Here is a 110,482-nt window from a genome sequence, read left to right on the forward strand (position 1 = left end):
TTTTTATTCTGAAGAATTAAAATAGCGCGGCGAGTAATAAGCGGACTGAATTTTTTTCGCAATTGGGGTAAAGACGGATGCGATGGCGCCGGATGCGCTATTGAAAAGGCTTATGCTTCGCCGCGCGAGCAGGGTGGGCAGAGGGCGCCCGAACAAGGCATACTTGGCGCGTTTTCTCTCATTTTTGTCTTTCTGCTTCACCATGTCCGACATTCCCTTGAGTCCCGGCGAGTTGCCGGGCGATCTTCCGCTCGTTTTCGTGGATCTCGAAACAACAGGCGGCTCGGTGGGCGAGCATCGTATTACCGAGGTGGGGGTCGTTGAAGTCGTGCAGGGCCGGGTGTCGCGGTGGAGCACACTCGTCGACCCGCGCCAGGCTATCCCGCCCTTTATTCAGCAGCTCACGGGCATCACGAATCAGATGGTGCAGGGCGCGCCGACCTTCGACGATATCGCCCCCTCGCTCCTCGAGCGGCTGGAGGGCAAGCTCTTCGTCGCCCACAACGCGGCCTTCGATCGGGGGTTTCTGCGCGCGGAGTTCGAGCGCGCCGGTTTCTCCTTCAATCCCGACGTCCTGTGCACCGTGCGGCTTTCGCGGGCTCTCTTTCCCGGCGAAAAGCGCCATGGGCTCGATGCGCTCGTCGAGCGCCATGAACTCGTGCCGTCGGACCGCCACCGCGCGCTTGCCGATGCCGATCTGATCTGGCAGTTCTGGCAGCGTCTGCCGTCGCTGGTGCTCAGGGAAACGCTCGATGCGCAGATCGAACGCCTTACGCGGCGCCATCGGCTGGCGGGCGAGATCACCGACGATCTGATCGACAGCGCGCCGGCCGGGCACGGCGTCTATGCCTTCTATGGCGAAAACGATGTGCCGCTTTATGTCGGGCGCAGCGTGCGGGTGCGCCAGCGGGTGCGCGCTCACCTTTCGGGGGAGCGGCGCTCCTCGCGCGAGCAGCGCATGGCGCAGCAGGTGCGGCGCGTCGAATGGCGTGCGACGGGCGGCGAGTTTGGTGCCTTGCTCGTCGAGGCGCAGTGGATTGCCACGCTGAAGCCCGCTTTCAATCGCGTTCCGCGCACGACGAAACGCGATCCCCAGACGGCACCCTGGCCGTTCGAAGGCGCCGTGCTGATAGAGGAGCGCGACGCGGCGGCCGACGCGGCCGTGCTGCATCTGATCGACCGCTGGTGCTATCTGGGCGCCGTGGCGAGCGCGGCCGAGGCCGCCGCGCTTGTGCTCTCGGCCGGCGAGCCGCCGTTCGAGCTGGCGACGTGGCGGATTTTGCAGAACCGCCTGGAGCACGGGTTGAACGTGCAGGCGCTGTCGTCAGCGGGAGCACGCAGCGTCGCGACCGCTGCCTGAAGGGCGATTCCCGCAGCGCAATTTTCAGCGTTCAGGCGCTCACGCCGTGCCGCCGGGGCCACCGTCCTCGCAGATGTGACCCAGCGCCCGGTTCAGCGCTTCCCCACGCGCGGAGTCGTAGCGCGTGAGTTGCTTCCAGTTGGCCAATGAGCGTGCGAGGCGCGCCGGACAATCATCCGAAGCGCGCAGCGGCTGGACCTGTGCCAAAGCACCGATCAACTGTCCGGTGAGGCGATCGAGCTGCGGGCGCATGACGGTGGCCAGATCCGGCGCATCGCCGGTTGGGGCCTGGGACGTGCGCCACGACTCGAACAGCGCCTTCTGCACCTGGGTGCTCGCATCGATCTGATCGCGGAAAAAGGCGTGGGCAAAGGCCGGATCGACGCCGGCTGTGGACGCGCGTTTCTGGACATCGGCGAGGAGTGCGTCTTCGCGCGGCGTATCGGTAATGGGCTTGTGATGCTCCCATTTCCAGTGTGCGACCGGTTCAGCAAGCGAAAGGCGTTGCGAGACGAGGGCGATCAGATTGGTGAGCGCCGTGTCGTCGCCATCGGCGTGAGCCGGTGCAAAGGGCAGGGCGAGCAGCAGAGCGGCAGCGCAGCGCGCGCTTGCGCGGACGAGAGCATTCATGTGTGTGGGAAAGGCGAAAGGGGCCGGCAGGCGAGGATCGCAGACCGTGGTCGCAAAAAAGCGAAGGATAGCGGGTATCCGCGCTGGGGATTTGCTCGAACGCAACCGGTTGGCCGAGATTGCCTCGGTGCGCGACGGCCTGGGTTGCTGCGAGCCGTTCATGCGGCGCATTCATCAAGCCGTGTGTCCGGGCCTCTCGCCGGGCATTCAACCGCTGTGCTGCTGCTGAAGCGGCGCATTTTGGCGGGCACACGCCAAGTGGGCGAGTCGCTCAGACAACCCGCCCATCGTCGCGCGTGTGCGCGTTCCCCGTTACTTCTGCTCGTGGGCCTTACGTTGCTCGTCGAGAAATGCGCGCACGTGGGCGGGCAGTTCATCTCCGAGGAACTCGACGGCCACCGGTTCCGGATCCGGGCTGAAGACTTTGTCCGGGGTCGGAATTCTTGGCGGTTTGGCGTCCATGATCTTTCTCCTGTGTAAGCCGATTATCCGACTTGGCCCTTCAAATGCGCTAGCCTCGATCACGGTAACAGTGCTTTTCGAATGCGCGTGTTGCTTTAATCGCACAACGTCACATCTTAATAACTGGGGCGGAATATAATTTCCCGGATCGCTGTCATTCCTCGATCCAGCCCGCCGACCGTCGCTAGTTCCACTGCCGGTTTCTGACGGTGCCGCGTTAGACGTTCCTCACGCCCTCCCTGCGCCTCAGCAAGCCTTCCCAGCACTACCCAGGACCACCCAGCACCACCCAGCCTGCACACAACCGCGAACGGCTTCCGTTCGGGCAACACGCGTGCGCGCTGCCTGGGAAGCCGCCATACCGACTCAACGCGGGATTATCCGCGGCGGTTGACGCCGGAATTACAGATTTTCTTTAAACTCTGTAAAAGATCGTTACAGTTCCTTCGTCCGATTAATTCGATAGCGAACGTCATTGGACGGCGATTAATTGTGCAACGCACATAAAAGAGACCGGCCGCGTGCGCGATTGTTCCCGCCGCCGCGCACCGCGGCCGCCGCCGGTCGCGCTGCGTTCAGGCCCCGGTGGGGGCCGGAACATGCTGGGCGAGCCCGTGATTGGCTGGCCGTGCCGCCACATCCACCTGGCCGTGAATGCGCGCCTGATGGCCGTCCGCGAACATGTAATAGGGGAACGGATGAGCGGGCTCGGATGCCGCATCGAGTCGCTCGGCGAGTTCTGGCGCCAACGTGAAGTCGAGCGCCCCCAGCGACTCCTGCAACTGAGCCTTCTTCGTCGCCCCCACGATGATGCTTGCCACGCCGCGTTTCTGATATAGCCAGTTGAGCGCGACCTGCGCCATCGGCCGGTTCGCTTCGCGAGCGACGGCCTCCAGTTCCGCGACGATCGCGAAGTTGCGGTCCGTGAGCTTGTCGAAGCCCGGAGGCGGCTTGGCGCCGACGGTCTGCAGGCGTCCTTCGGCGGAGGCGCCCGTTGCGCCACGCGCGCTCTGCGAGGGACGGTATTTACCGGACAGCACCCCCATCCCGAGCGGGCTCCACGGCACGAGACCCATGCCGAGACTCGTGGCCAGATCGGCGAATTCGTGCTCGGCGTTGCGCTCGATCATCGAATATTCGAGTTGCATCGCCGCGACCGGCTCGAAGCCGCGCCAGTCCGCGAGCGTTTGCGCGCGGCCCGCGTACCAGGCGGGCACGTCGGAGAGACCCACGTAGCGGATCTTGCCCGCGCGCACGGCGTCGTCCATTGCGCGCATGACCTCGTCGGCGGGCGTCATGCGGTCCCACGTGTGCAGGTAGTAGAGGTCGATATAGTCGGTGCCGAGGCGCTTGAGCGAGCCTTCGAGCGCGCGCAGCAGGTTCTTGCGGTGATTGCCGCCCGCGTTGGGGTTCCCCGGCTGCGCGTTGTAGGAGTACTTCGTGGCGATCACGAGCCGGTCTCGCAGGCCGCGCTCCGCCGTGAACCGGCCCACCCACTGCTCGCTCGTGCCTTCCGTGTACAGATCGGCGGTATCGATGAAGTTGCCGCCCGCATCCACATAGAGATCGAAGAGTTCGCGCGCCGCCGCTTCGTCCGTGCCCCAGCCCCATTCGGTGCCGAACGTCATCGTGCCGAGCGAGATGGGGCTGACGCGCAGGCCGGAGCGGCCGAGCAGGGTGTAGGTATCGAGCTTCATGATTGCCTCCTTGGGAGTGGAGTGGTGAGCACGGCCTTATCTTGCGCTTGTCCTTTTTGTGGAAAAATCGGGTTCAATTGAAAGGACTGTGAAGCTGTACTTCACAATGGAGGCAAGATGGAGCCGCAGTTCGCCACGACACCCGGCGCATCCGCACTGTCCGGGCGCCTGCCCGCGCTGCTGGCGGTCGCCGCCGTTGCGCGGCATGGCAGTTTCACGCGTGCCGCGTCCGCATCGGGCATCTCGACCTCGGCGCTTTCGCAAACCGTGCGCGCGCTCGAAGTCCAGATCGGCGTGCGGCTCTTCAATCGCACGACACGTCGCGTCGCCCTGACGGAGGCGGGCCAGCAGTTTCTGGCGCGCGTCCAGCCGGCGCTGGCCGAACTCGAAGCCGCATTCGACGCGCTCGACGCTTCGCGCGATCAGCCCGCCGGCACGCTGCGCATCAACCTGCCGCGCGTGGCGAGCGAGATGCTGGTGCTGCCGCATCTCGCTGAGTTCATGGCGCGCTATCCGCAGATCCGGCTCGAACTCGCGCTCGACGATGGCTTTTCCGACCTGGTGGGCGAGGGGTTCGACGCGGGGATCCGGCTAGGCGAGTCACTTGCGCCGGGGATGGTTGCGGTGCCGATCGGCGGCCCGATCCACATTGTCGTGGTGGGATCGCCCGCGTATTTCGGCCGCCACGCGCCGCCCGCGACTCCCGACGATCTCGCGCGGCACGATTGCCTGCATTACCGCTTCGCGACGGGGGGGGTATATCGCTGGGAGTTCGCGCAGCCCGAAGCGCCGCGGCACGTTTTCGACGTGCTTACGCAGGGGCGCTTCGTGACCAACGATCTGCGTACGATGGTTCGGGCGGCCGAGGAGGGCGTTGGCCTGCTGCACGTAATCGAGGATTTCGTGCGCGCGCAACTCCAGGATGGGCGGCTGTTGCCGGTGCTCGACGCCTGGTGTCCGTCGTTTCCCGGCTTTTATCTCTATACGGCGGGGCGCACGCAATTGCCGCCGAAGCTGCGCGTGTTCATCGACTTTCTGCGGGAGAAACGGGAGGGGGCGTAGGGGTTACGCGAGCGTGCCGTACGTTCCGTAGCTCATCGCTGCGCGTCATCTGGAATGGGTTTGGCCTCGGGAGTGCGGACATGTCCGACCCGCAAAGCAAAAAGCCCAGTCCGAAGACTGGGCTTTCGCTTGAAACCAGTGGTGCCGGAAAGAGGAATCGAACCCCCGACCTTCGCATTACGAATGCGCTGCTCTACCGTCTGAGCTATTCCGGCATCAGAGAAGGAAGATTATAGGAAGTATTCACGGGGTCCGCAAGTCCTCCTCCCGTCTTTTTTCATTTTTTTGCTTCACGGTGATAGCGGGTCACGCGCTCGACCTCGTTCTTCGAACCGAGGAACACCGCCACGCGTTCGTGCAGGCTGGTCGGCTGAATGTCGAGAATGCGCTCTTCGCCGTTCGTGGCCACGCCGCCCGCCTGCTCGACGATGAACGACATCGGGTTCGCTTCGTACATCAGGCGCAGCTTGCCGGGCTTGGACGGATCGCGCTTGTCGGCCGGGTACATGAAGATGCCGCCGCGGTTCAGGATACGGTGCACGTCGGCGACCATCGAGGCGATCCAGCGCATGTTGAAGTTTTCGCCGCGCGGGCCGTCCTTGCCCTCGTTCAGCTCGCCGATGTACTTCTGCACCGGCTCGTACCAGTGGCGTGCGTTCGAGGCGTTGATCGCGTACTCGCGCGTCTCTTCGGGAATGCGCATGTTGCTTTGCGTGAGCACCCACGAACCGAGCTCGCGGTCGAGCGTGAAGCAGTTCACGCCGTGGCCGGTCGTGAGCACGAGCACCGTTTGCGGGCCGTACACCGCGTAGCCGGCCGCGACCTGCTGCGTGCCGGGCTGCAGGAACGAGGCTTCGGTGGGCTGCTGGCCGTCCGGGCAGCGCAGCACCGAGAAAATCGTGCCGATCGAGACGTTCACGTCGATGTTCGACGAGCCGTCGAGCGGATCGAACACGAGCAGGTATTCGCCCTTCGGATAATTGGCCGGGATCGGGAAGAACGTTTCCATTTCTTCCGATGCCATGGCGGCGAGGTTGCCGCCCCATTCGTTGGCGTCGAGCAGGATTTCGTTCGAGAGGATGTCGAGGTTCTTCTGCACTTCGCCCTGGACGTTCTCGCTGCCGGCGGTGCCGAGCGCCTCGCCGAGCGCACCCTTGCTGACGTTGAAGCTGATCGCCTTGCAGGCGCGGGCGACGACTTCGATCAGGAGGCGCAGATCGGCCGGCAGATTGCGGTGCTGGCGCTGCTGCTCGATCAGGTACTTCGTGAGAGTGGTACGACGTTGCAAAGCCATTGCAGGACTCCGGGTAGGCTTGGGAATAGCGCAATTCTACCCGCTCGACCTGGCGCGGCCCGGGGCCGGCCGTGCAAAAAAGAAAATCCGGTGCCGCGCCGGTCGGGGCGCGGCACCGTTCCTGCCAGCGCGCTTTTTGCTACCTTTTACGCCAGCGCTTTTTCGACGATTTCGCGCACGTCGCGCGACTTCGCACCCGCGGCAACCTTCTCCAGCGCGGCGCGCATCCGCTCGCGCAGCGCGGGCGTGAAGCGGCGCCACAGTTCGAGGCTGCGCGCGAGGCGTGCCGCGACCTGCGGATTGATCGCGTCGAGCGCCAGCACCTGTTCGGCCCAGAATGCGTAGCCCGAGCCGTCGGCGGCGTGGAACTGCGCCGGGTTCGCGGCGCAGAAGCTGAAGATCAGCGAGCGGGCGCGGTTCGGGTTCTTCAGGTTGAACGCGGAATGGCGCATGAGCGCGCGCACGGTGTCGATCACCGGGCGCGCCGCGCTGCCGCGCTGCATGGCTTGCAGGGCGAACCACTTGTCGATGACGAGGGGCTCGCGCTCGAAGCGCGCGTAGAAGTCTTCGAGCGCTTTCTTCGCGAAGTCGCCGCCCGTGGCCGCCGACGCGTTGAGCAACGCCGAAAGCGCTGCCGCGCGGTCGGTCATGTTGTTCGCCGCGTCGTATTGCGCAGTGGCGAGGCGCACGGCGTCGGCCGGATCGTCCAGTTCCGGGAGATACGAGAGCGCGAGGTTCTTCAGCGCGCGCTTGCCCGCGGCTTCGGGCGTCGGTTCGTAGGCGCCCGGCGTCGCGTGGCGCGCATAGGCGGCGAGCCAGTCGGCCTTGAGCGCCGTGCCGAGGCGCTTGCGCAGAAACTGGCGCGCGGCGTGCACGGCGGCCGGATCGGACTCGGTCATCTGCTCGGCCAGATAGGTTTCCGAAGGCAGCATCAGCGCCAGTTCGCGGAACGACGGCGACAGCGTTTCGTCGTTGAGCACGCGGCGGAAGGCTTCGATCACCGCATCGTCCACTTCGAGCGGCTGCCCGCTCGCCGCGCGCGCGGCGAGCGCGAGCAGTTCGCGCGTGGCGAGGCGCTGGCCCGCTTCCCAGCGGTTGAACGGGTCGCTGTCGTGGGCGAGCAGGAAGGCCAGTTCGTCGTTGCTGTAGTCGTACTCGACGATGACCGGTGCCGAGAAGTTGCGCAGCAGCGAGGGCAGCGGCTTCACCGGCGCATCGACGAACGTGAAGGTCTGCTGCGCCTCGGTGAGTTCGAGCACGCGCGTCGTGCCGCTCGGGGCGCCGGCCGCGTTCGCCGCGCCTTCCAGGTGCAGCGGCAGGTCCTTGCCGTCCGGGCCGATCAGGCCGATCGCGAACGGGATCAGCAGCGGTCCCTTCTGCGTGTCGCGCGCGGCCGGCGAGGCGTTGCCGTAGTCCTGCGCGAGCGTCACGCTGTAGCGCTTGTGCGCTTCGTCGTAGCGCGTCGTGACCGTCACGCGCGGCGTGCCGGCCTGGCTGTACCAGCGTTCGTATTGCGCGAGGTCGCGGCCATTGGCGTCGGCCATGGCGGCGCGGAAATCGTCGCAGGTCACCGCCTGGCCGTCGTGGCGCTGGAAGTACAGGTCCATGCCCTTGCGGAAGCCGTCGCGGCCGAAGAGCGTCTGATACATCCGCACGACTTCCGAGCCTTTCTCATAGACGGTCATCGTGTAGAAGTTGTTGATCTCGACGTAACTCTCGGGGCGCACCGGATGCGCCATCGGGCCCGCGTCCTCGGCGAACTGCATCTGGCGCAGCACGCGCACGTCCTCGATGCGCTTGGTGGCGCGCGCGGCTTCGTTCTCGTCGCCGCCCGACATCGCCGCCGAGAACTCCTGGTCGCGGAACACCGTGAGGCCTTCCTTGAGGCTCAGCTGGAACCAGTCGCGGCAGGTCACGCGGTTGCCGGTCCAGTTGTGGAAGTACTCGTGGCCCACCACGGCCTCGATGTTGGCGAAATCGACGTCGGTGGCCGTTTCCGGATTCGCCAGCACGTACTTCGTATTGAAGATGTTGAGCCCCTTGTTCTCCATCGCCCCCATGTTGAAGTCGCTCACGGCGACGATCATGAAGCGGTCGAGGTCGAGTTCGAGGCCGAAACGCTGCTCGTCCCAGCGGATCGAGTTGATGAGCGAGTCCATCGCGTGGCGCGTCTTGTCGAGATCGTGCGGCTCGACCCACACCTGCAGCAGCTTTTCCTTGCCCGAGCCGCTCGTGATGCGCTCTTCGATCGCCACGAGCTTGCCCGCCACCAGCGCGAACAGGTAGCACGGCTTGCGGAACGGGTCTTCCCACTTGGCGAAGTGGCGGCCGTCGGGCAGGTCGCCCTCGGCGACGAGGTTGCCGTTCGAGAGCAGCACGGGGCAGGCGGTCTTGTCGGCGCGCAGCGTGACCGTGTAGGTGGCCATCACGTCGGGACGGTCGAGGAACCACGTGATGCGGCGAAAGCCTTCGGCTTCGCACTGCGTGAAGAAGTTGCCACCCGAAACGTAAAGGCCCGAAAGCGTCGTGTTGGCGGCCGGGTCGCAGGCGCCGGTGAGCGTGAGCTCGAACGCGTCGGGCACGTTCTCGACCGTGAGGCCATGTTCGTGGGCGCGCACGCTCGCATACGGCTTGCCGTCGATGGCGGCGCCGAGGAATTCCAGCTGCTCGCCCATCAGTTCGAGGTGCGGGGCGCCCGCGGCGGCGGGGTTGCGGCGCACCCGCAGCGTGCTCTTGACGATCGTGCGGTCCGGGACGAGGTCGAACTCCAGATCGACGGTATCGATCAGGAAGGCGGGCGGCGCGTAGTCGGCGCGGCGGATCACGTTGGGCGTGGCGGTGGTGTCGGACATGGTCGGGTGGGATCTCGTCGTAGGGTGGTGCGCCGGCGGTTGTGGCGCCCGGGCACGTTGGGTCGCGCATGCAGCGCCGCTGCGCGCGCGTTTTCGGCAGCGCTCGTGGCGCGGCGCATCGCGTCATTGTACAAAGGCGCGGCCGGATTGTCCGAAGCGGCCGTGGAGGCGGGCTTCGGGCCGCGCGAACTTTCCCCCGCACGCGCAAGTCAGTATGATCGGGCTCTCGCGCCTGCGGGACTGCCGCCCGGCAGTCCCGCAGGCGGCGAACCGCGAGGCGACGCCTTCACCGGCCAGGAAAATCGGGCAGGTGGGGAATCCGTGCGGCGGCGCATCCGTATCGGAGCGTGCGGCCGTTGCGGTTGCAGTGGCTGATACGGCTGCTGCGGCCGCGCCCAGGACATCCAGTTAAAAACGAACGAGAAGACCATGAAGCACGAACGATGGACCCGCCGCGCGCTCATGCTGCTGGCAGCGCTTGCCGTGACGCTGTCCGGCTGCACGACCTATGTGACGAGCCAGGTGACGGCGTTCTCCGCCTGGGACGGCGGCAGCGACGCCACGCGCACTTATGCGTTTACGCGCAACCCGGCGCAGAAGCAGAGCATCGAGCAGGCGACCTACGAGCAGATGGTCGCGGGCGGTCTTGCCGGCCAGGCGTTTCGCCAGGTGAGCGAAGCGCAGGCCCATTACCTGGTGGGCCTCGCCTACGCAAGCCGCATGGACCAGGTGACGGTGGCCCAGCCGGTGTTCTACAACCCGTGGCCGGCGCCGTACTGGGGGCCGTTCAATCCGTGGGGGGCGTGGGGCCCGTATGCGCCGGCGTACGTGAACCAGACCTATCCGGTCTACACGCACGTGCTCGGCATCCGCATTACCGACAAGGCGACCGGCAAGGAGGTCTATAACGTCTCGGCGCGCACCTCCGGCGACGAGCCTTCGCTCGTGCGCGCGATGCCGTATCTGGTGCGCAGCGCCCTCTCCGACTTCCCGATGGCCAACGGCTCGGTGCAGGTGGTGAAGCTGCCGGTCGAGAAGAACGGCGGGGCGCCGAACGAAACGGCCGTGCCGCCGCCGGGCGCTCCCGCTCCCGCACCCATCCCGGCAGCGCCGGCATCCGGTGCTGCTGCGGTGCAGTAATTCCGCGAGGCTTACGCGGCGCGCTTACGCCGCGTGCGCCGCCGCCCGCTCGCCGCGTCGGTGGACGCGCTTGCCGGCCGCGTAGGTCTCGTACACCGCGCGGTCGTCGCCGAGCAGCGCCAGCGCGAACAGCAATTCTTCGAGCGATTCCGCGCGCGCCGTGCGCCGCGCGAGGAGCGGCGTGGCCTGCGGATCGAGCACGACGAAGTCGGCTTCGGTCTTCGGCGCCAGCGTGCCGACGGTATCGGCCAGATCGAGCGCCTCTGCCGCGCCCGCCGTCGCGAGCCAGAACATGCGCGTGGCGGTGAGGTGATGGCCGCCCATGCGCGCGACCTTGTGCGCCTCGTTCATGGTCTGCAGCATCGAGAACGAGGTGCCGCCCCCCACGTCCGTTGCGAGCGTGACCGGCATGGCCGACGCGTTCGCCTTGTCGAAGTCGAACAGGCCGCTGCCGAGGAAGAGATTGGAGGTCGGGCAGTGCGCGGCCACCGCGCCCGTTTGCGCCATGCGGCGGCGGTCCTCGTCGTCGAGCCAGATGCAGTGGCCGTACACGGCGCGGCGGCGCAGGAGTCCGTAATGATCGTAGACGTCGAGGTAGCTGCGCTGGCGCGGGAACAGCTCGCTTACCCACTTCACCTCGTCGGGATTTTCGGCCACGTGGCTCTGGATGAAGATGTCCGGGTGCGCCTTCGCGAGCGCCTGGCAGGCTTCGAGCTGCGCCTCGGTGGAAGTGGGCGCGAAGCGCGGCGTGAGCGCGTACATCTGGCGGCCGCGCTTGTGCCAGCGGCCGATCAGCTCGGCGCTGTCGTCGTAGCCCGTTTGCGGCGTGTCGCGCAGGAACTCGGGGCAGTGGCGGTCCATCAGCACCTTGCCCGCGATCATGCGCAGGTTCTTCGCCTCGCTCGCGCCGAAGAGCGCATCGGCCGACTGCTTGTGCACCGTGCAATAGACGAGCGCCGTGGTCGTGCCGCTCGCGAGCAGTTCGTCGACGAAAAAGCGCGCCGTGTCCTCGGCCACCGCTTCCTTTTCGAAGCCGCGCTCGGTCGGGAACGTGTACGTCTCCAGCCACGGCAGGAGGCCCGGCGCCGGCGACGCGATCATGTCGGTCTGCGGGTAGTGGATGTGCGTGTCGATGAAGCCCGGCACGATCAGCTTGTCGCGCAGGTCGTGGACGGCGGCACCGTCGGCGAGCTGGCCGGCGTGCGCGGACCACGCGCCCGACGCAGCCACGTGGCCGTTTTCGACGATCACGACGCCGTCTTCGTGATAGACAGCGGCGTCGGACGATTGCGCGGGGTCGCCGGTGAACGTCAACAGTTTTGCGCGGTAAGCCGATTGAGTCATGGGAACTGCGTCTCCGAAATCTTCAGGTTTGAGTGAGGTTGAAATCCGTCGCTTGCGCCGCCCCTGAAAAACGCGGCGCAAGCGGGCCCATGGCCCGGCGCTCGCACGCCGGTCCCGGTGGTGTCCTTCGCCCCTTGCGGGGCGTCCAGATTGTGTGATGCGCTGGCTTACCGGGTCGTGCCGCTCCAGTAAGCGTCGAGCTTCGCGATCAGCGCGTCCCGCTCCGCGGGGCTCACGAACGACGCTTCGAAGCCGTTGCGCAGGATCGTGTAGACCTCCTGATCGTTCAGCTTCAGGGCGTCGATGATCGCCGTGTAGTTCTCGTTGACGTAGCCGCCGAAATAGGCGGGATCGTCGGAATTGACCGTGACCGCGACGCCTGCGTCGAGCAGGTCCTTGAGCGTGTGCTTCGTCATGTCGTCGAACACGCACAGCTTGAGGTTCGAGAGCGGGCAGACGGTGAGCGCCACGCGCGTGTCGGCGAGGCGCGTGACGAGCGCGGCGTCCTCGATGCTGCGCACGCCGTGATCGACGCGGTCCACCTTCAGCAGATCGAGCGCTTCGTAGATGTACGAGGGCGGCCCTTCCTCGCCCGCATGCGCGACGAGTTTCAGGCCCTTCGCGCGCGCTTTTTCGAACACGCGCCCGAACTTCGAGGGCGGATGCCCGCGCTCGGACGAGTCGAGCCCCACGCCGATCATGCGCGGATAGCTCTCGAAGAGCGGCAGCGCGGCTTCGAAGGTGGCGAGCGCATCGGCTTCGCTCAGATGGCGCAGGAAGCACAGGATCAGCTTGCTCGTGAGGCCGCGCTGTTCGGCGTCGGCGAGCGCGCGGTCGATGCCCGCCACCGCGGTTGCGACGGGCACGCCGCGTTCGGTGTGCGTCTGCGGATCGAAGAAAATTTCGGTGTGCACGACATTGTCCGCGAGCGCGCGCTCGCAATAGGCCATCGTCATGTCGTAGAAGTCCTGCTCCGTGAGCAGCACGCTCGCGCCCGCGTAGTAGATGTCGAGGAACGACTGCAGGTCGGTGAACGCGTAGGCGCGGCGCAGCGACTCGATCGAGTCGTAGGCGAGCTTCACGTTGTTGCGCTGCGCGAGTGCGAAGATCAGTTCGGGTTCGAGCGAGCCTTCGATATGGATGTGCAGCTCGGACTTCGGCGCGCGCGCGGCTTTTTCTACGAGCGGGACGGCAGGGGTCGTGATGGTCATGGTTGGGTCGGTCCGTGGGTAGGTGACATCACGCGGAATGGGCGACGGCGAGCGCCGCATGCGCCTCGATTGCCTGCAGGAGCTGCGCGGCGGCCGAGATCGCGATGACTTCGGGCGACTTGTCGACGATGCCGTCCACGCCGAGCGGGCACTTCATCCGCGCGATCTGCAGCGGATCGATGCCGCGCGCGGCGAGCCGGTGCTCGAACTGCTTGCGCTTCGTGTGCGAGCCGATCATGCCGAAGAACACGAAGTCGCCGCGGCGCAGGATGCGCTCGGCGAGTTCGAGGTCGCGCGAATGATCGTGCGTCATCACGATGAAGCTCGTGCCGGGCAGGGCGGTATCGACGGCTTCGTCGGGGGCGTCGTTCGCGTCGATTTCGACATTGGGCGCGGCGAGCGCGGCAAAGGCCTCGGGCGAAGGAAACGCGGCATCGCGTTCGTCCACCCAGCGCACCCGGCACGGCAGCGTGCCGAGCACGCGTACCAGCGCTGCGCCCACGTGCCCCGCGCCGAACAGCACGACGGGGAAGTCGTTGGGCGCGATGGTCTCGGTGAGCAGGGCGCCGCCTTCGCCGTCCCGGGCGTCCCAGAGCAGGCAGTCGGGCGCTTCGACGCCCGGTTCCGGCTCGGAGAGCATCACCGGGTCGCCGGCTACGGGGCTTGCCGTTGGTGCGCCGCTTGCCGCGCTGTTTGCTCGATTCGGGCTCCCGTTCCCAATCCGCGAGGACCGGAATGATACGCTACGCACCGTCGAAGCGCCGGCCGCGAGGCGCCGTGCCAGCGTGGCGAGCCAGCCGAGGTCGCCCACGTCGAGCCGCTCGAACGCGAGCACGACCGCGCCGCCGCAGCACTGGCCGAGGCTCGGGCCGAGCGCGAGGCGTTCGAGGCGCCGCAGGTGCGGTGCGCGCATGCCGTCGCGCAGCACCTGGCGCGCGATCTCGATGGCCTTCCATTCGAGGTGGCCGCCGCCGATCGTGTGGCGCGCGGCTTCGCGCGTCACGATCATCTTCGTGCCGGCTTCGCGCGGCGCCGATCCTTCGACGCGCGCAACCGTCACGAGCACGGCGGCGTCGCCGTGCGCGAGCAGTTGCTGCAGATCGGTGAGCCAGGCTTGCATCTGGCGGTTCTCCGTACTTCGGGCGGCACGCAGGGCATGCCGCCGGTTGATCTTCGCGGCTTCGCGCGGCGCGCCAAGCCTCTATTTCGTCAATCTCTCGTCAGTCTCTTCAATCCGCCGGCTCGCGGCGTGCTGCCGCGGGCACCGGCGGAGCGGCCGCATGACCGCCCGCCGGACCTGCTGCCGCTGCGTCCGGCGCGAGCGGCGCCGCCTCGGCGCGCAGCGCCTCGATCGCATCGAGTATCGCTTCGGGCGTGGCGGGCGCGCGCAACGGCGCCGCCACGCGTGCTTCGGGCACCGCCGCGCCAACGGCGTCGCGTATCGCGAGAAAGACCGAGAACGGCAGCAGCAGCGGCGGCTCGCCCACGGCCTTCGAGCGGAATACGGTGGGCTCGGCGTTGTCGTTGCGGAAGAGCCGGGTCGTGAACGCGGCGGGCGTATCGCTGATCGCCGGGATCTTGTAGGTGGAGGGCGCGTGCGTCATCAGGCGCCCGTCGCGGTTCCACCAGAGTTCCTCGGTGGTGAGCCAGCCCATGCCCTGAATGAACGCGCCTTCCACCTGGCCGATGTCGATGGCCGGGTTGATCGACTGGCCGGCGTCGTGCAGCAGGTCCGCGCGCACGAGTTTCCATTCGCCCGTGAGCGTATCGACGACCACCTCCGACACCGCCGCGCCATAGGCGAAGTAGTAGAACGGGTGGCCCGTGAGCGTGCGCGCATCCCAGTGGACTTTCGGCGTCGCGTAGAAGCCGTCCGACCCAAGCTGGACGCGCTGAAGATAGGCGCGCTCGACGAACTCCCCGAACGGCACCGAGGCGCCGTTCACCCGCACCGTGCCGTCTTCGAACGCTACGGCCTCGGGCGCGCCGCCGTACAGCGCGGCGGCGAGGCCGGCGAGGCGCGCGCGAATGGTCAGCGCGGCGTCTTCGGCAGCCTTGCCGTTGAGGTCGCTGCCCGTGGAGGCGGCGGTCGCGGAAGTATTGGCTACCTTCGCCGTATCGGTGGCGCTCACCCGCACGCGTGCGAGCGGCAGCCCGAACGTGCCCGCCACCACCTGCGCGACCTTGGTGTTGAGCCCCTGGCCCATCTCGGTGCCGCCGTGATTCACGAGCACCGAGCCGTCGCGATACACGTGCACGAGGGCGCCCGCCTGGTTCAGGTGCGGCACGTTGAACGAAATGCCGAACTTGACCGGCGTGATCGCAATGCCGCGCTTGAGCACCGGGCTCGTGCGGTTCCAGCCGGCGAGCGCGGCGCGCCTTTCGCGATAGCGGCTCGATGCGAGCAGGGCGTCGGTGAGCGGCGCGAGCACGTTGTCCTCGACGCGCTGGCCGTAAGGCGTCACGTCGCGTTCGCCGACGCCGTAGTAGTTCACGCGGCGCACGTCGAGCGGATCGCGGTTCAACTGCCTGGCGATGCCGTCGAGCATCACCTCCATCACGAGTGCGCCCTGCGGGCCGCCGAAGCCGCGGAACGCGGTGTTCGACTGCGTGTTCGTCTTGCAGCAGAGCGCGACGATATCGACGTCGGAGAGATAGTAGGCGTTGTCGAAGTGGCAGACCGCGCGCGTGGCGACCGCGCCGGAGAGGTCGGCCGAATAGCCCGCGCGCAGCGCGATTTCCACGCGTGCGCCGAGAAGGCGCCCCTCGTCGTCGAAGCCCGCTTCGTATTCGTAGCGCGCGTCGTGACGCTTGCCGGTGATCATGAAGTCGTCGTCGCGATCCGCGCGCAGCTTCACCGGGCGGCCGGTCTTGTGAGCCGCGAGCGCCGCCACGCAGACGAAGAGCGCCGACTGCGATTCCTTGCCGCCGAAGCCGCCGCCCATGCGCCGGCATTCGCACGCCACGCGATGCGCGGGCCAGTCGAGCAGATGAGCGACCAGTTGCTGCATTTCGGCCGGATGCTGCGTCGAACTGTAGACGAGCATGCCGTCCTGCTCCTGCGGCAGCGCGTAGGCGACCTGGCCTTCCAGGTAGAACTGTTCCTGTCCGCCCACTTCGAACGTGCCGGCAATGCGGTGCGGTGCCGCCGCGATCCGTTCGGCAGGCGCGCCGCGCGCCAGATGCAGCGGCGGCAGCACGTAATGCCGCTGTGCGCGGGCTTCGGCGATCGAGAGCACGGGGTCGAGCGGCGCGTAGCGCACCACGTCGTCGCGGGCGGCGAGCGCGGCCGCGCGGCGCGCCAGATCGTGGTTCGTGGCGATCACGGCGAAGACGGGCTGGCCGAGGTACTGCACGATGCCGTCCGCGAGCACCGGATCGTCGTGCAGCACGGGGCCGCAGTTGTTCTCGCCGGGGATGTCGGCCGCGCAGAGCACCGCGATCACGCCCGGCGCTTCGCGCACGCGGCGCAGATCGAGCGAGACGATGCGCGCATGCGCGAGGCGCGAGAGGCCGAGCGCGGCGTGCAGCGTGCCTTGCACCTCGGGGATGTCGTCGGTGTAGCGCGCTTCGCCGCTCACGTGCAGTTCGGCGGATTCGTGCGGGAGCGAGGCGCCCAGTGCCGAATGCGCCGAATGCGCCGAATGCACCGGGTGCAGGGAATGCGCCGCCGTTGGCGCGACGAACGGATCGGACTGGCGGTTCACGATGTCTCTCCCGCAAGCGCCGCGTCCTGGTCCTCGCCGTCTTCGGCCGTGAAGGCGAAGGCGTTCACGTCGCACAGCGCGAGCGGGGCTTCGTCGCGCGTCTCCAGCCAGCAGCGCCACAGCAGATTGCGCGCGACCTTCACGCGGTACGCGGCGCTCGCGCGCAGGTCGGAGAGCGGCTGGTAGTCGGCGCCGAGCGCCGCCATCGCGCGCTGCGCCGTCGCTTCGTCCCAGCGTGCGCCGTTGAGCGCGGCCTCGGCGCGCGCGGCCCGTGCGGGCGTGGCGGCCATGCCGCCGAACGCCACGCGCGCGTTCCCGATGACGCCGTCTTCGTCGATTTCGAGCGCGAATGCCGCGCACACCGCCGAGATGTCCTGGTCGTAGCGCTTCGAAATCTTGTAGGTGCGAAAGCGCAGCGTGGGCGCGGGGCGCGGCACGCGGATCGCCTCGACGAATTCGCCCGGCTCGAGCGCGTTCTTCTGGTAGCCGGTGTAGAAGGCGGCAAGCGGCAGGGCGCGCACCTGGCTCGCGCGGCGCAGCAGGACCTCGGCGTCGAGGGCGAGGAGGGCCGGCATCGAATCGCCGATGGGCGAACCGTTCGCAACGTTGCCGCCCAGCGTTCCGGCATTGCGGATCGGCAGCGAAGCAAAGCGCGCCCAAAGCTCGGCGAGCTCGGGGTAATCGACGGCCAGTGCCGCGTACGCTTCTTCGAGCGGCACGGCCGCGCCGATCGTGAGCGATTCGGCATCGCATGCGATGGCGCGCAGTTCGGCCACGTTGCCGGTGTAGATCAGGTCGCCCAGTTCGCGGAACTGCTTGGTGACCCACAGGCCGACGTCGGTGCTGCCGGCCAGCACGCGCGCCTCGGGAAGTTTCGCGCGCAGCGCGGCGAAGTCGGCCAGCGTGCGCGGTGCGTAGAACGTGGCCTCGCCGTCGGCGGGCCGGCTGGAGCGGTATTCGAAGGTGCCGGGTCGCGCGAGCGCGCGCAGCGCGTCTTCGATGCCGGCCCGGTCGAAGGCGGCGCGCGGATAAGCGGCGTAGTCGAACATGCGCTGCGCGGCATCGACGATGGGCCGGTAGCCGGTGCAGCGGCACAGATTGCCCGAGAGGGCCTGGTTGATCTCGTCGCGCGTGGGCAGGCCGGCGCTGGCGCTCTGGTGCTCGTAGAGCGCCCAGAGCGACATGACGAAGCCCGGCGTGCAGAAGCCGCACTGCGAGGCATGGCAATCGACGAGGGCTTGCTGGACGGGGTGAAGCGCGCCGTCCGGGCCGCGCAGGTCTTCCACCGTGAAGAGCGCGCGGCCGTCGAGCGTGGGCAGGAACTGGATGCAGGCGTTGACGGCCTTGAGCGCGAGCTGCCCGTCGCTGTCGAGCTCCCCGAGCACCACGGTACACGCGCCGCAATCGCCTTCCGCACAGCCTTCCTTGGTGCCGCAGGCATGCAGATCCTCGCGCAAGTGCTGCAGCACCGTGCGCGTGAGCGGCACATCGCGCACTTCGTGCACGGTGGCCCGGCGAAGGAATCGGATGGTTTGCGTTGTCATGGTGAACCTGGGAGACATTGCGGATCAGGCGCGCGTTACGCGCAGGGGCGTGCCAAAGCCGGCCTCGCGCACGTAGATCGCCATCCAGTTCCGAAGATAGCACTGCTCGCCTCAGGAAAGTATTCCCTGCGGATGATGGGGGTTATCACGCCGTCGTCATGACAGCGGCGTCGTGCTCCGGCCCTTTGACGGCCGAAAGACGATGGAGCGGGCGCTCAGAAGCGCTGCGCCCCGCTTCGGCAATGCCGTCGCGGGGCGCAGGTCGAATGGGGAGGGCGTGAGCCGGGGAGTGCCGAAGCGGGCCGATCAGCGCCGGATGCCCGGCCACGACACCTGGCGGCGGCGATTGCGCCACAGGCTGTAGGCAAGGACCACGAAGATGCAGAGGAACGCGATGAGCGACCAGGCGGGCATCGAAACGCCGAGAATCGGCGGATAGACGGTTTCGCACAGGCCCTGGACCTTGAAGACGCCCGGCAGCCAGTGCGCGGGCGGCAGACCGTCGACAACCGGTTGCAGTGTGTCGAAGCCGCAGCTGAAGCTCGGGAAGGCCTGCACCCACACGAGCTTGGCCGCGGCGACGATGCCGCCCGCGGCCGAGAGCACGGCGAGCAGTTCGAGCAGCCGCACGCCGCGCCAGCTGGTGAGGCGCGCGCCGAGGAACGCGAAGATTGCGATCAGCACGAAGAAGTAGCGCTGGAGAATGCACAACGGACACGGATCTTCGTGCTCGGCGTATTGCAGGTAGAGCGCGCCGCCCACGAGGGCCAGGCAGATCAGGGCGAGGAGGACCAGCAGGCGGCGCTCGCGGCGCAGTAGCGCGTTATCGTCGTTCATGTCGCTCGGTTGTTCGGTTTGGAGATGCAGCAGGGGCTGCAACGGCGTGTCCGCGATTCTAGCGCGAAGGACGTGCGCCGCGCCGCCGCGGATCCGCGGCGCATGGGATTGCCGCGGGACGGCGCTGTCTTGTGCTGTATGGCACTGGCGGCCCCGGTGGCCTGGGCGCCCCCTGCGCCGCCAGGCGCTGAGGCCGGATAGTCCCGCTCGCCGGGGTGCAAGACTGGGCGGCTTGCTGGCGGAGGCTCAACGCAAGGGCGCGAGCACCGCCTCCACGCCGCGGCCGATGGCGAGGAGCGTGTCGTCGGCGTAGGGCGCGCCCACGAGCATCAGCCCCACCGGCGCCGCGCCGTGGCGATGGCACGGCAGCGACAGCGCGCACGCGTCGAGGAAGTTGAAGGCGCTCGGGTTGCGCAGCACGAGCGCGTTGGTGTGCGCGAACGCGGTGTCGTCGGCCGCGAGCGGCGCCACGCGCGGCGGCGCGATCGGCACGGTCGGCGCGACCACGGCGTCGAAGCGCGACCACAGCGTGGCCTCGGCCTCTGCGAGCACGGCCGCGCGCGCCGCGATCAGATCCAGGTAGTCGCAGGCGCGCGCCGGTTCGCCTTTCAGGATGCGCGTGAGCACGCGCGGGTCGTAGTCGTCGCGATGGCGGGCGATCAGCTCCCGGTGCCAGGCGTACGCCTCGATCGGCGAGAAGCCGTAGCGGTTGATTTCCGGCAGGCGGTCGAGCGCGCCGAATCTCACCTCGTTCACGATTGCGCCCGCGGCGTCGAGATGCCGGAGAGCGGCGTCGATCGTGTCGGCCACCTCGGGCTCCATGTCGTCCGTCACGTAATGGGTGAGGACGCCGAGGCGCACGCCTTCCAGATGCCGCGCCGCCGGCACGTGCGGGGCGAGCCCGGCGAGCAGGCGGTCCGTGAGCGCGCAGCAGGCCACGCTGTTGCCGATCGGCCCGAACGAGTCGAGCGTGGGCGACAGCGGCACGCCGCCCGTCTTCGGAATGCGCGCGGCGGTGGGCTTGAAGCCCGTGAGGCCGCAGAACGCGGCCGGGATGCGGATGGAGCCGCCGGTGTCGGTGCCGAGCGCGACGGCGGCCATGCCGTCGGCCACCGAGGCCGCCGCGCCCGACGACGAGCCGCCCGCAACCCGGGCGTCGCCCTCCGCGCCGCGCCGGTACGGCGAGAGCGGCGTGCCGTAGTGCGGATTGAGCCCGAGCCCCGAAAACGCGAACTCGCTCATATTGGTGCGCCCGACCAGCACCGCGCCCGCATGGCGCAGGCGCGCGACCGCCACGGCGTCGGCCTGGGCGGGCGGGGCGCTCGCGAGCGCCGTGGAGCCCGCGCGCGTGACCTCGCCCTCCACGTCGAACAGGTCCTTGACCGACACGGGCACGCCCGCGAGCGGGGAGAGCACGGTGCCGGCGGCGCGCAGGCGGTCGTGGGCGTCGGCGGCGGCGCGCGCGCGGGCCGCATCGACGTGCGTGAACACGACGGCGCCCTGGCCGGCCGGATCAGCGATGCGTTCGAGCGCGGTCTCGACAAGCGCCCGGCTCGTCGTGCGGCCCGAGGCCAGATCGGCGGCAAGCTGGGCGAGGGGGGCGAAGGGCGTGAAGTCGGTGGTCATGGCGATGGGCGGCGGCGGTGGCGGTTAGCGACTGCGGACTGCGGGCCGCGAGCGGCGGCAAGCCAGCGGCCCCGGCAAGGGACACATCATTGTAGGCCCGGCGTTCGGCCGTAGCGTAATTGGGATCGGCGCGCGCATCAGGTAATATCTGAAGCTGACAGTAATCTGTAAGGATTTTCGCGCATGCATCAAGGAATCGGCTTCATTCAGGATCTGGCAGTCGTGATGGCGCTCGCCGGTGTCGTCACGGTGCTGTTCCATCGCCTGAAGCAGCCGGTGGTGCTCGGCTACATCGCGGCCGGCGTGATCATCGGCCCCTACACGCCGCCCTTCCAGCTCATCCACGACGAGCAGACCATCCAGACGCTCGGCGAACTGGGCGTGGTGTTCCTGATGTTCTCGCTCGGGCTCGAGTTCAGCCTCAAGAAGCTCTTTCAGGTGGGTGTGACGGCGATTGTCGCGGCCCTTTCGGAAATCGTGCTGATGCTGTGGATCGGCTACGAGATCGGCCGCGCGTTCGGCTGGAGCGCGATGGATGCGCTTTTTCTCGGCGCGATTCTCGCCATTTCGTCCACCACGATCATCGTCAAGGCGCTCTCCGACCTTGGCGTGAAGCGCGAGCCGTTTGCGCAGCTCGTGTTCGGCATCCTGATCGTCGAGGACATCCTCGGCATCGCCATGCTCGTGCTGCTCGGCGGCATCGCGCAGACGGGCGAGCTCTCGCCGGGCATTGCGTTCGTCACGCTCGGCAAGCTGCTGCTCTTCATGCTCGTTTCGCTGCTGGCGGGCATCCTGATCGTGCCGCGCGTGCTTGGCTACGTGGCGCGCGTGGGCAGCGACGAGATGCTGCTCGTCTCCGTGCTCGGCTTTTGCTTCGGGTTCTGCCTGCTGGTCGTGAAGCTCGACTATTCGATCGCGCTCGGCGCTTTTCTGATCGGTGCCGTCATGGCCGAATCGCGGCATCTGCACCGCATCGAGCATCTGGTCGCGCCGCTGCGCGACGCGTTTTCGGCCATCTTCTTCGTGACGATCGGGCTCATGCTCAACCCGCTCGTGCTCGTGGACTATGCGTGGCCCATCGCCGTGATCTCGGTGGCCGTGATCCTCGGCAAGCTCGTTTCGTGCGGCCTCGGCACGTTTCTCGCGGGCCGCGACGGCCGCACGTCGATGCGCGTGGGCATGACCGTCTCGCAGATCGGCGAGTTCTCCTTCATCATCGCCTCGCTCGGCCTCACGCTCAAGGTGACGAGCGGCTTCCTCTATCCGGTTGCGGTGGCCGTTTCCGCCATCACCACGCTCACCACGCCTTATCTGATCCGCTTTGCCGATCCGCTCTCGCAGCGGCTCGCGCAAGCGATGCCGCCTGCCGTCTCGAACGTCTTCGGGCTCTATGGCCAGTGGCTGCGCTGCCTGATGCCGCGCGCTTCGGGGCCCACGTTCTTCACGCTCACGCGGCGCATCATGGTGCAGATCGCGGTGAACCTCGCGCTGGTTTCGGCAATCTTCATCGGCGTGTCGTACGGTGCGCGCCATGCCGGGCCGATGCTGGCGGCCTGGATTCCGGACGAGCGCATCCAGCGGGTCGTGCTGTGGAGCGGGGCGCTCCTGCTGGCCATGCCGTTTCTCGTGGCCGTGTGGCGCAAGACGCAATCGCTTGCCCTGCTGCTCGCCGAGGTGAGCGTGCAGCCCGAAAAGGCCGGGCGCTTCACGCGCGCGCTGCGTCACGCGATTGCCGAGGTCGTGCCCGTGCTGGCGATGGTGGGGGTGTTCCTGCTGGTGGCGGGGCTTTCGGGGACGATTTTGCCGCCCACGGGTTACCTGATCGGCGTGCTGGTGGGCGCGGCCGCGCTCACGATGCTGCTGTGGCGCTGGTGCGTGAAGATCCACGCCTCGATGCAGATTGCGCTGCGCGAGACCTTCGAAGAGCGGCCCGATGCGTGACGGGCGGGACCGCGATTGTGACAATCAGTGACGAATTGTGCTGGGGGCTTGGCGGCGCCTCCCGGGCCGAAGGATAATCGGTTCATGTTCATCGTTCGCACCCCCGCGTGCCCCGACCCCACGTCATGAGCGAAAACAATACCGATCGCCCCGAGGTTTCCGACGGCGCCGACCGTCCCTCCGACGCCGGATCGCCCGGCGCCTCTCCCGCCCACGTTTCTGCCAGCCCCTCCGGGGTGACTTCTCCTTCTCCCGCCTCTGCTTCATCCGTTGAAGGGACCGTGGCCGCCGCCGCGGAAAGGGCAGTGGCGCAGCGCGCATCGACCGATGCGCCTCAAAGCGCCTCGACGGTGACGCCCGAAGCTGGGGCCCCCGAGGCGCCCGAGGCAGTGTCGCGCGCGGCAGAGCAGCCCGAGGCCGCCGCCGAACTTTCCCGCGACCCCGGCCAAAGCACGGGCACGGGCACGGCGAGGCCGGGTGCGGCGCCTGCGGGTTTCGGGCAGGCGCCGGACTTCAGCGCCCAGAACCCGCCGCCGCCCAACGCCTTGCCGCCGAATCCGCCGCGCTATCTGCATGCGAACGATTCGGCGTGGTCGGTGCTGGGGCGCATCATCGCGGCGCGCGCCCGTCAGTTGTTCGACCGCGCGGGGCAGCGGATCACGCAGCGCACCCTGCGCATTGGCGTATCGGCGCGTATTTTCCATCCGGAGCCCGGCGCCATGGGGTTGCGCGGCAAGACGCTGCAATACCTCGAGGAGTCGATTGCGCACTGGGCCATGTCGCGCGACGTGATCGTGTTCATGATCCCGACCGTTGGCCACCAGGGCATGCTGCATCCGAGCAATATCCGTCTGCGCGACTATGCGCGGCACCTCGACGGCCTGCTGCTGCAAGGCGGCGCCGACGTCTCGCCGCAGACCTACGCGGAAGTTTCCGCGCGCCCCGAATGGCCGGGCGACCGCGTGCGCGACATGTACGAACTCGAACTGCTGCACGAGTTCGTCGAATCGGGCAAGCCGGTGCTGGGCGTGTGCCGGGGCTGCCAGTTGATCAACGTGGCATTCGGCGGCACGCTCTACCAGGATATCGCCAGCGACGTTCCCACAGCCGGCGTGCACGTGAGCGAGCGCTACGACCAGCACCGCCACGCGATCACCTTCCCCGAGGGCTCGTCGTTTGCCAGCATGTTTCCGGGGCGGCGCGAGGCGATCGTCAACTCCATCCATCACCAGGCGGTGAAGAACCTGGGCCGCGACCTGACGATCGAAGCGGTCTCGGCGGGCGACGGCCTGATCGAGGCCGTTCGCTACCGCCGTGCGCCGTTCGTGGTGGGCGTGCAATGGCACCCGGAGTTCCATCGTGCGGGCGGACCGGAACTGCTCGACTGCACGCCGCTTCTCGACGCTTTCCTGCGCTCCGCGCGCGAGACGCGCTTTTAGTCACGCTTCTAGTCACGCTTTTAGCGTGCCGCTGCTGATTCGCTGCCGCTGCCTGGTATTCCGGATTCATCCCGTTTGCCGAGAGTGCTGGAACGGGATGATGAAGGGGTATCCGGCGGCTTCAGCGCACCGGCCGATATGAAGAACTATATGAAGAACTCATGGACGTTGCGCCCTCAAGCTGTATCGAGCCGGAACACATAGCGCAACGCGGTGATATCCACGCCGCCCATCTGGTCCGGTTCCGCGCCGGAGAAGGCCCAGCCCTGGCGTTCGTAAAACGCGATGGCGGGTGCGTTGCCTTCGAGAACATACAGATAGAGCTGGGTCTCGCCGAGCGAACGCGCCCAGTCCTGCGCGGCCTGCATCAGCCGTTTGCCGACGCCGACCCCCTGGTGAGCCGGCAGCGCATGCAGGTTGTCGAGCAGCACACCCCAAGGCGAATCCGGCTGATGCTCGACGCAGACGAAACCCACGGGCGTCTGCTCGTCGAGTTCGGCGATCAGCACGAGGCGCCGGTCGCCGCCGGGGGCTTCCATGCGGGCGCGCCACCAGGCCGAGCGCTCGCCGCCGACTTCACGTTCGAGAAACGCGGCAGGCAGCAAGCCGCGATACGTGGCTTGCCAACTGGCCGTGTGCATGGCGGCGATCAGCGGGGCATCGGCCGCAGTGGCCGGACGTAGCGTGAGACGGGTGGCGGTGGACATGCGATGAACGGGGGATAGGAAAGCGCAGGGCCAGGGCGTGGCCGCATGCGCTTTATTTTGCACGATAAGCGCACCGATTAAGCGCACCGACGCGGTGCCTGCGGTGAATTCGCCGTCGATTCGTCGTCGATTCGCCGTCGATGGTCAGGGCCGGGGCGGGATTCGTCACCATTGACAGCGTGCCCTCAGGTAATACCCTGATATATGGTGCCACACATGGGCAGCATAATGACCGCCCGCCCGGGCACGCCCGGCGGCGCCCATCGCCCCCGGCGGGTTTCCTGTTTCACTGTCTGCCCAGCCGGTCACGGCGCGGCGGACGTCTCCACAGAGGACGTCATGTCAACCGCGTCTCACGCTGCTTCCAGCGAATCCAAAGCCCGGACCGTGTTCCGCGTCACGAGCGGCAATTTCCTGGAAATGTACGACTTCATGGTCTATGGCTACTACGCCTCGGCCATCGCCAAGACCTACTTCCCCAGCAACAACTCGTTCGCTTCGCTGATGCTGGCGCTTACGGTGTTCGGCGCGGGCTTCCTCGTGCGGCCGCTCGGCGCGATCGTCCTCGGCGCGTACATCGATCACCACGGCCGCCGCAAGGGCCTCATCCTCACGCTCGGTCTCATGGCGCTCGGCACGCTCGCCGTCGCCGCCGTCCCGGGCTATGCCACCATCGGCTTCCTCGCGCCCGTGCTCGTGCTGTGCGGGCGCCTGTTGCAGGGCTTTTCCGCGGGCGTGGAACTGGGCGGCGTCTCGGTTTATCTCTCGGAAATCGCGACCAGGGGCAACAAGGGCTTCTACGTGTCGTGGCAGTCGGGCAGCCAGCAAGTGGCGGTGGTGTTCGCCGCGCTGCTCGGCGTTTCGCTGCACCGCATCCTGCCGGTTGAAGAGATGACCTCGTGGGGCTGGCGCGTGCCGTTCATCATCGGCTGCTGCATCGTGCCGTTCCTGTTCTTCATCCGCCGTTCGCTGCAGGAAACCGAAGAGTTCGCGAAGAAGAAGCACCGTCCTTCGATCAGCGAGATCATGAGCTCGATGATCCAGAACTGGGGCGTCGTGCTGGGCGGCATGGGCATGGTCATCATGACCACCGTGTCGTTCTACATGATCACGGCCTACACGCCGACCTTCGGCAAGGAAGTGCTCAAGCTCGACGAAGTCGATACGCTCATCGTGACGGTCTGTATCGGCCTCTCCAATCTGTTCTGGCTGCCCGTGTCGGGCGCCGTGTCGGATCGTATCGGCCGCCGTCCGGTGCTGCTTGCTTTCACGGTGCTCACGATCCTCACGGCTTATCCGGCCGTGCAGTGGCTTGTTGCCGATCCGTCGTTCGGCCGCCTGCTGATGGTCGAGCTGTGGCTCTCGTTCCTCTACGGCTGCTACAACGGCGCGATGGTCGTGGCGCTCACCGAAGTGATGCCCGCCGACGTGCGCACCGCCGGCTTCTCGCTCGCCTACAGCCTCGCCACGACGATCGGCGGCTTCACGCCGGCCATCTCGACGTATCTGATCCACGTGAGCGGCAACAAGGCCGCGCCGGGTGCGTGGATGGGTGTGGCGGGCGTGTGCGGCCTGATCGCGACGCTCGTGCTGTACCGCACGGCCGAAGCGCGCAATCAGTACAAGGCGGTTTGAGCCGAGGCGCGCCGCCTGGCGCGCTACGAGCCGGAAAAGCCAACAGCCTCGCAGTGTCCGACTGCGAGGCTGTTTGTTTTGGTGCCGTCGATTCCGGCGTGGCGGGCCGGTCGTGTCAGGCGTCGCGCAGTTCCCGCGCCACCGTTTCGATGACCTCGTCCCACGCGCCGGGCCGGGGCTGGCGCACCAGCCGCGCGCGCGGATACCAGGGGCTCGTGTCGGTGCCGGTGAACCAGCGCCAGTCCGCGGCGAACGGCAGCATCAGCCACAGCTTCGCGTGTAGCGCGCCGGCGAGATGCGCGATCGAGGTGTCGATCGACACCACGGCGTCGAGGCGTTCGATGACGGCGGCCGTGTCGGCGAAATCGGCGACCTTGCTGCCCGGGCGGTGGATCGAGCGCGCGTGCGGATGCGCGTCGAGCGCGGCATGCTCGGCGTCGGTCAATTGCGGCTGCAGCACGATCCAGTCGATGCCTTCCAGTGCGAACAGCGGATCGAGCGCGGCGAGCGGCAGCGAACGGTTCTCCTGCTTCTGGATGCGCCCCGACCACGCAATGCCGATCTTGCGTTTCGCCTGGCCGCCGAGCGAGCCGCGCCACTTGCGCCGGTAGGCCGCGGGCGCCTGGAGGTAGGGCGTGCGTGCGGGCACGGTGTCGAAGGTCGTGCCGAGTGCAAGCGGCAGCGAGAGCAGCGGGCAGTGCAGATCGGCCGCAGGCTGCGGCATACCCTGGGCGATCAGCGTGACGCGGGCGGCCTGCGCGAGCGGTGCGATGAGCGGCAACAGCGCAGGCTGCACTTCCAGCACGACGCGCCCGCCCATTTGTGCGACGAGCGGCACGAAGCGGACGAACTGCAGGGTATCGCCGAAACCCTGCTCCGCCTGGATCAGCAGCGTGCGGCCCGCGAGCGGCTCGCCGCGCCAGCGCGGCAGCCGGTTGGCCTGTGACGCCGGCTGCACGATCTCCGCGGCGCGCCCGACCGGGTCGCGCTCGACCGGGTCGCGTGCAGCCGCATCGCGTGCGGCCGGATCGAGACGCCATTCGTATTCGGGCAGACCGCGGCGGAAGTCGCCGGTCGTGAGCCAGGCGAGCGCGCGGTTCAGGTGCGCGGCGGCAAGCTCGGGGCGCACGCGCAGCGCTTCGTCGAATGCGCGCACGGCTGCTTCATGGCGGCCCAGCGCATGATGCGCGGTGCCGAGCGCGAGCCAGGCGAGCGCGAACTTCGGATCGAGGCCGATGACGTGTTCGAGCGGAGCGACCGCCGCTTCGTGACGGCCCAGCGCGACGAGCGCATTGCCGAGGCCGAAGAGGGCGGGCGCGAAGCGCGGCTGCAGCGCGAGCGCGGCTTCGAAGGCCGCGACGGCTTGCGCATGGCGCCCGGTTGCATCGAGCGTATTCGCGTAGTTGAAGTGCGCGGCGACGAAGCGCGGCTGCACGTCGAGCGCCGCGCGGAATTGCGCGAGCGCGCCTTCCGTATCGCCGAGCGCGTTCAGCGACATGCCCAGGTTGTTGTGCGCGCCGGCATGGCCCGGGCGGATCTTCAAGGCCCGGCGGAACGAATCGGCGGCTTCGGTGTAGCGGCCGAGAGCGTGGTACGCGTTGCCCAGATTGTTGTGCGAGGAGGCGTCGCCGGGCTGCAGGCGCACGGCGTGGCCGAACGAGAACATGGCGTCTTCGTGACGGCCGAGCACCGCGTAGGCGTTGCCCAGGTTGTAGTGCGCGAGCGCGAAGGCGGGGGAGAGCGTCAGCGCGTTGCGAAAGCGTTCGACGGCGGCTTCGAGCTGGCCGAGCGCCTTGAGCGCGTTGCCGAGGTTCAACTGGAGCGCTGCGTCGTCGGGGCGCAGGTCCACCGCGCGGCGCACGAGGTCGGCCGCCTCCGCATGCTGCCCCTGCTGGTGCCGCAGCACGCCGAGCAGATGCAGCGCATCCACGTGCACCGGGTCGGCGGCGAGCGTCGCGCGGTAACCGCGCTCGGCGTCGTCCAGCCGGCCGTCGCGATGGGCGGCGTATGCGCGGACAAAAACCTGTTCCATGACCGAAGGGGCAAGACTTGAGAGAAGCAAAGGCGGCATTTTCCCATACTCCGCCGACCTCACTCCGGACTTGACAAGATTTCTGTAAGCTTATAACGTATGAACACATATTCATATGTTTGATTAAAGATCATGACACCGCTTCTCGACGACGAGCGCGCCGCCCCGCTCGCCGACCTCTTTCGTCTGCTTGGCGATCCTACGCGCCTGCGCATTGTGCTCGCGTGCGTGCAGGACAGGCTTGCTGTGGGCGCGATCGCCGAGTCGCTCGGGCTTTCGCCTTCGCTCGTGAGCCACCATCTGCGGCTGTTGCGCGCAGCGCGCATCGTGCGCGCGGAGCGCGAGGGCAAGCAGGTGTTCTATGCCGCGGCCGACCTGCATATCAGCACGATGCTGGCGGGCATGCTCGAACACGTGAGCGAACCCGCCGGCGAACTGCAGGAGCACGTGTGATGAACGACCCGCGCAAACCGCGAAGCGCCGCTGAAGAGCGCGAAGACGAGCACGCGCCGGTGTGGCTCGACGACGAGAGCAAACATTCGCACGAGCATGAACACGGCCACGGGCACAGTCATGGCCACGACCACGAGCAGGGACATGACCACGATCACGGCCCGCAGGCGCACGCGGACCATAGCCACGGTCATGGCCACGGCCACCACCATCATCACGCGCCTGTCGCGGGGCAGGGCCGCGCGTTCGCATTGGCCGTCGCGCTGAACGTCACGATCGTGGTCGTGCAGGCGGTGTACGGCGTACTCGCCCATTCGACCGCGCTGCTCGCCGACGCGGGTCACAATCTCTCCGACGTCCTGGGCCTGCTGCTGGCCTGGGGCGCGATCTGGCTCACGAAGCGCCGGCCGTCGGCGCGCTTCACGTTCGGCTTCGGCAGTTCGTCGATCCTGGCCTCGCTCGCCAACGCCGCACTGCTGCTCGTCGCGTGCGGCGTGATCATCGCCGAAGCGATCGGCCGGCTCGTTTCGCCGGCGCCCGTGGCGGGCCTCGACGTGTTCGTCGTGGCCCTGATCGGCATGGTCGTCAATGGATTCTCGGCGTGGCTCTTCATGCGGGGCAGCAAGGACGACCTCAACGTGCGCGGCGCCTTCATGCACATGGCCGCCGACGCGGGCGTGTCCGCCGCGGTGGCCGTGAGCGGTCTCGTGATCTACTTCATGGGCTGGAACTGGATCGACCCGGTCATGAGCATTGCCGTGGTGCTGGTGATCGTCTACGGCACGTGGGGTCTCCTGACCGAGTCGGTGCGGCTCGCGCTCGCGGCGGTGCCGGCGGGCGTGGACGTGGAGCGCGTCCGCGTGTATCTCGCCGCGCAGGAAGGCGTGACCGATGTGCACGACCTGCACATCTGGGCGCTCTCCACCACGGGCAACGCATTGAGCGCGCATCTCGTGATGCCTGCCGGCCACCCCGGCGACGCCGTGCTCGACGGCATGGTGGAAGTGCTGCGCGCGCGCTACGAGATGAAGCACGTCACGCTGCAGGTCGATATGGGAACCTCGGTGCATCGCTGCGCGCTCGATACGGCGCCGCACGCACACTGAGACTTATCGAAGCCCGCGTCGTGCGCCCCATGATGCAACGCGGCGCGGGCGGCCCGATGGCGGGCGTACACTACGGGTCATGTCGGCTGCATGGAGGTCTGCATGACCGTGGCATCTTCCTCGCCGCCCGTGCTCATTGTCGGCGCGGGACCGACCGGGCTCGCCGCGGCGCTGTCGCTTGCCCGCGCGCGCATTCCGGTTCGTTTGATCGATCGCGCGCACGAGCCCGGGCGCCATTCGCGCGCCATCGGCATTCAGGCGCGCACGCTCGAACTCTTCGAGCAGCATCGCATCGTCGAGCCGTTTCTCGAACTCGGCCATCGCGCTCACGTCGCGAATCTCTATTCGAACGGGCAGCGCCGCGCGCGGCTCGATTTCGATCCGCTCCTCACGCGCTATCCCTATCTGCTCTTTCTCGATCAGACCGTGACCGAACGCATCCTCACGGAGCATCTCGCGACGCTGGGTGTCGAGATCGAGCGCGGCTGCGAGCTGCTGGAGCTCACCCAGGGGGCGGCGGGCGTAAGTGCCGAGGTGCGCGGCGCGAGCGGCCGCGTCGAGTCCATTCGCAGCGTGTATCTGATCGCGGCCGACGGCGCGCACAGCACCGTGCGCCACAAGCTCGCGATGAAGTTCGACGGCGAGACGCTCGCGCAGTCCTTCCTGCTTGCCGACGTGGCGGCCTCCACGCCCTGGCCCGAAGACGAGTTCCACATGTTTGCCTCGGCCGACGGCCTTGCCGCGCTGTTCCCGTTCGGCGAGGGGCGCTGGCGCCTGATCGCCGACCACAAGGCCATGCTGCCCGCGGCGCCGGAGGGCGCGGTGCCGGTGCCGACGTTCGAGGAATGCCGCGCGATTGTCGCGCAGCGTGTGCATCACCCGGTTTCGCTCGCGCAGATGGGCTGGTCTTCCTATTTCGGCGTGAACAGCCGGATGGTGCGGCAACTGCGCATGGAGCGCATTTTCTTCGCGGGCGACGCCGCGCACGTGCATAGCCCCGCGGGCGCGCAGGGCATGAACACCGGCATTCAGGAGGCGTTCAATCTGGGCTGGAAGCTCGCGCGCGTCCTCACGGGCGGCGCGCCCGAGCGCCTGCTCGACACCTACCACGCGGAGCGCCATCCGATCGAGCGGCTCGTGTTGCAGCAGACGAGTTTCATGACCCAACTGGCCGAGGCCGATCACGGTCCGATGAAGCTGCTGCGCGAACGGGTGATGCCGACGCTGGCCGCCCTCGGGCCGTTGCGCGACGCCGCGCGCCAGGCGATCAGCGAACTGTCGATCCAGTACCGGCGCAGCCCGCTCACGCTCGAACGCTTGCTGGACGGTGGCCCGCGCGCGGGGGAGCGCGCACCGGACGCGCTGGTGCGCGTGCTGGACGGGCCGCTCGGCAAGGCGCCCGGCAAGGGGCGGATTTTCGATCTGCTCGATCCGGCGAGCTTCTCGCTGCTTTTGCTGGTCGATGAGGACGGCAAGCACGCGGGGGAGAACGGCGACGCCGCCCTCCAGCGTCTCGTCGATGCGCTCGAACGGTTGCTGCCGCAGGCGCTGCGCGTCTGGCGGCTCACCGACGCCCCGGATGGCGACACGACGCCCGAGGGCGAGGGGGCGCCGCCGCTGGCCGAATCGTATGGGCGCACGCGGCCCGCGTTTTATCTCGTGCGGCCGGACGGCTATCTCTGCGCGCGCGGCCGGCCGTCGTCCGATCTGAACGCGCTGCTGCGCCATTGCGAGGCGTGGTTCGTGCCGAACGGCACGGCTCAGGGGAACACCGCCTGACGTGCCAGGCAGCGTGTCCCGTGTTCCATGCCCCGTGCGGCTCAGGCCACCGCTGCGGGCGTGAGCGACTCGCGATGCTTCGTCAGCGCGGCGTACACGATCTCCGAAAAGCCGGCCTGCGCCGCATCGCCATCGAGTTCCGCCAGCAGCACGCGCCGCATGCGCGGCTCCCAGAAGCGCCGGATGTGATCGGCGATGCCCGTGAGCGCTTCCTCGCGGTCGGGCAGCGAATCGAAGAACAGGCCGATCTGGTTGGCCATTTCGATCAGATGGTCGGCTTTCATGGCGTCATTTCCCCCCGCCCGTCACGCTTGTCATGCCCGTCACGTTTGCCTCGGCGCGTTTCTGGTGCAGGTCGAGCTGTTCGGTGTTGAAGCGCGAGTACTCGCGCTGCCACTCCGAAGGCTGTTGCACGTGGCTCACCTGCACCGCCGTCACCTTGTACTCGGGGCAGTTGGTCGCCCAGTCGGAGGACTCGGTGGTGATCACGTTCGCCCCCGACTCCGGGAAGTGGAAGGTCGTGTACACCACGCCCGGCTGCATGCGCGTGCTGACCTTCGCGCGCAGCACCGTCTGCCCGGCGCGCGATTCGATGCCCACCCAGTCGCCGTCGCGAATGCCGCGGTCTTCGGCATCGACGGGATGAATCTCGAGGCGGTCCTCCTCGTGCCAGCGCGAGTTCTCGGTGCGGCGCGTCTGCGCGCCCACGTTGTACTGCGAGAGGATGCGCCCCGTCGTGAGCAGCAGCGGGTAGCGTCGCGTGACCTTCTCGGGCGTGGCGATGAACTTCGTGATCACGAACTTGCCCTTGCCGCGCACGAAGGCGTCCACGTGCATGATCGGCGTGCCTTCCGGCGCGGTCTCGTTGCACGGCCACTGGATGCTGCCCAGCTCGTCGAGGCGCGCGTAGGAGACACCGTGGAAGGTGGGGGTGAGGCGCGCGATCTCGTCCATGATCTGTGACGGATGCGTATAGCGCATCTCGTAGCCGAGCGCGCGGGCCAGCAGGATCGTGACTTCCCAGTCCGCGTAGCCCGCCGCCGGCGGCATCACCTTGCGCACGCGCGAGATGCGGCGCTCCGCGTTGGTGAAGGTGCCGTCCTTTTCGAGGAACGACGAACCCGGCAGCAGCACGTGCGCGTACTTCGCCGTTTCGTTCAGGAAGATGTCCTGCACGACGATGCATTCCATCGCCGAAAGCGCGGCCGCGACGTGCTGGGTGTTCGGGTCGGACTGGACGATGTCTTCGCCCTGGCAGTAAAGGCCCATGAAGCTGCCGTCCAGCGCCGCTTCGAACATGTTCGGGATGCGCAGGCCGGGTTCGGATTGCAGTGCGACGTTCCAGGCGTCTTCGAAGAGGCTGCGCGTCGTGGCGTCGCTCACGTGCCGATAGCCGGGCAATTCGTGCGGGAACGAGCCCATGTCGCACGAGCCCTGCACGTTGTTCTGGCCGCGCAGCGGATTCACGCCCACGCCTTCGCGGCCGACGTTGCCGGTCGCCATCGCGAGGTTGGCGATGCCCATCACCATCGTCGAGCCCTGCGCGTGTTCCGTGACGCCCAGGCCGTAGTAGATCGCGGCGTTGCCGCCGGTGGCGTAAAGCCGCGCGGCTTCGCGCACCCACTGCGCGGGCACGCCGGTGACCGCTTCGCTCGCTTCGGGCGAGTTCTCCGGCAGCGCGACGAAATCGCGCCATTGCTCGAAGGCGCGCGTTTCGCAGCGCTCGGCCACGAACGCCTCGTTGACGAGCCCTTCGGCGACGATCACGTGCGCGAGCGCATTGACGACGGCGACGTTCGTGCCGGGGCGCAGTTGCAGGTGATGCTCGGCCTGCACGTGAGGCGTATCGACGATATCGATGCGGCGCGGATCGACCACGATCAGCTTCGCGCCCTGGCGCACGCGGCGCTTCAGGCGCGAGCCGAACACCGGATGGCCGTCGGTGGGATTGGCGCCGATCACCATGATGACGTCGGCGTGATCGACCGACGCGAAGGTCTGCGTACCCGCCGATTCGCCGAGCGTGGTCTTCAGGCCGTAGCCCGTGGGCGAGTGGCACACGCGTGCGCAGGTATCGACGTTGTTGTTGCCGAACGCCGCGCGCACGAGCTTCTGCACGAGATAGGTTTCCTCGTTCGTGCAGCGCGACGAGGTGATGCCGCCGATCGAGTCGCGGCCATACTTGTCCTGGATGCGGCGGAACTCGCTCGCGGCGTACTGGATCGCTTCGTCCCAGCTGACTTCGCGCCACGGATCGGTGATCTTCGCGCGGATCATCGGCTTCCTGATGCGGTCCTTGTGCGTGGCGTAGCCCCAGGCGAAGCGGCCTTTCACGCAGGCATGGCCCTCGTTGGCCTGGCCGTTGCGGTGTGGCACCATGCGCACGACCTGGCTGCCCTTCATTTCGGCCTTGAACGAGCAGCCCACGCCGCAATAGGCGCAGGTGGTGACGACCGAGTGCTCCGCCTGGCCGAGCATGACCACGCTCTTTTCCTGCAGCGTCGCGGTGGGACACGCGGCCACGCACGCGCCGCACGAGACGCACTCCGATTCCATGAACGGCTCGTTCATGCCCGCCGCCACGCGCGACTCGAATCCGCGTCCCGCGATCGTCAGCGCGAACGTGCCCTGCGTTTCTTCGCAGGCGCGCACGCAGCGATTGCAGACAATGCACTTCGAGGGATCGTAGGTGAAGTACGGGTTCGACTCGTCTTTCTTGTTGTCGAGGTGACTGGCGCCGTCGAAGCCGTAGCGCACTTCGCGCAGGCCGGTCACGCCGGCCATGTCCTGCAGTTCGCAGTCGCCGTTGGCGGGGCAGGTGAGGCAGTCGAGCGGGTGATCGGAGATGTAGAGCTCCATCACGTTGCGGCGCAGATGCTGCAGGCGGTCGGTTTGCGTGCGCACCTTCATGCCGGCTTCGACGGGCGTCGTGCACGAGGCCGGATAGCCGCGGCGGCCTTCGATTTCGACGAGACACAGCCGGCACGAGCCGAACGGTTCGAGCGAGTCGGTGGCGCAGAGCTTCGGCACGTGCACGCCGGCTTCGATCGCGGCGCGCATGACGGAGGTGCCGGCGGGCACGGTCACGGCCTCGCCGTCGATTTCGAGCGTGACGTCGACGTCGGCGTGGCGCAGCGGCGTGCCGTAGTCGGTGTCGTCGAAGGGCGAGCGTTGTTTCATGGCCTGGGACTTGCAACTGCAGTTGCCGGAGCCGCAGCCACCGGCGTTGGACATAAGCGCATCGGACATGCTGGTTCCTTGTTCAGGCGGTGGCAGCGGGACGGCCCGCGGCGACAGGTTCAAGACCGAAATCTTCTGGGAAATGATTGAGCGCGGAGAGCACCGGGTAGGGCGTCATGCCGCCCATCGCGCAAAGCGAGCCGGATACCATCGTGTCGCACAGATCGCGCAGCAGCGTGACCTGCTTTTCCGACGTGTCGCCCTGGCGGATCTTCGCGATCACCTCGACGCCGCGCGTCGAGCCGATGCGGCACGGCGTGCACTTGCCGCACGATTCGAGCGTGCAGAACTCCATGGCGTACTGGGCGAGCCCGGCGAGATCGGACGTGTCGTCGTGCACGACGAGGCCGCCGTGGCCCACCACCGCACCTACGGCCGCATACGCTTCGTAGTCCATGGGAATGTCCCACTGGCTCTCGGGCAGATAGGTGCCGAGCGGGCCGCCCACCTGCACGGCGCGCGCCGGCCGCCCGCTTGCGGTGCCGCCGCCGTAGTCGTACATCAGCTCGCGCAGCGTCACGCCGAACGCCAGTTCGACGAGCCCGCCGCGCGCAATGTTGCCCGCGAGCTGGAACGGCAGCGTGCCGCGCGAGCGGCCCATGCCGAAGTCCTTGTAGAACGCGGCGCCCTTCGCAAAGATCACCGGCACCGTGGCGAGCGTGATGACGTTGTTGATGACCGTGGGCTTGCCGTAGAGGCCGGCGAGCGCGGGCAACGGCGGCTTGGCGCGCACGATGCCGCGCTTGCCTTCGAGCGATTCGAGCAGCGCCGTTTCCTCGCCGCACACATAGGCGCCCGCGCCTTTGGCGACGAACAGATCGAAACGCCGGCCGCTGCCGAGCACGTCGTCGCCGAGCCAGCCCGCCGCGCGTGCACGGCGGATCGCTTCTTCGAGTGCGGCGATGGCATGCGGATACTCGCTGCGCACGTAGATATGCCCTACCGTGGCACCCACAGTGATGCCGGCGATGGTCATCCCTTCGATCAGCATGTACGGATCGCTTTCCATGACGAGGCGATCGGAGAACGTGCCCGAATCGCCTTCGTCGGCATTGCAGACGATGTACTTCTGGTCGGCCTGCGCGCCGGCCACCGTGCGCCATTTGATGCCGGCCGGAAACGCTGCGCCGCCGCGCCCGCGCAGTCCCGATTCCACCAGCGCCTCGCAGGCGGCGGCGCCCGTCATGGCGAGCGCGCTGCGCAGGCCGGCGAGGCCGCCGTGCGCGAGGTAATCGTCGGTCGAGAGCGGATCGGTAATGCCGATGCGGGCGAACGTGAGGCGCTGCTGGCGGCGCAGGTACGGAATCTGTTCGACGAGCCCGACGCCGCGCGCATGCGGCGCGCCTTGAAGGAAACCGGCATCGAACAGTGCGCCGATCTCCTCGGCTTCGACGTTCGCGTACCCGACGCGGCCATCGGCCGTTTCCACTTCGATCAGCGGTTCGAGGTAGAGCAGGCCGCGCGAACCGTTGCGCACGATTTCGACGGCGAGGCCGCGTGCTGCGGCTTCGTGTGCGATGGCGAGGGCGATTGCATCCGCGCCGAGCGCGAGTGCCGAGGAGTCGCGGGGAACGTAGACGCGGATCATGCGGCCTCCTTCGTTTTGCCGGCAGCGGTCACGGCCGCATCGAGGAGCGCGTCGAACTTTTGCGGCGTCACCTTCGCGTGCAAGGTGCCGTTGATCGTCATCGCGGGGGAGAGCGCGCACTGGCCGAGGCAGTACAGCGATTCCAGCGCGAGTGCCGTGCCTTGCGTGCCTTCCGTGCCGTGTGCGTGGCCGGTTTCGTCGCCGTGCGCGTGCGCTTGTGCGAAGCGGCAGCCCGTATGTGCCTCGATATGGCCGGCGAGCGCTTCGCTGCCCATGCTGCGGCAGGCCTCGGCGCGGCAGAGCTGCACGGTGACGGCGGCGGGCGGCGAGGTGCGGAAGTGGTGGTAGTAGCTGATGACGCCATGCACCTCGGCGCGCGAGAGGTTCAGCGCCTTCGCCAGCGGTATGACCGCGTCGGGAGGCACGAAGCCGGTTTCGTCCTGGATGGCGTGCAGGACCGCGAGCAGCGTGCGGCCGGGTTGTGCATGCCGGTGCACGAGGTCGTCCGGCGCGGGGTGCAAGGTTTTGTTCATAGTGGGGTGTCTTTCGGGGCAAATATGCACTTGTATTTCATAAAGTGTGCATCTATGCTGCCGTTGTCTCGTTGTTTGAACGAACAATAGGCCGGTGTATTGGCTTTCGCAATAGGAAAGGCGATTTCATAATGATCAAGGTGGAGTGCCAGGCGCAGCTCGTGGTGCGCGATGCGGAGGGCCGCGAGGCAAGCCTGACGGACGTTGTGCCGCTGCTCGCCCTGGTGGCGGAGGAAGGCAGCATCGCGCAGGCCGCGCAGCGTAAGGGTTTGTCCTATCGGCATGCCTGGGGCCTGTTGCGCGAAGTCGAGGAGCGCCTGGGCGGTGCGCTGATCGCGAAGGCGCGAGGCCGCGGCTCGGTGCTCTCGGAACTCGGGGAGGCGGTGCTGCGCTCGCAGCGGCTGTGCGGCGAGCGCCTGCAAGGCAACCTGCAGGCGCTCGCGAGCGAAGTCGCCAGCGACCTCAACCGCTGGCTCGTGCCGCATGCGCCGGAGCTGCGCATTCATGCGTCGCACGGCTACGCGGTGGCCTCGCTGGTAACGGCGCTCGTCGCGCAGCAGGTGCCGGTGGAAATCAAGTACCGCGATAGCGTCGATGCCATCACGGCGCTCGCGCGCGGCGAATGCGATCTGGCCGGCTTCCACTTGCCGCGCGGCGACTTTCGCACGGCCTGCGCCGACGCATACCGCAACTGGCTCGATCCGCAGCGCCATGTTTTCGTGCACCTCACGCGGCGCAAGCAAGGGCTCTTCGTGGGCCGCGGCAACCCGAAGCACATTGCGGGGCTCGCCGATCTCGCGCGCGGCGACATCCGCTTCGTGAACCGTCAGCCGGGCTCGGGCACGCGCATGCTGATCGATCTGCTGCTCACGCGCATCGGCGTGGATCCGGGGCGGGTGAACGGGTACGCGTCCTCGGAGCTGACGCACTCGGCGATCGCGGCCTTCGTCGCGAGCGGCATGGCCGACGTAGGCTTCGGCGTCGAGCCGGCGGCGCATCACTTCGGTCTCGATTTCATCCCGGTCGCCGACGAGGACTACTATTTCGCGTGCGATCGCGCGCAACTGGAGCGGGAGCCGCTTTCCGCCGTGCTGGCGCTGCTGCGCGGCGCGCCGTTTCGCCAGGATGTCGCGCACCTCGAAGGCTACGACCCCGCCGACTGCGGCACGGTCGTCGCGCTCGACGACGGCTGGGCCGGACTCGCGCCGGCGCTGTAACGCGATGCAATCAGCGCTCACTGCAGCAGGCGATGCTTTCTGTGATACTTTCGGGCAGGTATTGGCTTTTTTGTTTTAGATGCGCGCTCAGGCGCCGATCGACCATGAAATTCTTGCTTAATGTTTGTGCTGCTGCCGCGACCGCGGGAGCACTTTTTGCCACCGTCTCGATTGCCTTCGCGCAGAATTCTCCGGGCGTACCGGACGGCATTCTGACCGACGAGTTCCGTCTTCAGGAGCATCCTCAGTTGCAATTCGCGGCTTCGGCGCCGTCGAACAAATACCAGCACGGCGCGCCTTCGCAGGCGCGCAAGAAGGGCGACCTCGGCGACCCGAACGGCTGCAATCTGCAGTGCCCGCAGGGTAACTGAGGCTGGAGGTGCGCGTTGCGGCTGGCCTGTGGGGGGGGCTGGGTGGGGTGGGGGGAAGGAAGACTCGCGAGACCCGAGAGGGTTGTCGCGAGTTTTTGTTTGTCAGGTAGAAATGTGGTGGGTAGCGCCCCGCCTTTCCGCTCGCATCATGGATCGGCTTGTGCATTCGAGCGACGCTCTATCGATATTCATCGATTTCGACCGTGCCGCCCATGGCTTCCGTCATGTCCGGTTCAACGCCAGTGTGTCCGGAATTCGGGCAACTGAACCTGCTGCCTCGCGTTAAAAGCGGGAAATCACCGAGGTACGTACGCCCGCCGTCAGACCGGCGGGTTGCCAGCGCCGTTCGGGGTTATACGGGACGTTCCGGATTGGGATCCCGGCGAGCGGCATGTCGGTATCGACCGTGGTGGTATGGATCGATGCCACCAAAAGCATAGCCCCAGACTACCGGCTGACGGCGTTACTGCGCCGTGTGAAAGCGAAGAGCGGCCCGCCAGGGCGCGTGGCGATCGCGCACGGCTTTAGAGGCTCGTTCAGAGATTGGGCCAGCGAAAGCGGCTACGCCCGCGACCTGGCCGAACGGGCGCTCGCGCATATCGTCGCGAACAAGGTTGAAGCGGCCTGTCACCGGACCGACCTTCTGGAACGGCGCCGCCTGATGATGGAAGCGTGGGCGGTGCAGGTCTGTTCTTGCCTGGCGTGAATGCAGTATTGCGGCTCGACATCCAATGCTGGCGGGCAATTCCAACAGCGCATCCGGTCAATTGACGTCGAGATGGTCTTCCATCAGTGGCGGGCCGCTCAGTTGTAACGTAATCAGATAGCGCTCGTCTTCTGGCCGGTTTTCGTGAGTGAACCGGCGAATGTCAAGAAAGACCTGATATTTGCCCGCGACTTGCCAGAAGGATTGTGGATCGTCACCGCGCCGGATGCTTTCGACCATCGCGGGCGTATTGCTGACAGGTGGGAACTCATCGGCGCGTATGGGATGCCAGCCGTGCCGCCGTAACTGGTCCTGAAGGTCAAGTATGGCCGCCAAAGCCTCTTTGAGTGGCAATGTCTCGACTTGCGGCGAAAGCGTGACAGACCACACATTGCCGTGCTTGTCATATCCGACTGTCAGGAACTTCGCGGCAGGCGTGATAAAACCGTGTTCGGGATCAGTGAACTGGAACCGTGCCGGTCTAGTTACCACGCCCCCCCAAGCCGCGCCGACCTCAAGCGGCGGGAGTGTTGAATGGGATTGTGCGCGTACCTGCTCATAAGGCTCGCCAAGCGTAAGGACGACCTCATCAACGGGCTTTGCCATCGCGATTAGTGCCCATACGGCAGTGCAGCCAATCGCGGCGCAAGCGAGATACCTGAGCCACCGCGTTTTTTGCCACATCATGCTTACCTCTGGCTCTGGCGCGCAATGAGATAAAGGGAGCTTTCAACGTCGTACTTCTGACGCGGATCGTGCAACAGTTGATTGAATCGCTGTGCGGCACGTAGTACAAACGCCATGCGTTGCTGCGGATCGGCAAGATTGGCAAGCGGTTCCTTGCTGAATCTTTCGTTCTTGCCGTTGGCTCCCGTCACCGTACACTGATTCGCAAAGGCAAGCTGAATCTCCCGCGCCGATCCAGTCGGAATATGCAATGCCCATGCGAACTGGTTGGCGCGCATCAGCAGCGCGAATGCCGGATCGTCGTACATGGCTGGTTGCAGAATATTTATTTGCTCATGATATGCAAGTTGCTCCACGCCAGTTTCAAGGTCTCCGCTATCAATCGCCTCAAATGCGCGCATGACCTGGGGTTGTACCTTGCCAAACGATATTGCGGATTCAATCGGCCACAGTACCGAACCGCGCAAATTTGCCCGCTCCGGAAGGCAGCGCTTGAACCTCTGTAGTCCAAACTGCTTGTAGAACATATGAAGCGGCCAAACGTCGAGAAACAATGACATATTTCCCTTGGCGAGCATCTGATAGACCTTGGCACCGCTTTCGGCGGTCGCGGCACCCGCCGCTGACTGTGTCCCGTAGGCTGTCCATGCGGCCGGACCCACACTCGCTACCTTGCTCAAATTGGCAACGCTGTACGAAGTCGATTTGCCGATCATTTCGGCTGCGTTAAGCAGCCCGCAACCTACCTGCTTTGACGCGAACGCGGCGAGTCCGGCCCACTGGAAACGTCGGTCATCCCACCAGAGTTGCGCATACACGGCGTTGATACGGCGATTGCGCGCGATCGGATCATCTACCGCGACAATCGCTTCGGCCTGCTTCTGATAGAAGCGCCAGCAGTCGATGCAGTCCTGCTTGTCATCTTTCGCTCGCTTTTTTGCGGCAGCCTCTTCTTCTTTCCAGTTCGGATAACAGACCGGGCAGCGGGGGTTGCCACACTTTTGCATAGTTTCTTTTCTTGCAGGTTGTTTTTATGCGTACCGAGTTACGCGAGCGTTCGCGTTGCGAAGTCACGCCAGCACCGCCCAGGATTGCAGGGCAATCAGATGGATTCTGGTTTTTTGATTGGCCGAACCCGATTGTGCAGCATGACGCCATCTCGAAAAACTCCGCGGAAGCGGGGCTCGCTGACTTTTACTATTCACCTTCGACGGGAAACTGCCGCACCGCTCGTTGGTGGGGGATGGGATCCGGTCCCCGACAGGTCAGTTTTTGAGCGGCGCCACGGACGCGGACAAACTCGTCCTCATCGACGAGTGGCGTAATTTCGCCAACGCGATCGATGCGAAGCGCAAGTTCGGCATCGAGAAGAACGGGCTCTGTCTGCTGCTCGCCTACGTCATCGAAGGGATGCGGCAGCGATTGCGAGCTGGATCGCGTTGACGAGGTGCCATTTGCCCAACATGCCGCGCCGGCTCATCGCCCGCGCGGCTTTTTCTTTAGGGAGATGACTATGGAAAAGGTGCTGAACCTACTGCCGAAGGAAGCCGCCGAGCGGCTGCGCGTGTCGGTCGGCACGCTCGCCAACTGGCGCGTCGAGGGCTGCGGCCCGCGCTACATCAAGTTCGGGCGCAAAGTGCTGTACCCCGCCCCCGAGCTCGAAGCGTTCGAAGCTAAGGCGCTCAAACAGGTTGCTGGCGAACCGCAGCGCGAAGTGGCGGCGCCGCATCTGTTGCCCGTTGAAGTGGCGGCGCGCTTGCATATGTCAGTGCACACGCTATCGAACTGGCGCGTGCAGGGCCTTGGCCCGCGCTATATCAAGCTGGGCCGAAAAATCGTTTATCCAATCGCGGAATTGGAGGCTTTCGAACGTGATCGGCTTCGTTCAAACACGACAGAACCGTGAGTCTATCCGCGGGGAAGCTTCACCGGTAGCCGATCAGCCCCGCATCCAGCTATTCGGGCCGCTGTCACCATGCAAGACCGTTGGGGCGTGGCCGCCCGTTGCGTTTGCGTATTTGATAGCCGCTTTGCACACGGGGGACCGCCACGTGCCATCCGAGTACGCGGTAGCCGGATGATTCTGCAAAACTGCCTTGCGCAGTTCGGGCCCATCAAAGCAGGGCTGGCAGACAAAGTGATCAGGTTCAGTGGTTGTCGCTTCGGCCCGGTAAACGAAGCGGCCAGGGGCGACTGGGTGGAGCAGATACCGGCCGCGCTCGGCCAGGGTGGCCTTCACTTCGGCCAGTTCTTTCGTAGCTTCGCGGTGTTGCTCCTGAAGCTCTGAGAGTTGTGCGTTGTGCAGGAACAGCGCCTGTTGCGCGTCGAGCAACTTGCTGTTCAGGTCGGACAGCTTGGGGGCTATCTCGTTGAAGTTTTTCACTTCCAGCGCGGCGCGCCCGAATTCTGTAGCCGCCTTCAGTGACGTAAATGCCGCCGTCAACTGCTGCATGTCCATCCCGTTCCCCGATCGTCGTGATGAGAGGCACAGTAGCACAGGCAACAGGTGGCACCAAAAGCAATTCTGACGCGCGAGAAAACCCCCGCCATACTGCGCGCAACGCTCAAAGAACGAACGTTAAAACAATCTCACAAGCTGCTACGAGTAGCACCCCGGAGATCTTCAGGATTTTGAGAACTAGCACTGCGTGCATGTCCACTCTCCTTTTCTTATCAGCCCGCAGCGCTATGTTCACTTCTACGCGATACAGCAGCAGGCGCTCGCCCGAAGCCAACCGTGTCCGTGCCTGCGGTGCATCGCCGGATGCGAAATCCGACGACGAGCGTATTGTCAGGCAAGAGACGGAAAAGTGGAAATTGATCGGCAATTTTTATTGCCGGTTTCCGTGGGGGAGTGCGTGGGAGAGATGGGGTAACAACTGTCGCAAGTCCCTTATAAATCAGGGGCTTGCGAATGAAATTGGTGGGCCGGCGTCAACCGAATTCTGGTCACTGCGCCTTATGTGACAAGGGTGCGCCAGTTTCTTGGCAGTCAACAACCCCCAAAACAACCCCCGGCAATGTGTTGCTGTAGTAGGCGCTATGTCGTCGCGCGGCTGCCACAGGCTGTGCCGTGCACGCGATGACCCTAGCGAAGATCAGCGGGCACAAGGACCTTCGGCTGTTGCAGGAACACTACTATCGGGAAACCCCTGAGCAGATCGCGGCTCGCCTCTGATGCATCGTGACCCCGTTTTAAGGTCTTGTATTTTAAGCACTTGCCATCAGATAGACTGCGTGCGGCGCCGAACCGACCGAGGTGCGACGCTTTGCGACAGTCAAAGCGAACTCGCAGAATATTGCGAGTAAACTTTTTGTGTAGAATCGCCGTTAACAGCGGTGTGACAACCGTCTAAAACCTAACCCCGAAGGAGATTCCATGGTCATGAAAGGTAAGACCGGGAACATCCACGGAGTCGAAGTAAAGGCCCGGGCCGGCGTACAGCTCCCCACAACAAAGGTCAATGCAAGCTCCGCGGATGGTCGTAAGCAGATCGTCTCTGCCGCCAAACGTGTTTATGAGCAACATCATTCCGTCATCCAAGCTCTCGCTAAACGATGATTCTTGATGTGGATATGGTCGTGCTCGTGCACGACTTCATCCTCAGCCAGGAGCCTGGTCTCAATGGCAAAGCGAACAGGGGCGCCTTGGAGGGCGCCCTTGGTCGTATTGAGAACCGGGTTCTCTACGATGGGTTAGTGGACGTTTTTGAGATCGCCGGCTTGTATGCAGAGGCCATCGCACGCGGTCACGCGTTCTCCGACGCCAATAAGCGGACGGCACTCGTTTCAGCTCTTACCTACCTCTTCATCGAAGGGTACGAAGTCGAGCGGACACAGGCGCTCGAAGAGATCATGGTCGATATCGCCGAGGGGAAGCTCAACTATCTCGACCTTGCGAATATCTTCTCATCGCTGGCCAAACAGATCGATCCGGCAGTGCGATTGAAGCAGATCGCCAAATGAGCCCCGCCACGCGCGGGGTTTTTCATTTCCGCAGCCTCTGCATCAGCATCTCAAATTCTGCCTGCGCTTCAATACTTCGCATTTCCGTCCGCCAGAGCAGGGCGCCGGCCGTCGCCACCACTTCCCAATCGTAGTTGTCCATCGACTCGTGCGTCCTGGCGAGCATGTGCACTAGATCAAGCAGGGCTTGAAGAGGTCGAAGGCTATCGTCCTTCGCGAGCGACCTTAAAACGGCCAAGGTGAGTTCGGGAGTCATGGTGGTCTCCTGCGGTTACCATGATCATAGGCGCGCGCTACGGCTACATGCGCTGCGAGTCCGAACTATCCGAGGCTGGAACCAGAGCGATGACACCGCTGGACGATGAGCGCCGGGCCTAGCTGCTTTGCTTTTTGGTCGTGAGCCACATGTTCACATTCGCCCGTTATGGCGAATGGCTGAACACGTCGTCGCTCGTCGAGTCCGCCGACGGGTGGCTGTGGTCGAATGGCGCGCAATCTGACTGGCTCGACAAGGCTGACCTCATCGCCGATTCGAAACGCTTGGCCGAGGCGTGCTGGGCTCTCATCCCATTCGAAAGCGAGCCTTTCTCGTCGCTCTTCAACCTGCAATCTGGCTGGTTCCTCGACTACCGTAGCCCCGCCGTTCAGGCTGTGCATACCGTGTGCGTAGAGCATCTCGCCAGATCCCGGGCGTAGGAACGCCGGCCGCCGCGTCTCTACCAACCCTCGCCAGCCCCATATCCGCGATGGTGCTTGTGGCTTCCCTGCCGCCTTCCAGAGAGTGAGAGCGACTGGTGCTGGTCACTTGCTTGACCGGCGCGGACGATAGGTTGAAATCGCCCAGTGCACCAGCGACACGGCCGCTCTCAGATGCAGATCCTACGCCGGACGGCGGCGCCAAGCACGCTCATTGGGGCCGGCCGCTAGACTGGAAGTAGCGCCGTATCTACTTGGGTGATGGGAATGAGGCCGCATTTGTTGAGCTTGAACGTGCCCATCTTGACCATCTTGCTGACGGTGTGGCGGCTCAGCCCGAGCATTTCCGCGGCCTGTTTGATCGTCACGTGTGGCGGCCGTGGATGGTTCTCGGCGTAGAGCTGGACCGCGGGGCGAGCGATTCGGAGTTCGCGTTGCTCGTCGATCTGTGCGCCGGCTTGGCCGCCCGAGCCTTGGCCGTGTTGCGCCAGACGCAATCGCAGCCACTCGTCGAAATTGATCGACAGATCCGGGGTCGGTGTACGCGCCATGATCTCCTCCTGTTTCAGGACGTTTCACGCTACCTGAACACGGCCCCGTAGCGCAGGAACAGGTGCCTCTGTGCCGGCCGCATGGCGCCACAGACACGCCGGAAGCGAACGGGCGCGTGCCGGCGCAGTCGTCTACCGCGGCGAGGCCGGAAGTCCGGCGGAATACTCGCCACGCCGTCAAACACGGACGGCTGGCGGCGTGCTATTGCCTCTGCGCGCGCGAGCCGCGCATCGAGCGTGGCCGACTGGATCGCGAAATATCGGGCAAGCGCGCCGCTGTCGCCGTCGAACTGGTCGAACACGTGGTAGTAGGCGACGGCCTCAGAAAACTGCGCATGAATCACGCGAGCTGCATCGGCGGCGTCTTCCGCCAGTTGCAAAGCAACCTCTGGTTCGTAGCTGGGCGAGGCCGCGAGGCGTGCGGTGACGGCATTTTCCCGGAAGTCACCGTCGTCGCGCTCGTCGTGGTCGAGGCGGGTGGCGAAGCGCATGGCCCGATTCACGAAGCGCCCGAAAAGCTTGTGCAGGCGGGATACGACTGTGGCCTGCAACTCGTCGTCATCAGGCTCGATTTCCGCGCCGCGCTCAGCCTTGATCTCTTCGGCGATGATCCACGCCTCGCTTTTCAGGTCGTCGACCGTGTGCTCGCCCCGGGTCAGGCCGGCGATGTGCCGCAGGTGCTTGAGCATCGGGGCAATGAGCCGATCGAAGAAAGAGGCGTCGTGACGTTGGGCCATGCACCACCTGTTCGGGAATGAAGGGCTGGCAGATCCGCGTTGCGAGCGCGAGTGTAACCGCTCCTCTTGACGTTCTCCACCGCGCGGGCTTATCGTGACGGCGTCGCTGAAACAACAGCGATTCGGGTTTGGCGACCTGACATGCTCTCTGGCGCAAAGAAGCCGCGCCGTCGTTCGACCCGCGGCTTTTGCATTTGTGTCTGCCTTCGCACGTCTTCAATGGGCGGGCCTGGGCGGGGAGACCTTCGGGTCTGCCGGTATCCAGAGACGCCGGTTCGCCAACCCTGCTCAGTGCCCGCTCACCCCGTTTGGCGACGGGAGCGGGTTACCAACCTGTCTCTGGAGGCTGCACTATGCGCCAAGTTCCCGCTCGTCTCGAGCAACTGCAATCCCCCCTTGAAATCATCCGCGCCGCACTGCGCGCAGCCGCCACCGCGCCGACCGTCTATGACGCGCTCGACGTGACGGGCGATGCCCTGCGCCGGCTTGCCGAAATTGCCCGCGGGGAGGTGCGCCATGGCTAACCTGCTCAAGGACGATTTCACCTACTTTCCCGACTCCGTGATGCAGGCGGCTCACGAAGGGCGCCTCGACGCCGCGCCGCTGGTCCGGATGCTAGAGCGCGCGGCGGTCGTTGCCAATGGCGTAGCTGCGGTGCTGGAAATCGAAGCCGCCAGCCTCGTCTATCTCGACATAGCGAGCGAGGAGAACCCGGAACCGCCGATTGCGGGTAGCACGATGTACAACCTGCTCGCGCTCGCGCGCCACTCGGCGCATACGCTCGTTAGCGAAATCGAGACGGTCGCCAGTCGGGCCGAAAGGGACAGCGTCATTGGCAACGAGGAGTTCACCGATGACTGAGGCGAAGGTTCTCACGCACCCAGCATTCGATCGTCCCGTCGTCGTCAATAAGGTGCGAGCCGGGCGCCGGCCCAAAGGGATTCTGAACCTGGAGCACTATCGTCGTCTTCTGAACACCCGCCATTGTTGCGAAGGGGACGAGGCTGTGAGGAATTGGGCGCGCCAAAATGGACTCAATGCAGAGGCCGATATCGAACTCTTAAGGTACGGTAAGGACGAGGCGGAGGCGGTCACCCGCGTTACTGCGGGCCCCGATAGGGAGACGTTGGCCGCGCTCGAACGGATAAAGTCGTCTGCTTTCGCACTGTACAACGAGGCCTATGATTTACGCAGTGAACTGCTGCGTCGGTATGGACCAGAATCGGCGAAGTGACTTTAGCTGGAGCATAATCGTCTGCATCCGCGCCTAGCTCGACGGGGCGAAAACCGGGCTCCCTTACCCGGCTGGCGCGGCTCCTCATAAGGGGCTTTGCGTGAGGGCGCAAATGTCGACGACAAAGGACTCCCAGACCAGGGAAGATCAGCGCAACCCCGTTAATAGGGGAGACGAGGTGCAGTCATTTTTGACGCTCGAAGCCGCTCGCACGAAGCTTGAGGCTCATTTGGGGAAAGCCGTATCTGTGACCGATGTACTGCGCCACGCGGCTGATATACCTGTCACGGTGTATTGGGACATATCGTCCATCCGTCTTCAGGGTGTGCGCCATAGCCTCGCCGAGCCGGAGGATGAAACAACCGGTGACGAGCCCGAAGTGATTGAGGATGTCCCGCCCGGCATTTATGAATTCGATTTCGACGGTCTGGGAACGCCGGACTACCTGCTTGCACTGGCCCATGATGATTCGTCTCAATACCCAACGGTTTCACCGACGCTAGTATGTCCCGCGAACGAGACTTTCTTCTGGGAAGTATTGGACAGAGATCCTGCAATACCGCTCTTCAAGCACGGCCCGGACGACTACTGGCGGGGCACCCGCATTCCGGTGCCTGACGAACTGCGAATCGACACCGAAAGCCTGATCTCTTTTCAGGACATGCAGACAGCAGCCGAGGCGATCGAGTGCGAATTTACGCCCGAAGTCCTCGAGGCTGGACGCTACACATTGCGTGAAGCTGCAAAGGAAATCGCCCGTGCTGGGCGCGGTAAATGGGAAGACGAGCTGGACAAACTGAAAAATTCGTGGGATTCCAAAGAGCTTGCAGTATTCAATCCAGGTAGCGCGCTGAAATGCAAACCGTCATCTCGACGGGTGCACCTCTATTACATGGAAGTCAAAGCCGCCGACCTGAACGAATGGCTAGAAAAGAACGAATCGGATATCACTTTTCGTTTTCCTGTGCCGGTCACTGCAACCGAGCAGAACTCAGAATTGCAGGCCTCTGTGGTGCCCGCGGCACCGGTGGCAAAACCGGAAGTTGCGCAGTCCGAGGTTGGAGACGCGCATGATCCCGAAGTGGTGCCGCGGACTAGCGAGCCGGCGCCGATTGCGACACCCATGATTGCTTCGTTGTTTGCCGACCTCGGTGCCTGGAATGAGGAGCAATGGAGGAGCGCACTTGCTGACCCGCCCGATTGGCTGAGATTGGCGCAGAAAAGCAAAGGCAGACAGGGCCGGGGTGGCGCCGCCACATGGAACCCGGTAATCATCGCCATCGCGCTGCACGAAAGACGCACTGCACTCACCAGGCTCAATTCGGTGTTCAAGAAGCTGGGCGTGAAGGCATGGGCTGCAGAATGGCAAGAAAAGTCCGAAGACCTTCGCGATACAGATGGGTAAATACGGTGCATAAATGCGGTTTAAATGCGGTTGTATCGTCCGCAAACCCGCATGAAACCTAGAAATCAAATACGGTGGAGGCTTGGGAAGTACCACCGTATTTTTAACTGCAGCCATGTTCAACTGACCGCAAGGGTTCCAACATGGCTACCAATCACCTCAATGCGCCACCCTCAGACGGCGCACGATCCGAGCCCCAGTCACTTCCTCTCGACGGTTTCACGCGCTGGGCGGACCTGAAACGCCTCATTCCCCTCAGCCACGAATCGGTCCGCCAGCGCGAGCTCAAGGGACGCTTCCCGAAACGCGTTCAGCTCGGCTCCGCTCGCTCTGTGGGCTGGTCCAACAGGGAGCTGCATCGCTGGCTGGCGGATCCCGCCGGCTATCGCGCACCGGAGGCCGTGTGAGGTGCGCGATGAATTGCAACTCGGCACCCACCAAAATTCGCTTCGGCGGTCCTGGCAGAGCGCCGGTTGGCTTCGGGGTAGTGCGCGGCGTATGGATGCTTCAGAAGGACCTGACATGGCCGGCAGTCGTGTGGAACGACGGCCGTTGCTGGGCCTATCTCCACGACATGACGCCCGCTGCTGTTCAGCACGTCCTCGAGTCTTTGCGTGACGCTGAATTGGACCGCGTACCGCCCGGTATCCTGACGGGGTGGCAGTCATGACGCGCCCATCGTTCCAGTTCTACCCTGGCGACTGGCAGGCAAACAGCAACCTGCGGCGCTGCACCCACGCCGAGAAGGGCGTGTGGATCGACGTGATGTGTCTCCTGCACGATTCGGAGGAATACGGCGTGCTGCGCTGGCCGCTCAGGGAGATCGCGCAGGCGATCGGTGCTTCGCTCGCGACGCTCAGGGCCATCGTCAGCAAGGGCGTCCTGAAGGGTGCGGACAAGGGCCAGGCGTGCGCGGCGTGCATTTACGTGCCGCGCTCCGGGCGCCGCGACGGCGAACCCGTGGCGCTGGTTGCGGAGCAGGAAGGGCCGGTCTGGTACTCGTCGCGAATGGTCAAGGACGAGTATGTGCGATCGGTTCGTGGTGAGTCGTCGCGGTTTCAAAACGAGGATGGAGACTCATCGAAGGGTGCACCAAAGCCCCCCTTAGGTGATAACACCAAAGCTTCACCAAAGCCCCCCTTGGGTGACGGCTCTTCATCTTCATCTTCATCTTCATCTTCAAAGAAACAAAAACAACGCGCTCCGCGCTTCGATGCGCAGGCGCATCTCGAGTCGTTGGGAGTGCCCTCAGACCTCGCAAAGGATTGGCTTGCGGTGCGCAAGGCCAAGCGGCTCGCGCCTACCGCCACAGCGTTCGACGATGCCAAGGCCGAGGCGACGAAGGCGGGGATTTCGATGGCCGACGCGTTGCGAACCTGTGTGGTCCGCGGTTGGGGTGGCTTCAAGGCCGACTGGCTGACATCGGGCAGCGGTCGCGTGAATGGGCACGGCGGTTCTGACAGCGTCTTCAGGTGATCGACATGGACCTCCGCTACCCCCGCAACTCCGCCGAGCTCGTCGCCATGCGCAAGAGCGGCAACGTGCCCGAGCTGCCGGTACTCGTGGCGCTCGCCGGGCCGCTGAACTTCAACAACGTGACGCTCTCGGCGGTGGCTGGCCAGCGCTATGACTGGCGCCCGGTTGCCGCGCTCGACGTCGAGGTGTTTGCGTCTGCCGATGTGCCTTGGGGCGATCTGCTGCGCGTGCTGGCGGACATTGCCGCCGTCGTGCCGAAATCGCTCGTGCTGACCTTCGCCGAAGGCCCGCGCGTGCACTGCGGCGAAATGAGCACGGTGCCTGGGCAGGATTTCGCGCTCTTCGACTGGTTTCCGATGCCGATCGGACCGATTCACTGGCCTGCATCGCGCACGCTTGCGCGTCGCCTGCTTGACGCGTCGGGCGACACGCTGCCGGCCCCCTATGACCACGCGTGCGAGCTCGTCGTGCAGCTCGTCGCCGAACGATGTAACAACCCCATGGAGATGGCCTGATGGCCCGCACACTGCCTGATTCGATCGATTGGGAGGCGTATGCCAGCGATGAGGACGACGGCCGCGCGGACGTGCGTCCCGCCAGTGAGTTTGTCGAGGATCTGGTCTCGCACTTGCACAGCCCGAAGGAAGCCGCACCCGGAACCGCATCGCCCTGGCTCAGCGTGGGCGACACGCTTCGCTTTCGCGAGGGCGAAGTGACGCTCTGGGGCGGCATAAACGGCCACGGCAAGTCCGCCGTCCTCGGCGAGGTGATGCTGCACGCCATGACTGCGGGCGACCGCGTGTGCATCGCGTCGATGGAGATGCGCCCGATCGCGACTATGGAGCGCCTCGCGCGTCAGGCCGCAGCCAACGAGAAGCCGGCCCCGGATTTCATCCGCGGGTTCGGCCGCTGGACGAACGAGCGGTTGTGGCTGTACGCCCACGTTGGCACGGTCGAGCGCACCCGCATGCTCGCTGTCGCCCGGTACTGCCGCAAGGAGCTCGGCGTGCACCACGTCGTGATCGACAGCCTGCTCAAGTGCGGCATCGCCCCGGACGACTACGCGGGCCAGAAAGCCTTCGTTGATGCGCTGTGTTCGCTCGCGCGCGACACCGGCGTGCACATTCACCTCGTGCACCACGCACGCAAGGGCGAGAAAGAGGCCAACGTGCCCGACAAGTTCGACATGAAGGGCGCGGGCGAGATTGCTGACCTGGTCGACAACATGCTGATCGTCCACCGCAATAAATCGAAGGAAGAGCTGCTGCGCAAGGAGACGCTGACCGCTGAAAAGCGCGAGGAGGTCGAGCTGCAGGCCGACACCGCGCTCATTTGCGTGAAGCAGCGCCACCACACGTGGGAAGGGCGCATACGGCTCTGGTTCGACGCGGCCAGCCTGCAGTTTCGCGATGTGCGTAGCGGCGGCGCGCGGCATCTGGATCTGAGCTCGGGCACGTGGAACCAGCAATGGCAGCGATGAATCGCTTTTCATCGCTCCAGAAGCATGCACTCGACATCGCGCGCGTTGCCGCACCCGCGGCGGAGCGCTCACCGTGGTGCTCGGTGAGGCGAGCGATTTTCAAGGAGGTAGACATGGCAACGAAGAAGCATCGCAATGCTGGCCGGTGCTCGGCTAGATCCAGGCAGGAAGGGAATGCGGCCCACGCGGCGGCCGAACCAATGGCAGTTGGCGACGCAGTGCCGCGCGGCGGAAGCGGTGACCCTCACAGCGTCCAGGCTCAGATCCCGATGAGGGAGTCGTTTGGTGCTCATAGCGGTGGGCGCAAAGCGGTCGAGCGGCTTCAGGTCGCCATGTCGGCCATGCCCCAGATCGAGCTACCGACGCAGCATTATTTTTCAGGTGACGTCTACGGCCGCTCTGTGTCACAGCCTGCAGGTGTGCTCGTCGTGGGAAAGGTGCACCGCAAAGAGCACTTCTACATCGTGTGCTGCGGCACTGTGCGCATCACACAGGGCGACGGGCCCGCGCATGAGGTGACTGGTCCCGCGGTGCTCGTCTCGAAGCCCGGCACAAAGCGCGCCATATTTGCCGTGACCGATGTGACTTACATGACCGTGCATCGGACCGAGAAAACCGACCTCGACGAGATTGAGGCTGAACTGGTCGAGCCGGACGGGCTGTCGCTTTTCGACGCGCGCAACAAGCTGAAGGCATTGCCATGAGTTTCATCGAGGCACTAGCGAGGGGAAATATGTCTACGATAACGACCGTTGCGATTGGTGCTGACCAGATCGACTATTCCCGATTCCGCGTTGAATTCGGGCTTACGCAGCAGATGATGGATGCACTTCTCACGCGCAAGACGGATCAGGTGGCGATGCCGGCACCGTTTGCCGACCGAGTGGAGCTCCGTGCGTCGCTTTTGCACGGGCAGGGTCTTTACGCGAAACGTGCTTTCAGGCGCGGCGAACTCGTTGTGCCAGCGCGCATTGATCGCAACCGGACCCCTGCGGGCCGATACACCAATCACTCGATCCGGCCGAACATCGCCGGCATTCGCACCGGTGCTGCGCCGGACAGCGACATCGACATGTATGCGATCCGGGACATCGCGGCGGATGAGGAACTGCTGCTCGATTACCGGCAGGCCGGCAGCGTCAACGGAATTAATATGCCTTGCGACAGGCGTGCGGCCGAGGAGACCGTTCGACAGCGGCTATCGCTGCATGCCGATTCCCAATGGCTCGCCGATGCGCTGAAGCCATGTCTGGACGCTGTGTGGTCGATCTGCGGTTATTTTCCGGTCGAATTCGTTGACTGGTGGCTCGCGGCTACTCAGCGCGGCTGCGTGCCAGACGCTGATGGGTTCGTTTCGGACATTGCTCGTTTGCGCGCGGACCTCGCGCCGGTTCTGGAGGGATTGCGCTATGCCGCACGGTAAAGTTCAGCGCCTTGCGCCTCCCGGCGCTGATGAAGGCGAGCAATTGCCAGCGCCGATCGAGCAGAGCGAATCAGCCGCAGACGTTCCTGTCCAACCGTCCGCCGATTGGCGCAAAGGCGCGCTTCTCAACGTGCGCAACTGTGGCGACGCCTACGTCATCACGCGATGGCCGGAGGAATACTCGCCCGAGCGTGAGGATCGGTGCATCAAGTTCACCAACCTCGGGCTGTGTCAGGACTTTGTGTCGGATTGGTATTCCCGCAAATCGCATGATCCGAGGGCAAGATAAAAATGCCGTCCTCCGTAAAACAAACCGCGAAAAAACGTGTCGTCGGGGACGGCACGCCCGGCCCCGGCCGCAAGAAAGGCGTGCCGAACAAGATGACCGTCGAGGTGAAAGAGATGATCCGGCAAGCGCTCGATGAGGCTGGCGGTGTCGCCTATCTCGTGGAGCGCGCGCAAGATCCTCGCACCGCTTCTGCGTTCCTTTCGCTGGTGGGCAAGGTGTTACCGCTGACCATCAAAGGTGACCCGAACGCGCCTGTGCAACTCGTCCTGAATGGCTCCGACGTGCATGGTTGAATTCGCGATCAGGCTTATGGCCAACGCGCACCCAATTCGTTGTTGCCCTGAGCAGACGTTACTCCTCCCAAAATATCCTGATATGAGGCTGCTGTGAGCAAACAAACGTATTCGCTGGAAACCGACCCGATGCCGCTCGTGTCGGCCGTACTCGTTGCAATCTCCCGCGCATTGCCCGATGAGCAAAGGCGCCGAATTGCCTCTGAACTACGGCAGTATGCCGAGCGTGTAAATGAAGATGCCGAAAGCGAGGGCGAACAACGATTCGCGCTCAGCGTCGCATCTCTTGCTGCGCTCGCAGAGGATGGCCCTAGCGCAGCCTCCGACATCCTTCGCGCGGGACAGCCGCGCTGATTGGCGCACCACAGCGAACCGCGGGAGGCCCGGTGAAAGTCGCATTTCTTCGCGGACGGAGGGACTTCCAGTGAATGCTCCGGTCCGTTGCGTCTCCTCGGCTGGTGCACCGGGTCAGCGCGCCCGCGCCCTCGCCGAGCGTGTCTACGTGAAGCTGCAGATCCTCGGCACGCGGCAAGTGCGTCTACATCGAGGAATGCTGCTTACGTACCCCTATCCGGTGCGTAACGGGTACGGCGTGCGCGGGGTGCTTGTGGGCGTCTATACCATCAACACGCGCTTGGAGTGGATCGAAGAGGATCTTTCGGCGCTGCTGGGCGATAGCGGCTGCATGATCTTGCGAAGGTGAGCCGGGGAGCCCCGAGCTCGCCTTTTTCCTCAGCCGAGCATCCGGATACAGCCTATCAACACGACCTTTCTACTTCACGCACCTCACACCGGACAAGCTCAACCGCAAGATCAGCCTGGGCGAGATCAAGCTTCCGCTCGTGCGCATCGAGGGCTCGCAAAAGACCGCGAAAGGTGTGCACGTGGAGGATCTGGCGAAGTACATCGACGAGCGCCGCGGCGGTCAAGGAGTGCGAGCAGTTTTGCGGCTGAGACTGGCACCCAAGGGAGCGCTGATGGCTCTCCGACGCCATTCTGTCGCCGCGCGGAGGCGTCATCGCACCGCCATAGTCTCGATTCGCTAGCGCTCCGTGTTGCGCGATCGCTACGGTGGTGTCGCGCGCTGCGACGAGCGCATCACTTTGCGAAAACGGCAGCCGGCCCAAGGCCATCGCGAAAATTCGAATGCGTCACTCTGCGATCGAGCGCGTCACGCCCGACTCGACGGAGCCCCGCGCTTGCGCCAGCAACGAAATTGCTTGCACAGGTTGCATTCGTCGGAATAACCTGTCGCTGCAAAACCCCGCCTCGGTACGAGGCATCGACGAAATCAGCTGGGATATCTCCAGCCATGAAGTGGAAGCCCGCTCTGCGGGCGCGGTGGTTCGCTCCATCGCCATTAATTTTCAAGTTGGGCCCGACACCCAAAATCCGTCCATAGCTTTCTGGTGGACGATGCAACTGCTTCGTCGCTCGACGAGGCGTCCCGCTCGTCTTTCGCCTTCCGCGAAAGGCGGGTAGTGAAATCTCCGTTCGCCGCTTCTGCGGCACATCAATCCGTGACGTGCGCTCCCCAGCGCCTGCGCCGGGCCTCGTTGCGTCTGTCGTCTTCGTCCGTGTGACGAGCGGTGGCGCGCGTGGCCGCGGCGTTTGCAACTTCGTGCCGGCTCGCCTGGCACCTATCGATTCGCGCGGTCAGGGCATTGGCGCCCCCTGATCGATCGCCCAGCCAAATTCACGGAACGAACGGGGAGAAGCGTCCACCTGCTGCGACTGTCGCCTATGGCGAGGTCGTGCAGGCTGCGTCGGCTTGCTGGCGCAGCACGCTCCCGAACTCACCGGCACAGGCTCGTGCCCCCGTTCGTTGTCTCCCTTGCGCGTAGCGCGCAGGCATCCCGTGGCCCATCGAGGGAGACAACCTGGGGTCGAGCCTCAACGCTGGATTGACGGGGTACACGCATGTCTCACAAATCGCTGGCGGCCGACCTGTGCCGCGCTGCGCGCTCGGCGCGCGGAAAACAGGCACACCACACCCGCAAGGGGCGTGAGCAATCGCTCGCGCGCTTTGCCATCTTCACCTGGGAGGAGGGATTTCAGGTCCACACGGCGAGGCAGCTCAAGGAGAAGCACGTCGAAGCGTGGGCGGCAGGTATGCTGGCGCGCGGCCGCACCAAGCGCACGATCGCCAATAACATGGCGCACATCCGGACTGCGCTGGAAGGCATCAAGCGCCGGCCCTTTGCGGACAAGATGAGCAACGCCGCCCTGGGTGCTGGCGGAGCGAGTCGCGCGGGCACCAAGCGGCCGATGGCGCGCGAGGTGTTCGAGGCTCACCACGCAATCGTCGCCGCGCTCGATCCGGGTGTCGCGATGGTGCTGGAGCTGCAGGCCGAGTTCGGCCTGCGTGCCGAGGAGGGCGTGCGCGCGGTAAAGTCGCTCGCTGACTGGCATCGGGCGCTCGTGAACCAGGTAGCGGATGGGTTCGTGACCATCATCCACGGGACCAAGGGCGGCAAGACACGTCGCAGCCCGCCGCTTGACCGCCTGCGCGCCGCCGAGCTCGTGGCACGGGCAATTGAACTGAGCCGGCACTCCGGCGGCAAGCTGGTGCGCAAGCCCGATCTGAAACGGGCGATGGACCGCTACCACTATGTCGTGCGCAAGGCCGGAATGACCGGCGAGAACGCGCCGCACAGCCTTCGGTACGCGTACACGGTCAAGCATCTGCAGCGCATGAAGGCGGCGGGCGTATCGCGGCGCGAGGCTGCTGCTGGTGTGTCGACGTGGCTCGGCCACGGTGATGGGCGCGGCACGTGGGTGGAGCGGGTGTATGGGCGTGCGGAGCTGGCCGCGACGGAGGTGCGTAATGCGTAAGCACGCCGATACATTGCCGCTCGTCGGCCTTTCGCGATGGCACCAGATTGAGCCGTTCGTGGGGGTGTCGCGCGAGACGTGGCGCAAGCGCTGTCTGGAAGGCCGCGCGCCGCAGCCGATTCAACTGACATTGCGATGCACGGTCTGGCGCAATGAGGAGCTTCACCTTTATCTCCGGAATCCACTGGGCTACCGTGTGCCAAAATCAGATACTGGCGACTGATGGCGGGCCACTTTGGCCATACGGCGCCGCGAGATCGAGAGTGCTCGCGGCGCAAAATCCCACTCGCCTTTCGCGATCGAGGGAAGAAATGGATGTTCCGACTTATGGGGGTATCGTCGAACAGTTCGGATTGGGTTATCTGGCGTCAGGAGCCGATCTACACGTCGTGAACGGAGATCTTGCCCTAACGGCTCACGGCGATCTTCAGCTTGGCGACAGCAGATTCGCCGCCATGCATAGATTCGTGCAGCAATGGCGATTCACTGTGCCTACGCTACACACCCTCTTTGTCCAGGGGCGGGCCGCCAGCGAGCGATATGCGAACGGTGCAATGGATCGAGATATTGTCGCTTCCTTCGGCCTTTCAGACGACGTCAGCATTGCGGCCGTGCATTCAATGAGCGATGCGCTTGGCGCGGAGGAGACGAACGCTCAGGTGTTTGCTGGCTCGATTGTCGTCATCCTGAACAATATGCTGCAGAGGCTGCGCGTGGAGGTGAAGGCACCGAGCGAGGCATGGGCAAACGCCGGGCCAGTGGTCAAAGGGCAGTGCGTGGGGCCTATCGTGTGTGCCGCGGCGGCAAACTTTCGGCACTACGACGAATGGCTCCGTTCTCGAACGCCGACCCCGCAGCAGCTCGTCTCGATGGCCGCGTTGGCTCACGTCCTGGAGGTTGAGAAGCCGGAACTTGGTCGCAAGCACGCGTTCGGACGAAATGTCTGCCCGGAGGTTGTGGCAGCGCTTAGTGACGATTCTTTCGATGTCCTCGGAGGCCGTGTATTTCAGTATGCCGACGCACTTGCCTCGTGGAATCGTTGAGGCGTTATGAGCGCGCTCCTGCGTTGAGCTGGATGACCTGAGCTCCCGTCTTGAGCTGATCGAGGTAGTCGGCCCATTTCTGCATCATCTCGCGGCGCTGCGCCAGATGGGCGGTGCGGTTGTAAGCACGCCCGAGCGGATCTTTCACTGCGTGCGCGAGCTGCGCCTCAATGATCGCCGTTGGCACGCCGAGGACCTCGTCGAGGATCGTGCGCGCCGTCGCCCGAAAGCCGTGGCCGGTCATGGTGTTGCCGTCATAGCCGAGCCTGCGCAGGGCAGCGTTCACCGTGTTGTCGGACATTGGGCGATTCTTCGTCCGGACGCTCGGGAACAGGAAGCGGCCATTGCCCGTGAGCGCGTACAGCTCACGCAGAATTGCGACGGCCTGCGCGGGCAGCGGGACGATATGCGCGCCACCGGCCGCCTTGCCTTGCTTTGTGCGCTTCATCCGGTCACTCGGGATTTCCCACGTAGCGGCGTCGAGGTCGAACTCGGTCCACTCGGCAGCGCGCAGTTCGCCGGGGCGCTGGAAGAGCAGCGGAGCAAGGCGCAGTGCACAGTTCACGGGGAGAGTGCCCTGATAGCCGTCGATCGCGCGCAGCAACTCAGCCACCTGTTTCGGGTCGGTAATGGACGCCATATGCTCAACCTGCACAGGAGGGAGAGCGCCGCGAAGGTCCGCAGTTACGTCGCGCTGGGCGCGCCCGGTTGCCACGGCATAGCGGCACGCCTGGCCGATATTGGCATGAAGCCGGTGGGCGGTTTCAAGCGCGCCACGCTTCTCGACCCGGCGCAGCACGTCGAGCACGTCGGGCGGGGCAAGGTCGGCAACGGGCTTGCTGCCGATCCACGGGAAGGCGTCAACCTCCAGGCGGCGCAGGATGCGAGCCCCGTGGCCATCCGACCATGTGGGCGCGTACTTGGCGTGCCATTCGTGCGCGATCGCTTCGAACGAGTTCTCGGCATTGAGACGCTGGGTGCGCTTCTCGGCCTTCTTTGTCTCGCTCGGATCGATGCCGGCGGCCAGCTTGTCGCGCGCTTCGTCGCGCCGCTTGCGGGCTTCGACCAGCGTCACGGAAGGGTAGATGCCGAGGGCGAGGCTTTTCTCTTTACCGCCGAAGCGGTACTTGAGCACCCATCGCTTGCCGCCCGCCGGCGTGACCAGCAGGTGCAGACCGCCCCCATCGAACAGCTTCTGCTGTTTCTCCGCTGGCTTGGCATTGCGGATCGCCAAATCGGTCAGGGCCATATGCTTTCTCGTTCGGGGTTGCCGCTGCGGGGTGTTGGGGGTTGTCGATCGGAGGAATTGCGGAAGACCCCCAAGACAACCCCCGTCCGGGGGTTGTTGCTGCTGGGAGTGGTTGGTGAAAGATTGCAACAAAAAACCCCGCGAGGCAAGGCCGGGCGGGGTTTTATGGTGAAACGTGGTGAACGTCTGGAAGGTATCTGGTGGAGCCGGCGGGAATCGAACCCGCGTCCAAAGGCAGTCCACACCCAGTTCTACATGCGTAGTTCTGTCATTTGATTTAACCGCAGCGACGCGGACGAACACGCTGCGCTACGGCGATTCACTGAATTTTCGACTCTGCCGTCGTGACGCCAACAGAGCTTAACTGACGTAAATGACCTCTGGCGGTATTGCTACCGGTCTTGCGACGCTAGCCCGTCAGTGAGCCAGGCAGAGGACGGCGGCCGTTAGGCTGCCAGTGCGAACGTATCGTCGTTTGCAGTTACGTTTTTCCCATTGATTAACGAGGTGACGGGTCCTCGGCATGCCCTGACTGCTTCATAACCCCTGTCGAAACCAGGTCGGCCCCAGAGGAAGGGTCAATTATCCCATAGTTCATGAGATGAGGCGAACCACGCCTTTTTTCAACGGCGCTGCCGCTCAGGCCGCCTTCCCGACGTGCTGGATAAGGGCGAGCAGCGTGGCCGTCGTATCGGCCACATAGCTTGCGTTCCACTGCGACGGCGGCACTTCGTTGCCGCAATAGCCGTAAGCGGCGGCGATCGTCGCCATGCCCGCCGCCTCGCCCGCCTGGACGTCGCGCAGGTCGTCGCCCACGTACACCGCGCGCTGCGGCTCGACACCGAGCGCCTCGGCCGCATGCAGGAGCGGCGCGGGGTGCGGCTTGGAGTAGGGCGTGGTGTCGCCGCTCACGACGCAGGCCGCGCGCGTGTCGAGGTGCATCAGCTTCACGAGCGGGTCGGTCAGGCGCGCGACCTTGTTGGTCACGATGCCCCAGCGCACGCCGCGCGCGTCGAGGTCGTCGAGTACGGCGTCGATGCCCGGAAAGAGTGCCGTCTCGATACGCAGGTTGGCCGCGTAGTTGGCGAGAAACTCTTCGCGCATCGCGGCGAACTCGGGGTGGTCCGGGCCGATGCCGAACGCACCGCCGATCAGTCCGCGGGCTCCCGCGGAAGCGAGCGGCCGCAGCCGTTCGAGCGGCGCAGCCGCGAGGCCGCGCGCGTGGCGCATCTGGTTCACGGCGGCGGCGAGGTCGGGGGCGGTGTCGGCGAGCGTGCCGTCGAAGTCGAACAGCACGGCGTCGCAGGCGCCTGGCGTAAGGAAGGCAGTCATTTCGGAAGGAGGCGGGCGTGTTAGGCGCTGCGCCGGCACGCGATCATGTAGTTGACGCTCGAATCGTTCGCAAGCGAGAAGCGCCGGGTCAGCGGGTTGTAGGTAATGCCCTTGATCTCGACGAGGTGCAACCCGGCTTCGCGCACGAACCCGGCCAGCTCGGACGGGCGGATGAAGCGCGCGTAATCGTGCGTGCCCTTGGGCAGCATCTGCGCGATGTATTCGGCGCCGATCACGGCAAGCAGATACGACTTGAGGTTGCGATTGAGCGTCGAGAAGAACACCCAGCCGCCCGGCTTCACGAGCGTGGCGCACGCCTCGACCACGGCAGCCGGGTCCGGCACGTGTTCGAGCATTTCCATGCAGGTGACGACGTCGAACGAGGCGGGCTCGCGCTCGGCGATGGCCTCGGCGGCGATCTCTTCGTAATCGACGGTGACGCCGCTTTCGAGGCTATGCAGGTCGGCGACGCCGAGCGCTTCGCGCGAGAGGTCGATGCCCTTGACGGCCGCGCCGAGCCCGGCCATCGACTCGGACAGGATGCCGCCGCCGCAGCCGATGTCGAGAGCGCGCTTGCCGGCCAGATGCGCATGCGCGTCGATCCAGTTGAGGCGGATGGGGTTCAGCTCGTGCAGCGGTTTGAACTCCGCGTTCGGGTCCCACCAGCGATGAGCGAGATCGCTGAATTTCTGCAGCTCGTGGGGATCGGCATTCGTCATGTCGGGGTGGCCTGATGCGCGGCGCGGGTGAGTGAGAATAAACCCTGAGTATACAGGCGGGCTCAAATGGCGGCAAAAAGCTGCGCACCGTCGCGGTGCCGGCAAGCGCGCAACGGGGAAGAGGCCGGGAATAAAAAAGCCCCGCCGAAGCGGGGCTTTGAGACTTCCAGTCGCGACTCGCGGATTACTGCTTTTGCGTGCCGACGACTTCGACTTCCACGCGGCGATCCGGTGCGAGGCAGGCGATGAGAGCCTTGCGGTTCTTCTGGTTGCAACCCGTCGTGACCGGGTTGCGCTTGCCCTTGCCTTCCGTGTAGACACGGTCGGCCGGCACACCCTTGCTGACGAGGTACGACTTGACGGCTTGCGCGCGGCGCAGCGACAGACGGTCGTTGTACGCGTTCGAACCGATGCGGTCGGTGTAGCCCGTTGCCACGACGACTTCGAGGTTCAGCGCTTCGATCTTGCTTGCCAGATCATCCAGCTTTTCCTTGCCAGCCGGCTTCAGGACAGCCTTGTCGAAGTCGAACAGCGTATCGGCTTGATACGTGATCTTCTGGCTCGTGATAGCCGGCGGCGGCGGCGGAGCGACCGGCGGCTGCGGTGCCTGGGCGACCAGCGCGCCATCGCACTTTGCGTTGGCCGTGGCCGGCGTCCAGAATGCATCGCGCCAGCAAAGCTCGTTCGTGCCGTTCATCCACACGTATTCGCCGGTACCATTCACCCAGTTGTCATTGACGGCTTGTCGCGACGCCGGCACCGACTGTGCCTGAGCGGATGCAGCCATGACTGCGGTAGCTGCAATGAACGCGAGCTTTGAAAGTTTATTCATATTTCTCCTCTCGAAATTGAGATTACCGCAGGTTTACTGCGAGCCATATGACGAAGACAAGTCATACATTGCTCGAAGTATAACATTGGCGCGTTGCGGCGAACGTGTTGTGTAGACTTCGAGCCGTGTCTAACTTTGTGCGTTGGCATTTTGCCATATCGTTCCCGTCCGACGATAAAAAAAATCCGCCCCTTTCTTCGGGGCCGGTCGAATGTGGTACACCCGCAACAAAAAGTTCCCGCGGGATACCCTGGGTCTGACGCGGTTCCGACAGTGTCACGCAAATGGGTGTGTGCTGCACCGGGTTTGTCCCGCCTCTGTCGCGTGCTGCTCACTTTCGCGAGCCTCGCGCATCCTTTTTCGGGCGTTTTGAGCGGTTTGGCGGCACCCCCACTAATAGGTATACGTAGAGCGCGGCCAGGGGTGTCGCGCATGGTAGAATCGCGTGATGCGCTGCGTCCGCGGCGTCCATGCGACAGCAGGGTGCGCAAGCGGTGCTGCCGGCTTTCCCAGGCCGGCTTCCCGCGGTTCCCGGCGCCGTTCCCGGGTAACCGGGAAACCGCGGCGGGGAGACTGCGGCGGATCAACCGCGCGTGCCTCGCGTGTGCCTGTATACGACATCGATAATGGATCAATTCGCCAAAGAGACTCTGCCTATCTCCCTCGAGGAGGAAATGCGCCGCTCGTATCTCGACTACGCGATGAGCGTGATTGTCGGGCGGGCGCTCCCGGATGTTCGCGATGGCCTCAAGCCGGTGCACCGGCGTGTGCTCTACGCGATGCACGAACTGAACAACGACTGGAACCGCGCCTACAAGAAGTCGGCGCGTATCGTCGGCGACGTCATCGGTAAATACCACCCCCACGGCGACACGGCTGTCTACGACACGATCGTGCGCATGGCGCAGAGCTTCTCGCTGCGCTACATGCTGGTGGACGGCCAGGGCAACTTCGGCTCGATCGACGGCGACAACGCCGCCGCCATGCGGTACACCGAAATCCGCATGGCCAAGATCGGCCACGAACTGCTCGCCGACATCGACAAGGAAACCGTCGATTTCGGGCCGAACTACGACGGCAGCGAAAGCGAGCCCCTGATCCTGCCCGCGCGCATCCCGAACCTGCTCATCAACGGTTCGTCGGGCATCGCGGTCGGCATGGCCACGAACATCCCGCCGCACAACCTCAACGAAGTCGTCGATGCGTGTCAGCACCTGCTGAGAAATCCGCAGGCGACGATCGACGAGTTGATCGAGATCATTCCCGCGCCCGATTTTCCGACCGCCGGCATCATCTACGGCGTCGCAGGCGTGCGCGACGGCTATCGCACCGGCCGCGGCCGGGTGGTGATGCGCGCCGCCACGCACTTCGAGGAGATCGACCGCGGCCAGCGCATGGCGATCATCGTCGACGAACTGCCGTACCAGGTGAACAAGCGTTCGCTGCTGGAGCGCATTGCCGAGCTCGTCAACGAGAAGAAGCTGGAAGGCATTTCCGATATCCGCGACGAATCCGACAAGAGCGGCATGCGCGTCGTGATCGAGCTGAAGCGCGGCGAAGTGCCCGAGGTCATCCTCAACAATCTGTACAAGGCGACGCAGCTGCAGGACACGTTCGGTATGAACATGGTCGCGCTGGTGGACAACCAGCCGAAGCTGCTGAACCTGAAGGAAATGCTCGACCATTTCCTGTCGCACCGCCGCGAGGTGCTGACGCGGCGCACTGTATACGAGCTGCGCAAGGCGCGCGAACGCGGCCACGTGCTGGAAGGCCTCGCTGTCGCGCTCGCGAACATCGACGAATTCATCGCGATCATCAAGGCCGCGCCCACGCCGCCGGTCGCGAAGCAGGAGCTGATGAACCGCCCGTGGGATTCGTCGCTGGTGCGCGAGATGCTCGCGCGCGCCGAGGCCGAAAATGCGGCCGCCGGCGGCCGCGAGGCGTACCGTCCGGAAGGGCTGAACCCGCAGTACGGCATGCAGGGCGACGGCCTCTACCGTCTGTCCGACACCCAGGCGCAGGAAATCCTGCAGATGCGCCTGCAGCGTCTGACGGGTCTGGAGCAGGACAAGATCATCGGCGAGTACCGCGAAGTGATGGCCCAGATCGCCGACCTGCTCGACATCCTTGCGAGCCCCGAGCGCGTAACGGTCATGATCTCCGACGAACTCACCGCGATCAAGAGCGAATTCGGCGACGAACGTCGCTCGAAGATCGAGATGAACGCGACCGAGCTCAACACCGAAGACCTGATCACGCCGCAGGACATGGTGGTGACCATGTCGCACGCCGGTTACGTGAAATCGCAGCCGTTGTCCGAATATCGCGCCCAGAAGCGCGGAGGTCGCGGCAAGCAGGCCACTTCGATGAAGGACGACGACTGGATCGACACGCTCTTCATCGCCAATACCCACGACCACATCCTGTGCTTCTCGAACCGCGGGCGCGTGTACTGGGTGAAGGTGTACGAGGTGCCGCAGGGCTCCCGCAACTCGCGCGGCCGTCCGATCGTGAACATGTTCCCGCTCCAGGACGGCGAAAAGATCACGGTTGTCCTGCCGGTGAAGGAATTTTCGGCCGACAAATACGTCTTCATGGCAACCGCGCTCGGCACGGTCAAGAAGACCCCGCTCGAGGCCTTCAGCCGCCCGTTGCGCAAGGGTATTATTGCGGTCGGCCTGGATGACGGCGACTACCTGATCGGCGCGGCCATCACCGACGGCGAGCACGACGTCATGCTGTTCTCCGACGCGGGCAAGGCCGTGCGTTTCGACGAAAACGACGTGCGTCCGATGGGCCGCGAAGCGCGCGGCGTGCGCGGCATGCAGCTCGACGACGGCCAGCAGGTCATCGCCCTGCTGGTGGCCGGCGACGAACAGCAGTCGGTGCTGACGGCGACCGAGAACGGCTATGGCAAGCGCACGCCGATCACCGAGTACACGCGTCACGGGCGCGGCACGAAGGGCATGATCGCGATCCAGACCTCCGAGCGTAACGGCAAGGTGGTCGCCGCGACCCTCGTCGATCCGGAAGCCCAGATCATGCTGATCACGACCACGGGCGTGCTGATCCGCACGCGCGTTTCCGAGATCCGCGAAATGGGCCGCGCGACGCAAGGTGTTACACTCATCAGCCTTGACGAAGGCACGAAACTCTCCGGCCTGCAGCAGGTGGCAGAGGCCGAGGCCGATGGTGACGGCGAGGCGGGCGACGCCGAGCCGGGCGAGGGTGAAAGCCTGGAGTAAAGCAATGCGGCGGTCCGCGCGAGCGGGCCGTCAGCGCAGTAAGTCCTGAATGGTGGTGCCGGCCGGATCGCGCTGCGGATCACGGGCTGCGGGCGACGCATGTGCCGCGGTCCGGGTAGGTCCCGTATGATCCCGTCCGGCAGGCAGTTCGACTAATTTCTCTAAGGGAGTAATGATGCAAAAACGATTCAAGCAGGTTGTGTTGCTGGCCGCTCTCGTGCCGACGTTTGCGATGGCTCAGGCGCTCCAGCAGGCGCCCGACCAGTCCGCGCCGGCTGCTGCCGCAGCACCGGTCGATCCGGCCAAGCAAGCCGCGATCAAGGACCTGCTCGACGCGATCGACGCACAAAAGCTCGTCGGCGCAATCGGCAACAGCGCGCAAATGCAGGCCAAGCAGCTCGTCCCGGCAATCCTGTCGGACGCACTGTCGGAAAACAAGGCGATGACGGACAAGCAGAAGCAGGCTTCCGTCCCGACGCTGCAAAAGAACGCCGTGCCGAAGCTGGTTGACTCGGCAGGCCAGGTCTTCGCGACCCCGGCCTTCCAGCAGGACGCAATGCAAGCTCAGTACGACGCTTACGCGAAGTACTACAGCACGCAGGAAATCAAGGATCTGACGACGTTCTACCGCAGCCCGACCGGCCGCAAGTTCATCCAGGTGCAAGACCAGGTGGGCCGCGACGTCGTGAACGGTCTGATGCAGAAGTACATGCCGCAGTCGATCAAGGCAACGCGCCAGCAGGCTGACCAGGAAGTCGCCAACGTCGCCAAGACGTCCAAGTAATCGGCCGCCGCAAGGCGCGCGCGTCGCCCCGGGTCCGGCAGCAGGGGCCCGACAGACGATTTACGCGCGCCGGCGGCCGCCGGGCCCGCGTTGGCGGGTTCCTTGCGACAGTGCGATAATGGCCGTTTGCGTGTCAGCGCAAACGGCCATTTTCTATTTCAGGCGCGTTTTCGGGTCTTAGCGCCGCCTCCCGGGGTCTTCTCACGATGCGCGTCTTCAACTTCTCCGCTGGACCTGCTGCGTTGCCCGAAGAGGTGCTGCGCCAGGCCGCCGACGAAATGCTCGACTGGCACGGCAGCGGCATGGGCGTGATGGAAATGAGCCATCGCGGCCCGGAATTCATGCAGATCCACAGCGAGGCGCTGCTCGACCTGCGCGAGTTGATGGCGGTCCCGGCGAGCCACCACATCCTGTTCCTGCAGGGCGGCGGCATCGGCGAAAACGCGATCGTGCCGCTCAATCTCTTCGGCGCGAAGCCGCGCGCCGACTACGTGATCACGGGCTCCTGGTCGCAGAAGTCGCAGAAGGAAGCGCTCAAGTACGGCGCTTCGCACATCGCGGCCAGCGGGCGCACCGAGGCGGGCTTTACGCATTCGCCGCCGAGGAGCGAATGGCAGCTTTCCGACGACCCGGCCTACGTCCATCTCTGCACGAACGAGACGATCGACGGCGTGGAAACGTTCGAGATTCCCGAGCTGGGCGACATTCCGCTCGTGGCGGACGTTTCGTCGCACATCCTCTCGCGTCCCATGGACGTCGCCAAATACGGCGTGCTGTACGGCGGCGCGCAGAAGAACATCGGCATGGCCGGCGTGACGGTGGCGATCGTGCGCGAGGACCTGCTCGATCGCGCCATGCCGATCTGCCCGTCGGCGTTCGAATGGAAGACGGTTGCCGCGAACAACTCCATGTTCAACACGCCGCCCACGTATGCGATCTATATCGCCGGGCTCGTGTTCAAGTGGCTCAAGCGCCAGGGCGGCTTGTCCGCCATCGAGGCGCGCAACATCGAAAAAGCGAAGCTGCTCTACGACACGATCGACGCGAGCGGCTTCTACATCAACAAGGTGGAGCGCCGTGCGCGCTCGCGGATGAACGTACCGTTCTTCCTCGCCGACGAATCACGTAACGAAGATTTCCTCGCCGGCGCGAAGGCGCGCGGGCTGTTGCAGCTGAAGGGCCACAAGTCCGTCGGCGGCATGCGGGCGTCGATTTACAACGCGGTGCCGCTCGAGGCAGTGAAAGCGCTGGTCGAGTACATGAAGGAATTCGAAGCGAAGCACGCGTAAGCGCCACAGGCGCTTTGCGCGCGCGACTCCTTTCAGATTGCCGGTTTCACGCATGGACGACGAACTCAATACCAAACTCAAGCCGCTGCGCGAGCGCATCGACGCCATCGACGCGCAACTGATCGCGCTGCTCAACCAGCGCGCGGCGGTGGCGCTCGAAGTGGGCGAGGTCAAGAAGCATTACAACGCGCCGGTGTTCCGCCCGGAGCGCGAGCTGCAGGTCATCTCGCGTCTGCAGGACATGAGCGCCGGGCCGCTTTCCAACGAGCATATCGGCGCGATCTGGCGCGAGATCATGGCCGCGAGCCGCTCGCTCGAAAAGACCATTACGGTGGCGTATCTCGGCCCGGTCGGCACCTATAGCGAACAGGCGATGCACACGTACTTCGGCCAGTCGGTCGTGGGCCTGCCGTGCCCGTCGATCGACGAGGTGTTCCGCGCCGTCGAAGCGGGCGCGGCCGAGTTCGGCGTCGTGCCGGTCGAGAATTCGAGCGAAGGCGCGGTGTCGCGCTCGCTCGACCTGTTCCTCGAAACGCAGCTCGTGATCGGCGGCGAAATCGCCCTGCCGATCCAGCACAACCTCATGACGCAAAGCGGCAGCCTGACCGGCGTGACGCGCGTGTGCGCGCATCCGCAGGCGCTGGCGCAGTGCCAGCACTGGCTCACGGCGAATGCGCCGCATCTCGAACGCGTGGCCGTGGCGAGCAATGCCGAGGCCGCGCGCCTCGGCGCCGCCGATCCGGCCGTGGCCGCCATCGCCGGCGAGCGCGCGGCGACGCATTACGGTCTGCTGATTGCGCACGCGCTGATCCAGGACGATCCGCACAATCGCACGCGTTTCGTGATGATCGGCAAGCAGCCGGCGGGTCCGACGGGCCGCGACCAGACGTCGATGATCGTGTCGGTGAAGAACGAGCCGGGCGCCGTCTACAAGCTTCTCGAACCGCTCGCGCGCCACGGCGTGTCGATGACGCGCTTCGAGTCGCGGCCGGCGCGCGTCGGCACGTGGGAGTACTACTTCTACATCGACTTCGAAGGCCATCGCGACGAGCCGGCGGTTGCCGCCGCGCTCCACGATCTCGACTCGAAGGCCGCGTATCTGAAGATCCTGGGCTCGTACCCGAGCTCGCGCTGAAGCGGTGTCCCGCGCCAATAGTGCGCCGGGACCCGTTTCGCCGCACGCCGCCTGGGCCGCTGGCCCGACTCTGCATGGAGAGACCCGCATGACCTCGCAATTCGGCCCGAACTACGTGCGCGCCATCGCGCCCTACGTCGCGGGCAAGCCGATTTCTGAAGTCGCCCGCCAGTTCGGGCTCGACGAGGCGCGCATCGTGAAGCTCGCGTCGAACGAAAACCCGCTCGGCATGCCCGAGTCGGCGCAGCGCGCCATGGCGCAGGCCGCGAGCGAACTGGGCCGCTATCCGGATTCGAACGCGTTCGAACTGAAAGCCGCGCTCGCCGCGCGCTACGACGTGCCGCCCGAGTGGATCACGCTCGGCAACGGCAGCAACGACATCCTCGAACTCGCGGCGCACGCCTGTGTCGAGCGCGGCCAGTCGATCGTCTATTCGCAGTACTCGTTCGCGGTCTACGCGCTCGCGACCCAGGGCGTGGGCGCGCGGCATCTCGTGACGCCGGCCGTGCGCCATGGCCACGATCTCGACGCGATGCTCGCGGCGATCGCCGACGACACGCGCCTTGTTTTCGTCGCCAATCCGAACAATCCGACCGGCACGTTCATCGACGGCGCGACGCTCGAAGCATTCATCGCGAAGGTGCCAGGCCACGTCGCGGTCGTGCTCGACGAGGCCTATACGGAATACCTCGCCGCCGACAAGCGCTATGACTCGATCGCCTGGGTGCGCCGCTATCCGAACCTGCTCGTTTCGCGCACGTTCTCGAAGGCGTATGGGCTCGCGGGGCTGCGCATCGGCTTCGCGATCGCCCAGCCCGGGCTGACCGATCTGCTGAACCGTCTGCGTCAGCCGTTCAACGTGAATACGCTCGCGCAGGCCGCGGCCGTTGCCGCTCTCGGCGACACTGCGTTCCTCGAAAAGAGCGCAGCGCTCAATGCGGAAGGCTACCGCCTGCTGACGGCCGCGTTCGAGCGCCTGAACCTCGAATACGTGCCCTCGGACGGCAACTTCGTGCTCGTGCGCGTGGGCCACGACGACGGGGCCGGCGACCGCGTGAACCTCGCGCTGCTCAAGCAGGGCGTGATCGTGCGTCCGGTCGGCAACTATGGGCTGCCGCAGTGGCTGCGCGTGACGATCGGCCTGCCCGAAGAGAACGCCGCGTTCCTCGCGGCGCTCGAACGCGCGCTCGCAAGCGCGTGAGCTGCCCCATGTCTTCTTTTTTCCGGTGATGCCGTGAGCGCGTTTTCCTTCAGCAAACTGGTGATTTTCGGCGTCGGCCTGATCGGCGGATCGCTCGCGCGCGGCCTGCGGGAGCGCGACGCGGAGGGCGCGGGCCGCGTGATCGGCGTGGGGCGGCGCCTGCACACGGTCGAACGCGCGCTCGAACTGGGCGTGATCGACGCAGCCGCCGCGCTGGACGACGATGCGGCGCTGGCCGAAGCGCTCAAGGGCGCCGATATCGTGCTGCTGGCCGCCCCGGTCGCGCAGACGCACGCGCTGCTGGAGCGCATCGTCCCGCATCTCGAAGACACCACGCTCATCACCGACGCGGGCAGCACCAAGAGCGACGTGATCGAGGCCGCCCGCGCGGCGCTTGGCGCGCGCATTGCGCAGTTCGTGCCGGGCCACCCGATTGCGGGGCGCGAGTCGAGCGGCGTCGAAGCCGCGCTGCCCGATCTTTACGTCGGTCGCAATGTGGTGCTGTGCCCGCTCGCGGAGAACGCGCCGGAAGCGGTCGAGCGCATTGCCGCGATGTGGCGCGCGACGGGTGCCGTGATCGGCACGATGAGCGCGGCGCAGCACGACCGCGTGTTCGCGTCGGTGAGCCATCTGCCGCATGTCCTGTCGTTCGCGCTCGTGGACCAGATCCTCGCTTCGCCCGACGCCGAGCTGAAGTTCTCGTTCGCGGCGGGCGGCTTTCGCGATTTCACGCGCATTGCCGCGTCGAGTCCCGAAATGTGGCGCGACGTGTGCCTCGCAAACCGCACGGCGCTGCTCGCCGAGCTCGATGCCTACACTGAAGCGCTGGCGAAGCTGCGCGCGGCCATCGATGCCGGCGACGGCGCCGCGCTTGAAACGGTGTTCGCGCGCTCCCGCGCGGCGCGTGCCGCGTGGCAGGAGCGCGGCGGCAAGCGGGCCGCCGACGCGGCCCCCGACAAGTAACACGGCCGACAGGGGGCGAGGCGGCTGGTAAGCCGCCAAAACGCCAAGCGCCCCCACCGGCGACCGAATTCTCAGGACACACTCATGGACCACCTCGATCTCGGACCGTTCTCCCGTGCGTCCGGCACGATCCGTCTGCCCGGCTCGAAGAGCATCTCGAACCGCGTGCTGCTGCTCGCGGCGCTCGCCGAAGGCGAGACCACGATCACAAACCTGCTCGACTCCGACGACACGCGCGTCATGCTCGCCGCGCTCGAAACGCTCGGCGTGAAGCTTGCGCGCGAGGGCGACACCTGCGTCGTGCAGGGCACGCGCGGCGCGTTCACGGCACGGCGCGCCGATCTGTTCCTCGGCAACGCGGGCACGGCGGTGCGCCCGCTTACGGCGGCGCTCGCGGTGAACGGCGGCGACTACCGCATTCACGGCGTGCCGCGCATGCACGAGCGGCCCATCGGCGACCTCGTCGACGGCCTGCGGCAGATCGGCGCGAAGATCGACTACGAGGCGAACGACGGCTATCCGCCGCTGCGCATCCGCCCGGCGGCGATTTCGGTCGATGCGCCCATCGCCGTACGCGGCGACGTGTCGAGCCAGTTTCTCACGGCGCTCCTGATGACGCTGCCGCTCGTTCGCGCCAAGGACGGCGTGACCGTCGTGCAGGTGGACGGCGAGCTGATCTCGAAGCCGTATATCGAGATCACGATCAAGCTCATGGAGCGCTTCGGCGTGAAGGTCGAGCGCCAGGGCTGGCACCGCTTCGAAGTGCCGGCGGGCGTGCGCTACCAGTCGCCGGGCAAGATCATGGTCGAGGGCGACGCCTCGTCGGCGTCGTACTTTCTCGCCGCGGGCGCCATCGGTGGCGGACCGCTGCGCGTGGAAGGCGTGGGGCGCGCGAGCATCCAGGGCGATATCGGCTTTGCCGAGGCGCTCGGGCGCATGGGCGCGAACGTCACGATGGCCGACGACTGGATCGAAGTGCGCGGGATCGGCAACGACCACGGCAAGCTCGACCCCATCGACATGGACTTCAACCTGATTCCCGACGCGGCCATGACGATCGCGGTGGCGGGGCTGTTCGCGGACGGCGCGACGACGCTGCGCAACATCGCGAGCTGGCGCGTGAAGGAAACCGACCGCATTGCCGCGATGGCCACGGAATTGCGCAAGGTGGGCGCGGAGGTGGAGGAGGGGCCCGACTACCTGATCGTGCGGCCGCCCGCGCAGCTCACGCCCAACGCGGCGATCGACACCTACGACGACCACCGCATGGCGATGTGCTTCTCGCTCGTGAGTCTCGGCGGCGTGCCGGTGCGGATCAACGATCCGAAGTGCGTGGCCAAGACCTTCCCCGACTATTTCGACCGGTTCCTCGCACTCGCGCAGCCCTGAGTCCCGAGCCGCCCGCCCTCCGCCCCTGTTGCCGATATTGAAGTTGCCATTGCAGCCAGCATGAAAACGAACCGTCCCTTTTATCCGACGCCCGTCATCGCAATCGACGGCCCGACCGCTTCCGGCAAGGGCACGGTGGCCACGCTGGTCGCCGCCCATCTCGGCTTTCACCTGCTCGACAGCGGCGCGCTGTACCGGCTCGCGGCGCTCGCGAGCCTGCGCTACGCGATTGCCTCCGACGACGCCGACGGCCTGGCGAAGCTGATCGACGATCTCCACATCACGTTCCGCGAAGGGCTGGCGCAGCTCGACGGCGTGGATGTCTCGACCGAGATCCGGGCCGAGGAAGTGGGCAACCGGGCCTCCGTGATTGCCGCGCACCCAGCGGTGCGCACGGCGCTGGTGGCGCGCCAGCGGGCCTTCCGCAAGCTGCCGGGACTCGTCGCGGACGGCCGCGACATGGGCACGGTGATCTTCCCGGACGCGGTCCTGAAGGTGTTTTTGACCGCCAGCGTGGAGGCCCGTGCGGCCCGCCGGCATAAGCAATTGATCCAGAAGGGATTTTCTGCTAATATGGATGACTTGCTCCGGGATTTGCGTGAACGCGACGCGCGCGACAGTCATCGTGCGGCCGCGCCGCTCAAGCCCGCAGCGGATGCGCAGCTTCTGGATACCTCGGCGCTATCCATCGACCAGGCGGTCGAGCGGGTGGTGCAGTGGTATCAGGCGTTGCCGCAGGCCGCCCGTCATCACGACGGGCACGGCAAACCGGCGTAAGCCGTGGCAGCAGTTGTACCAGGTACGTGTAGTGGCAGTGGTGCTCCGCACGAGCGGAGCGTGTGTTAAACCCTTTAACCCCGTATGGCTTTCGCATTCGTGCCGCGAACAGGCGTTCCGGCAACAAGGCGGGTCCGGTCAGGATGACCGGCCAGGCAGTGAACCCGCAAGCGCAAACCATGCAAATCCAGATTTTTATGTCCGACCTGCAAACCTCCACCCCGAATACCGAATCTTTCGCGGCTCTGTTCGAAGAGTCGCTGACCCGCCAGGACATGCGCGCCGGCGAAGTCATCTCCGCTGAAGTCGTGCGCGTCGACCACAACTTCGTGGTCGTGAACGCGGGCCTGAAGTCCGAGGCTTACATTCCCATCGAGGAATTCCTGAACGACCAGGGCGAAGTGGAGGTTGCGGCGGGTGATTTCGTTTCCGTCGCGATCGACGCGCTGGAAAACGGCTACGGCGACACGATCCTGTCGCGCGACAAGGCGAAGCGTCTCGCTTCGTGGCTGTCGCTGGAAAAGGCCCTCGACAACAACGAACTCGTGACCGGCACGATCACGGGCAAGGTCAAGGGCGGCATGACCGTCATGGTCAACGGCATCCGCGCGTTCCTGCCGGGTTCGCTCGTCGACACGCGTCCGGTCAAGGACACGACGCCGTACGAAGGCAAGACCCTCGAATTCCGCGTCATCAAGCTCGACCGCAAGCGTAACAACGTCGTGCTGTCGCGCCGCGCCGTGATCGAAGCCACGCAAGGCGAAGAGCGCGCAAAGCTGCTCGAAACGCTGAAGGAAGGCGCGATCGTCAACGGCGTGGTCAAGAACATCACCGACTACGGCGCGTTCGTGGACCTCGGCGGCATCGACGGCCTGCTGCACATCACCGACATCGCATGGCGCCGCGTGCGTCACCCGTCGGAAGTGCTGTCGGTTGGCCAGGAAGTCACGGCCAAGATCCTCAAGTTCGACCAGGAAAAGAACCGCGTTTCGCTCGGTATCAAGCAACTGGGCGACGATCCGTGGGAAGGCATCTCGCGCCGTTACCCGTCGGGCACGCGCCTGTTCGGCAAGGTCACGAACATCACCGACTACGGCGCGTTCGTCGAAGTCGAATCGGGCATCGAAGGCCTGGTTCACGTGTCGGAAATGGACTGGACCAACAAGAACGTTGCGCCGTCGAAGGTTGTCCAGCTGGGCGACGAAGTCGAAGTCATGGTCCTCGAGATCGACGAAGACCGCCGCCGCATCTCGCTCGGCATGAAGCAATGCAAGCCGAATCCGTGGGATGACTTCAGCCGCAACTTCAAGAAGGGCGACAAGCTGCAAGGCGCGATCAAGTCGATCACCGACTTCGGCGTGTTCATCGGCCTGCCCGGCGGCATCGACGGCCTGGTTCACCTCTCCGACCTGTCGTGGAGCGAAACCGGCGAAGAAGCCGTTCGCAAGTACAAGAAGGGCGACGAAGTCGAAGCCGTGGTCCTGGGCATCGACGTCGAGAAGGAACGCATTTCGCTCGGCATCAAGCAGCTCGAAGGCGACCCGTTCAGCAACTTCGTTGCTGTCAACGACAAGGGTTCGACGGTTGACGGCGTGGTCAAGTCGGTCGACGCAAAGGGTGCAGTTATCACCCTGAACGCCGATGTCGAAGGCTACCTGCGTGCTTCGGAAATCGCGCAAGACCGCGTGGAAGATGCTCGCAACGTGCTGAAGGAAGGCGACAAGGTCAACGCGATGATCATCAACATCGATCGCAAGTCGCGCGGCATCAACCTGTCGATCAAGGCGAAGGACTCGGCTGAGACGCAGGAAGCGCTGCGCAGCATGTCGTCCGACTCGGGTTCGGCTGCCACCGGCACGACCAACCTCGGCGCGCTGCTGAAGGCCAAGCTCGACGGCCAGAACCAGTAAGCCTCAAACGGGGGCAAGCTGAAGTATGACCAAATCTGAATTGGTCGCGCAGCTGGCTACGCGATTTCCGCAACTGGTTCTCAAGGATGCGGATTTCGCGGTCAAGACGATGCTCGATGCGATGTCTGAGGCGCTGGCCAAAGGCCATCGCATCGAAATTCGCGGCTTCGGCAGCTTCGGCCTGAATCGCCGGCCGTCGCGCGTCGGACGCAACCCGAAGTCGGGTGAAAAAGTGCTGGTGCCCGAGAAGTTCGTGCCGCACTTCAAGCCCGGCAAGGAGTTGCGCGAGCGCGTGGACCGGCGCTCGGGCGAGCCGCTGAAAGCAGACGAGCCGGACGACGATCTGTAAGCGCTCTGCGAGTGCTTGCGGTTGTCGGCGGTCAATGCCAGATGGCCGAATGGCCAGACACAAGGACCGGAAAAGCGCCGGGGGTTATCGACCCCCGGCGCTTTTTTTTAGCGCTTTTTTGCCGTAGCGCGTGCCTGGCCGCGGCGAGTTCCGGCACGTGGGCCATAGCGCACGTGCCGGGTTGCAGGCCATTCATTTACAATACGGGTCACTTCGGCACGGCACGTGCTGCGGCGCAGCATGGCGGCCCGTGCCGGCGCCTTCTTCGCAACTGCCAAGAGACTCTTTCATGAGATTGATTGCCTGGGTGATCCGTGTGCTGGTGTTCGTGTTGCTGCTGGTGCTCGCGCTGGGGAACACGGACCCCGCGACGCTGCACTTCCTGGCCGGCTATTCGTGGCAGGCTCCGCTTATCCTGATCGGCCTCGCGTTCTTCGTGGTCGGGCTGCTGGCCGGCCTGCTCTCGGCGCTGCCGGGCATCTTCCGGCTGCGCATGGAAAATGGGCGCCTGAAGCGCGACCTGCGCACGGCGCGCGAAACGCCGGCGCCGGCTGTCGAGCCGCCGCTGCCGCCGCTCATCTGATCCGACTGTCCGGCCGCGCGCGTCGCACCGCGCGGCCCGTTATTCCGCTCACACCATCGACCGCATGGATCTCGATTTCTGGTGGCTGCTCGTCATTCCGGTTGCGTTCGCACTCGGCTGGATGGCATCGCGCTACGACCTCAAGGCGCTCCTTTCGGAGAGCGCCAACCTGCCGCGCTCGTATTTCCGCGGCCTGAACTTCCTGCTCAACGAGCAGCCGGACAAAGCCATCGACGCGTTCATCGAAGTCGCCAAGCTCGACCCCGAAACGGTCGAACTGCACTTCGCGCTCGGCAACCTGTTCCGCCGTCGCGGCGAGACCGACCGGGCGATTCGCGTGCACCAGAACCTGCTTTCGCGTCCGGACCTGCCCGTGAACGAGCGCGACCACGCGCTTTACGAACTCGGCCAGGATTACCTGAAGGCGGGCATGCTCGACCGCGCGGAAGAGACGTTCGTTTCGCTGCAGTCCGGCGACTATGCGCAGGGTGCCCAGCGCGCGCTGCTCACGATCTACGGCATCGAGAAGGACTGGAACCGTTCGATCGATACGGCGCGCCAGCTCGAAACCATGGGCGCGGGCTCGCTCGACGTCGAGATCGCCCAGTTCCACTGCGAACTCGCGCAGGAAGCGCTGCAGCAGAAGCGCCCCGACGAGGCGCGGCGCCAGCTTTCGCTCGCGCTCAAGGCGAATCCGCAGAACGTGCGCGCCACGATCCTCGCGGGCGACGTCGATGCCGCGAGCGGCGACTGGGAGGCGGCACTCGCCCAGTGGCGCCGCGTGGAGGAGCAGAATCCCGCCTATCTGCCGCTCGTGGCCGAGAAGGTCATGAAGGCCTGCGAGTCGCTGGGCCGCGCCGAAGAGGGCGCACAGTTGCTCACCGGCTGGGTGGATGCCTATCCGTCGAACGATCTGCTCGACGCAGCGTATAAATATGTCGCGGCGCTGCGCGGCGCCGAGGCGGCGCACGCGCTCGCGCGCACGCAGATGCAGAAGTCGCCGAACCTCGCCGGCATGTCGCGCCTGCTCGAAGCCCAGCAGGCGAGCGCCGAGGAGCCGCGCCGCAGCGAACTCGAACTGATGCGCACGCTCTTGCAGCAGCGCACCAAAAATCTGCCACGTTATACATGCCAGAATTGCGGCTTCCGGGCCCGCCTCTTCTACTGGCAATGCCCGGGGTGCAGCGGCTGGGAAACCTACGCGCCGCGCCGCGTCGAGCCGATCCCGACGTCGGGCTGAGCGGCGCGCGGCGCCCGCGGGCGCTTGCCGGCCGGGATGCCGGCCACGCGCCGCACGCGGGGCGCTGCGCTGCGACCACTACAGAGAATCTTCACCGGAGCGCGTATGAAAATCACCATTGTCGGTACTGGCTACGTTGGCCTCGTCACCGGGGCGTGCCTTGCCGAGATCGGTCACGACGTGTTCTGCCTCGACGTCGATCCGCGCAAGATCGACATCCTGAACGGCGGCGGCGTGCCCATTCACGAGCCGGGCCTGCTCGAACTCATCGCGCGCAATCGTGCCGCGGGCCGCATCACCTTTTCGACCGACATCGCCGCGAGCGTGGCGCATGGCGACGTGCAGTTCATCGCCGTCGGCACGCCGCCCGACGAGGACGGTTCCGCCGACCTCCAGTACGTGCTGGAAGCGGCGCGCAGCATCGGCCGCTACATGAACGCCTTCAAGGTGGTCGTGGACAAGTCGACGGTGCCCGTGGGCACCGCGCAGCGCGTGCGCGCCGTGCTCGACGAAGAGCTGGCCAGGCGCGGCCTCGCGGACAGCGCGCAGCATCGCTACTCGGTCGTCTCGAACCCCGAGTTCCTGAAGGAAGGCGCAGCCGTGGACGATTTCATGCGCCCGGACCGCATCATCATCGGCATCGACGAGGACGCGGACGGCCGTGTCGCGCGCGAGAAGATGAAGCGCCTCTACGCGCCCTTCAACCGCAATCACGAGCGCACGATCTACATGGACGTGCGCTCCGCCGAATTCACCAAGTACGCGGCCAACGCCATGCTCGCCACGCGCATTTCGTTCATGAACGAAATGGCGAATCTCGCCGACCGCGTGGGCGCCGATATCGAATCGGTGCGGCGCGGCATCGGTTCCGATCCGCGCATCGGCTATCACTTCCTCTATGCGGGCTGCGGCTACGGCGGCTCGTGCTTTCCGAAGGACGTGCAGGCGCTCATCCGCACGGCTGCGGAGTCGGGCCAGAACCTGCGCATTCTCGAAGCGGTCGAGGACGTGAACCACGCGCAGAAGGAAGTGCTGGTGCGCAAGATCGTGAGCGCGTTCGGCGAAGACCTGGGCGGGCGGCACTTCGCGGTCTGGGGCCTCGCATTCAAGCCCAATACCGACGACATGCGCGAGGCGTCGAGCCGGCGCCTGATCGCCGAGCTGCTTGCGCGCGGCGCCGCGGTCACCGCCTACGACCCGGTGGCGACCGACGAGGCGCGCCGCGTGTTCGCGCTCGATCTCGCACATGTGCCGGAGCTGCTCGCGCGCCTGACGTTTGCGGCGAGCCCGGACGAGGCGGTCGTGGGTGCGGACGCGCTCGTGATCGTCACCGAATGGACGGCGTTCAAGGCCCCGGACTTCGCGCACCTGAAGTCGGTGCTCAAGTCGCCGCAGATTTTCGACGGACGCAATCTCTACGAGCCGGACGCGATGGCGGAACTCGGCATTGACTATCACTCGATTGGACGCCCCCATGTCAAGCTCGCAACCGACGCAGCTTCCTCTGTCTGATTCCGCGCTGGCGGGCGCCGCGGGCTCGGGCGCTGCCGCGCACGGCGTGACGTTGCCCGGCAGCGCCGCGCTCGCGCCGGCCGTCGAGCACGTGCCGCGCGAGCGGTTCGAGACGGCGCGCGTGCTGGTGGTGGGCGACGTGATGCTCGACCGCTACTGGTTTGGCGACGTGAACCGCATTTCGCCCGAAGCGCCCGTGCCGGTCGTGCACGTGCAGCGTCAGGAAGATCGCCTGGGGGGCGCCGCGAACGTCGCGCGCAATGCCGCGGCGCTCGGCGCGCAGGCGGGCCTGCTGTGCGTGGTCGGCCACGACGAGCCCGGCGAGCGCATCGTCGCGCTGCTCGGCGAGAGCGGCGTCAATGCCTACCTCGAACGCGACCCCGCGCTGCCCACCACGATCAAGCTGCGCGTGCTGTCGCGCCAGCAGCAGTTGCTGCGCGTGGACTTCGAGAACACGCCCGCCCACGAAGTGCTGCTCTCGGGCCTCGCGCGCTTCGATGCGCTATTGCCCTCGCACGACGTGATCCTCATGTCCGACTACGCGAAGGGCGGCCTCACGCACGTCACGCAGATGATCGCGAAGGCGCGCGCGGCGGGCAAGGCGGTGCTCGTCGATCCCAAGGGCGACGACTGGGAGCGCTATCGCGGCGCGAGCGTCATCACGCCGAACCGGGCCGAACTGCGCGAAGTGGTGGGTACCTGGAAGTCCGAAGAAGATCTGCTCGCGCGCGTGACGAAGCTGCGCCACGAATTGCAGTTCGACGCGCTGCTGCTCACGCGCTCGGAGGAGGGCATGACGCTCTTCGCCGAGGACGGCGTGCTGCACGCGCCGGCCGTCGCACGCGAAGTGTATGATGTTTCGGGCGCGGGCGACACCGTGATCGCCTCGATCGCCGTGGCGCTGGGCGCGGGCCTGCCGCTCGTGCAGGGCGTGGTGATCGCCAACCGCGCGGCCGGCATCGTGGTCGGCAAGCTCGGCACGGCCACCGTCGAATACGACGAACTCTTTCAATGACGCTGCGCGCCGGGCCGCCGTTGCCGGTGCGGTTGCCGATACAGCGGCGCGGTCCGCGCGCAGCGCCCTCCTTCATTGCAGGCACATCATGACTCTCATCGTGACCGGCGCGGCCGGCTTTATCGGCAGCAACATCGTCAAGGCGCTCAACGAGCGCGGCGAAGAGCGCATCATCGCCGTCGATAACCTCACGCGCGCCGACAAGTTCAAGAATCTCGTCGATTGCGAAATCGACGACTATCTCGACAAGACCGAGTTCGTCGAGCGCTTCGCGCGCGGCGACTTCGGCAAGGTGCGCGCGGTGTTCCACGAAGGCGCCTGCTCGGACACGATGGAGACCGACGGCCGCTACATGATGGACAACAACTTCCGCTATAGCCGCGCGGTGCTCGATGCCTGCCTCGCGCAGCGCACGCAGTTCCTGTACGCGTCGTCGGCGGCGATCTACGGCGGCTCGACCCGCTTCGTGGAGGACCGCGAGGTGGAAGCGCCGCTGAACGTCTACGGCTATTCGAAGTTCCTGTTCGACCAGGTGATCCGCCGCGTGCTGCCCACGGCGCAGAGCCAGATCGCGGGCTTTCGCTATTTCAACGTCTATGGCCCGCGCGAAACGCACAAGGGCCGCATGGCTTCGGTGGCGTTCCACAACTTCAACCAGTTCCGCGCCGAAGGCAAGGTGAAGCTTTTCGGCGAGTACAACGGTTATGCGCCGGGCGAGCAGACGCGCGACTTCGTTTCGGTCGAGGACGTCGTGAAGGTCAACCTGTTCTTCTTCGATCATCCCGGGAAGACCGGCATCTTCAATCTGGGCAGCGGCCGCGCACAGCCGTTCAACGATATCGCGAGCAGCGTGGTCAACACGCTGCGTGCGCTGGAGGGCCAAGCGCCGCTCACGCTCGACGAGCAGGTCCAGCACGGCCTGATCGAGTACATCCCGTTCCCCGACGCGCTGCGCGGCAAGTACCAGTGCTTCACCCAGGCCGACCAGACGAAGCTGCGCGCCGCGGGCTACGACGCGCCGTTCCTGAGCGTGCAGGAAGGGGTGGACCGCTACGTACGTTGGCTGTCCGGCCAGGTGTAATTCGCACTCCCGACTTCTTAAACTGGACTCTCACTGCCGGCGACGGTCGCCGGCAGGTGGTTTCAAGGGAGATCCAGCATGATCAGGAAACACCTCGCGGCGTTGCTCATCTTCGCCGCATTCGGCCACGCGTTCGCCGCGGTCGATGTCAACACGGCCAATGAAGACGCGCTGCGCGGCATCAAGGGCATCGGACCCGCCCGCGCGAAGTCCATTCTCGACGAGCGCGGCGCGCACGGACCGTTCAAGGACGCCGCCGACCTCGGCAAGCGCGTGAAGGGCATGGGCGGCCATACCGTCGAACGTTTGCAGGCCGAAGGATTGTCGGTCGGGCCGGCGAGCGGGCAGGGCAACGCGCAGGCCGGCGCCCAGGCTTCGAAAACGGCGCCGGGTACATCGAGCGGCCAGGCGGCGACTGTGACGGTCAAGAAATAGCGGCCGCGGCCCGAATCGATCACCGTCTCCTTCAGGTGCCGCCCTTGCAGTCTCACCCGGCGGCTTCCTCCCGCGGCCGGGACCTCAGGCCTTGCCGCGGGCTTTTTGCGTTGCGGCACCAGGCGCGCCGCCCCGCCTGCCGCAAGGGGCTCCCCGGCGCCAGGGCGCCGCGTGGTTTAGAATCGTCGGATCACGTCTATCGCGCCATGCCTTGTGCAGTGCGCCTGAAAGCAATCAGCCATGCCCTACAAGACTATTGAAGACACGATCGGCAATACGCCGCTCGTGCAGCTCGTCCGCCTGGCGGACGACGAGATCCGCGCGCGCAACAACGTCGTTCTGGCCAAGCTGGAAGGCAACAACCCCGCCGGCTCGGTGAAGGACCGCCCGGCGCTCTCGATGATCCGCAAGGCGGAAGAGCGCGGCCGCATCAAGCCCGGCGACACGCTCATCGAGGCCACGAGCGGCAACACCGGCATCGCGCTCGCCATGGCCGCGGCGATCCGCGGCTACAAGATGCTGCTCATCATGCCCGAGGACCTCTCGGTCGAGCGCCGCCAGAGCATGGCCGCCTACGGCGCCCAGATCCTGCTCACGCCGGTCAAGGGCGGCATGGAATACGCGCGCGACCTCGCCGAGCAGATGCAGCGCGACGGCAAGGGCATCATCCTCGACCAGTTCGCCAACCCGGACAATCCGCTCGCGCACTACGAGGCCACTGGCCCGGAAATCTGGCGCGACACGGAGGGCCGCATCACGCACTTCGTTTCGTCGATGGGTACGACGGGCACGATCATGGGCACGTCGCAGTATCTGAAGGAAAAGAATCCGGCCATCGAGATCGTCGGTGCGCAGCCGGAAGAGGGCTCGCGCATTCCCGGTATCCGCAAGTGGCCGGAAGCGTATCTGCCGAAAATTTTCGACCGCAGCCGCGTGGACCGGGTCGAGAACGTGAGCCAGGCCGCCGCCGAAGCGATGGCGCGGCGCCTTGCTTCGGTCGAGGGCATTTTCGTGGGGATTTCCTCGGGCGGCGCATGCGAAGTGGCAATGCGCCTGGCACGCCAGGTCGAGAACGCGACGATCGTGTTTATCGTCTGCGATCGCGGCGACCGTTATCTCTCGACGGGCGTGTTTCCGGCCTGAGGGTTTCGAGCCGGTGCAAGGCGGGGCGCCGCGTGTATTGCGTTGCGCCCCGTATGGATCGCCGGGTTACTGCTGGCCGGCAGGCGCCGTGGGCACGCCGGGAGGCAGGGCGGCGCGCACACCCGGGGCCGCGGTGGTGCCAGGTGCTGTGCCAGGGGCCGCGCCAGGCGTGCCGTTCGCCGCGCCGGCTGAACCCACGCCGGGCTGCGTCGCCAGCATCTGCGCCTTCACCCGCATGCCGAGCTGATACACCGCGAGCGCGTAGAAGAAGCTGCGGTTGTAGCGCGTGAGCACATAGAAGTTCTTCAGGCCCAGCATGTACTCGGTGGCACGTCCGGGCGTCGGCAGATCGATGACCGTGACGGGCGTGCCCGCTTCGGCCGCGATATCCACGCCGGGTTCGTTCAGCACGAGCCCCGAGCGCAGCAACTGGTCGAGCGGCCAGTGCGGTTCCGGCTGCCCATCGGCGGCGGCCTGTGCAATGCCCTGGCTGCCCGCATCGCCGGCAATCTTCCAGACCACCGGGCGTCCCGTTTCCCAGCCGTTTTCCTTCAGGTAGTTGGCGACGCTGCCGATCGCATCGGCCGGGCTCGTACGCAGGTCGATGCGGTTGTTGCCGTCGAAGTCCACGGCGTACTGCACGATGCTGCTCGGCAGGAACTGCGGAATGCCGATCGCGCCCGTATAGGAGCCGAGCACCGTCGTGGGGTCGATCTGCGCATCGCGCGTCCACACCAGATAGTCTTCGAGATTCTTGCGGAACGTCGCTTCGCGCTCGGCGCGGTTCGGCGTGTTCGGGTAGTCGAAGGCGAGCGTCGTGATCGCGTCGAGCACGCGGAAGTTGCCCATGTAGCGCCCGTAAATCGTCTCGACGCCGATGATGCCGACGATCACCTCCGGCGGCACGCCGAACTGGTCGGCGGCGCGCTGGAGCGTCGCCTGGTTGTCGCGCCAGAACTTCACGCCGGCGTTGATGCGCACGGTGTCGAGAAAGCGCGCCTGGTAGACGCGCCAGTTCTTGATGCCCGGAGTCGGCGAGGGCGTGACGAGCTTCACCGCCGTGGCCGAATAGCTCACGTTCGAGAACAGTGCGTGCAGTGCGTTCGGGTCGAAGTCATAGCGCGCCACCATGTCGTTGATGAACGCATCGACATTCGGGTTGTTCGCGTAGCGTTGCGGGACGATTTCCTCTTCGAACGTCTGACCCTGCGGCGCGGGGGTTTGCGGCTGCGCCTGCGCGACGGTGAGCGGCGCCTCGCGCACGGGCGGCACGGTCTGTGCCGCCGTCTGCGCGTACGCGGTGCCGGCCCACAACGGCAGCGCGGCACCGAGTGCGAAGGCGAGAGTCGTAATGCGCAGGCGGCCGGGGGCAGACAGAGCGGACTTAAGCGTCATGGGAAGCGGAATGGTCTAAGGTCTAAGGCGGGGTGAGGAGGCAATCCGGGGCAGTATACCCGAGCACTTCGCCGCGGCATTGCCTGGCATTGCGCGGCAGCACATGGCAATACCCGGCAGTGCCCGGCATCGCCTGGGCAAATGCGCGGCGTTGCCTGCCGGCACGGCGAGGCAGGACAAGCCTGCTGTGGTAACGTGACACTCTACGCGCGCTTTTCCGGTGCGCCCCAAGGATGGAGACACGCGGCGACGCGCATGCCGCGGGATGCACGACACATGACGACCGGATTCTTTTCGCACCCAGACTGTCTGCTGCACGAGATGGGCGAGTGGCATCCCGAATGCCCGGCGCGCCTGCAGGCGATCGAAGACCAGTTGATCGCAAGCCGGATCGACACGCTGATCGAGCGCGACGATTCCGCGCCGCTCGCCGACGAAGCCGCACTCCTGCGCGTGCACACCCAGGCGCACATCGACTTTCTGCGCAATCTCTCGCCCAAAGAGGGCTACGCGGCGATCGATCCCGATACGTCGATGAATCCGCACACGTGGCAGGCCGCGCTGCGGGCCGCGGGCGCGGCGCTCGCCGCCACCGACGCCGTGATCGCCGGCCGCTACGAAAACGCGTTCTGCAGCATCCGGCCGCCGGGCCATCATGCGGAGCCCGCGCGCGCGATGGGTTTTTGCTTCTTCAACAATGTCGCGATTGCGGCACGGCATGCGCTGCAGGTGCATGGGCTCGAGCGCGTCGCGATCATCGACTTCGACGTGCATCACGGCAACGGCACGGAGGCCGCATTCGCAGGCGACCCCAGCGTGCTGATGTGCAGCTTTTTCCAGCATCCGTTCTATCCGTACTCGGGTACGGAGCATCCCATGCCGAACATGGTGAACGTGCCGATTGCCGCGCGCACCAGGGGCATGGAAGTGCGCGAGGCCATCGACCTGCTGTGGCTGCCGCGGCTCGAAGCCTTCAGGCCGGAGATGCTGTTCGTATCGGCGGGCTTCGATGCGCATCGCGAGGACGATCTTGGCAATATGGGCCTCGTCGAGGACGATTTCGCCTGGATCACGGAGCAGGTGCGGGCGGTGGCGCAGCGCCATGCGAAGGGGCGCATCGTGAGCTGTCTCGAAGGCGGCTACAACCTTTCGGCGTTGGGCCGCAGCGTGGTGGCGCATTTGCGTGCGCTCGCCGATATCTGACGTCGCGCCCGAAGGAGATCCGGCATGAGTGCTCAATCGTCCAATTCGGCCGCCGAGGCCGCCGAAACTACCGAAGCTACCGTCGCACTGCTCGACGTGACGCACGATGCGTGGGGCGTGCCCGGTGTCGTGCGCGTCACGCTGAACCGGCCCGACGCATTCAATGCGCTCTCCGAAGCGCTCATCGACGCCTTGCAGGAACAGCTCGCGGCGCTGGCGAAATCGCCGGCGCGCGTGGTCGTGATCGCAGGCGCCGGGCGTGCATTCTGCGCGGGCCACGACCTCAAGGAGATGCGCGCGGCGCCTGCGCGCGAGTACTACACGCAACTGTTCGCGCGCTGCTCGAAGATGATGCTGACGATCCAGAAGATGCCGCAGCCCGTGATCGCGCGCGTGCACGGCGTCGCGACGGCGGCGGGCTGCCAGCTGGTGGCGATGTGCGACCTCGCGGTCGCTGCCGACACGGCGCGTTTCGCGGTATCGGGCATCAATCTCGGTCTCTTCTGTTCGACGCCCGCGGTGCCGCTCACGCGCAATGTCTCGCGCAAGGCGGCGTTCGAGATGCTGATGACGGGCGAGTTCATCGACGCCGCCGCCGCGCAGCGCGAGGGCCTCGTGAACCGCGTGGTGGCCGCGGACCAACTCGACACCGAAGTGGCGGCGCTCGCCGCGAGCATCTGCGCCAAGCCGCGCGAGGCTGTGGAGGCCGGCAAGGGGCTTTTCTACCGGCAACTCGAAATGGGCATCGAGGCCGCGTATCAGCTGGCGGGGCAGACCATGGCCTGCAACATGATGACGGACCCGGCGCTCGACGGCGTGCAGGCGTTCATCGAGCGCCGCGGGACGAAATAGCGCGTGTTCAGTGCGGCGCGCCGGGGCAGTGCGCGCCGATCCAGTCGATCAACGCGCCGATCACCCGTTCGCGTTCGAGATCGTTCAGCGTCTCGTGGTAATTCCCTTCGTAGAGCGTGAGCGTGCGGTCGGGCGAGCCTGCGTGGGCGCCGAACGCGCGGCTGCCGTCGGGTTCGGTGAGCTTGTCCGCGGTGCCGTGCCAGACGAGCACCGGCAGACGCAGATTCGCGCGGCCCGCTTCGATGCGCCGCATCGCGTCGAGCAGTTCGGCGCCCGTGCGCGCGGGAATCGGCCCGTGGTGGACGAGCGGGTCGGCGCGATTCGCCTCGACGACGCGCGCGTCGCGGGCGAGCAGGGCGGCATCGATCTTCATTGCCGGGAAGGTGGGCCAGATCGCGCTGACCACGCGGCTCGCGGCAATCATCCATGCGGGCACGTCGCGCCCCGGCGCGAGAGCCGGGCTCGACAGCAGGAGGCCGGCGAGCGGCACGCCGCTTTGCGGCGCGCGCTCGATGGCGTAGAGCGCGGCAATCGCGCCGCCCATGCTGTGGCCCATCAGGAAGAGCGGCGTGCCGCGCGCGGCGCACGCCGCGCCCGCATGGGCGACCAGCGCCTGCGCGTCGGCCAGGTATTCGTCGAAGCGGTTGACCCATGCGCGTCGGCCGCTCGCACGGCCGTGGCCGCGCAAGTCGATCGCGTAGACGTCGATGCCGGCGGCGTTCATGGCCGCCGCGAAGGCCGCATAGCGGCCCGCGTGTTCGGCCAGCCCGTGCAGCAGGGCAATGGCCGCGCGCGGCGCAGCGGCGCCCGTGGTCGCCGCCGTTGCGCGCCAGACGTAAAGCGGCAGCGTTGCGCCATCGGGCGTGGCGAGCGTCGCAGTTTCGGGCTCCGCCGGCGGCGCGGCAGGGCGCGCGGCGGCGTCGAACGGCTGGGTCGTCTCCATGGCTCTCCTTGTTTTTCGTGGTGTGCGCTATGCCGGTCGGCACCGTCCCTGCGCTGGCCGATCATAGCCGCCCGGCATGGTTGCGAGCGCCACACGAGGCCGCGGCGACCCTCTAATGCCGTTGAGTTATGAAAATATCGGAATTGATTATTAAAAGGAATTACGCCTGCCAGGGTAAAATTGCGAGTTGAATCCATCCAGCAACGGCGGCTGTCTGCCGGCGCCCCGCATCCCCGCCGGTCCACGCGACCTCCGGACGCGCGGTGCGCGGCGCATCCGCCGTTTCGTTTTTTTTCCATGATCGAAATACGCAACGTGTCACAGCGTTTTGCCGGCCCACAAGGCTGGATCGAAGCGCTGCACAACGTCAATCTGACCATTGCGCCGGGCGAAGTGTTCGGCATCATCGGCCGCAGCGGCGCGGGCAAGAGCACGCTCGTGCGCACCATCAACCTGCTCACGCGGCCCACCGAAGGCGACATCGTCGTCAACGGGCGCACGCTCACGTCGCTTTCGGCCGCCGCGCTGCGCGAGGCGCGCCGGGAGATCGGCATGATCTTCCAGCACTTCAACCTGCTCTCGTCGCGCACCGTGTTCGACAACGTCGCGCTGCCGCTCGAACTGGCCGGCATGAAGCGCGCGCAGATCGAAGAGACGGTGCTGCCGCTTCTCGAACTCGTGGGCCTCTCGGCGCAGAAGGACCGCTATCCCTCGCAGATCAGCGGCGGCCAGAAGCAGCGCGTGGGCATCGCGCGCGCGCTGGCGAGCAAGCCGAAGGTTCTGCTCTCGGACGAAGCGACCTCGGCGCTCGATCCCGAAACCACGCGCGCGATTCTCGACCTGCTGCGCAAGATCAATCGCGAGCTGAACCTGACCATCGTGATGATTACGCACCAGATGGAGGTCATCAAACAGGTCTGCGACCGCGTTGCCGTGCTCGACGCGGGCCGGGTGGTCGAAGCGGGCCCCGTGATCGACGTGTTCCTGCAGCCGCGCCACGACGTGACGCGCGCACTGCTCGGCGACGTGATCGCCCAGGAGCTGCCGCCCGCGCTCAAGGCGCGCGTGGCCGAGAGGCTCGCGAAGGGCCGCGGCCATCTGCTGCGGCTCGCGTTCACCGGGACGGGCGTCGATCAGCCGGTGCTCTCGGAAACGATTCGCCGCTTCGAACTCGATTTCAACATCCTGCACGGCCAGATCGACGAGATCCAGGGGCAGGCCTTCGGCTCGCTCGCGGTGCTCGCGGGCGGCGATCCCGTGAAGGTGGCGCAGGCCATCGCGTGGCTGCGCGAGCAGGGTGTCGTGGTGGAGGAGCTGTCCCATGTGGAGTGAAATGTTCGACATGTTCGTCCAGTCGTTCTGGGAAACGCTCGTCATGGTGGGCATCTCGGGACTCGTGGGCGCGGCGATCGGCCTGCCGCTCGGCGTGCTGCTCTACCTGACCGACCGTGACGGCGTGCTGCAGAACCTCGCGGTCAACCGCGTGATGGGCGTGGTCGTGAACGCCGTGCGCTCCACGCCGTTCATCATCCTGCTCGTCGCCGTGATTCCCTTTACGCGGCTCGTCGTGGGGTCGTCGATCGGCACGGCCGCTGCCGTCGTGCCGCTGACCATCGCGGCCGCGCCGTTCATCGCGCGCCTCGTCGAAACGGCGCTGCGCGAAGTCGATCGCGGCCTGATCGAAGCCGCGCAGGCGATGGGCGCGAGCACGCGCCAGATCGTCTTCAAGGTGCTGCTGCCCGAATCGCTGCCGGGCGTCGTGGCGGGGCTCACGATCACCTTCATCTCGCTCGTCGGCTACTCGGCGATGGCGGGCGCGATCGGCGGCGGGGGCCTGGGCGACCTCGGCATCCGCTACGGCTATCAGCGCTTCGAACCCGAAGTGATGCTGATCGTGGTCGTGATCCTGATCGTGTTCGTGCAGCTCGTGCAGTCGTTCGGCGACTGGCTCGTGCGGCGCCTCAGCCACAAATAAGCCACGCATTTCCATTATCAGAACTCAAAACCAGGGGTAGGCATGCAACGTCGTTTCATGATCCGGCTGGCCGTCGCACTCGGCGCGGCCTCGCTCTTCGCTTCGTTCGGCGCACAGGCCGACGAGACCATCAAGGTGGGAGTGACAGGCGGCCCGCACGAGCAGGTGATGGAAGTGGTGAAGCGGGTGGCGGCGAAGAACGGCCTCGCCATCCAGATCGTCGAGTTCTCGGACTACGTGCAGCCGAACGCGGCGCTCGCGAGCGGCGATCTCGACGCCAACAGCTACCAGCACCAGCCGTATCTGGACGCGCAGGTGAAGGACCGCGGCTACAAGCTCGTCAAGATCGCGGATACGGTGACTTTCCCGATGGGCATCTACTCGAAGAAGGTGAAGTCGCTCGCGCAACTGCAGCCGGGCGCGAAGATCGCGGTGCCCAATGATCCGACGAATGGCGGCCGTGCCCTGCTGTTGCTGCAGAAGCAGGGCCTCATCAAGCTGCGTGCCGATGCCGGTTTGAAGGCGACACCGCTCGACATCGTGGAAAACCCCAGGAAGCTGAAGATCGTCGAACTGGACGCGGCGCAGATCCCGCGCTCGCTCGACGACGTGGACGCCGCCGCGATCAACACGAACTTCGCCATGCAGGCGGGCCTCAAGCCCCGGCAGGACGCGATTGCGATTGAAGACCCCAAGGGCCCGTACGTGAATATCCTCGCGATTCGCGAAGCCGACCGCAACAAGCCCTGGGTGGCGAAGCTCGTGGCGGCCTACCACTCGCCGGAGGTCAAGCAATACATCGACAGCCAGTTCGGCGGCGCGGTCGTCGCTTCCTGGTGAGACGGCACGCATATAAAATACGGGATTAGAGAAATTAGTCGGCGCCCGGGCTTGAAGCCCGGGTTTTTTCCGCCGTAAAATCGCACGACCGTTCGCTATTGCAGCTGCCGCGCCTGCGGCGTAGCTCGTTAAAAGTGCCGGCGGCACAGGCGCACCGCGAGGCGCTCGCTATAATGTCCGCCAGGTTGACGTATTCGTAACTTTGGAGCATGTGAATGAAAGTCCTTGTGCCAGTCAAGCGCGTAGTCGATTACAACGTGAAAGTCCGTGTGAAGTCGGACGGGTCGGGCGTCGATATCGCCAACGTCAAGATGTCGATGAACCCGTTCGACGAAATCGCCGTGGAAGAAGCGGTGCGCCTGAAGGAAGCCGGCGTGGCGACCGAGGTGATCGCGGTTTCGGCGGGCGTTGCCCAGGCCCAGGAAACGCTGCGCACGGCGCTGGCCATCGGTGCGGACCGCGCGATCCTGATCGAGTCGAACGAAGACCTGCAGCCGCTGGCTGTCGCGAAGCTGCTCAAGGCGCTCGTGGACAAGGAACAGCCTTCGCTCGTGATTCTCGGCAAGCAGGCCATCGACGACGATTCCAACCAGACCGGCCAGATGCTCGCCGCGCTCGCGAATCTGCCGCAGGCCACGTTTGCGTCGAAGGTCGTGGTGGCCGACGGCAAGGCCACCGTGTCGCGTGAAGTCGATGGCGGCGCGGAAACGCTGTCGCTGACGCTGCCCGCCGTGGTGACGACCGACCTGCGCCTGAACGAGCCGCGCTACGTGACGCTGCCGAACATCATGAAGGCGAAGAAGAAGCCGCTGGAGACGATCAAGCCCGAAGACCTCGGTGTGGACGTCGCGCCGCGTCTGAAGACGCTCAAGGTTGCCGAGCCGCCCAAGCGTAGCGCAGGCGTGAAGGTGCCGGACGTGAAGACGCTGGTCGAGAAGCTGAAGACCGAAGCGAAGGTCATCTAAGGGTTCAGGGAGCAAAGAGACATGACGATTCTGGTTATTGCCGAACACGACAACGCGTCCGTGAAGGCTGCAACGCTGAACACCGTGGCTGCCGCACAGAAGATTGGTGGCGACGTGCACGTGCTGATCGCGGGTCACAACGCGCAGGGCGCAGCCGATGCGGCTGCGAAGATCGCAGGCGTGGCAAAGGTGCTGCTGGCCGACGCGCCGCAACTGGAGCAGGGCCTGGCGGAAAACGTCGAAGCGACGGTTCTTGCAATTGCAAAGAACTATTCGCACATCCTCGCGCCGGCGACGGCAGCGGGCAAGAACGTCGCGCCGCGTATCGCCGCGAAGCTGGACGTGGCGCAGATTTCGGACATCACGGCTGTGGATTCGCCCGACACGTTCGAGCGCCCGATCTACGCAGGCAACGCCATCGCGACGGTGCAGTCGGTCGATCCGGTCAAGGTGATCACGGTCCGCACGACGGGCTTCGACGCCGTAGCGGCTGAAGGTGGCAGCGCGAGCATCGAGAAGCTCGAAGCAGCGGCCGATAGCGGCCTCTCGCAGTTCGTGAGCCGCGAGGTGACGAAGCTGGACCGTCCGGAGCTGACGAGCGCGAAGATCATCGTCTCGGGCGGCCGGGGTCTGGGCAACGGCGAGAACTATACGAAGGTGCTGGAGCCGCTGGCCGACAAGCTCAACGCGGCGCTGGGCGCATCGCGCGCGGCGGTGGACGCAGGCTTTGTTCCGAACGACTATCAGGTCGGTCAAACCGGCAAGATCGTCGCGCCGCAGTTGTACGTGGCGGTGGGCATCTCGGGTGCGATCCAGCATCTGGCCGGCATGAAGGACTCGAAGGTGATCGTGGCGATCAACAAGGACGAGGAAGCGCCGATCTTCGGCGTGGCCGATTATGGTCTCGTGGGCGATCTGTTCACGCTCGTGCCGGAACTGGTCAAGGAACTCGGCTGATCGACGAAACCCGCCGCGGAGGTCGCGGCAGGTGAGAAAAGGGGCGCTGCGGCGCCCCTTTTTTGCGGTCCGGCTTTGCTGCCCCAACGCGCCGCGCAGGCCCAAATAGAAATCGGCGCCCCTTCTTCCTCGGGGCGCCGATTGTTGTTAGGACTGCTTTGCGTGGCCCTGCGGCCGTCGCTTACGCGTACGCGGGCCGGTGCTCGCCTTGCGTTTCGCCGAGGTAGCGGAACACGGAGAGATCGTCGGCCCTGATGGCGGGCTTCTTGCCCGAGATGAGGTCGGCGAGCAGTTGGCCCGAGCCGCACGACATCGTCCAGCCGAGCGTGCCGTGCCCCGTGTTGAGGAACAGGTTCGAGATCGGCGTACGGCCCACCACCGGGGTGCCGTCCGGCGTCATCGGGCGCAGGCCGGTCCAGAAGGTGGCCTTGGTGGTGTCGCCGCCGCCCGGGAACAGGTCGTTCACGCACATTTCGAGCGTTTCGCGGCGCGCTTCGCGCAGCGTCTTGTCGAAGCCGACGATCTCCGCCATGCCGCCCACGCGGATGCGGTTGTCGAAGCGCGTGATCGCGATCTTGTAGGTTTCGTCGAGCACGGTCGAGACCGGTGCGGCGTCGGCATTCACGATCGGTGCGGTGATCGAGTAGCCCTTGAGCGGATACACCGGAATCTTCATGAGGCCCGCGAGCATCTTCGTCGAGAACGAGCCGAGCGCGACCACGAAGGCATCGGCGCGCACGAGTTCGCTGCCGCACTGCACGCCGGCAATGCGCTCGCCCGCGACGGCGAGGCCGTCGATGGGCGTGTTGTAGCGGAACTTCACGCCGAGTTCCTCGGCCATGGCGGCAAGGCGCGTGGTGAAGAGCTGGCAGTCGCCGGTTTCGTCGCCCGGCAGGCGCAGGCCGCCCGTCAGCTTGTGCGAGACCGCGGCGAGCGCCGGTTCGGCGCGTTCGAGTTCGGCGGCGGTGAGCAGTTCGTAGGGGACGTTCGCGTCCTTGAGCACGGCGATGTCTTTCTGGGCGCCGTCGAACTGCTGCTGCGTGCGGAATACCTGCAGCGTGCCGCCCGTGCGGCCCTCGTACTGAATGCCGGTATCGGCGCGCAGGGCCTGGAGGCAGTCGCGGCTGTATTCGGCGAGCCGCACCATGCGGCCCTTGTTGAGCGCATAGCGTTCGGCCGTGCAGTTCTGGAGCATCTGCCACATCCACTGCAGCTGGAATTTCGTGCCGTCGAGGCGGATGGCGAGCGGCGCGTGCTTTTCGAACATCCACTTGATCGCCTTGAGCGGCACGCCCGGCGCCGCCCACGGCGCGGCATAGCCCGGCGAGATCTGACCGGCGTTGGCGAAGCTGGTTTCGAGCGCGGGGCCGGTTTCACGGTCGATGACCGTGACCTCATGGCCGGCACGCGCCAGATACCAGGCGCTAGCCACCCCGACCACACCGCTGCCCAAGATGACGACTCGCATAGCTGCTGCTCCGATAGGTATTGTTGACGCTACGCCGCCTGTCTTGATGGACCGCCTGTGCGCCCGTCTGCGGCTCGCAGGGCGGGTGAAACAGGAAAAAACACGCCTTCAGCAGTGTAGCTAGTGTTATTAGCTATGCTATTGTTGTATGTCCAGGTTTTGTTATCGTATTTATCAAATATTCAGGAAATAAACATGAGAACGCAGCGCCAGCCGGTCCGCGCGCTCGACCGCCTCGATCACCGCATCCTCAAGCTGCTTCAGGAGGACGGGCGCATGGCGATGAAAGACCTCGCCGAGCAGGTGGGGCTGTCCGTCACGCCGTGCATTGAGCGGGTGAAGCGCATGGAGCGCGACGGCGTCATTACGGGCTACTACGCCCGCGTGAACCCGACCGTGCTGGGCGCGGCGTTGCTCGTGTTCGTCGAGATCACGCTCGACCACAAGAGCGGCAACATGTTCGAGCAGTTCCGCCGCGAAGTGCAGAAGATTCCCGAGGTGCTCGAATGCCATCTCGTATCGGGCGACTTCGACTATCTGATCAAGGCGCGCATTGGCGAGATGGCCGACTACCGCAAGCTGCTCGGCGACATCCTGCTGCAACTGCCCGGCGCGGTGCAGTCGAAGAGCTATGTGGTGATGGAAGAGATCAAGGAAACGCTGACCATCGCCGTGGGCGAGTGAGGGCCTGGCGCCGTCGCACGGGACGGCGCCAGGCGGTAGCAGGTTGATCGCGGGCAAGCGAGACGCCCCCGTTTTTCGGGCTCGACAAAGCGCCTCAGTACTGTATATTTGTACAGTATCGAGGCGCTTTCTTTATCCCACCGTGAACGACCCAGACCGCGAGCCGCTCGACGATTCCGAGGCGTGGCAGCCCATCGCGCCGCCCGTACCCCGCAAGGGGCGCGGCGCGGTCACGAACCTGCAGGGGCGCTACGAGGTGGATCAGCGCGAGGCATTCGACGACGGCTGGCAGCCGACCGGCGAAGAAGAGGAGGGCACTGCCCCCGCGCTGCGCACGCAGGTATTCGAAGAGCGCGCGAAGAGCATTCTCACGCGCAACCAGTCGCCGGATATCCCGTTCAGCGTTTCGCTCAATCCGTATCGCGGCTGCGAGCACGGCTGCATCTACTGCTTTGCGCGCCCCACCCACAGCTATCTGGGCCTCTCGCCGGGGCTCGACTTCGAAAGCCGCATCTATGCGAAGGTCAACGCCCCCGAACTGCTGGCGCGCGAGCTGGCGAAGCCGTCCTACGAGCCCGAGCCCATTGCGCTAGGCGTCAATACCGACGCGTGGCAGCCCGTGGAGCGCGATCTGCGCATCACGCGCCGCGTGATCGAGGTGCTGGCCGAGCGCGGGCATCCGTTCGCCGCCATCACCAAATCGTCGCTGATCGAGCGCGACCTCGATCTGCTCGTGCCGATGGCGCAGCGCAACCAGTTCATGGCCGCGATCACGATCACGACGCTCGACGCCGATATCGCACGCACGCTCGAACCTCGCGCGGCGAGCCCGCTGCGGCGCCTGCGCACGATCCGCACCCTCGCCGAGGCGGGCATCCCCGTGGGCGTCAGCATTGCGCCGGTGATTCCCTTCGTGACCGAGCCGGACATGGAGCGCGTGCTGCAAGCCTGTGCCGAGGCGGGGGCGTCCAGCGCGAGCTATATCGTGCTGCGCCTGCCGTGGGAGGTCGCGCCGCTCTTCCAGCAATGGCTCTCGGCGCATTTTCCGCAACGTGCGGAGCGCGTGATGAGCCGCGTGCGAGACATGCGCGGCGGCAAGGATTACGACTCGTCGTTTTCGCAACGCATGAAGGGCACGGGTCTTTGGGCCGATCTGCTCAAGCAGCGCTTTCACAAGGCCGTGCGGCGCCTCGGCTTGAACGAGCGGCGGCACGGCATTCTCGACATGTCGGCGTTCGTTAGCGCGAAAATCGTGCGCGAGAAGCCCCAACTCGATCTCTTCTAGCCTGGCCGTGCGGGCCGGCGCGATCTCACTGGGAGAGGGCCTTGGCCGCCTCGACCTGCGACTCGAAGTAGGTCTGGAACGAAAGCGCGAGGCCCGTCATCAGGAGAAAGGCGCCGATCAGCAGCGAGAAGATCACGACGAAGATAACTGCCCAGCCCGAGCGGCTCGTACGGCCGGCGTGCGCGTTGAACTGGGCGTCCCACTTCGCGTCGGGGCGCAGGCCATAAACGATGGCCGCGAGAAACGCCGAGAAGAGCGAAACGGCGCCGATCACCGCGAGCCCCCAGCCAGGCACCGAGGCGCGCCCGGTGGCGACGAGCAGGAGCACGCCCGGAATGCCGAGCAGCGTGCCGAAAACGTGCGCCCAGCCCCAGAAGTCGCGCGGGCCGTACAGATAGAAGCGATGGGCGCCGAGGCTGCCGAAGAAGAAGGCGAGCGCAGCGGTGAGCGTCTTGGAGCGAAAGCGCGTGGAGGCGGTGGCTGTGGACATGGACGGACGAAGGTCGCGGGGCGCGGATGTGTGAATGGCGCCAGGGCGGCGGCCGTCGGGCATTGTACGTCGGGCGGCGAAGCCCGGGCAGCGGTGCGCAGCGATAGTGGAAAGAGCGGGGCGGGCAACGCCGCGGGCCGTTCACAAACGCCGCGGCAACAAGGCGCAAGCCCGCGCCACGCGGCGTTGCACCGCCGCCCGCTCGCGATTCATCGCACCGCCCCGCCCAGATTTCCAGTTAAGTGTTTGTTATGGCTTCGGTTTCGGGCTATAATCGCGTGTTTCAGTGTTTCTGAACCCCGGTTTTCAAGGATTCTAGTATGGTCATCATCCGTCTGGCACGCGGCGGCTCGAAGAAGCGCCCGTTCTACAACATCGTCGCAACCGATTCGCGCAACCGTCGCGACGGCCGTTTCATCGAACGCGTGGGTTTCTACAACCCGGTCGCTACGAAGGGCGAAACGCTCCGTATCGCGCAAGATCGCGTGACGTACTGGCAAGGCGTGGGCGCACAGTTGTCGCCGGCCGTCGAGCGTCTCGTGAAGGAATCGCAAAAGGCAACGCCCGCTGCTTAAGCCTCGGGCTTGAGTCGTGGTGCACGTCTTTTGTTGATTTTGGGTCGATTTTGCTTCGATTGTCTGTTTTTATCCGCATGTGCGCGAGCGTGAGCCGCGTGCGTGGGGTGTGGCTGCATGAACGGGCTGTGAGATTCGCCGATGCATGACGACCCGAAAGCCGGCTTGCCGCCGGCAGAAACGCCCGCGGCTGAAAAGCCGCGCAAGGGCGCAGCCGAAGGGTCGCAGGGCAACGCCGGCCGTCGTGCTGCATCGCCCGCGCCCTCGTTCGGCGCATTCGTACGCAAGCCTGCGTGCGAGAGCGCGACAGGTGCGCCGAAAGCTGAGGCGCAGAGCGCCGAGGGTTTGCGCCCCGAAACCGAGGCGAGCTTTCCGGCCGATGCGGTCGAAGTCGGCGCCGTGATTGAAGCCTACGGCCTCAAGGGCTGGGTGAAGGTCGCCCCGCATGCGCAAGGCGGCAGCGCCTTGCTGGCGGCGAAGCGCTGGTGGCTCCTCAAGGGCCGCGGCGGCCGCGAAATCCAGCAGCGTCAGTCCACGCAGCGCATTGCCGCGAAGGTGCATGGCGACAGCGTGGTTGCGCAGTTGGCCGGCGTGGACGACCGCGAGGCCGCCGAGCGGCTGCGCGGTTCGCGCATCTACGTGAGCCGCGCCGATTTCCCCGCCCTGAAGGCCGACGAATATTACTGGGTCGATCTGCTGGGGCTCGACGTCGCCAATGAGGCGGGCGTCGAACTCGGCAAGGTTGCCGACCTGATCGACAACGGCGCGCAGTCGGTCTTGCGCGTCGAGTATCCCTCGACAGGCAAGGACGGCAAGCCCGCTACCGGCGAACGGTTGATCCCGTTCGTCGGCGTGTACGTCAAGACGGTGGATCTCGCGGCGAAGCGTATCGTCGTCGATTGGGACGCCGATTACTGAGCGCGTGCTGTTGTTGCTGCGCGCGTACCTGATTCGCTGAACGGAGAGAGCGATGCAGTTCGATGTCGTGACGCTCTTTCCCGAGATGTTCCGCGCGCTGACCGACTGGGGTATCACCAGCCGGGCGGCGAAGCAGGAGCGCTACGCGCTGCGCACGTGGAATCCGCGCGACTTCACGACCGACAACTACCGCACGATCGACGATCGCCCCTACGGCGGCGGCCCCGGCATGGTGATGCTGGCCAAACCGCTCGAAGCGGCGATCGGGGCGGCGAAAGCCGCTCAGGCGCAAGCCGGTGTGGCCGCGCCGCGCGTGCTGCTGATGTCGCCGCAAGGCAAGCCGCTCACGCACGAGCGTGCCGTGCAGTTCGCGCAGGAGCCCGGTTTCGTGATCCTGTGCGGGCGTTACGAAGCGATCGACCAGCGTCTGGTGGATCGCTACGTGGACGAAGAAGTCAGCCTGGGCGACTTCGTGCTCTCGGGAGGCGAGTTGCCGGCCATGGCCTTGATGGACGCCGTGGTGCGACTGTTGCCGGGCGTGTTGAACGATGCGCTTTCGGCCGTGCAGGACAGCTTTGTCGATGGCCTGCTCGACTGCCCGCACTACACGCGGCCCGAGGAATACGAGGGCGCGCGCGTGCCCGACGTGCTGCTCGGCGGCCATCACGCGGAAATCGAGCAGTGGCGCCGCCGCGAAGCGCTGCGCAATACGTGGAACAAACGGCCCGATCTGATCGAGCGGGCCAGAAAGAACAAGATGCTGAGCCGTGCCGACGAGGCATGGCTCGCTAGTCTCGCGAAGGGTCCGGACGAAGCGTAAGGCTTCGGGCGGGGGCGGCGCGAGGCGCCAAAGGCGGTGCCGCTTCATGCGTGAACGGCGCCAGTTGTGAATCCATCCTCTATCGGGGCCGTAGTGGCCTGGATGACTTGCCAGCATGGCTCGCAGGAAATCCGGCACAGGTACGAACGCCGACACGATGGCTTACGGAGTCAGTCAATGAATCTGATCGAAAAACTCGAGCAGGAAGAAATCCAGCGCGTGCTGGGCGAGAAGACCATCCCCGAATTCGCCCCCGGCGACACGGTGATCGTCAACGTGAACGTGGTTGAAGGTAACCGCAAGCGCGTTCAGGCCTACGAAGGCGTCGTGATCGCAAAGCGTAACCGCGGTCTGAACTCGTCGTTCATCGTGCGCAAGATCTCGTCGGGTGAAGGCGTCGAGCGTACGTTCCAGACGTACTCGCCGCTGCTCGCCAGTATCGTCGTGAAGCGTCGTGGCGACGTCCGTCGCGCGAAGCTGTACTACCTGCGCAACCTGTCGGGCAAGAAGGCTCGTATCAAGGAAAAGCTGGTGTCGAAAGACCGCGCAGCCGCTCCGGCCGGGCAGGCGTAAAAGCTGTAAGAAAAAAGCACCCTCCGGGGTGCTTTTTTTGTTTTGGACGCAAAATATCGCTCTAGCAGCGCCATGTGTCTGCGCCTTGCAGCGTTCGTCCCCGGTCCCGGGTGACGACAGCAAGGACGCAGCCGGCGTGATTCGCACCCGAGCGTGTGCGCGTGATTCGAGAGATCCGTTGATCCGTCCAGTTTTTGAACCCGAAAGCCTGCCGATCGAATCGACAGGTGCCAGTCTGCCGCTGGTTGCCGCCGAGCGGCTCACCCCGGATGGCCTGCGCGCGCGCTTCGAAGCGCGTCTGCCGTGGGACCCGGAGCCCCAGGACCCCCGTCTTGCCGACCTGCACGATCCGCGCGAGGCCGCGGTGCTGGTGCCGCTCGCCATGCGCGAGGCGGGCCTGACGGTGCTGCTCACGCAGCGCGCCGACAACCTCAGCAACCACGCGGGGCAGGTAAGCTTTCCCGGCGGCAGCCGCGAGCCGTCGGACGCCACGCCCGTCGCCGCTGCGCTGCGCGAGGCGAACGAAGAGGTGCATCTCGACCCCGCGCGCGTGGAGATACTGGGTGCGCTGCCCGAATATCTGACCGGCACGGGCTTTCGTGTGACACCGGTGGTGGGCCTCGTGCACGAGCCGTTCAACGTGCACGCCGATACGCTCGAAGTGGCCGAGATCTTCGAAGTCCCGCTCAGCTTCCTGATGAACCCCGCGCATCACCAGGTGCGCGTGTTCCGCTGGGAGGGCGGCGAGCGGCGCTTTTTCGCCATGCCGTATCCCGTGGCGCGGGGCCGCGGCGCGGGCGGTGCGGCAACTGGCACAGCGGGTACAGCGGGTGCAGCAGGTGCAGCAGGCACGGGCGGCACGCATTTCATCTGGGGCGCGACGGCGGCCATGTTGCGCAACTTCTACCGCTTTTTGCTGGCCTGATGGCATGCCGCAAAGGCAAGCGCGCCGATACGTCTATGCGCGGCAGTGTTGTGCGTTTGCCGCCCGGTGCTCTGGCACATCTGGCCCTGTGATATCTTTGCAGCAATTTTCCAACACAAGCATCGCACGGCGCGTCGCATGACCTTCTTCTCCGTATTGCTGGCTCTCGTCATCGAACAGGTGCGGGCGCTTTCGCCGAACAACCCCGTGATGGGGCTCGTGCGCCTCAATGCGGAATGGGCCGCGCACGGCTTCGACGCGGGCAAGAAGAAACACGGGTTCATCGCGTGGCTCGTGGTCGTGCTGCCCTGGACGCTCGCCACGGCGCTCGTCTACTACGTGCTCTATCACATCAGCTTCGTGCTGGCGTTCCTGTGGAACGTCGTGGTGGTGTACTTCACGCTCGGCTTCCGGCAGTTCAGCCATTACTTCACCGATATCCACCTCGCGCTCAACAACGACGACGTGCCGCGCGCCCGCGAAATCCTGCGCGAATGGACCGGTCTCGACACGACCGACATGCCGGTGAGCGAAATCGTGCGCCACACGCTGATTCATGCCGTGGTGGCGTCGCACCGTCACGTGTTCGGCGTGTTCTTCTGGTTCCTCGTGCCGATCGGCCCGGCCGGCGCCGTGCTGTACCGCATCTCCGAATATCTGGCGCGCGAATGGTCGCGCCCCGCCGACGAGCGCAGCGAACTGTTCTCGAACTTCGCGCAGCACGTGTTCTTCGTGATCGACTGGGTGCCGGCGCGGCTCACGTCGTTGGGCTTTGCCATCGTCGGCAATTTCGAGGATGCGATCTACGCCTGGCGCAATCACGCGAATCAATGGCCCGACACCAACGAAGGCGTTTTGCTCGCGGCCGGCAGCGGCGCGCTGGGCGCGCGGCTCTCGGGGCCGCTGGCCGAGCCGTCGAGCCTCGACGCGCTCGCCACGCCCGGCGAGGGCGGCCCGTACACGGTCGGCGACGACTGCACGCCGCGTACGCTGCAATCGGCCGTGGGCCTCGTCTGGCGCGCCGTGATCCTGTGGATGATCCTGCTGCTCATGCTCACCATTGCCGTGTGGTTCTGACCGGCAGCCGGAATATCCCGCACGGTTCCTGACCTGCCAGGCAGACGGCCCGCTCGAAAGAGCGGGCCGTCTGCTTTGGTGCCTGCGATGCCGCAGGCTCACTCGTCGCGGATGTCGCGTTCCCGCCCGCACTGCCAGCACACCGTGAACTGCGCTTCCAGCGTCTCGCCGCACGCCGGGCAGTGCCAGGCCGGCGCGCCGGCCGGCGGCCCGCTCCGCGCCTCCTCGATCAGCCGCAGCGCCAGTTTCTCGTCGCGCTCATCCACGAGCCACAGTTCGGGTGCGCACTGCTCGGCGGGAATCTCGCCCATCGCACCGCTCAGATAGCGGTTGTGCAACTCGCACGGCACGCCGGCGGCGGCGAGGATGTTCATCCAGTGCTGGGCAACCAGCAAATTGGGCGCGCGCACGAGCCTGAGCATGGTGTGAGCGCCCTCTAGCGCAGGGTCTGGCTGATCTCGTGCATCAACTGGGCATAGAGCGCGTGTCGCTCCGGCGCGATGCGCCCGTCCTCGACCGCTTCGAGAATCGCGCAGCCCGGTTCGTGCAGATGATGGCAGTTGTAGAAGCGGCAGTGGGCGAGGAGCGGCCGGAATTCGGGGAACGCGCGTTCGAGCTTGCCTTCCGTGAGGTGGTAGAGGCCGAACTCCTGGAAGCCCGGCGAATCGATCAGCGCGCCGGTTTCGGGGCCGCCTGTGGGCCCATCCCCCGGCAGCGTATAGAGCCGCGTGAACGTGGTGGTATGGCGGCCGCTGTTCAGCGCCGTGGAGATCTCGCGCGTGGCCGCTTCGGCGTCGGGAATCAGCAGGTTCACGAGCGTCGATTTCCCCATGCCCGACTGGCCGAGCAGGATCGTCGCGTGACCGTGCAGATGATCCGCAAGCGCTTCGCGCGCGGCCTCCGGCTGGCCTTTCACGGATAGCTCCAGCACCGTGTAGCCGAGCGCCCGGTAGCGTTCGAGCCGCTCGCGCGCGAGCGGCAGGGCCGCTTCCACGTCGATCTTGTTGAGCACGATCAGCGGCTTGAGGCCGTTCGCCTCGGCGGCCACGAGCGCGCGGCCGAGCAGGTCTTCGCTGAAATGCGGCTCGGTGGCGAGCACGATCAGGAGCTGATCGAGGTTCGCCGCGAAGAGCTTCGACTTGTACTGGTCGGAGCGGTAGAGCAGGTTGCGCCGCTCGCCGATCGCGACGATCACGCCCTGGTCGGCCGAGGTCGATTGATACTCGACGCGGTCGCCCACGGCCACTTCGCTCTTCTTGCCGCGCGGGAAGCATTGCAGCGGCGCGCCGCCGCCTTCGGGCGCCACCAGGTAGTGGCGGCCGTGCGCGGCGATCACGACGCCGTGGAGCGTCCCGCTCGCCGCGCGTGACGACCCCGCCGGGGAGGCGCTCTTCGCGGCGCCCTTCGTTGCGCGCCGGTTCATGCGTGCGCGAGCAGGCGGTCGATCCGCTGCGAAGCCGGCGGATGCGAGTAGTAGAACGCCGTATAGAGCGGATCGGGCGTGAGCGTCGAAGCGTTGTCCTCGTAGAGCTTCACGAGCGCGTTGACGAGTTGCTGCGCGTCGGTCTGGGTGGCCGCGAAGGCGTCGGCCTCGAACTCGTGCTTGCGCGAGCTGAGGCTGCCAAGCGGCGTGAGAAAGAAGAGGAACACCGGCACGGCGATGAAGAACAGCACGAGCGCGAGCCCTTCGTTGCCGCCCAGCAGCGACGGCCGCACGCCGAGCCCTTCGTAGAACCATACGCACTGCGAGAGCCAGCCGAGCAGCGCGAGCAGCACGAGGCTGATGGCGAAGGTCACGAGCATGCGCTTGATGACGTGGCGGCGCTTGAAGTGGCCCAGTTCGTGCGCGAGCACGGCCTCGATCTCGCTGCCGGAAAGGCGCGCGAGCAGGGTATCGAAGAAAACGATGCGCCTGGCCGCGCCAAAGCCCGTGAAATAGGCGTTGCCGTGGGCGGAGCGGCGGCTGCCGTCCATCACGAAGAGGCCCTTGGCCGCGAAGCCGCAGCGCTGCATGAGCGCCTCGATGCGCGAGCGCAGGGCTTCGTCCCTCAACGGCTCGAACTTGTTGAAGAGCGGCGCGATGAAGCTGGGGTACAGCACCAGCACGAGCATCTGGAAGCCCACCCACACGCCCCAGGTCCACAGCCACCAGAGGCTGCCGGCCTGCTTCATGAGCCAGAGCACGACGAAGAGCAGCGGAATGCCGAAGGCCGCGCCGATCAGCAGGCCCTTGATGCGGTCCATGAAGAAAATGCGCTTCGTCATGCGGTTAAAGCCGAAGCGCTCTTCGATCACGAACTGGCGGTAGTAGTCGAGCGGCAGCTCCACGGCGCCGCTGATGGCGAGCACGGCGCCGATCAGTGCGATCTGGCCGACATAGTCGCGCCCGAGCCAGTCGGAGAGGCCGAGATCGAGCGCCTGCACGCCGCCGAGCAGCGTGAGCGCGATCAGCACGATGGCGGAGAGCACGATCTCGATCATGCCGAGGCGGGTGCGCGCGATGGTGTAGTCGGCGGCGCGCTGGTGGGCGGCAAGCGGGATCGTGGCCGCGAACTGCGCGGGCACGGCGCCGCGGTGGGCGGCCACGAAGCGCGTCTGGCGCGAGGCGAGCCAGAGCCTGGTCGCGACCATGGCGATCACTGCGATCACGAAGAGGGTGCTGAAAGTCAGCGCGGGGGACAAATTAGCCATCCGTGGGGTCCGTGGTATCTATGCGACAATTATATGTTCTTGCCGGCTGGCCGGCCGCAACTCGCCTGAATGAGGCGCCGTTGCGCCAAACGCTGTGCCAGAACCGCGTCCTTACCGTATCCGGGTTGCTTCCATGACTGACATTACTTCCGCCACGACGGCCGGCCAGGCGCCGGCGCTCGAACGCACCGACATGAACCTGATCTGGCTCGACATGGAAATGACGGGGCTCGACCCCGACAGCGACCGGATCATCGAAATCGCCGTGGTGGTGACGAATTCGAACCTCGACAAGCTCGTGGAAGGCCCGGTGCTGGCGATCCATCAGCCGGAAGCGGAGCTCGATCGCATGGACGAATGGAACCGCAACACGCACGGCCGCTCCGGGCTGATCGAGCGCGTGCGCGCTTCGACGGTGACCGAGGAGAGCGCCACCGAGCAGTTGCTGGCGTTCCTTTCGCAATACGTGCCGCCGGGCAAGTCGCCGATGTGCGGCAACTCGATCTGCCAGGACCGCCGCTTCATGGCGCGCTGGATGCCCACGCTCGAGCGCTTTTTCCATTACCGCAATCTCGACGTGAGCACGCTCAAGGAGCTGTGCCGCCGCTGGCAGCCTGCCATCTACAAGGGCTTCCAGAAGCGCGCCATGCACACGGCGCTGGCCGACATCCACGAGTCGATCGACGAACTCAAGTACTACCGCGAGCATTTCCTCGTGCCGGCCGCGAACCCGGCACCGGCGGGAGAAGCGGCACAGTAAGGGCCGCCGGAGGGCGCACGCGGCGAGGCCGCCTCGCGCCCTCGAGCTTCGGGTTTCACGCGCGCGGCGGCCGCTGCGCGCTCCTGGGCCGGAACGCCGCCACGACGTTCGGATCGGTTTCGATATACGGGCCGCCGATCAGGTCGATGCAGTACGGCACCGCCGCGAAAATGCCCGGCACCTTCACGGCGCCGGTTTCGTCGCGCAGACCTTCCAGGGTTTCCTTGATCGACTTCGGCTGGCCCGGCAGGTTGATGACGAGCGCGGCGTGATCCGCCGTTTCGCGGATCACCGCGACCTGGCGCGAGAGGATCGCGGTCGGCACGAAATTCAGGCTGATCTGGCGCATCTGCTCGCCGAATCCCGGCATTTCCTTCGTCGCCACCGCGAGCGTGGCCTCGGGCGTCACGTCGCGGCGCGCGGGGCCGGTGCCGCCCGTCGTCAGCACGAGGTCGCAGCCGAGGCCGTCCACGAGGGCCGTGAGCGTGGCCGAGATCGTCGCCGCATCGTCGTGGATCAGGCGCGTTTCCGCGCGCCACGGCGATTTGAGCGCGAGCGCCAGCCACGCCTCGAGCGCCGGAACGCCCTTGTCCTCGTACACGCCGGCCGTGGCGCGGTCGCTGACCGATACGAGGCCGATGACCAGTTCGTCCGGATGGCTGCGCTCAGGCCTCGTCATCGTCTTCGTCCTCGTTCGCGTCGTGGGCGGGCTCGTCGTCATCGTCCGGGCTGGCGCTCACGGTCTTGATCCACTGGAACAGCTCGCGGAAGTATCGGGGCGGGCGCCCCTGCTGCTGCTCGCGGCGCACGTTGCGGATCAGCGTGCGGCCTTCCTGGACGTCGGCGGCGGGATGCTGGCGCACGAACTCGGTGAGCGCGGCGTCGTCGGCGAGCAGCTTTTCGCGCGTGCGCTCGATCCAGTGCAGGCGCGCCGTGGCGGCCTTGTTCACGCCCCGGTACGCTTCGAGCGCGGTGCGCAGCGCGGCGACTTCGTCTTCGGTGAGGCCGCGCATCATGCGGCCCACGTACTGGAGCTGGCGGCGCTTGCCTTCGTGGTCGGTGATGCGGCGGGCCTCGTGGACGGCGTCCGAGAGGTCCTCGGTCATCGGCATGCGCTTGAGCGCGTCCCTGGACAGCTCGACGAGGGCCGTGCCCAGTTCCTGGAGCGCGGTCATCTCGCGTTTGAGCTGCGATTTGCTCGGGCGATCGTAGCCGTTGTCGTCCTGGTCGGCAGCGGCCTCGTTCATCGGTTGAATGCGGGTTTTGCGTTTCATGGGCGATATTGTAGCGTGCGCGCACGCCGGCGCCGGGCGCAGGCGTACGGGTGCGGCACGGGCCCGCTCCGGGCGCCGTACGCGTACCCGGCGGGCCGGACAAACCCCAGTCCGGTGCACGCGCTCATACCTTGCTATGATCGCGGGATGCGCCCACGAGGCGATGCATCCGATACACGACACGTCACCAGAGGGCCCGCGAGGCCCGGAACCGGACCGTAACGACAATGGCAGCAGACATCGAAGCCCGGCAGCGCTTTTTCCCGCACACCCAGGACGAACTGAAGGAGATCGCGTCGGACATTCTCCGTCACGCGAAGGCGCTCGGCGCGAGCGACGCGGCGACGGAAATCTCCGAAGGCGATGGCCTGTCCGTGTCTGTGCGGCGCGGCGAAGTCGAGACCATCGAGCACAACCGCGACAAGATGGTCGGCGTGACCGTCTATATCGGCAACAAGCGCGGCAATGCGAGCACCTCGGACTTCTCGCGCGAGGCGCTCAAGGACACGGTGGCGGCCGCCTACAACATCGCGCGCTTCACCGCCGACGACGACTGTGCGGGCCTCGCCGAGCACGACCTGCTCGAGACGGCGCCGCGCGACCTCGACCTCTACCACCCGTGGAATCTCTCGGCCGAGGAGGCCGTGGAGATCGCGCGCCGCGCCGAAGACGCCGCGTTCGCCACCGACCCGCGCGTGAAGAACTCCGAAGGCGCGAGCGTTTCGGCCCAGCATTCGCAGTTCGTGCTCGCCACCTCGGGCGGCTTTCTGCACGGCTATCCGTACTCGCGCCACTACATTTCGTGCGCGCCGATCGCGGGCACGGGCCGCAACATGCAGCGCGACGACTGGTACACCTCGCGGCGCAGCGCGAGCGAGCTGGCCTCGCCCGAGGCCGTGGGCCGCTACGCGGCCGAGCGCGCGCTTTCGCGCCTGAACGCGCGCGGGCTCGACACGCGCAAGGTGCCGGTGCTGTTCGAGGCGCCGCTCGCGGCGGGCATTCTCGGCGCGTTCGTGCAGGCCACGAGCGGCGGCGCGCTGTACCGCAAGACGTCGTTCCTCGTCGATAGCCTCGGCAAGCCGGTGTTCGCGCCGCATATCCAGATCGTCGAGGACCCGCACGTGCCGCGCGCCGCGGGCAGCGCGCCGTTCGACGAAGAAGGCGTGCGCACGCACCGCCGCGAAGTCGTGAAGGACGGCGTCGTGCAGGGCTATTTCCTCTCGTCGTATTCGGCGCGCAAGCTCGGCATGCAGACCACCGGCAACGCCGGCGGCTCGCACAATCTGCAACTGAAGAGCTCGCTCACGCAGCCCGGCGACGACTTCGAAGCGATGCTCAAGAAGCTCGGCACGGGTCTCCTGCTGACCGAGCTGATGGGCCAGGGCGTGAACTTCGTGACGGGCGATTATTCGCGCGGCGCCTCGGGCTTCTGGGTGGAGAACGGCAAGATCCAGTACCCGGTGGAAGAGATCACGGTGGCGTCCACGTTGCAGGAGATGTTCCGCCACATCGTCGCGGTGGGTGCCGATACGCTCGCGCGCGGCACGCGGCAAACCGGCTCGGTGCTTATCGAGCGCATGACGGTGGCAGGGCAGTAAGAGGGGTTATGGCGCGGGGGTTACAGCACGGGTTATGGCGCGGGTTATGCCGCTTACGTTGCGGCTCTCGGGCCGCAACGCCGCCATCAGCGCAATCGCAGCACAACGGCACGCCCTGGCGTGCCGTTGTCGTCTCTACGAGGGCAAAACCTGGTCGCGCCGCTCGTAAGTCACGAAGGCGAAGTCGAAATTGTTCGGGGCGTGCGCGTGCAGCGTTTCGCGCGCGGTCTCGCGCCAGTGCGCGGGGTCGGGGGCGGGGAAGTGCGCGTCGCCTTCGAAGTCGGCGGAGATCTCCGTCACGATGAGCTTGTGCGCGAGCGCAAGGCCCTCTTCGTAGAGTTGCGCGCCGCCGATCAGAAAGGCTTCGGGCGCCTGGTCCTGCGCCGCGAGCGCGAGCGCTTCGTCGAGGCTCGTGGCCGTGTCGCAGCCGGGAAAGCGTTTCGTTGCGTCGCGCGTCACGACGATGTTGCGGCGCCCGGGCAGCGCGCGGCCGATCGACTGGTGCGTCTTGCGGCCCATCACGATGGGCGCGCCCATGGTCGTGCGCTTGAAGAAGGCGAGGTCCTCGGGCAGGCGCCAGGGCAGGGCGTTGTCGCGGCCGATCACGCCGTTGCGGGCGCGCGCGACGATCAGGGTGAGCGTCGTCATCGAGTGAGTCGAAGTGGAGGTCATCCGCCCGATTCTACCCGACGCCGCTCACCCCGCTTGCTCCCCTTGCTTCGCTTCCCGGCTTGCCCGCACTGCGCCCGCGCCATCCACAGCATCCACAGCATCCACAGCATCCACAGCATCCACAGCATCCACAGCATCCACAGCATCCGGCGCTACTCGTGGTTCTCGACGGGCGGCTCCGGCTGGTGCTCGGCCGGGTTTTCCGCCTGATTTTCGGCGTCGCCCACGAAGATCGTCTTCTCGTCGCGCAGCCCGTGGGTGCCCATCAGCCGGTAGAGCGTCACGCGCGAGATGCCGAGGTCCGCGGCCGCCTCGGTAAGGCGGTGGCGGTGGCGCAGCAGCGCCGCCTCGATCGCACGCTTCTCGGCCGACTCGCGGGCCTGCGCGAGCGTCACGGTCTGCTGCTCCGTGAACTGCGCGAGGTCGAGATCTTCCGCTGCGATCAGCTTGCTTTCGGCCATGACGATGGCGCGCCGCACGCGGTTGATGAGCTCGCGCACGTTGCCGGGCCAGTTGTAGTTGTACATGGCCTCGATCGCGTCGGGCGTGAAGCCGCGGATCTTGCGCGCGCTGTCCATCTTGAACTTGTGCAGCACGTGATGCGCGAGGATTTCGATGTCCTTGCCGCGCGCGCGCAGCGGCGGCTCGTCCACGCGCAGCACGCACAGGCGGTGGAACAGGTCCGCGCGGAAGCGTCCTTCGCGCATCGCCGCTTCGAGATCGACGTGGGTGGCCGAAATGATGCGCACGTCCACGGGAATCTGCTCGTGGCCGCCGAGGCGCTCGATCTTGCCTTCCTGCAGAAAGCGCAAGAGGCTCGCCTGGCTTTCCATCGGCAGGTCGCCGATTTCGTCGAGAAAGAGCGTGCCGCCGTTGGCCGCTTCCACACGTCCCACCTTGCGCTGGTTCGCGCCCGTGAACGCGCCGCGCTCGTAGCCGAACAGTTCGGATTGCAGAAGATGGTGCGGAATCGCGCCGCAGTTGATCGGCACGAACCCCGCCTTGCGCCGCTGCGAGCGCTCGTGGATCGCGAGCGCGGTCAGCTCCTTGCCCGTGCCCGACTCGCCGGAGATGAACACGGTGGCGTCGGTGTTCGCGACCTTGCGGATCGTGCGAAAGAGCTGCTGCATCGCTTCGCAGGTGCCCACCATCTCGTCTTCGTCGCGGTTCGTGGCCGTGGGGGCCGCGGGCGCGTCGAGCTCGCACAGCGCCACCATGCCGAACGCGTGGCCCACGAGGTAGTCGAGCGTGGCGTTCGTGACGGGCAGATGCACATAGTCGAAGCAGAAGTGGCGGATCAGCCGCCGCACCTCGGGGTCGGTGAGGCGCGCCGTGTCGGTGAGCGCGATCCAGCCCACCTGCTGCAGCCGCAGCACCGCTTCGATGCCGGCGAAATCGCGCGGCGCGAAGCCAGTGAGATCGACGATGCCGGCGCAGGAGGTGTCGGCCTTCACGATGCGCGAGGCCTCGTGCGCCGTGCGCGCCGTCGCGAGGTCCCAGCCGCGGCTCTTCAGGTAGGCGGCAAGCGCCGGGTCCGGCGTGCGGGCGAGATAGAGCAGGGTACGCTCGGGTTCGACGGCGGGCCGCGCCGCGGATTCGCAGGATTCGGCGGACGCGCCGGGCCCGGCGAGCGCTGCGGCCGCATCCGGCGGCGGCGCCACGGAAAGCCGCTGGGCCGCCCCGGCCAAAGGCGTCACGGTGGCGCTCAGGTGAGAGGTTTCGCGCACGATCGACCTCATGGATCAGAAGGTATAGGGGAAACGCACACCGACGACGAAGTTCGGCGCGTCGGGCGTGAGGCCCACCGCAACCGCGCCGTTGATCGTCAGGTGCTTGTTCACCACGTGATTCAGACCGAAGTTCAGTGTCGAAGCGGTGGTCTGGCTGCCGGGCACGCCGGTCCAGCTGCCGCCCGGCGCCTTGGTCCTGGACTCGGGTTCGATTGCCATCGTATAGGAGATGCTGGCCGAATCCTTGTCCGAGAACGCGAGTGCGACGCCGCCGCCGAACTGGATGATGTCGCCGAGCTTCACGTCGGCGGGTTCGGTCTGCCCGATCACCGACGAGATGTCGGCGAACGAGCGCGAAATGTTGTACGTGTACGAGAAGCTGCCGAACAGCACGACCGGGTCGTAGGTCTTCAGCACCGAGAGCCCGGCCGTCACGTTCCAGAAGCCGGTGCCGGTGGGCAGCTTGTCGGGGGCGACGAGATTGGTGTTGTCGCCGTCCACCTGCTGCACCTTGATGCCGAACGGCGAACTGCCGGTGGTGCTCTTCACGCGCAGGCTGCCGACCACGTCGGGCAGGTTGTTGGTTTCCTTCAGGAACTGGTAGTACACCCCGAAGTTCACGTCGCCGATGTCGCTCGAATTGGCCGAGGCGTCGGAGAGCGTGCTCGCGGCGCCGCCCGCGCCGCCCACGATGAAGGTGCTGTGCCGGTAGATGTAGGGCACGTCCACGTCGACGCTGATGCGGTCCGTGAGGCCGTAGCGCACGTCGAGGTCGGCCATCAGCTGGTGAGACTTGGTCTCGCCGAGGTTGATGTTGCCGAGGAAGATTGCATCGAGCGCGAGGAAGCCCGAGAGCTGCAGCTGGCGCCGGTCGTAGTAGGTATCGCTGATACCCCAGTCGAGCGTGAGCTTGTGGTCGAAGAGCGGCGCTTCCTGGCGCTGCACGACGGCCTGCTCGGCATCGGTGCGGGCCGGCTGGGCCTCTTTCTGCGTTTCGCCGACCGTGGGGTTCGCGGGATTCACGCCCACGGGCGCGCCCTGCTGCGGGCCGCTCGAGGCCTGGCCGCCGGTGGCGCCATTGGTCTGGCCGGCGTCGGGCGAGGGCGGGTTGACGGGCACGCCGGTGGCCGTACCCGTGAGCGAGCCCGGCGCGGTGGCGCCCGGCAGCGCCTGGGCGAGCGGCGGCAGCGGGACGGGCAGGCCGTCTGCGCCGGGCTGCTCGGCCACGGTGGCGTCGGAGGCGGCGTCGGGCGCGCCCGCGCCCGGCAGGCCGCGTCCGCGTTGCGACATCTCCAGATTCGTGACCTGGCGCTCGAGCGACTGGATCTGTTTCTGCTGCTGGTCGACCACCCGCATGAGCGTATTGAGGCGGTCTTCGACCGACTGGTTCTGAAGTTCCTGTGCGAACGCCGACTGCGCGAGCGCGAACAGCATGGCGGCTGCGGGTATGGCCGCGAGCTTCAGGCGCGGCATGCCCGACTTCTTCATCGTGTTCATTCTTCTTTCCCCCCCCGGGTTTGCAGACGGGCGCGCGCCGGTCTCTCCGGCTTGGCGCCCGCTTACAACCATGCTTCGTTGATACTGCCGTACTGCCTGCGGGTCTTTCGCCCGCGATCGTGTCTCCTCCCTAGTGGATATTGCGCAGCGCCTGTAATACGCCGGTCTGCCGGATCATGGCGGCGTTCATCTGCTGCGTCTGCAGACTCAACGCCAGTTGATTGGAGACCTGCTGGTTGTTGCCTGCGATCTGGAGCAACTGGGCGATCGCGCCGGCCTGTTGCGCACTGCTCGGCACGATGCTCTGCGTCGCGATGCCGGCGGGCGTCTGCACCGACACGTTGATGCTGTTATTGGCGAACGTGATGCCCGCGGTAATGCTGCCGTTCGCATTCGTTGCAAAGGCACTCGACTGGTTGCTCGCGCCCGCAATGTTGGCGAGTTGCTGGGCGTTGCTGCTGTAGTCGATGGTCGCGCCGTTGACGCCGACGTTGCCGTTGCCGG

The 110,482-nt window shown here is 65.8% G+C and carries 109 protein-coding genes, 1 tRNA gene, 1 other RNA gene and 2 pseudogenes (1 of these 113 only partly in view); 70 read left to right on the top strand and 43 right to left on the bottom strand.

Annotation, left to right across the window (positions count from 1 at the left end; translation table 11 throughout):
* The first annotated feature begins 202 nt into the window (after positions 1-202).
* Positions 203-1,360, top strand: a complete 1,158-nt coding sequence (locus BFE01S_RS18305; RefSeq protein ID WP_042337956.1) for an exonuclease domain-containing protein — start codon at positions 203-205, stop codon at positions 1,358-1,360.
* Between the two features lie 39 nt (positions 1,361-1,399).
* Here BFE01S_RS18305 and BFE01S_RS18310 read toward each other — a convergent pair whose 3' ends face one another.
* From BFE01S_RS18310 to BFE01S_RS18325, 3 genes are all read right to left on the bottom strand, one after another.
* Entirely contained in the window at positions 1,400-1,990 is a 591-nt protein-coding gene (locus tag BFE01S_RS18310; protein ID WP_028226746.1) for a chorismate mutase, read from the bottom strand.
* A gap of 312 nt (positions 1,991-2,302) precedes the next feature.
* Complete coding sequence (locus BFE01S_RS45070; protein ID WP_028226747.1) at positions 2,303-2,452, bottom strand: hypothetical protein; 150 nt, start codon at positions 2,450-2,452, stop codon at positions 2,303-2,305.
* Positions 2,453-3,027: 575 nt separating this feature from the next.
* Positions 3,028-4,149, bottom strand: a complete 1,122-nt coding sequence (locus tag BFE01S_RS18325) for an aldo/keto reductase (RefSeq protein ID WP_028226748.1) — start codon at positions 4,147-4,149, stop codon at positions 3,028-3,030.
* 117 nt (positions 4,150-4,266) lie between these two features.
* On the opposite strand from BFE01S_RS18325, the gene BFE01S_RS18330 reads away from it, so the two are divergent.
* The gene (locus tag BFE01S_RS18330; RefSeq protein WP_052420925.1) at positions 4,267-5,211 is read left to right on the top strand and encodes a LysR family transcriptional regulator; all 945 of its coding nucleotides are present in this window, start codon (positions 4,267-4,269) and stop codon (positions 5,209-5,211) included.
* 139 nt (positions 5,212-5,350) lie between these two features.
* On the opposite strand, the gene BFE01S_RS18335 is transcribed toward BFE01S_RS18330, so the two are convergent.
* The 3 genes from BFE01S_RS18335 to pepN all read right to left on the bottom strand — a co-directional run bounded on the left by BFE01S_RS18335 (position 5,351) and on the right by pepN (position 9,357).
* Positions 5,351-5,426, bottom strand: a tRNA-Thr gene (locus BFE01S_RS18335).
* A gap of 62 nt (positions 5,427-5,488) precedes the next feature.
* Positions 5,489-6,505: a class 1 fructose-bisphosphatase gene (locus BFE01S_RS18340; protein ID WP_028226750.1), complete on the bottom strand. Its 1,017-nt coding sequence runs from the start codon at positions 6,503-6,505 to the stop codon at positions 5,489-5,491.
* A 146-nt stretch (positions 6,506-6,651) separates the two neighbouring features.
* Positions 6,652-9,357: an aminopeptidase N gene (gene pepN / locus BFE01S_RS18345; protein ID WP_028226751.1), complete on the bottom strand. Its 2,706-nt coding sequence runs from the start codon at positions 9,355-9,357 to the stop codon at positions 6,652-6,654.
* Positions 9,358-9,786: 429 nt separating this feature from the next.
* Between pepN and BFE01S_RS18350 the strand changes: the two genes are divergently transcribed.
* Positions 9,787-10,497: a DUF4136 domain-containing protein gene (locus BFE01S_RS18350; protein ID WP_028226752.1), complete on the top strand. Its 711-nt coding sequence runs from the start codon at positions 9,787-9,789 to the stop codon at positions 10,495-10,497.
* Positions 10,498-10,521: 24 nt separating this feature from the next.
* Here BFE01S_RS18350 and guaD read toward each other — a convergent pair whose 3' ends face one another.
* The 7 genes from guaD to BFE01S_RS18385 form a co-directional block, all read right to left on the bottom strand.
* Positions 10,522-11,841 (bottom strand): guanine deaminase, encoded by a 1,320-nt coding sequence (gene guaD, locus BFE01S_RS18355; RefSeq protein ID WP_028226753.1) that lies wholly within the window; start codon positions 11,839-11,841, stop codon positions 10,522-10,524.
* 167 nt (positions 11,842-12,008) lie between these two features.
* The gene (locus BFE01S_RS18360; protein ID WP_028226754.1) at positions 12,009-13,052 is read right to left on the bottom strand and encodes an adenosine deaminase; all 1,044 of its coding nucleotides are present in this window, start codon (positions 13,050-13,052) and stop codon (positions 12,009-12,011) included.
* Positions 13,053-13,080: 28 nt separating this feature from the next.
* Positions 13,081-14,172 carry a xanthine dehydrogenase accessory protein XdhC gene (xdhC, locus tag BFE01S_RS18365; protein WP_028226755.1) on the bottom strand — a complete coding sequence of 364 codons (1,092 nt, stop codon included), beginning with the start codon at positions 14,170-14,172 and terminating at the stop codon, positions 13,081-13,083.
* A 109-nt stretch (positions 14,173-14,281) separates the two neighbouring features.
* Complete coding sequence (gene xdhB / locus BFE01S_RS39240) at positions 14,282-16,702, bottom strand: xanthine dehydrogenase molybdopterin binding subunit (protein WP_245621140.1); 2,421 nt, start codon at positions 16,700-16,702, stop codon at positions 14,282-14,284.
* 53 nt (positions 16,703-16,755) lie between these two features.
* Positions 16,756-18,303, bottom strand: coding sequence for a xanthine dehydrogenase small subunit (gene xdhA / locus BFE01S_RS18375; protein ID WP_028226756.1), 1,548 nt, complete (start codon positions 18,301-18,303; stop codon positions 16,756-16,758).
* A 306-nt stretch (positions 18,304-18,609) separates the two neighbouring features.
* A complete protein-coding gene (locus tag BFE01S_RS18380) occupies positions 18,610-19,140 on the bottom strand; it encodes a disulfide bond formation protein B (RefSeq protein ID WP_028226757.1) in 531 nt (176 codons plus the stop codon).
* Between the two features lie 246 nt (positions 19,141-19,386).
* Positions 19,387-20,766 carry an amidase gene (locus BFE01S_RS18385; RefSeq protein ID WP_028226758.1) on the bottom strand — a complete coding sequence of 460 codons (1,380 nt, stop codon included), beginning with the start codon at positions 20,764-20,766 and terminating at the stop codon, positions 19,387-19,389.
* 183 nt (positions 20,767-20,949) lie between these two features.
* On the opposite strand from BFE01S_RS18385, the gene BFE01S_RS18390 reads away from it, so the two are divergent.
* Positions 20,950-22,707, top strand: a complete 1,758-nt coding sequence (locus BFE01S_RS18390) for a cation:proton antiporter (protein WP_028226759.1) — start codon at positions 20,950-20,952, stop codon at positions 22,705-22,707.
* A gap of 125 nt (positions 22,708-22,832) precedes the next feature.
* Complete coding sequence (locus tag BFE01S_RS18395; protein ID WP_028226760.1) at positions 22,833-24,146, top strand: gamma-glutamyl-gamma-aminobutyrate hydrolase family protein; 1,314 nt, start codon at positions 22,833-22,835, stop codon at positions 24,144-24,146.
* A 176-nt stretch (positions 24,147-24,322) separates the two neighbouring features.
* Here BFE01S_RS18395 and BFE01S_RS18400 read toward each other — a convergent pair whose 3' ends face one another.
* Complete coding sequence (locus BFE01S_RS18400) at positions 24,323-24,853, bottom strand: GNAT family N-acetyltransferase (protein WP_028226761.1); 531 nt, start codon at positions 24,851-24,853, stop codon at positions 24,323-24,325.
* Between the two features lie 339 nt (positions 24,854-25,192).
* On the opposite strand from BFE01S_RS18400, the gene tcuC reads away from it, so the two are divergent.
* Positions 25,193-26,488 (top strand): MFS transporter, encoded by a 1,296-nt coding sequence (tcuC, locus tag BFE01S_RS18405; protein WP_028226762.1) that lies wholly within the window; start codon positions 25,193-25,195, stop codon positions 26,486-26,488.
* Between the two features lie 115 nt (positions 26,489-26,603).
* Here the strand turns inward: tcuC and BFE01S_RS18410 are convergent, their stop codons facing one another.
* Positions 26,604-28,520 carry a tetratricopeptide repeat protein gene (locus BFE01S_RS18410; protein ID WP_028226763.1) on the bottom strand — a complete coding sequence of 639 codons (1,917 nt, stop codon included), beginning with the start codon at positions 28,518-28,520 and terminating at the stop codon, positions 26,604-26,606.
* A 132-nt stretch (positions 28,521-28,652) separates the two neighbouring features.
* Between BFE01S_RS18410 and BFE01S_RS18415 the strand changes: the two genes are divergently transcribed.
* From BFE01S_RS18415 to BFE01S_RS18425, 3 genes are all read left to right on the top strand, one after another.
* Positions 28,653-28,973 (top strand): ArsR/SmtB family transcription factor, encoded by a 321-nt coding sequence (locus BFE01S_RS18415; protein ID WP_042337924.1) that lies wholly within the window; start codon positions 28,653-28,655, stop codon positions 28,971-28,973.
* Positions 28,973-30,079, top strand: coding sequence for a cation diffusion facilitator family transporter (locus BFE01S_RS18420; RefSeq protein WP_028226765.1), 1,107 nt, complete (start codon positions 28,973-28,975; stop codon positions 30,077-30,079). The genes BFE01S_RS18415 and BFE01S_RS18420 overlap by 1 nt, the downstream gene beginning before the upstream one ends.
* A gap of 102 nt (positions 30,080-30,181) precedes the next feature.
* On the top strand, positions 30,182-31,858 hold the full coding sequence (locus tag BFE01S_RS18425; protein ID WP_028226766.1) for an FAD-dependent monooxygenase: 1,677 nt from the start codon (positions 30,182-30,184) through the stop codon (positions 31,856-31,858).
* A 41-nt stretch (positions 31,859-31,899) separates the two neighbouring features.
* On the opposite strand, the gene BFE01S_RS18430 is transcribed toward BFE01S_RS18425, so the two are convergent.
* The 4 genes from BFE01S_RS18430 to BFE01S_RS18445 are packed head-to-tail and all read right to left on the bottom strand — an operon-like array spanning position 31,900 to position 37,219.
* Positions 31,900-32,142: a formate dehydrogenase subunit delta gene (locus BFE01S_RS18430; protein WP_028226767.1), complete on the bottom strand. Its 243-nt coding sequence runs from the start codon at positions 32,140-32,142 to the stop codon at positions 31,900-31,902.
* 4 nt (positions 32,143-32,146) lie between these two features.
* Positions 32,147-35,107, bottom strand: a complete 2,961-nt coding sequence (fdhF, locus tag BFE01S_RS18435) for a formate dehydrogenase subunit alpha (protein WP_028226768.1) — start codon at positions 35,105-35,107, stop codon at positions 32,147-32,149.
* Positions 35,108-35,120: 13 nt separating this feature from the next.
* The gene (locus tag BFE01S_RS18440) at positions 35,121-36,686 is read right to left on the bottom strand and encodes a formate dehydrogenase beta subunit (RefSeq protein WP_028226769.1); all 1,566 of its coding nucleotides are present in this window, start codon (positions 36,684-36,686) and stop codon (positions 35,121-35,123) included.
* A complete protein-coding gene (locus BFE01S_RS18445) occupies positions 36,683-37,219 on the bottom strand; it encodes an NAD(P)H-dependent oxidoreductase subunit E (protein WP_028226770.1) in 537 nt (178 codons plus the stop codon). The genes BFE01S_RS18440 and BFE01S_RS18445 overlap by 4 nt, the downstream gene beginning before the upstream one ends.
* Positions 37,220-37,350: 131 nt before the next feature.
* Between BFE01S_RS18445 and BFE01S_RS18450 the strand changes: the two genes are divergently transcribed.
* The 3 genes from BFE01S_RS18450 (at position 37,351) to BFE01S_RS18460 (ending at position 39,513) form a co-directional block, all read left to right on the top strand.
* Entirely contained in the window at positions 37,351-38,436 is a 1,086-nt protein-coding gene (locus BFE01S_RS18450) for a substrate-binding domain-containing protein (protein WP_028226771.1), read from the top strand.
* A gap of 104 nt (positions 38,437-38,540) precedes the next feature.
* Positions 38,541-38,807, top strand: coding sequence for a hypothetical protein (locus BFE01S_RS18455; RefSeq protein ID WP_028226772.1), 267 nt, complete (start codon positions 38,541-38,543; stop codon positions 38,805-38,807).
* Between the two features lie 391 nt (positions 38,808-39,198).
* Entirely contained in the window at positions 39,199-39,513 is a 315-nt protein-coding gene (locus BFE01S_RS18460; protein ID WP_028226773.1) for a hypothetical protein, read from the top strand.
* A gap of 57 nt (positions 39,514-39,570) precedes the next feature.
* Here the strand turns inward: BFE01S_RS18460 and BFE01S_RS18465 are convergent, their stop codons facing one another.
* Both BFE01S_RS18465 and BFE01S_RS18470 read right to left on the bottom strand, forming a co-directional pair.
* Entirely contained in the window at positions 39,571-40,119 is a 549-nt protein-coding gene (locus BFE01S_RS18465; RefSeq protein WP_156967067.1) for a flagellar biosynthesis sigma factor, read from the bottom strand.
* 83 nt (positions 40,120-40,202) lie between these two features.
* A complete protein-coding gene (locus BFE01S_RS18470) occupies positions 40,203-41,207 on the bottom strand; it encodes a DUF2515 family protein (protein ID WP_028226775.1) in 1,005 nt (334 codons plus the stop codon).
* 265 nt (positions 41,208-41,472) lie between these two features.
* Here BFE01S_RS18470 and BFE01S_RS44400 point away from each other — a divergent pair, with 265 nt between their 5' ends.
* Both BFE01S_RS44400 and BFE01S_RS45880 read left to right on the top strand, forming a co-directional pair.
* On the top strand, positions 41,473-41,643 hold the full coding sequence (locus BFE01S_RS44400) for a hypothetical protein (RefSeq protein ID WP_156967068.1): 171 nt from the start codon (positions 41,473-41,475) through the stop codon (positions 41,641-41,643).
* A 70-nt stretch (positions 41,644-41,713) separates the two neighbouring features.
* The gene (locus tag BFE01S_RS45880) at positions 41,714-42,106 is read left to right on the top strand and encodes a helix-turn-helix transcriptional regulator (protein ID WP_245621137.1); all 393 of its coding nucleotides are present in this window, start codon (positions 41,714-41,716) and stop codon (positions 42,104-42,106) included.
* Positions 42,107-42,139: 33 nt separating this feature from the next.
* On the opposite strand, the gene BFE01S_RS18485 is transcribed toward BFE01S_RS45880, so the two are convergent.
* Positions 42,140-42,658: a hypothetical protein gene (locus BFE01S_RS18485; RefSeq protein ID WP_028226776.1), complete on the bottom strand. Its 519-nt coding sequence runs from the start codon at positions 42,656-42,658 to the stop codon at positions 42,140-42,142.
* Between the two features lie 615 nt (positions 42,659-43,273).
* Between BFE01S_RS18485 and BFE01S_RS46575 the strand changes: the two are divergent.
* The 3 genes and pseudogenes from BFE01S_RS46575 to BFE01S_RS39250 form a co-directional block, all read left to right on the top strand.
* Positions 43,274-43,378 (top strand): annotated as a pseudogene (locus BFE01S_RS46575) (tyrosine-type recombinase/integrase); the annotation flags it as partial.
* A gap of 207 nt (positions 43,379-43,585) precedes the next feature.
* Positions 43,586-43,762: a hypothetical protein gene (locus tag BFE01S_RS44405; RefSeq protein ID WP_156967069.1), complete on the top strand. Its 177-nt coding sequence runs from the start codon at positions 43,586-43,588 to the stop codon at positions 43,760-43,762.
* A complete protein-coding gene (locus BFE01S_RS39250; RefSeq protein WP_245621138.1) occupies positions 43,759-44,166 on the top strand; it encodes a type II toxin-antitoxin system death-on-curing family toxin in 408 nt (135 codons plus the stop codon). The genes BFE01S_RS44405 and BFE01S_RS39250 overlap by 4 nt, the downstream gene beginning before the upstream one ends.
* A 22-nt stretch (positions 44,167-44,188) precedes the next feature.
* On the opposite strand, the gene BFE01S_RS18510 is transcribed toward BFE01S_RS39250, so the two are convergent.
* Positions 44,189-44,422: a hypothetical protein gene (locus BFE01S_RS18510; RefSeq protein WP_028226777.1), complete on the bottom strand. Its 234-nt coding sequence runs from the start codon at positions 44,420-44,422 to the stop codon at positions 44,189-44,191.
* A 149-nt stretch (positions 44,423-44,571) separates the two neighbouring features.
* On the opposite strand from BFE01S_RS18510, the gene BFE01S_RS39255 reads away from it, so the two are divergent.
* A complete protein-coding gene (locus tag BFE01S_RS39255; RefSeq protein ID WP_042337925.1) occupies positions 44,572-44,862 on the top strand; it encodes a hypothetical protein in 291 nt (96 codons plus the stop codon).
* Between the two features lie 227 nt (positions 44,863-45,089).
* Here the strand turns inward: BFE01S_RS39255 and BFE01S_RS18520 are convergent, their stop codons facing one another.
* Together BFE01S_RS18520 and BFE01S_RS39260 are read right to left on the bottom strand one after the other, a co-directional pair.
* Entirely contained in the window at positions 45,090-45,413 is a 324-nt protein-coding gene (locus tag BFE01S_RS18520; protein WP_156967070.1) for a helix-turn-helix transcriptional regulator, read from the bottom strand.
* A gap of 29 nt (positions 45,414-45,442) precedes the next feature.
* Positions 45,443-46,150 carry a hypothetical protein gene (locus BFE01S_RS39260; RefSeq protein WP_042337926.1) on the bottom strand — a complete coding sequence of 236 codons (708 nt, stop codon included), beginning with the start codon at positions 46,148-46,150 and terminating at the stop codon, positions 45,443-45,445.
* Positions 46,151-46,503: 353 nt separating this feature from the next.
* On the opposite strand from BFE01S_RS39260, the gene BFE01S_RS45075 reads away from it, so the two are divergent.
* The 18 genes and pseudogenes from BFE01S_RS45075 (at position 46,504) to BFE01S_RS18620 (ending at position 57,628) form a co-directional block, all read left to right on the top strand.
* Positions 46,504-46,674: a hypothetical protein gene (locus BFE01S_RS45075; RefSeq protein ID WP_169742645.1), complete on the top strand. Its 171-nt coding sequence runs from the start codon at positions 46,504-46,506 to the stop codon at positions 46,672-46,674.
* Positions 46,667-47,011, top strand: a complete 345-nt coding sequence (locus BFE01S_RS18535; protein ID WP_028226779.1) for a hypothetical protein — start codon at positions 46,667-46,669, stop codon at positions 47,009-47,011. Before BFE01S_RS45075 ends, BFE01S_RS18535 begins: the two co-directional genes overlap by 8 nt.
* Complete coding sequence (locus BFE01S_RS18540) at positions 47,004-47,384, top strand: hypothetical protein (RefSeq protein ID WP_028226780.1); 381 nt, start codon at positions 47,004-47,006, stop codon at positions 47,382-47,384. The genes BFE01S_RS18535 and BFE01S_RS18540 overlap by 8 nt, the downstream gene beginning before the upstream one ends.
* Positions 47,385-47,496: 112 nt before the next feature.
* Positions 47,497-48,789 (top strand): hypothetical protein, encoded by a 1,293-nt coding sequence (locus BFE01S_RS18550; protein WP_156967071.1) that lies wholly within the window; start codon positions 47,497-47,499, stop codon positions 48,787-48,789.
* A 143-nt stretch (positions 48,790-48,932) separates the two neighbouring features.
* A complete protein-coding gene (locus BFE01S_RS43205; protein WP_084170036.1) occupies positions 48,933-49,196 on the top strand; it encodes a helix-turn-helix transcriptional regulator in 264 nt (87 codons plus the stop codon).
* 259 nt (positions 49,197-49,455) lie between these two features.
* Entirely contained in the window at positions 49,456-50,265 is an 810-nt protein-coding gene (locus BFE01S_RS18560) for a hypothetical protein (RefSeq protein ID WP_028226783.1), read from the top strand.
* 5 nt (positions 50,266-50,270) lie between these two features.
* Complete coding sequence (locus BFE01S_RS18565; RefSeq protein ID WP_042337965.1) at positions 50,271-50,780, top strand: hypothetical protein; 510 nt, start codon at positions 50,271-50,273, stop codon at positions 50,778-50,780.
* Positions 50,780-51,745, top strand: a complete 966-nt coding sequence (locus BFE01S_RS18570) for an AAA family ATPase (RefSeq protein WP_028226785.1) — start codon at positions 50,780-50,782, stop codon at positions 51,743-51,745. Before BFE01S_RS18565 ends, BFE01S_RS18570 begins: the two co-directional genes overlap by 1 nt.
* Positions 51,733-52,449 (top strand): hypothetical protein, encoded by a 717-nt coding sequence (locus BFE01S_RS41965; protein WP_052420928.1) that lies wholly within the window; start codon positions 51,733-51,735, stop codon positions 52,447-52,449. The genes BFE01S_RS18570 and BFE01S_RS41965 overlap by 13 nt, the downstream gene beginning before the upstream one ends.
* Positions 52,446-53,168 (top strand): SET domain-containing protein, encoded by a 723-nt coding sequence (locus BFE01S_RS18580; RefSeq protein WP_028226786.1) that lies wholly within the window; start codon positions 52,446-52,448, stop codon positions 53,166-53,168. Before BFE01S_RS41965 ends, BFE01S_RS18580 begins: the two co-directional genes overlap by 4 nt.
* Positions 53,155-53,457: a hypothetical protein gene (locus BFE01S_RS18585; RefSeq protein WP_245621139.1), complete on the top strand. Its 303-nt coding sequence runs from the start codon at positions 53,155-53,157 to the stop codon at positions 53,455-53,457. The genes BFE01S_RS18580 and BFE01S_RS18585 overlap by 14 nt, the downstream gene beginning before the upstream one ends.
* Positions 53,458-53,459: 2 nt before the next feature.
* Positions 53,460-53,750 (top strand): hypothetical protein, encoded by a 291-nt coding sequence (locus BFE01S_RS39270; RefSeq protein ID WP_052420929.1) that lies wholly within the window; start codon positions 53,460-53,462, stop codon positions 53,748-53,750.
* 93 nt (positions 53,751-53,843) lie between these two features.
* Positions 53,844-54,104: a hypothetical protein gene (locus BFE01S_RS44410; protein ID WP_156967072.1), complete on the top strand. Its 261-nt coding sequence runs from the start codon at positions 53,844-53,846 to the stop codon at positions 54,102-54,104.
* A gap of 70 nt (positions 54,105-54,174) precedes the next feature.
* A complete protein-coding gene (locus BFE01S_RS44415; RefSeq protein WP_169742646.1) occupies positions 54,175-54,453 on the top strand; it encodes a hypothetical protein in 279 nt (92 codons plus the stop codon).
* A gap of 70 nt (positions 54,454-54,523) precedes the next feature.
* Positions 54,524-54,704: pseudogene (locus BFE01S_RS43210) on the top strand (pyocin activator PrtN family protein); the annotation flags it as partial.
* A gap of 966 nt (positions 54,705-55,670) precedes the next feature.
* Complete coding sequence (locus tag BFE01S_RS18615) at positions 55,671-56,585, top strand: integrase domain-containing protein (protein ID WP_028226791.1); 915 nt, start codon at positions 55,671-55,673, stop codon at positions 56,583-56,585.
* A complete protein-coding gene (locus BFE01S_RS43215; protein ID WP_084170037.1) occupies positions 56,578-56,808 on the top strand; it encodes a helix-turn-helix transcriptional regulator in 231 nt (76 codons plus the stop codon). The genes BFE01S_RS18615 and BFE01S_RS43215 overlap by 8 nt, the downstream gene beginning before the upstream one ends.
* 88 nt (positions 56,809-56,896) lie before the next feature.
* On the top strand, positions 56,897-57,628 hold the full coding sequence (locus BFE01S_RS18620) for a hypothetical protein (protein WP_028226792.1): 732 nt from the start codon (positions 56,897-56,899) through the stop codon (positions 57,626-57,628).
* A 4-nt stretch (positions 57,629-57,632) separates the two neighbouring features.
* Here the strand turns inward: BFE01S_RS18620 and BFE01S_RS18625 are convergent, their stop codons facing one another.
* The 5 genes from BFE01S_RS18625 to ompA form a co-directional block, all read right to left on the bottom strand.
* The gene (locus BFE01S_RS18625; protein ID WP_028226793.1) at positions 57,633-58,877 is read right to left on the bottom strand and encodes a tyrosine-type recombinase/integrase; all 1,245 of its coding nucleotides are present in this window, start codon (positions 58,875-58,877) and stop codon (positions 57,633-57,635) included.
* Between the two features lie 198 nt (positions 58,878-59,075).
* Positions 59,076-59,445, bottom strand: a transfer-messenger RNA (tmRNA) gene (gene ssrA, locus BFE01S_RS42240).
* Positions 59,446-59,516: 71 nt separating this feature from the next.
* A complete protein-coding gene (gene gph, locus BFE01S_RS18630; RefSeq protein WP_028226794.1) occupies positions 59,517-60,209 on the bottom strand; it encodes a phosphoglycolate phosphatase in 693 nt (230 codons plus the stop codon).
* A gap of 20 nt (positions 60,210-60,229) precedes the next feature.
* Positions 60,230-60,928 carry a bifunctional 2-polyprenyl-6-hydroxyphenol methylase/3-demethylubiquinol 3-O-methyltransferase UbiG gene (gene ubiG, locus BFE01S_RS18635; RefSeq protein ID WP_028226795.1) on the bottom strand — a complete coding sequence of 233 codons (699 nt, stop codon included), beginning with the start codon at positions 60,926-60,928 and terminating at the stop codon, positions 60,230-60,232.
* Between the two features lie 184 nt (positions 60,929-61,112).
* Positions 61,113-61,760, bottom strand: coding sequence for an outer membrane protein OmpA (ompA, locus tag BFE01S_RS18640; RefSeq protein ID WP_028226796.1), 648 nt, complete (start codon positions 61,758-61,760; stop codon positions 61,113-61,115).
* Between the two features lie 626 nt (positions 61,761-62,386).
* Here ompA and gyrA point away from each other — a divergent pair.
* The 17 genes from gyrA (at position 62,387) to cysM (ending at position 81,811) form a co-directional block, all read left to right on the top strand.
* Entirely contained in the window at positions 62,387-65,005 is a 2,619-nt protein-coding gene (gyrA, locus tag BFE01S_RS18645; RefSeq protein WP_084170038.1) for a DNA gyrase subunit A, read from the top strand.
* 175 nt (positions 65,006-65,180) lie between these two features.
* Positions 65,181-65,789, top strand: a complete 609-nt coding sequence (locus tag BFE01S_RS18650) for a DUF2059 domain-containing protein (RefSeq protein ID WP_028226798.1) — start codon at positions 65,181-65,183, stop codon at positions 65,787-65,789.
* 206 nt (positions 65,790-65,995) lie between these two features.
* Positions 65,996-67,078: a 3-phosphoserine/phosphohydroxythreonine transaminase gene (gene serC, locus BFE01S_RS18655; RefSeq protein ID WP_028226799.1), complete on the top strand. Its 1,083-nt coding sequence runs from the start codon at positions 65,996-65,998 to the stop codon at positions 67,076-67,078.
* A 52-nt stretch (positions 67,079-67,130) separates the two neighbouring features.
* Positions 67,131-68,213, top strand: coding sequence for a prephenate dehydratase (pheA, locus tag BFE01S_RS18660; RefSeq protein ID WP_028226800.1), 1,083 nt, complete (start codon positions 67,131-67,133; stop codon positions 68,211-68,213).
* A gap of 88 nt (positions 68,214-68,301) precedes the next feature.
* A complete protein-coding gene (gene hisC / locus BFE01S_RS18665) occupies positions 68,302-69,414 on the top strand; it encodes a histidinol-phosphate transaminase (protein WP_028226801.1) in 1,113 nt (370 codons plus the stop codon).
* A gap of 33 nt (positions 69,415-69,447) precedes the next feature.
* Positions 69,448-70,377, top strand: coding sequence for a prephenate dehydrogenase (locus BFE01S_RS18670; protein ID WP_028226802.1), 930 nt, complete (start codon positions 69,448-69,450; stop codon positions 70,375-70,377).
* A gap of 84 nt (positions 70,378-70,461) precedes the next feature.
* Positions 70,462-71,766, top strand: a complete 1,305-nt coding sequence (gene aroA, locus BFE01S_RS18675) for a 3-phosphoshikimate 1-carboxyvinyltransferase (protein ID WP_028226803.1) — start codon at positions 70,462-70,464, stop codon at positions 71,764-71,766.
* Positions 71,767-71,826: 60 nt separating this feature from the next.
* Entirely contained in the window at positions 71,827-72,543 is a 717-nt protein-coding gene (gene cmk, locus BFE01S_RS18680) for a (d)CMP kinase (RefSeq protein ID WP_028226804.1), read from the top strand.
* Between the two features lie 179 nt (positions 72,544-72,722).
* A complete protein-coding gene (rpsA, locus tag BFE01S_RS18685) occupies positions 72,723-74,453 on the top strand; it encodes a 30S ribosomal protein S1 (RefSeq protein WP_028226805.1) in 1,731 nt (576 codons plus the stop codon).
* 25 nt (positions 74,454-74,478) lie between these two features.
* The gene (locus BFE01S_RS18690) at positions 74,479-74,802 is read left to right on the top strand and encodes an integration host factor subunit beta (protein WP_028226806.1); all 324 of its coding nucleotides are present in this window, start codon (positions 74,479-74,481) and stop codon (positions 74,800-74,802) included.
* 289 nt (positions 74,803-75,091) lie between these two features.
* On the top strand, positions 75,092-75,385 hold the full coding sequence (locus BFE01S_RS18695; protein ID WP_028226807.1) for a LapA family protein: 294 nt from the start codon (positions 75,092-75,094) through the stop codon (positions 75,383-75,385).
* Between the two features lie 64 nt (positions 75,386-75,449).
* Positions 75,450-76,625, top strand: coding sequence for a lipopolysaccharide assembly protein LapB (lapB, locus tag BFE01S_RS18700; RefSeq protein ID WP_028226808.1), 1,176 nt, complete (start codon positions 75,450-75,452; stop codon positions 76,623-76,625).
* A 105-nt stretch (positions 76,626-76,730) separates the two neighbouring features.
* Entirely contained in the window at positions 76,731-78,137 is a 1,407-nt protein-coding gene (locus BFE01S_RS18705) for a UDP-glucose dehydrogenase family protein (RefSeq protein ID WP_028226809.1), read from the top strand.
* Complete coding sequence (gene rfaE1 / locus BFE01S_RS39275) at positions 78,100-79,152, top strand: D-glycero-beta-D-manno-heptose-7-phosphate kinase (protein ID WP_052420930.1); 1,053 nt, start codon at positions 78,100-78,102, stop codon at positions 79,150-79,152. The genes BFE01S_RS18705 and rfaE1 overlap by 38 nt, the downstream gene beginning before the upstream one ends.
* Before the next feature lie 88 nt (positions 79,153-79,240).
* Positions 79,241-80,233 (top strand): ADP-glyceromanno-heptose 6-epimerase, encoded by a 993-nt coding sequence (gene rfaD, locus BFE01S_RS18715; RefSeq protein WP_028226810.1) that lies wholly within the window; start codon positions 79,241-79,243, stop codon positions 80,231-80,233.
* 78 nt (positions 80,234-80,311) lie between these two features.
* Positions 80,312-80,668, top strand: a complete 357-nt coding sequence (locus BFE01S_RS18720; RefSeq protein ID WP_028226811.1) for a ComEA family DNA-binding protein — start codon at positions 80,312-80,314, stop codon at positions 80,666-80,668.
* Between the two features lie 240 nt (positions 80,669-80,908).
* Positions 80,909-81,811, top strand: coding sequence for a cysteine synthase CysM (gene cysM, locus BFE01S_RS18725; protein WP_028226812.1), 903 nt, complete (start codon positions 80,909-80,911; stop codon positions 81,809-81,811).
* A gap of 66 nt (positions 81,812-81,877) precedes the next feature.
* Here cysM and mltB read toward each other — a convergent pair whose 3' ends face one another.
* A complete protein-coding gene (gene mltB / locus BFE01S_RS39280; protein ID WP_084170039.1) occupies positions 81,878-83,206 on the bottom strand; it encodes a lytic murein transglycosylase B in 1,329 nt (442 codons plus the stop codon).
* A 276-nt stretch (positions 83,207-83,482) separates the two neighbouring features.
* On the opposite strand from mltB, the gene BFE01S_RS18735 reads away from it, so the two are divergent.
* Both BFE01S_RS18735 and BFE01S_RS18740 read left to right on the top strand, forming a co-directional pair.
* Complete coding sequence (locus BFE01S_RS18735; RefSeq protein WP_028226813.1) at positions 83,483-84,409, top strand: histone deacetylase family protein; 927 nt, start codon at positions 83,483-83,485, stop codon at positions 84,407-84,409.
* A 24-nt stretch (positions 84,410-84,433) separates the two neighbouring features.
* On the top strand, positions 84,434-85,261 hold the full coding sequence (locus BFE01S_RS18740) for an enoyl-CoA hydratase (RefSeq protein WP_028226814.1): 828 nt from the start codon (positions 84,434-84,436) through the stop codon (positions 85,259-85,261).
* Positions 85,262-85,268: 7 nt separating this feature from the next.
* On the opposite strand, the gene BFE01S_RS18745 is transcribed toward BFE01S_RS18740, so the two are convergent.
* Positions 85,269-86,204, bottom strand: coding sequence for an alpha/beta hydrolase (locus BFE01S_RS18745; protein WP_042337927.1), 936 nt, complete (start codon positions 86,202-86,204; stop codon positions 85,269-85,271).
* Between the two features lie 297 nt (positions 86,205-86,501).
* Here BFE01S_RS18745 and BFE01S_RS18750 point away from each other — a divergent pair, with 297 nt between their 5' ends.
* The 5 genes from BFE01S_RS18750 to BFE01S_RS18770 all read left to right on the top strand — a co-directional run bounded on the left by BFE01S_RS18750 (position 86,502) and on the right by BFE01S_RS18770 (position 90,941).
* The gene (locus BFE01S_RS18750; RefSeq protein WP_028226816.1) at positions 86,502-87,536 is read left to right on the top strand and encodes a methionine ABC transporter ATP-binding protein; all 1,035 of its coding nucleotides are present in this window, start codon (positions 86,502-86,504) and stop codon (positions 87,534-87,536) included.
* Positions 87,526-88,179, top strand: a complete 654-nt coding sequence (locus BFE01S_RS18755; protein ID WP_028226817.1) for a methionine ABC transporter permease — start codon at positions 87,526-87,528, stop codon at positions 88,177-88,179. Before BFE01S_RS18750 ends, BFE01S_RS18755 begins: the two co-directional genes overlap by 11 nt.
* A gap of 42 nt (positions 88,180-88,221) precedes the next feature.
* The gene (locus BFE01S_RS18760) at positions 88,222-89,019 is read left to right on the top strand and encodes a MetQ/NlpA family ABC transporter substrate-binding protein (protein WP_028226818.1); all 798 of its coding nucleotides are present in this window, start codon (positions 88,222-88,224) and stop codon (positions 89,017-89,019) included.
* A 215-nt stretch (positions 89,020-89,234) separates the two neighbouring features.
* Positions 89,235-89,984, top strand: a complete 750-nt coding sequence (locus BFE01S_RS18765; RefSeq protein ID WP_028226819.1) for an electron transfer flavoprotein subunit beta/FixA family protein — start codon at positions 89,235-89,237, stop codon at positions 89,982-89,984.
* Between the two features lie 21 nt (positions 89,985-90,005).
* A complete protein-coding gene (locus BFE01S_RS18770) occupies positions 90,006-90,941 on the top strand; it encodes an electron transfer flavoprotein subunit alpha/FixB family protein (protein WP_028226820.1) in 936 nt (311 codons plus the stop codon).
* Positions 90,942-91,122: 181 nt separating this feature from the next.
* Here BFE01S_RS18770 and BFE01S_RS18775 read toward each other — a convergent pair whose 3' ends face one another.
* A complete protein-coding gene (locus BFE01S_RS18775; RefSeq protein WP_028226821.1) occupies positions 91,123-92,409 on the bottom strand; it encodes a D-amino acid dehydrogenase in 1,287 nt (428 codons plus the stop codon).
* Between the two features lie 195 nt (positions 92,410-92,604).
* Here BFE01S_RS18775 and BFE01S_RS18780 point away from each other — a divergent pair, with 195 nt between their 5' ends.
* Both BFE01S_RS18780 and BFE01S_RS18785 read left to right on the top strand, forming a co-directional pair.
* A complete protein-coding gene (locus tag BFE01S_RS18780; RefSeq protein WP_028226822.1) occupies positions 92,605-93,093 on the top strand; it encodes an Lrp/AsnC ligand binding domain-containing protein in 489 nt (162 codons plus the stop codon).
* Between the two features lie 142 nt (positions 93,094-93,235).
* Positions 93,236-94,378: a PA0069 family radical SAM protein gene (locus BFE01S_RS18785; protein WP_028226823.1), complete on the top strand. Its 1,143-nt coding sequence runs from the start codon at positions 93,236-93,238 to the stop codon at positions 94,376-94,378.
* Between the two features lie 25 nt (positions 94,379-94,403).
* Here BFE01S_RS18785 and BFE01S_RS18790 read toward each other — a convergent pair whose 3' ends face one another.
* Positions 94,404-94,868, bottom strand: a complete 465-nt coding sequence (locus BFE01S_RS18790) for an NINE protein (protein ID WP_028226824.1) — start codon at positions 94,866-94,868, stop codon at positions 94,404-94,406.
* A 320-nt stretch (positions 94,869-95,188) separates the two neighbouring features.
* Between BFE01S_RS18790 and rpsP the strand changes: the two genes are divergently transcribed.
* The 6 genes from rpsP (at position 95,189) to BFE01S_RS18820 (ending at position 99,756) form a co-directional block, all read left to right on the top strand.
* Positions 95,189-95,443, top strand: a complete 255-nt coding sequence (rpsP, locus tag BFE01S_RS18795) for a 30S ribosomal protein S16 (RefSeq protein ID WP_027795319.1) — start codon at positions 95,189-95,191, stop codon at positions 95,441-95,443.
* Between the two features lie 141 nt (positions 95,444-95,584).
* Positions 95,585-96,361, top strand: a complete 777-nt coding sequence (gene rimM / locus BFE01S_RS39285) for a ribosome maturation factor RimM (RefSeq protein WP_084170040.1) — start codon at positions 95,585-95,587, stop codon at positions 96,359-96,361.
* A 52-nt stretch (positions 96,362-96,413) separates the two neighbouring features.
* A complete protein-coding gene (trmD, locus tag BFE01S_RS18805) occupies positions 96,414-97,181 on the top strand; it encodes a tRNA (guanosine(37)-N1)-methyltransferase TrmD (RefSeq protein ID WP_028226825.1) in 768 nt (255 codons plus the stop codon).
* A gap of 177 nt (positions 97,182-97,358) precedes the next feature.
* Positions 97,359-97,754 (top strand): 50S ribosomal protein L19, encoded by a 396-nt coding sequence (rplS, locus tag BFE01S_RS18810; protein ID WP_028226826.1) that lies wholly within the window; start codon positions 97,359-97,361, stop codon positions 97,752-97,754.
* Between the two features lie 178 nt (positions 97,755-97,932).
* Positions 97,933-98,679, top strand: a complete 747-nt coding sequence (locus tag BFE01S_RS18815; protein WP_028226827.1) for a CoA pyrophosphatase — start codon at positions 97,933-97,935, stop codon at positions 98,677-98,679.
* Positions 98,680-98,817: 138 nt separating this feature from the next.
* Complete coding sequence (locus BFE01S_RS18820; protein ID WP_028226828.1) at positions 98,818-99,756, top strand: CobD/CbiB family protein; 939 nt, start codon at positions 98,818-98,820, stop codon at positions 99,754-99,756.
* Positions 99,757-99,854: 98 nt separating this feature from the next.
* On the opposite strand, the gene BFE01S_RS18825 is transcribed toward BFE01S_RS18820, so the two are convergent.
* From BFE01S_RS18825 to BFE01S_RS18835, 3 genes are read right to left on the bottom strand one after another with little or no spacing between them, the layout of a single operon-like run.
* Entirely contained in the window at positions 99,855-100,178 is a 324-nt protein-coding gene (locus BFE01S_RS18825) for a putative signal transducing protein (protein ID WP_028226829.1), read from the bottom strand.
* Between the two features lie 14 nt (positions 100,179-100,192).
* Complete coding sequence (gene rsgA / locus BFE01S_RS18830; RefSeq protein WP_028226830.1) at positions 100,193-101,179, bottom strand: ribosome small subunit-dependent GTPase A; 987 nt, start codon at positions 101,177-101,179, stop codon at positions 100,193-100,195.
* Positions 101,176-102,447: a M48 family metallopeptidase gene (locus tag BFE01S_RS18835; RefSeq protein WP_042337929.1), complete on the bottom strand. Its 1,272-nt coding sequence runs from the start codon at positions 102,445-102,447 to the stop codon at positions 101,176-101,178. The genes rsgA and BFE01S_RS18835 overlap by 4 nt, the downstream gene beginning before the upstream one ends.
* A 133-nt stretch (positions 102,448-102,580) precedes the next feature.
* Between BFE01S_RS18835 and orn the strand changes: the two genes are divergently transcribed.
* Positions 102,581-103,207, top strand: coding sequence for an oligoribonuclease (orn, locus tag BFE01S_RS18840; RefSeq protein ID WP_028226832.1), 627 nt, complete (start codon positions 102,581-102,583; stop codon positions 103,205-103,207).
* A gap of 55 nt (positions 103,208-103,262) precedes the next feature.
* Here orn and mog read toward each other — a convergent pair whose 3' ends face one another.
* Positions 103,263-103,886, bottom strand: coding sequence for a molybdopterin adenylyltransferase (gene mog / locus BFE01S_RS18845; RefSeq protein ID WP_042337930.1), 624 nt, complete (start codon positions 103,884-103,886; stop codon positions 103,263-103,265).
* Positions 103,873-104,481 carry a ribosome biogenesis factor YjgA gene (gene yjgA, locus BFE01S_RS18850; protein ID WP_174464460.1) on the bottom strand — a complete coding sequence of 203 codons (609 nt, stop codon included), beginning with the start codon at positions 104,479-104,481 and terminating at the stop codon, positions 103,873-103,875. Before yjgA ends, mog begins: the two co-directional genes overlap by 14 nt.
* A 227-nt stretch (positions 104,482-104,708) precedes the next feature.
* Here yjgA and pmbA point away from each other — a divergent pair, with 227 nt between their 5' ends.
* A complete protein-coding gene (gene pmbA, locus BFE01S_RS18855) occupies positions 104,709-106,079 on the top strand; it encodes a metalloprotease PmbA (RefSeq protein WP_028226835.1) in 1,371 nt (456 codons plus the stop codon).
* Between the two features lie 135 nt (positions 106,080-106,214).
* Here the strand turns inward: pmbA and BFE01S_RS18860 are convergent, their stop codons facing one another.
* The 4 genes from BFE01S_RS18860 to BFE01S_RS18880 all read right to left on the bottom strand — a co-directional run.
* The gene (locus BFE01S_RS18860; protein WP_028226836.1) at positions 106,215-106,727 is read right to left on the bottom strand and encodes a dihydrofolate reductase; all 513 of its coding nucleotides are present in this window, start codon (positions 106,725-106,727) and stop codon (positions 106,215-106,217) included.
* A 176-nt stretch (positions 106,728-106,903) separates the two neighbouring features.
* Positions 106,904-108,448 (bottom strand): sigma 54-interacting transcriptional regulator, encoded by a 1,545-nt coding sequence (locus BFE01S_RS39290; protein WP_407668226.1) that lies wholly within the window; start codon positions 108,446-108,448, stop codon positions 106,904-106,906.
* Between the two features lie 45 nt (positions 108,449-108,493).
* Positions 108,494-109,969, bottom strand: coding sequence for a hypothetical protein (locus BFE01S_RS18875; RefSeq protein ID WP_156967078.1), 1,476 nt, complete (start codon positions 109,967-109,969; stop codon positions 108,494-108,496).
* A gap of 139 nt (positions 109,970-110,108) precedes the next feature.
* Positions 110,109-110,482, bottom strand: partial view of a hypothetical protein gene (locus BFE01S_RS18880; RefSeq protein ID WP_028226838.1) — the final stretch only. The gene runs 457 nt beyond the window's last position; only the last 374 of its 831 coding nucleotides appear in the window; its start codon lies beyond the right edge, outside the window — the gene reads right to left on this strand; the stop codon is at positions 110,109-110,111.

The sequence above is a fragment of the Paraburkholderia ferrariae NBRC 106233 genome (assembly GCF_000685035.1).
GTDB classification, from domain to species: Bacteria; Pseudomonadota; Gammaproteobacteria; order Burkholderiales; family Burkholderiaceae; genus Paraburkholderia; species Paraburkholderia ferrariae.

Excerpts from the sequence above, each read along its gene's own strand:
- BFE01S_RS18780 (WP_028226822.1), top strand. The coding sequence starts at position 92,605 with ATGAGAACGCAGCGCCAGCCGGTCCGCGCGCTCGACCGCCTCGATCAC.
- BFE01S_RS18560 (WP_028226783.1), top strand. The coding sequence starts at position 49,456 with ATGACGCGCCCATCGTTCCAGTTCTACCCTGGCGACTGGCAGGCAAAC.
- BFE01S_RS45880 (WP_245621137.1), top strand. The coding sequence starts at position 41,714 with ATGGAAAAGGTGCTGAACCTACTGCCGAAGGAAGCCGCCGAGCGGCTG.
- BFE01S_RS18740 (WP_028226814.1), top strand. The coding sequence starts at position 84,434 with ATGAGTGCTCAATCGTCCAATTCGGCCGCCGAGGCCGCCGAAACTACC.
- hisC (WP_028226801.1), top strand. The coding sequence starts at position 68,302 with ATGACCTCGCAATTCGGCCCGAACTACGTGCGCGCCATCGCGCCCTAC.
- BFE01S_RS18540 (WP_028226780.1), top strand. The coding sequence starts at position 47,004 with ATGACTGAGGCGAAGGTTCTCACGCACCCAGCATTCGATCGTCCCGTC.
- BFE01S_RS39250 (WP_245621138.1), top strand. The coding sequence starts at position 43,759 with ATGATTCTTGATGTGGATATGGTCGTGCTCGTGCACGACTTCATCCTC.
- pepN (WP_028226751.1), bottom strand. The coding sequence starts at position 9,357 with ATGTCCGACACCACCGCCACGCCCAACGTGATCCGCCGCGCCGACTAC.
- BFE01S_RS18570 (WP_028226785.1), top strand. The coding sequence starts at position 50,780 with ATGGCCCGCACACTGCCTGATTCGATCGATTGGGAGGCGTATGCCAGC.
- BFE01S_RS39270 (WP_052420929.1), top strand. The coding sequence starts at position 53,460 with ATGCCGTCCTCCGTAAAACAAACCGCGAAAAAACGTGTCGTCGGGGAC.
- BFE01S_RS18520 (WP_156967070.1), bottom strand. The coding sequence starts at position 45,413 with ATGGCGCGTACACCGACCCCGGATCTGTCGATCAATTTCGACGAGTGG.
- BFE01S_RS18650 (WP_028226798.1), top strand. The coding sequence starts at position 65,181 with ATGCAAAAACGATTCAAGCAGGTTGTGTTGCTGGCCGCTCTCGTGCCG.
- BFE01S_RS18550 (WP_156967071.1), top strand. The coding sequence starts at position 47,497 with ATGTCGACGACAAAGGACTCCCAGACCAGGGAAGATCAGCGCAACCCC.
- BFE01S_RS18425 (WP_028226766.1), top strand. The coding sequence starts at position 30,182 with ATGACCGTGGCATCTTCCTCGCCGCCCGTGCTCATTGTCGGCGCGGGA.
- BFE01S_RS18340 (WP_028226750.1), bottom strand. The coding sequence starts at position 6,505 with ATGGCTTTGCAACGTCGTACCACTCTCACGAAGTACCTGATCGAGCAG.
- ompA (WP_028226796.1), bottom strand. The coding sequence starts at position 61,760 with ATGAATAAACTTTCAAAGCTCGCGTTCATTGCAGCTACCGCAGTCATG.
- fdhF (WP_028226768.1), bottom strand. The coding sequence starts at position 35,107 with ATGTCCGATGCGCTTATGTCCAACGCCGGTGGCTGCGGCTCCGGCAAC.
- BFE01S_RS18615 (WP_028226791.1), top strand. The coding sequence starts at position 55,671 with ATGTCTCACAAATCGCTGGCGGCCGACCTGTGCCGCGCTGCGCGCTCG.
- BFE01S_RS18835 (WP_042337929.1), bottom strand. The coding sequence starts at position 102,447 with ATGGCTAATTTGTCCCCCGCGCTGACTTTCAGCACCCTCTTCGTGATC.
- BFE01S_RS18825 (WP_028226829.1), bottom strand. The coding sequence starts at position 100,178 with ATGCTCAGGCTCGTGCGCGCGCCCAATTTGCTGGTTGCCCAGCACTGG.
- BFE01S_RS18410 (WP_028226763.1), bottom strand. The coding sequence starts at position 28,520 with ATGGAACAGGTTTTTGTCCGCGCATACGCCGCCCATCGCGACGGCCGG.
- serC (WP_028226799.1), top strand. The coding sequence starts at position 65,996 with ATGCGCGTCTTCAACTTCTCCGCTGGACCTGCTGCGTTGCCCGAAGAG.
- BFE01S_RS18400 (WP_028226761.1), bottom strand. The coding sequence starts at position 24,853 with ATGTCCACCGCCACCCGTCTCACGCTACGTCCGGCCACTGCGGCCGAT.
- BFE01S_RS18395 (WP_028226760.1), top strand. The coding sequence starts at position 22,833 with ATGAGCGAAAACAATACCGATCGCCCCGAGGTTTCCGACGGCGCCGAC.
- BFE01S_RS18325 (WP_028226748.1), bottom strand. The coding sequence starts at position 4,149 with ATGAAGCTCGATACCTACACCCTGCTCGGCCGCTCCGGCCTGCGCGTC.
- BFE01S_RS18585 (WP_245621139.1), top strand. The coding sequence starts at position 53,155 with ATGCCGCACGGTAAAGTTCAGCGCCTTGCGCCTCCCGGCGCTGATGAA.
- rpsA (WP_028226805.1), top strand. The coding sequence starts at position 72,723 with ATGCAAATCCAGATTTTTATGTCCGACCTGCAAACCTCCACCCCGAAT.
- BFE01S_RS18465 (WP_156967067.1), bottom strand. The coding sequence starts at position 40,119 with ATGGCAAAGCCCGTTGATGAGGTCGTCCTTACGCTTGGCGAGCCTTAT.
- BFE01S_RS18450 (WP_028226771.1), top strand. The coding sequence starts at position 37,351 with ATGATCAAGGTGGAGTGCCAGGCGCAGCTCGTGGTGCGCGATGCGGAG.
- rfaD (WP_028226810.1), top strand. The coding sequence starts at position 79,241 with ATGACTCTCATCGTGACCGGCGCGGCCGGCTTTATCGGCAGCAACATC.
- BFE01S_RS18430 (WP_028226767.1), bottom strand. The coding sequence starts at position 32,142 with ATGAAAGCCGACCATCTGATCGAAATGGCCAACCAGATCGGCCTGTTC.
- BFE01S_RS18790 (WP_028226824.1), bottom strand. The coding sequence starts at position 94,868 with ATGTCCACAGCCACCGCCTCCACGCGCTTTCGCTCCAAGACGCTCACC.
- pheA (WP_028226800.1), top strand. The coding sequence starts at position 67,131 with ATGGACGACGAACTCAATACCAAACTCAAGCCGCTGCGCGAGCGCATC.
- mltB (WP_084170039.1), bottom strand. The coding sequence starts at position 83,206 with ATGACGCTTAAGTCCGCTCTGTCTGCCCCCGGCCGCCTGCGCATTACG.
- BFE01S_RS18330 (WP_052420925.1), top strand. The coding sequence starts at position 4,267 with ATGGAGCCGCAGTTCGCCACGACACCCGGCGCATCCGCACTGTCCGGG.
- BFE01S_RS18765 (WP_028226819.1), top strand. The coding sequence starts at position 89,235 with ATGAAAGTCCTTGTGCCAGTCAAGCGCGTAGTCGATTACAACGTGAAA.
- pmbA (WP_028226835.1), top strand. The coding sequence starts at position 104,709 with ATGGCAGCAGACATCGAAGCCCGGCAGCGCTTTTTCCCGCACACCCAG.
- BFE01S_RS18310 (WP_028226746.1), bottom strand. The coding sequence starts at position 1,990 with ATGAATGCTCTCGTCCGCGCAAGCGCGCGCTGCGCTGCCGCTCTGCTG.
- guaD (WP_028226753.1), bottom strand. The coding sequence starts at position 11,841 with ATGACTCAATCGGCTTACCGCGCAAAACTGTTGACGTTCACCGGCGAC.
- BFE01S_RS18775 (WP_028226821.1), bottom strand. The coding sequence starts at position 92,409 with ATGCGAGTCGTCATCTTGGGCAGCGGTGTGGTCGGGGTGGCTAGCGCC.
- BFE01S_RS39255 (WP_042337925.1), top strand. The coding sequence starts at position 44,572 with ATGTTCACATTCGCCCGTTATGGCGAATGGCTGAACACGTCGTCGCTC.
- rfaE1 (WP_052420930.1), top strand. The coding sequence starts at position 78,100 with ATGTCAAGCTCGCAACCGACGCAGCTTCCTCTGTCTGATTCCGCGCTG.
- mog (WP_042337930.1), bottom strand. The coding sequence starts at position 103,886 with ATGACGAGGCCTGAGCGCAGCCATCCGGACGAACTGGTCATCGGCCTC.
- BFE01S_RS43215 (WP_084170037.1), top strand. The coding sequence starts at position 56,578 with ATGCGTAAGCACGCCGATACATTGCCGCTCGTCGGCCTTTCGCGATGG.
- rimM (WP_084170040.1), top strand. The coding sequence starts at position 95,585 with ATGCATGACGACCCGAAAGCCGGCTTGCCGCCGGCAGAAACGCCCGCG.
- BFE01S_RS18755 (WP_028226817.1), top strand. The coding sequence starts at position 87,526 with ATGTGGAGTGAAATGTTCGACATGTTCGTCCAGTCGTTCTGGGAAACG.
- BFE01S_RS18750 (WP_028226816.1), top strand. The coding sequence starts at position 86,502 with ATGATCGAAATACGCAACGTGTCACAGCGTTTTGCCGGCCCACAAGGC.
- BFE01S_RS18535 (WP_028226779.1), top strand. The coding sequence starts at position 46,667 with ATGGCTAACCTGCTCAAGGACGATTTCACCTACTTTCCCGACTCCGTG.
- yjgA (WP_174464460.1), bottom strand. The coding sequence starts at position 104,481 with ATGAAACGCAAAACCCGCATTCAACCGATGAACGAGGCCGCTGCCGAC.
- tcuC (WP_028226762.1), top strand. The coding sequence starts at position 25,193 with ATGTCAACCGCGTCTCACGCTGCTTCCAGCGAATCCAAAGCCCGGACC.
- ubiG (WP_028226795.1), bottom strand. The coding sequence starts at position 60,928 with ATGACGAATGCCGATCCCCACGAGCTGCAGAAATTCAGCGATCTCGCT.
- orn (WP_028226832.1), top strand. The coding sequence starts at position 102,581 with ATGACTGACATTACTTCCGCCACGACGGCCGGCCAGGCGCCGGCGCTC.
- BFE01S_RS18820 (WP_028226828.1), top strand. The coding sequence starts at position 98,818 with ATGACCTTCTTCTCCGTATTGCTGGCTCTCGTCATCGAACAGGTGCGG.
- BFE01S_RS18390 (WP_028226759.1), top strand. The coding sequence starts at position 20,950 with ATGCATCAAGGAATCGGCTTCATTCAGGATCTGGCAGTCGTGATGGCG.
- BFE01S_RS39260 (WP_042337926.1), bottom strand. The coding sequence starts at position 46,150 with ATGGCCCAACGTCACGACGCCTCTTTCTTCGATCGGCTCATTGCCCCG.
- BFE01S_RS18875 (WP_156967078.1), bottom strand. The coding sequence starts at position 109,969 with ATGAAGAAGTCGGGCATGCCGCGCCTGAAGCTCGCGGCCATACCCGCA.
- rpsP (WP_027795319.1), top strand. The coding sequence starts at position 95,189 with ATGGTCATCATCCGTCTGGCACGCGGCGGCTCGAAGAAGCGCCCGTTC.
- BFE01S_RS18565 (WP_042337965.1), top strand. The coding sequence starts at position 50,271 with ATGGACCTCCGCTACCCCCGCAACTCCGCCGAGCTCGTCGCCATGCGC.
- lapB (WP_028226808.1), top strand. The coding sequence starts at position 75,450 with ATGGATCTCGATTTCTGGTGGCTGCTCGTCATTCCGGTTGCGTTCGCA.
- BFE01S_RS18305 (WP_042337956.1), top strand. The coding sequence starts at position 203 with ATGTCCGACATTCCCTTGAGTCCCGGCGAGTTGCCGGGCGATCTTCCG.
- BFE01S_RS18735 (WP_028226813.1), top strand. The coding sequence starts at position 83,483 with ATGACGACCGGATTCTTTTCGCACCCAGACTGTCTGCTGCACGAGATG.
- BFE01S_RS18510 (WP_028226777.1), bottom strand. The coding sequence starts at position 44,422 with ATGACTCCCGAACTCACCTTGGCCGTTTTAAGGTCGCTCGCGAAGGAC.
- BFE01S_RS18690 (WP_028226806.1), top strand. The coding sequence starts at position 74,479 with ATGACCAAATCTGAATTGGTCGCGCAGCTGGCTACGCGATTTCCGCAA.
- BFE01S_RS18470 (WP_028226775.1), bottom strand. The coding sequence starts at position 41,207 with ATGCAAAAGTGTGGCAACCCCCGCTGCCCGGTCTGTTATCCGAACTGG.
- BFE01S_RS18455 (WP_028226772.1), top strand. The coding sequence starts at position 38,541 with ATGAAATTCTTGCTTAATGTTTGTGCTGCTGCCGCGACCGCGGGAGCA.
- BFE01S_RS18440 (WP_028226769.1), bottom strand. The coding sequence starts at position 36,686 with ATGATCCGCGTCTACGTTCCCCGCGACTCCTCGGCACTCGCGCTCGGC.
- BFE01S_RS18360 (WP_028226754.1), bottom strand. The coding sequence starts at position 13,052 with ATGACCATCACGACCCCTGCCGTCCCGCTCGTAGAAAAAGCCGCGCGC.
- BFE01S_RS18580 (WP_028226786.1), top strand. The coding sequence starts at position 52,446 with ATGAGTTTCATCGAGGCACTAGCGAGGGGAAATATGTCTACGATAACG.
- BFE01S_RS18415 (WP_042337924.1), top strand. The coding sequence starts at position 28,653 with ATGACACCGCTTCTCGACGACGAGCGCGCCGCCCCGCTCGCCGACCTC.
- BFE01S_RS18720 (WP_028226811.1), top strand. The coding sequence starts at position 80,312 with ATGATCAGGAAACACCTCGCGGCGTTGCTCATCTTCGCCGCATTCGGC.
- BFE01S_RS18860 (WP_028226836.1), bottom strand. The coding sequence starts at position 106,727 with ATGACGACGCTCACCCTGATCGTCGCGCGCGCCCGCAACGGCGTGATC.
- BFE01S_RS18460 (WP_028226773.1), top strand. The coding sequence starts at position 39,199 with ATGTCGGTATCGACCGTGGTGGTATGGATCGATGCCACCAAAAGCATA.
- BFE01S_RS18620 (WP_028226792.1), top strand. The coding sequence starts at position 56,897 with ATGGATGTTCCGACTTATGGGGGTATCGTCGAACAGTTCGGATTGGGT.
- BFE01S_RS45070 (WP_028226747.1), bottom strand. The coding sequence starts at position 2,452 with ATGGACGCCAAACCGCCAAGAATTCCGACCCCGGACAAAGTCTTCAGC.
- BFE01S_RS18625 (WP_028226793.1), bottom strand. The coding sequence starts at position 58,877 with ATGGCCCTGACCGATTTGGCGATCCGCAATGCCAAGCCAGCGGAGAAA.
- BFE01S_RS18770 (WP_028226820.1), top strand. The coding sequence starts at position 90,006 with ATGACGATTCTGGTTATTGCCGAACACGACAACGCGTCCGTGAAGGCT.
- BFE01S_RS41965 (WP_052420928.1), top strand. The coding sequence starts at position 51,733 with ATGGCAGCGATGAATCGCTTTTCATCGCTCCAGAAGCATGCACTCGAC.
- gyrA (WP_084170038.1), top strand. The coding sequence starts at position 62,387 with ATGGATCAATTCGCCAAAGAGACTCTGCCTATCTCCCTCGAGGAGGAA.
- cmk (WP_028226804.1), top strand. The coding sequence starts at position 71,827 with ATGAAAACGAACCGTCCCTTTTATCCGACGCCCGTCATCGCAATCGAC.
- rsgA (WP_028226830.1), bottom strand. The coding sequence starts at position 101,179 with ATGAACCGGCGCGCAACGAAGGGCGCCGCGAAGAGCGCCTCCCCGGCG.
- BFE01S_RS18385 (WP_028226758.1), bottom strand. The coding sequence starts at position 20,766 with ATGACCACCGACTTCACGCCCTTCGCCCCCCTCGCCCAGCTTGCCGCC.
- cysM (WP_028226812.1), top strand. The coding sequence starts at position 80,909 with ATGCCCTACAAGACTATTGAAGACACGATCGGCAATACGCCGCTCGTG.
- aroA (WP_028226803.1), top strand. The coding sequence starts at position 70,462 with ATGGACCACCTCGATCTCGGACCGTTCTCCCGTGCGTCCGGCACGATC.
- BFE01S_RS44405 (WP_156967069.1), top strand. The coding sequence starts at position 43,586 with ATGAAAGGTAAGACCGGGAACATCCACGGAGTCGAAGTAAAGGCCCGG.
- BFE01S_RS18420 (WP_028226765.1), top strand. The coding sequence starts at position 28,973 with ATGAACGACCCGCGCAAACCGCGAAGCGCCGCTGAAGAGCGCGAAGAC.
- BFE01S_RS18705 (WP_028226809.1), top strand. The coding sequence starts at position 76,731 with ATGAAAATCACCATTGTCGGTACTGGCTACGTTGGCCTCGTCACCGGG.
- BFE01S_RS18380 (WP_028226757.1), bottom strand. The coding sequence starts at position 19,140 with ATGAACGACGATAACGCGCTACTGCGCCGCGAGCGCCGCCTGCTGGTC.
- BFE01S_RS18350 (WP_028226752.1), top strand. The coding sequence starts at position 9,787 with ATGAAGCACGAACGATGGACCCGCCGCGCGCTCATGCTGCTGGCAGCG.
- BFE01S_RS18745 (WP_042337927.1), bottom strand. The coding sequence starts at position 86,204 with ATGGAGACGACCCAGCCGTTCGACGCCGCCGCGCGCCCTGCCGCGCCG.
- BFE01S_RS18695 (WP_028226807.1), top strand. The coding sequence starts at position 75,092 with ATGAGATTGATTGCCTGGGTGATCCGTGTGCTGGTGTTCGTGTTGCTG.
- BFE01S_RS18760 (WP_028226818.1), top strand. The coding sequence starts at position 88,222 with ATGCAACGTCGTTTCATGATCCGGCTGGCCGTCGCACTCGGCGCGGCC.
- gph (WP_028226794.1), bottom strand. The coding sequence starts at position 60,209 with ATGACTGCCTTCCTTACGCCAGGCGCCTGCGACGCCGTGCTGTTCGAC.
- BFE01S_RS43205 (WP_084170036.1), top strand. The coding sequence starts at position 48,933 with ATGGCTACCAATCACCTCAATGCGCCACCCTCAGACGGCGCACGATCC.
- xdhA (WP_028226756.1), bottom strand. The coding sequence starts at position 18,303 with ATGACAACGCAAACCATCCGATTCCTTCGCCGGGCCACCGTGCACGAA.
- BFE01S_RS18485 (WP_028226776.1), bottom strand. The coding sequence starts at position 42,658 with ATGGACATGCAGCAGTTGACGGCGGCATTTACGTCACTGAAGGCGGCT.
- rplS (WP_028226826.1), top strand. The coding sequence starts at position 97,359 with ATGAATCTGATCGAAAAACTCGAGCAGGAAGAAATCCAGCGCGTGCTG.
- BFE01S_RS45075 (WP_169742645.1), top strand. The coding sequence starts at position 46,504 with ATGCGCCAAGTTCCCGCTCGTCTCGAGCAACTGCAATCCCCCCTTGAA.
- BFE01S_RS18445 (WP_028226770.1), bottom strand. The coding sequence starts at position 37,219 with ATGAACAAAACCTTGCACCCCGCGCCGGACGACCTCGTGCACCGGCAT.
- trmD (WP_028226825.1), top strand. The coding sequence starts at position 96,414 with ATGCAGTTCGATGTCGTGACGCTCTTTCCCGAGATGTTCCGCGCGCTG.
- xdhC (WP_028226755.1), bottom strand. The coding sequence starts at position 14,172 with ATGCAAGCCTGGCTCACCGATCTGCAGCAACTGCTCGCGCACGGCGAC.